This window comes from Sphingopyxis sp. H073, assembly GCF_001468395.1.
GTDB lineage: Bacteria > Pseudomonadota > Alphaproteobacteria > Sphingomonadales > Sphingomonadaceae > Sphingopyxis.
Genome location: NZ_LNSG01000005.1, coordinates 168,307 through 279,013 on the forward strand (window position 1 = coordinate 168,307; position 110,707 = coordinate 279,013).

General features: G+C 65.3%; 108 protein-coding genes, 1 tRNA gene and 1 other RNA gene (2 of these 110 running past the window's edge). 60 read left to right on the forward strand and 50 right to left on the reverse strand.

Annotation, left to right across the window (positions count from 1 at the left end; genetic code table 11):
* The 4 genes in view from scpB to tatC are tightly spaced (at most 35 nt apart) and all read left to right on the forward strand, a layout consistent with a single transcriptional unit that may run on beyond the window.
* Window positions 1-271 carry the final stretch of an SMC-Scp complex subunit ScpB gene (gene scpB, locus ATE64_RS11310; RefSeq protein ID WP_058456652.1) on the forward strand. It extends 323 nt beyond the left edge of the window, so the window shows 271 of its 594 coding nt (coding positions 324-594); the start codon falls outside the window, past its left edge; the stop codon is at window positions 269-271.
* Between the two features lie 25 nt (window positions 272-296).
* Entirely contained in the window at window positions 297-524 is a 228-nt protein-coding gene (locus tag ATE64_RS11315) for a twin-arginine translocase TatA/TatE family subunit (RefSeq protein WP_058456653.1), read from the forward strand.
* Window positions 525-559: 35 nt separating this feature from the next.
* Window positions 560-940, forward strand: a complete 381-nt coding sequence (gene tatB, locus ATE64_RS11320; RefSeq protein WP_058456654.1) for a Sec-independent protein translocase protein TatB — start codon at window positions 560-562, stop codon at window positions 938-940.
* The gene (gene tatC, locus ATE64_RS11325) at window positions 937-1,743 is read left to right on the forward strand and encodes a twin-arginine translocase subunit TatC (protein ID WP_058456655.1); all 807 of its coding nucleotides are present in this window, start codon (window positions 937-939) and stop codon (window positions 1,741-1,743) included. Before tatB ends, tatC begins: the two co-directional genes overlap by 4 nt.
* 17 nt (window positions 1,744-1,760) lie before the next feature.
* Here tatC and ATE64_RS11330 read toward each other — a convergent pair whose 3' ends face one another.
* Window positions 1,761-1,889 carry an entericidin A/B family lipoprotein gene (locus ATE64_RS11330; protein ID WP_058456656.1) on the reverse strand — a complete coding sequence of 43 codons (129 nt, stop codon included), beginning with the start codon at window positions 1,887-1,889 and terminating at the stop codon, window positions 1,761-1,763.
* Between the two features lie 227 nt (window positions 1,890-2,116).
* The gene (gene mgtE / locus ATE64_RS11335) at window positions 2,117-3,574 is read right to left on the reverse strand and encodes a magnesium transporter (protein ID WP_058456049.1); all 1,458 of its coding nucleotides are present in this window, start codon (window positions 3,572-3,574) and stop codon (window positions 2,117-2,119) included.
* Between the two features lie 154 nt (window positions 3,575-3,728).
* On the opposite strand from mgtE, the gene ATE64_RS11340 reads away from it, so the two are divergent.
* Complete coding sequence (locus ATE64_RS11340) at window positions 3,729-4,181, forward strand: peptidylprolyl isomerase (protein ID WP_058456194.1); 453 nt, start codon at window positions 3,729-3,731, stop codon at window positions 4,179-4,181.
* Window positions 4,182-4,285: 104 nt separating this feature from the next.
* Here ATE64_RS11340 and ATE64_RS11345 read toward each other — a convergent pair whose 3' ends face one another.
* Window positions 4,286-5,416, reverse strand: a complete 1,131-nt coding sequence (locus ATE64_RS11345; RefSeq protein WP_058456050.1) for a nitronate monooxygenase — start codon at window positions 5,414-5,416, stop codon at window positions 4,286-4,288.
* Between the two features lie 96 nt (window positions 5,417-5,512).
* Between ATE64_RS11345 and nadC the strand changes: the two genes are divergently transcribed.
* The 3 genes from nadC (at window position 5,513) to ATE64_RS11360 (ending at window position 7,387) form a co-directional block, all read left to right on the forward strand.
* Window positions 5,513-6,361 (forward strand): carboxylating nicotinate-nucleotide diphosphorylase, encoded by an 849-nt coding sequence (gene nadC, locus ATE64_RS11350; RefSeq protein ID WP_058456051.1) that lies wholly within the window; start codon window positions 5,513-5,515, stop codon window positions 6,359-6,361.
* On the forward strand, window positions 6,348-7,064 hold the full coding sequence (locus ATE64_RS11355; RefSeq protein WP_058456052.1) for a ribonuclease T(2): 717 nt from the start codon (window positions 6,348-6,350) through the stop codon (window positions 7,062-7,064). Before nadC ends, ATE64_RS11355 begins: the two co-directional genes overlap by 14 nt.
* A 95-nt stretch (window positions 7,065-7,159) precedes the next feature.
* Window positions 7,160-7,387 carry a hypothetical protein gene (locus ATE64_RS11360; RefSeq protein WP_058456053.1) on the forward strand — a complete coding sequence of 76 codons (228 nt, stop codon included), beginning with the start codon at window positions 7,160-7,162 and terminating at the stop codon, window positions 7,385-7,387.
* Here ATE64_RS11360 and ATE64_RS11365 read toward each other — a convergent pair.
* Window positions 7,384-8,679: an MFS transporter gene (locus tag ATE64_RS11365; RefSeq protein ID WP_058456054.1), complete on the reverse strand. Its 1,296-nt coding sequence runs from the start codon at window positions 8,677-8,679 to the stop codon at window positions 7,384-7,386. The two genes, ATE64_RS11360 and ATE64_RS11365, sit on opposite strands and share 4 nt — an antisense overlap.
* 159 nt (window positions 8,680-8,838) lie before the next feature.
* Between ATE64_RS11365 and pgsA the strand changes: the two genes are divergently transcribed.
* Genes pgsA through ATE64_RS11380 form a run of 3 tightly spaced genes read left to right on the forward strand, consistent with a single transcriptional unit; the run spans window position 8,839 to window position 10,104 of the window.
* Entirely contained in the window at window positions 8,839-9,411 is a 573-nt protein-coding gene (pgsA, locus tag ATE64_RS11370; protein WP_058456055.1) for a CDP-diacylglycerol--glycerol-3-phosphate 3-phosphatidyltransferase, read from the forward strand.
* Window positions 9,412-9,415: 4 nt separating this feature from the next.
* Window positions 9,416-9,667 (forward strand): MoaD/ThiS family protein, encoded by a 252-nt coding sequence (locus ATE64_RS11375; RefSeq protein ID WP_197410137.1) that lies wholly within the window; start codon window positions 9,416-9,418, stop codon window positions 9,665-9,667.
* Window positions 9,664-10,104, forward strand: coding sequence for a molybdenum cofactor biosynthesis protein MoaE (locus tag ATE64_RS11380; RefSeq protein WP_058456056.1), 441 nt, complete (start codon window positions 9,664-9,666; stop codon window positions 10,102-10,104). Before ATE64_RS11375 ends, ATE64_RS11380 begins: the two co-directional genes overlap by 4 nt.
* 261 nt (window positions 10,105-10,365) lie before the next feature.
* Here the strand turns inward: ATE64_RS11380 and ATE64_RS11385 are convergent, their stop codons facing one another.
* Both ATE64_RS11385 and gyrA read right to left on the reverse strand, forming a co-directional pair.
* The gene (locus ATE64_RS11385) at window positions 10,366-10,677 is read right to left on the reverse strand and encodes a DUF952 domain-containing protein (protein ID WP_058456057.1); all 312 of its coding nucleotides are present in this window, start codon (window positions 10,675-10,677) and stop codon (window positions 10,366-10,368) included.
* Complete coding sequence (gene gyrA, locus ATE64_RS11390) at window positions 10,674-13,373, reverse strand: DNA gyrase subunit A (RefSeq protein ID WP_156416567.1); 2,700 nt, start codon at window positions 13,371-13,373, stop codon at window positions 10,674-10,676. The genes ATE64_RS11385 and gyrA overlap by 4 nt, the downstream gene beginning before the upstream one ends.
* Window positions 13,374-13,743: 370 nt before the next feature.
* On the opposite strand from gyrA, the gene ATE64_RS11395 reads away from it, so the two are divergent.
* The 3 genes from ATE64_RS11395 to ATE64_RS11405 are packed head-to-tail and all read left to right on the forward strand — an operon-like array spanning window position 13,744 to window position 17,279.
* A complete protein-coding gene (locus ATE64_RS11395) occupies window positions 13,744-14,958 on the forward strand; it encodes a hypothetical protein (RefSeq protein WP_058456196.1) in 1,215 nt (404 codons plus the stop codon).
* Window positions 14,959-15,015: 57 nt separating this feature from the next.
* Window positions 15,016-15,909, forward strand: a complete 894-nt coding sequence (locus ATE64_RS11400; protein WP_058456059.1) for a hypothetical protein — start codon at window positions 15,016-15,018, stop codon at window positions 15,907-15,909.
* The gene (locus ATE64_RS11405; protein WP_058456060.1) at window positions 15,906-17,279 is read left to right on the forward strand and encodes a HAMP domain-containing sensor histidine kinase; all 1,374 of its coding nucleotides are present in this window, start codon (window positions 15,906-15,908) and stop codon (window positions 17,277-17,279) included. The genes ATE64_RS11400 and ATE64_RS11405 overlap by 4 nt, the downstream gene beginning before the upstream one ends.
* 378 nt (window positions 17,280-17,657) lie before the next feature.
* Here the strand turns inward: ATE64_RS11405 and ATE64_RS11410 are convergent, their stop codons facing one another.
* Window positions 17,658-18,218 carry a peroxiredoxin gene (locus ATE64_RS11410; RefSeq protein ID WP_058456061.1) on the reverse strand — a complete coding sequence of 187 codons (561 nt, stop codon included), beginning with the start codon at window positions 18,216-18,218 and terminating at the stop codon, window positions 17,658-17,660.
* 159 nt (window positions 18,219-18,377) lie between these two features.
* Window positions 18,378-18,746 (reverse strand): glycine zipper 2TM domain-containing protein, encoded by a 369-nt coding sequence (locus ATE64_RS11415; protein WP_058456062.1) that lies wholly within the window; start codon window positions 18,744-18,746, stop codon window positions 18,378-18,380.
* A gap of 167 nt (window positions 18,747-18,913) precedes the next feature.
* On the opposite strand from ATE64_RS11415, the gene ATE64_RS11420 reads away from it, so the two are divergent.
* A complete protein-coding gene (locus ATE64_RS11420; protein WP_058456197.1) occupies window positions 18,914-19,783 on the forward strand; it encodes a TauD/TfdA family dioxygenase in 870 nt (289 codons plus the stop codon).
* 57 nt (window positions 19,784-19,840) lie between these two features.
* Here the strand turns inward: ATE64_RS11420 and ATE64_RS21635 are convergent, their stop codons facing one another.
* Entirely contained in the window at window positions 19,841-20,017 is a 177-nt protein-coding gene (locus ATE64_RS21635) for a hypothetical protein (RefSeq protein ID WP_156416568.1), read from the reverse strand.
* Between the two features lie 292 nt (window positions 20,018-20,309).
* Between ATE64_RS21635 and ATE64_RS11430 the strand changes: the two genes are divergently transcribed.
* On the forward strand, window positions 20,310-20,771 hold the full coding sequence (locus tag ATE64_RS11430; RefSeq protein ID WP_058456064.1) for a host attachment family protein: 462 nt from the start codon (window positions 20,310-20,312) through the stop codon (window positions 20,769-20,771).
* Window positions 20,772-20,773: 2 nt separating this feature from the next.
* Here the strand turns inward: ATE64_RS11430 and ATE64_RS11435 are convergent, their stop codons facing one another.
* Window positions 20,774-21,430 carry a lysoplasmalogenase gene (locus tag ATE64_RS11435; protein ID WP_058456065.1) on the reverse strand — a complete coding sequence of 219 codons (657 nt, stop codon included), beginning with the start codon at window positions 21,428-21,430 and terminating at the stop codon, window positions 20,774-20,776.
* 74 nt (window positions 21,431-21,504) lie between these two features.
* Between ATE64_RS11435 and trmFO the strand changes: the two genes are divergently transcribed.
* Complete coding sequence (gene trmFO, locus ATE64_RS11440) at window positions 21,505-22,851, forward strand: methylenetetrahydrofolate--tRNA-(uracil(54)-C(5))-methyltransferase (FADH(2)-oxidizing) TrmFO (RefSeq protein WP_058456066.1); 1,347 nt, start codon at window positions 21,505-21,507, stop codon at window positions 22,849-22,851.
* A 225-nt stretch (window positions 22,852-23,076) separates the two neighbouring features.
* Here trmFO and ATE64_RS11445 read toward each other — a convergent pair whose 3' ends face one another.
* Complete coding sequence (locus ATE64_RS11445) at window positions 23,077-23,544, reverse strand: EF-hand domain-containing protein (RefSeq protein ID WP_058456067.1); 468 nt, start codon at window positions 23,542-23,544, stop codon at window positions 23,077-23,079.
* A 131-nt stretch (window positions 23,545-23,675) separates the two neighbouring features.
* Between ATE64_RS11445 and ATE64_RS11450 the strand changes: the two genes are divergently transcribed.
* On the forward strand, window positions 23,676-24,581 hold the full coding sequence (locus ATE64_RS11450) for a hydrogen peroxide-inducible genes activator (RefSeq protein WP_058456068.1): 906 nt from the start codon (window positions 23,676-23,678) through the stop codon (window positions 24,579-24,581).
* Between the two features lie 138 nt (window positions 24,582-24,719).
* Here ATE64_RS11450 and ATE64_RS11455 read toward each other — a convergent pair whose 3' ends face one another.
* A complete protein-coding gene (locus tag ATE64_RS11455) occupies window positions 24,720-26,003 on the reverse strand; it encodes a citrate synthase (RefSeq protein ID WP_058456069.1) in 1,284 nt (427 codons plus the stop codon).
* A gap of 35 nt (window positions 26,004-26,038) precedes the next feature.
* Complete coding sequence (gene gltX / locus ATE64_RS11460) at window positions 26,039-27,493, reverse strand: glutamate--tRNA ligase (protein ID WP_082657714.1); 1,455 nt, start codon at window positions 27,491-27,493, stop codon at window positions 26,039-26,041.
* A 123-nt stretch (window positions 27,494-27,616) separates the two neighbouring features.
* Here gltX and ATE64_RS11465 point away from each other — a divergent pair, with 123 nt between their 5' ends.
* Complete coding sequence (locus tag ATE64_RS11465) at window positions 27,617-29,701, forward strand: ComEC/Rec2 family competence protein (RefSeq protein ID WP_231729130.1); 2,085 nt, start codon at window positions 27,617-27,619, stop codon at window positions 29,699-29,701.
* Here ATE64_RS11465 and lexA read toward each other — a convergent pair.
* The 3 genes from lexA to moaC all read right to left on the reverse strand — a co-directional run bounded on the left by lexA (window position 29,655) and on the right by moaC (window position 32,058).
* Complete coding sequence (gene lexA, locus ATE64_RS11470) at window positions 29,655-30,332, reverse strand: transcriptional repressor LexA (RefSeq protein WP_058456071.1); 678 nt, start codon at window positions 30,330-30,332, stop codon at window positions 29,655-29,657. The genes ATE64_RS11465 and lexA overlap by 47 nt on opposite strands.
* A gap of 65 nt (window positions 30,333-30,397) precedes the next feature.
* On the reverse strand, window positions 30,398-31,588 hold the full coding sequence (locus tag ATE64_RS11475) for a molybdopterin molybdotransferase MoeA (protein ID WP_058456072.1): 1,191 nt from the start codon (window positions 31,586-31,588) through the stop codon (window positions 30,398-30,400).
* Entirely contained in the window at window positions 31,585-32,058 is a 474-nt protein-coding gene (moaC, locus tag ATE64_RS11480) for a cyclic pyranopterin monophosphate synthase MoaC (RefSeq protein ID WP_058456199.1), read from the reverse strand. The genes ATE64_RS11475 and moaC overlap by 4 nt, the downstream gene beginning before the upstream one ends.
* Before the next feature lie 107 nt (window positions 32,059-32,165).
* On the opposite strand from moaC, the gene ATE64_RS11485 reads away from it, so the two are divergent.
* The 12 genes from ATE64_RS11485 to ATE64_RS11535 all read left to right on the forward strand — a co-directional run bounded on the left by ATE64_RS11485 (window position 32,166) and on the right by ATE64_RS11535 (window position 43,042).
* A complete protein-coding gene (locus ATE64_RS11485) occupies window positions 32,166-32,525 on the forward strand; it encodes a hypothetical protein (protein ID WP_058456073.1) in 360 nt (119 codons plus the stop codon).
* Window positions 32,526-32,626: 101 nt separating this feature from the next.
* Window positions 32,627-32,724: signal recognition particle sRNA small type (gene ffs / locus ATE64_RS21190), an RNA gene on the forward strand.
* A gap of 43 nt (window positions 32,725-32,767) precedes the next feature.
* Window positions 32,768-33,319 carry a hypothetical protein gene (locus ATE64_RS11490; RefSeq protein WP_058456074.1) on the forward strand — a complete coding sequence of 184 codons (552 nt, stop codon included), beginning with the start codon at window positions 32,768-32,770 and terminating at the stop codon, window positions 33,317-33,319.
* A 22-nt stretch (window positions 33,320-33,341) separates the two neighbouring features.
* Window positions 33,342-35,033, forward strand: a complete 1,692-nt coding sequence (locus ATE64_RS11495) for a DNA polymerase III subunit gamma/tau (protein ID WP_058456200.1) — start codon at window positions 33,342-33,344, stop codon at window positions 35,031-35,033.
* A complete protein-coding gene (locus tag ATE64_RS11500) occupies window positions 35,030-35,365 on the forward strand; it encodes a YbaB/EbfC family nucleoid-associated protein (protein ID WP_058456075.1) in 336 nt (111 codons plus the stop codon). Before ATE64_RS11495 ends, ATE64_RS11500 begins: the two co-directional genes overlap by 4 nt.
* Before the next feature lie 133 nt (window positions 35,366-35,498).
* Window positions 35,499-37,895, forward strand: coding sequence for an endopeptidase La (gene lon, locus ATE64_RS11505; protein WP_058456076.1), 2,397 nt, complete (start codon window positions 35,499-35,501; stop codon window positions 37,893-37,895).
* Between the two features lie 182 nt (window positions 37,896-38,077).
* Window positions 38,078-38,350 carry an HU family DNA-binding protein gene (locus ATE64_RS11510; protein ID WP_003044445.1) on the forward strand — a complete coding sequence of 91 codons (273 nt, stop codon included), beginning with the start codon at window positions 38,078-38,080 and terminating at the stop codon, window positions 38,348-38,350.
* A gap of 164 nt (window positions 38,351-38,514) precedes the next feature.
* Window positions 38,515-38,589 (forward strand) — tRNA-Val (locus ATE64_RS11515).
* Window positions 38,590-38,686: 97 nt separating this feature from the next.
* Window positions 38,687-38,995, forward strand: a complete 309-nt coding sequence (locus ATE64_RS11520) for a hypothetical protein (RefSeq protein ID WP_058456201.1) — start codon at window positions 38,687-38,689, stop codon at window positions 38,993-38,995.
* A 105-nt stretch (window positions 38,996-39,100) separates the two neighbouring features.
* Window positions 39,101-39,763, forward strand: coding sequence for a response regulator transcription factor (locus ATE64_RS11525; protein WP_058456077.1), 663 nt, complete (start codon window positions 39,101-39,103; stop codon window positions 39,761-39,763).
* A gap of 96 nt (window positions 39,764-39,859) precedes the next feature.
* Complete coding sequence (locus ATE64_RS11530) at window positions 39,860-41,164, forward strand: HAMP domain-containing sensor histidine kinase (RefSeq protein WP_058456202.1); 1,305 nt, start codon at window positions 39,860-39,862, stop codon at window positions 41,162-41,164.
* Between the two features lie 108 nt (window positions 41,165-41,272).
* Entirely contained in the window at window positions 41,273-43,042 is a 1,770-nt protein-coding gene (locus tag ATE64_RS11535) for a tetratricopeptide repeat protein (protein ID WP_058456078.1), read from the forward strand.
* Here the strand turns inward: ATE64_RS11535 and ATE64_RS11540 are convergent.
* Both ATE64_RS11540 and ATE64_RS11545 read right to left on the reverse strand, forming a co-directional pair.
* Window positions 43,039-43,728 (reverse strand): glutathione S-transferase N-terminal domain-containing protein, encoded by a 690-nt coding sequence (locus tag ATE64_RS11540; RefSeq protein WP_058456079.1) that lies wholly within the window; start codon window positions 43,726-43,728, stop codon window positions 43,039-43,041. The genes ATE64_RS11535 and ATE64_RS11540 overlap by 4 nt on opposite strands.
* Complete coding sequence (locus ATE64_RS11545; RefSeq protein WP_269433220.1) at window positions 43,725-44,066, reverse strand: chorismate mutase; 342 nt, start codon at window positions 44,064-44,066, stop codon at window positions 43,725-43,727. Before ATE64_RS11545 ends, ATE64_RS11540 begins: the two co-directional genes overlap by 4 nt.
* Before the next feature lie 50 nt (window positions 44,067-44,116).
* Here ATE64_RS11545 and ATE64_RS11550 point away from each other — a divergent pair, with 50 nt between their 5' ends.
* The 4 genes from ATE64_RS11550 (at window position 44,117) to ATE64_RS11565 (ending at window position 48,575) form a co-directional block, all read left to right on the forward strand.
* Window positions 44,117-45,130: a polyprenyl synthetase family protein gene (locus ATE64_RS11550; RefSeq protein ID WP_058456203.1), complete on the forward strand. Its 1,014-nt coding sequence runs from the start codon at window positions 44,117-44,119 to the stop codon at window positions 45,128-45,130.
* A gap of 139 nt (window positions 45,131-45,269) precedes the next feature.
* Entirely contained in the window at window positions 45,270-45,656 is a 387-nt protein-coding gene (locus ATE64_RS11555) for a DUF1801 domain-containing protein (RefSeq protein WP_058456081.1), read from the forward strand.
* Window positions 45,653-48,118 carry an ATP-dependent helicase HrpB gene (hrpB, locus tag ATE64_RS11560; RefSeq protein ID WP_058456082.1) on the forward strand — a complete coding sequence of 822 codons (2,466 nt, stop codon included), beginning with the start codon at window positions 45,653-45,655 and terminating at the stop codon, window positions 48,116-48,118. The genes ATE64_RS11555 and hrpB overlap by 4 nt, the downstream gene beginning before the upstream one ends.
* 178 nt (window positions 48,119-48,296) lie before the next feature.
* Window positions 48,297-48,575 (forward strand): ETC complex I subunit, encoded by a 279-nt coding sequence (locus ATE64_RS11565; protein WP_058456083.1) that lies wholly within the window; start codon window positions 48,297-48,299, stop codon window positions 48,573-48,575.
* Between the two features lie 90 nt (window positions 48,576-48,665).
* Here ATE64_RS11565 and ATE64_RS11570 read toward each other — a convergent pair whose 3' ends face one another.
* The 5 genes from ATE64_RS11570 to ATE64_RS11590 all read right to left on the reverse strand — a co-directional run bounded on the left by ATE64_RS11570 (window position 48,666) and on the right by ATE64_RS11590 (window position 50,767).
* Window positions 48,666-48,881 carry a DUF4170 domain-containing protein gene (locus tag ATE64_RS11570; RefSeq protein ID WP_058456084.1) on the reverse strand — a complete coding sequence of 72 codons (216 nt, stop codon included), beginning with the start codon at window positions 48,879-48,881 and terminating at the stop codon, window positions 48,666-48,668.
* A gap of 109 nt (window positions 48,882-48,990) precedes the next feature.
* Window positions 48,991-49,380: a hypothetical protein gene (locus ATE64_RS11575; RefSeq protein ID WP_058456085.1), complete on the reverse strand. Its 390-nt coding sequence runs from the start codon at window positions 49,378-49,380 to the stop codon at window positions 48,991-48,993.
* Entirely contained in the window at window positions 49,364-49,753 is a 390-nt protein-coding gene (locus ATE64_RS11580) for a hypothetical protein (protein ID WP_197410138.1), read from the reverse strand. The genes ATE64_RS11575 and ATE64_RS11580 overlap by 17 nt, the downstream gene beginning before the upstream one ends.
* Entirely contained in the window at window positions 49,753-50,205 is a 453-nt protein-coding gene (locus tag ATE64_RS11585; protein WP_058456086.1) for a hypothetical protein, read from the reverse strand. Before ATE64_RS11585 ends, ATE64_RS11580 begins: the two co-directional genes overlap by 1 nt.
* Window positions 50,206-50,224: 19 nt before the next feature.
* Complete coding sequence (locus tag ATE64_RS11590) at window positions 50,225-50,767, reverse strand: hypothetical protein (protein WP_058456087.1); 543 nt, start codon at window positions 50,765-50,767, stop codon at window positions 50,225-50,227.
* A gap of 216 nt (window positions 50,768-50,983) precedes the next feature.
* Between ATE64_RS11590 and eno the strand changes: the two genes are divergently transcribed.
* From eno to ATE64_RS11625, 7 genes are all read left to right on the forward strand, one after another.
* Window positions 50,984-52,258: a phosphopyruvate hydratase gene (gene eno, locus ATE64_RS11595; protein WP_058456088.1), complete on the forward strand. Its 1,275-nt coding sequence runs from the start codon at window positions 50,984-50,986 to the stop codon at window positions 52,256-52,258.
* Between the two features lie 99 nt (window positions 52,259-52,357).
* Window positions 52,358-52,654, forward strand: coding sequence for a septum formation initiator family protein (locus ATE64_RS11600; RefSeq protein WP_167541763.1), 297 nt, complete (start codon window positions 52,358-52,360; stop codon window positions 52,652-52,654).
* 129 nt (window positions 52,655-52,783) lie between these two features.
* The gene (gene pdhA, locus ATE64_RS11605) at window positions 52,784-53,854 is read left to right on the forward strand and encodes a pyruvate dehydrogenase (acetyl-transferring) E1 component subunit alpha (protein ID WP_058456090.1); all 1,071 of its coding nucleotides are present in this window, start codon (window positions 52,784-52,786) and stop codon (window positions 53,852-53,854) included.
* A gap of 1 nt (window position 53,855) precedes the next feature.
* Window positions 53,856-55,241, forward strand: a complete 1,386-nt coding sequence (locus tag ATE64_RS11610) for a pyruvate dehydrogenase complex E1 component subunit beta (protein ID WP_058456091.1) — start codon at window positions 53,856-53,858, stop codon at window positions 55,239-55,241.
* A 46-nt stretch (window positions 55,242-55,287) separates the two neighbouring features.
* Window positions 55,288-55,863, forward strand: coding sequence for a hypothetical protein (locus ATE64_RS11615; protein WP_231729136.1), 576 nt, complete (start codon window positions 55,288-55,290; stop codon window positions 55,861-55,863).
* A gap of 86 nt (window positions 55,864-55,949) precedes the next feature.
* Complete coding sequence (gene cysE / locus ATE64_RS11620) at window positions 55,950-56,669, forward strand: serine O-acetyltransferase (RefSeq protein WP_058456093.1); 720 nt, start codon at window positions 55,950-55,952, stop codon at window positions 56,667-56,669.
* Window positions 56,669-57,019, forward strand: coding sequence for a DUF2794 domain-containing protein (locus ATE64_RS11625; protein ID WP_058456094.1), 351 nt, complete (start codon window positions 56,669-56,671; stop codon window positions 57,017-57,019). Before cysE ends, ATE64_RS11625 begins: the two co-directional genes overlap by 1 nt.
* On the opposite strand, the gene ATE64_RS11630 is transcribed toward ATE64_RS11625, so the two are convergent.
* The 3 genes from ATE64_RS11630 to ATE64_RS11640 form a co-directional block, all read right to left on the reverse strand.
* Complete coding sequence (locus ATE64_RS11630; protein ID WP_058456095.1) at window positions 56,997-58,070, reverse strand: hypothetical protein; 1,074 nt, start codon at window positions 58,068-58,070, stop codon at window positions 56,997-56,999. The two genes, ATE64_RS11625 and ATE64_RS11630, sit on opposite strands and share 23 nt — an antisense overlap.
* Window positions 58,071-58,149: 79 nt before the next feature.
* A complete protein-coding gene (locus tag ATE64_RS11635; RefSeq protein ID WP_058800169.1) occupies window positions 58,150-58,806 on the reverse strand; it encodes a DUF4328 domain-containing protein in 657 nt (218 codons plus the stop codon).
* Window positions 58,807-58,861: 55 nt separating this feature from the next.
* On the reverse strand, window positions 58,862-59,770 hold the full coding sequence (locus ATE64_RS11640; protein WP_058456097.1) for an SDR family oxidoreductase: 909 nt from the start codon (window positions 59,768-59,770) through the stop codon (window positions 58,862-58,864).
* 194 nt (window positions 59,771-59,964) lie between these two features.
* Between ATE64_RS11640 and ATE64_RS11645 the strand changes: the two genes are divergently transcribed.
* Window positions 59,965-61,335, forward strand: a complete 1,371-nt coding sequence (locus tag ATE64_RS11645) for a porin (RefSeq protein ID WP_058456098.1) — start codon at window positions 59,965-59,967, stop codon at window positions 61,333-61,335.
* Window positions 61,336-61,645: 310 nt separating this feature from the next.
* On the opposite strand, the gene phoB is transcribed toward ATE64_RS11645, so the two are convergent.
* The 8 genes from phoB to ATE64_RS21195 form a co-directional block, all read right to left on the reverse strand.
* Window positions 61,646-62,344: a phosphate regulon transcriptional regulator PhoB gene (gene phoB, locus ATE64_RS11650; protein ID WP_058456099.1), complete on the reverse strand. Its 699-nt coding sequence runs from the start codon at window positions 62,342-62,344 to the stop codon at window positions 61,646-61,648.
* Window positions 62,344-63,066 (reverse strand): phosphate signaling complex protein PhoU, encoded by a 723-nt coding sequence (gene phoU / locus ATE64_RS11655; protein ID WP_058456100.1) that lies wholly within the window; start codon window positions 63,064-63,066, stop codon window positions 62,344-62,346. The genes phoB and phoU overlap by 1 nt, the downstream gene beginning before the upstream one ends.
* A 25-nt stretch (window positions 63,067-63,091) precedes the next feature.
* The gene (gene pstB / locus ATE64_RS11660) at window positions 63,092-63,874 is read right to left on the reverse strand and encodes a phosphate ABC transporter ATP-binding protein PstB (protein WP_058456101.1); all 783 of its coding nucleotides are present in this window, start codon (window positions 63,872-63,874) and stop codon (window positions 63,092-63,094) included.
* Between the two features lie 2 nt (window positions 63,875-63,876).
* Window positions 63,877-65,133 carry a phosphate ABC transporter permease PstA gene (gene pstA / locus ATE64_RS11665; protein ID WP_058456102.1) on the reverse strand — a complete coding sequence of 419 codons (1,257 nt, stop codon included), beginning with the start codon at window positions 65,131-65,133 and terminating at the stop codon, window positions 63,877-63,879.
* Complete coding sequence (gene pstC, locus ATE64_RS11670) at window positions 65,126-66,502, reverse strand: phosphate ABC transporter permease subunit PstC (RefSeq protein WP_058456103.1); 1,377 nt, start codon at window positions 66,500-66,502, stop codon at window positions 65,126-65,128. The genes pstA and pstC overlap by 8 nt, the downstream gene beginning before the upstream one ends.
* A 264-nt stretch (window positions 66,503-66,766) precedes the next feature.
* Window positions 66,767-67,828, reverse strand: a complete 1,062-nt coding sequence (locus tag ATE64_RS11675) for a substrate-binding domain-containing protein (RefSeq protein WP_058456104.1) — start codon at window positions 67,826-67,828, stop codon at window positions 66,767-66,769.
* Window positions 67,829-67,967: 139 nt separating this feature from the next.
* Window positions 67,968-68,405, reverse strand: coding sequence for a hypothetical protein (locus ATE64_RS21640; RefSeq protein WP_156416569.1), 438 nt, complete (start codon window positions 68,403-68,405; stop codon window positions 67,968-67,970).
* Window positions 68,405-69,730 carry an AAA family ATPase gene (locus ATE64_RS21195; RefSeq protein WP_082657716.1) on the reverse strand — a complete coding sequence of 442 codons (1,326 nt, stop codon included), beginning with the start codon at window positions 69,728-69,730 and terminating at the stop codon, window positions 68,405-68,407. Before ATE64_RS21195 ends, ATE64_RS21640 begins: the two co-directional genes overlap by 1 nt.
* Before the next feature lie 98 nt (window positions 69,731-69,828).
* On the opposite strand from ATE64_RS21195, the gene ATE64_RS11685 reads away from it, so the two are divergent.
* Together ATE64_RS11685 and ATE64_RS11690 are read left to right on the forward strand one after the other, a co-directional pair.
* Entirely contained in the window at window positions 69,829-70,143 is a 315-nt protein-coding gene (locus ATE64_RS11685) for a putative quinol monooxygenase (RefSeq protein WP_058456106.1), read from the forward strand.
* Between the two features lie 439 nt (window positions 70,144-70,582).
* Window positions 70,583-71,131, forward strand: coding sequence for a hypothetical protein (locus ATE64_RS11690; protein ID WP_058456107.1), 549 nt, complete (start codon window positions 70,583-70,585; stop codon window positions 71,129-71,131).
* A gap of 38 nt (window positions 71,132-71,169) precedes the next feature.
* On the opposite strand, the gene ATE64_RS11695 is transcribed toward ATE64_RS11690, so the two are convergent.
* Entirely contained in the window at window positions 71,170-71,883 is a 714-nt protein-coding gene (locus tag ATE64_RS11695) for a hypothetical protein (RefSeq protein ID WP_058456108.1), read from the reverse strand.
* A gap of 41 nt (window positions 71,884-71,924) precedes the next feature.
* Window positions 71,925-74,822 (reverse strand): excinuclease ABC subunit UvrA, encoded by a 2,898-nt coding sequence (uvrA, locus tag ATE64_RS11700; protein ID WP_058456109.1) that lies wholly within the window; start codon window positions 74,820-74,822, stop codon window positions 71,925-71,927.
* Window positions 74,823-75,055: 233 nt separating this feature from the next.
* Between uvrA and ATE64_RS11705 the strand changes: the two genes are divergently transcribed.
* Complete coding sequence (locus ATE64_RS11705) at window positions 75,056-77,140, forward strand: M13 family metallopeptidase (RefSeq protein ID WP_058456110.1); 2,085 nt, start codon at window positions 75,056-75,058, stop codon at window positions 77,138-77,140.
* Here ATE64_RS11705 and ATE64_RS11710 read toward each other — a convergent pair whose 3' ends face one another.
* Entirely contained in the window at window positions 77,141-78,676 is a 1,536-nt protein-coding gene (locus ATE64_RS11710; protein ID WP_231729131.1) for a BCCT family transporter, read from the reverse strand.
* Window positions 78,677-78,842: 166 nt separating this feature from the next.
* Between ATE64_RS11710 and ATE64_RS11715 the strand changes: the two genes are divergently transcribed.
* A complete protein-coding gene (locus tag ATE64_RS11715) occupies window positions 78,843-79,178 on the forward strand; it encodes a hypothetical protein (RefSeq protein WP_058800330.1) in 336 nt (111 codons plus the stop codon).
* 12 nt (window positions 79,179-79,190) lie between these two features.
* On the opposite strand, the gene ATE64_RS11720 is transcribed toward ATE64_RS11715, so the two are convergent.
* The gene (locus tag ATE64_RS11720) at window positions 79,191-79,841 is read right to left on the reverse strand and encodes a hypothetical protein (RefSeq protein WP_058456112.1); all 651 of its coding nucleotides are present in this window, start codon (window positions 79,839-79,841) and stop codon (window positions 79,191-79,193) included.
* An 87-nt stretch (window positions 79,842-79,928) separates the two neighbouring features.
* On the opposite strand from ATE64_RS11720, the gene ATE64_RS11725 reads away from it, so the two are divergent.
* Window positions 79,929-80,267, forward strand: coding sequence for a UrcA family protein (locus ATE64_RS11725; RefSeq protein WP_058456113.1), 339 nt, complete (start codon window positions 79,929-79,931; stop codon window positions 80,265-80,267).
* 55 nt (window positions 80,268-80,322) lie between these two features.
* Here the strand turns inward: ATE64_RS11725 and ATE64_RS11730 are convergent, their stop codons facing one another.
* From ATE64_RS11730 to ATE64_RS11760, 7 genes are all read right to left on the reverse strand, one after another.
* A complete protein-coding gene (locus ATE64_RS11730; RefSeq protein ID WP_058456114.1) occupies window positions 80,323-81,057 on the reverse strand; it encodes a response regulator transcription factor in 735 nt (244 codons plus the stop codon).
* Between the two features lies 1 nt (window position 81,058).
* On the reverse strand, window positions 81,059-82,228 hold the full coding sequence (locus ATE64_RS11735) for a histidine kinase (RefSeq protein WP_058456115.1): 1,170 nt from the start codon (window positions 82,226-82,228) through the stop codon (window positions 81,059-81,061).
* 108 nt (window positions 82,229-82,336) lie between these two features.
* Window positions 82,337-83,803 carry an MATE family efflux transporter gene (locus ATE64_RS11740; RefSeq protein ID WP_231729132.1) on the reverse strand — a complete coding sequence of 489 codons (1,467 nt, stop codon included), beginning with the start codon at window positions 83,801-83,803 and terminating at the stop codon, window positions 82,337-82,339.
* Window positions 83,800-86,610 carry a valine--tRNA ligase gene (locus ATE64_RS11745; protein WP_058456116.1) on the reverse strand — a complete coding sequence of 937 codons (2,811 nt, stop codon included), beginning with the start codon at window positions 86,608-86,610 and terminating at the stop codon, window positions 83,800-83,802. Before ATE64_RS11745 ends, ATE64_RS11740 begins: the two co-directional genes overlap by 4 nt.
* 149 nt (window positions 86,611-86,759) lie before the next feature.
* Window positions 86,760-88,829: a S9 family peptidase gene (locus ATE64_RS11750; RefSeq protein WP_058456117.1), complete on the reverse strand. Its 2,070-nt coding sequence runs from the start codon at window positions 88,827-88,829 to the stop codon at window positions 86,760-86,762.
* Between the two features lie 275 nt (window positions 88,830-89,104).
* Window positions 89,105-90,382 (reverse strand): amidohydrolase family protein, encoded by a 1,278-nt coding sequence (locus ATE64_RS11755; RefSeq protein ID WP_231729133.1) that lies wholly within the window; start codon window positions 90,380-90,382, stop codon window positions 89,105-89,107.
* On the reverse strand, window positions 90,355-91,263 hold the full coding sequence (locus ATE64_RS11760; protein ID WP_058456119.1) for a neutral zinc metallopeptidase: 909 nt from the start codon (window positions 91,261-91,263) through the stop codon (window positions 90,355-90,357). Before ATE64_RS11760 ends, ATE64_RS11755 begins: the two co-directional genes overlap by 28 nt.
* Window positions 91,264-91,422: 159 nt before the next feature.
* Between ATE64_RS11760 and ATE64_RS11765 the strand changes: the two genes are divergently transcribed.
* The 5 genes from ATE64_RS11765 to ATE64_RS11785 all read left to right on the forward strand — a co-directional run bounded on the left by ATE64_RS11765 (window position 91,423) and on the right by ATE64_RS11785 (window position 96,392).
* Window positions 91,423-92,568: a patatin-like phospholipase family protein gene (locus ATE64_RS11765; RefSeq protein ID WP_058456120.1), complete on the forward strand. Its 1,146-nt coding sequence runs from the start codon at window positions 91,423-91,425 to the stop codon at window positions 92,566-92,568.
* Between the two features lie 38 nt (window positions 92,569-92,606).
* On the forward strand, window positions 92,607-93,392 hold the full coding sequence (locus tag ATE64_RS11770) for a 3-hydroxybutyrate dehydrogenase (RefSeq protein ID WP_058456121.1): 786 nt from the start codon (window positions 92,607-92,609) through the stop codon (window positions 93,390-93,392).
* A 69-nt stretch (window positions 93,393-93,461) separates the two neighbouring features.
* Window positions 93,462-94,127 carry a DUF4893 domain-containing protein gene (locus tag ATE64_RS11775; RefSeq protein WP_058456122.1) on the forward strand — a complete coding sequence of 222 codons (666 nt, stop codon included), beginning with the start codon at window positions 93,462-93,464 and terminating at the stop codon, window positions 94,125-94,127.
* Window positions 94,128-94,141: 14 nt separating this feature from the next.
* Complete coding sequence (locus tag ATE64_RS11780; protein ID WP_156416570.1) at window positions 94,142-95,458, forward strand: amidohydrolase; 1,317 nt, start codon at window positions 94,142-94,144, stop codon at window positions 95,456-95,458.
* 73 nt (window positions 95,459-95,531) lie between these two features.
* Window positions 95,532-96,392, forward strand: a complete 861-nt coding sequence (locus ATE64_RS11785; protein ID WP_231729134.1) for a helix-turn-helix transcriptional regulator — start codon at window positions 95,532-95,534, stop codon at window positions 96,390-96,392.
* Window positions 96,393-96,503: 111 nt separating this feature from the next.
* Here ATE64_RS11785 and ATE64_RS11790 read toward each other — a convergent pair whose 3' ends face one another.
* Complete coding sequence (locus tag ATE64_RS11790) at window positions 96,504-97,271, reverse strand: crotonase/enoyl-CoA hydratase family protein (RefSeq protein WP_058456124.1); 768 nt, start codon at window positions 97,269-97,271, stop codon at window positions 96,504-96,506.
* Window positions 97,272-97,532: 261 nt separating this feature from the next.
* On the opposite strand from ATE64_RS11790, the gene ATE64_RS11795 reads away from it, so the two are divergent.
* Both ATE64_RS11795 and ATE64_RS11800 read left to right on the forward strand, forming a co-directional pair.
* Window positions 97,533-97,715: a DUF465 domain-containing protein gene (locus tag ATE64_RS11795; RefSeq protein ID WP_058456125.1), complete on the forward strand. Its 183-nt coding sequence runs from the start codon at window positions 97,533-97,535 to the stop codon at window positions 97,713-97,715.
* An 86-nt stretch (window positions 97,716-97,801) separates the two neighbouring features.
* A complete protein-coding gene (locus tag ATE64_RS11800) occupies window positions 97,802-98,785 on the forward strand; it encodes a TerC family protein (protein ID WP_058456126.1) in 984 nt (327 codons plus the stop codon).
* Between the two features lie 30 nt (window positions 98,786-98,815).
* On the opposite strand, the gene ATE64_RS11805 is transcribed toward ATE64_RS11800, so the two are convergent.
* Window positions 98,816-99,115, reverse strand: coding sequence for a WYL domain-containing protein (locus ATE64_RS11805; RefSeq protein ID WP_058456127.1), 300 nt, complete (start codon window positions 99,113-99,115; stop codon window positions 98,816-98,818).
* A 253-nt stretch (window positions 99,116-99,368) separates the two neighbouring features.
* Window positions 99,369-100,961 (reverse strand): isocitrate lyase, encoded by a 1,593-nt coding sequence (locus tag ATE64_RS11810; RefSeq protein WP_058456128.1) that lies wholly within the window; start codon window positions 100,959-100,961, stop codon window positions 99,369-99,371.
* Window positions 100,962-101,102: 141 nt separating this feature from the next.
* Between ATE64_RS11810 and ATE64_RS11815 the strand changes: the two genes are divergently transcribed.
* A complete protein-coding gene (locus ATE64_RS11815; protein ID WP_058456129.1) occupies window positions 101,103-102,491 on the forward strand; it encodes a short-chain fatty acyl-CoA regulator family protein in 1,389 nt (462 codons plus the stop codon).
* A gap of 232 nt (window positions 102,492-102,723) precedes the next feature.
* Here the strand turns inward: ATE64_RS11815 and ATE64_RS21645 are convergent, their stop codons facing one another.
* Window positions 102,724-103,047: a hypothetical protein gene (locus tag ATE64_RS21645; protein ID WP_156416571.1), complete on the reverse strand. Its 324-nt coding sequence runs from the start codon at window positions 103,045-103,047 to the stop codon at window positions 102,724-102,726.
* Between the two features lie 231 nt (window positions 103,048-103,278).
* Here ATE64_RS21645 and ATE64_RS11820 point away from each other — a divergent pair, with 231 nt between their 5' ends.
* From ATE64_RS11820 to ATE64_RS11835, 4 genes are read left to right on the forward strand one after another with little or no spacing between them, the layout of a single operon-like run.
* Window positions 103,279-104,667: a TIGR03013 family XrtA/PEP-CTERM system glycosyltransferase gene (locus ATE64_RS11820; protein ID WP_058456130.1), complete on the forward strand. Its 1,389-nt coding sequence runs from the start codon at window positions 103,279-103,281 to the stop codon at window positions 104,665-104,667.
* A gap of 2 nt (window positions 104,668-104,669) precedes the next feature.
* Window positions 104,670-106,766, forward strand: coding sequence for an XrtA/PEP-CTERM system histidine kinase PrsK (prsK, locus tag ATE64_RS11825; RefSeq protein WP_058456131.1), 2,097 nt, complete (start codon window positions 104,670-104,672; stop codon window positions 106,764-106,766).
* 2 nt (window positions 106,767-106,768) lie between these two features.
* Entirely contained in the window at window positions 106,769-108,145 is a 1,377-nt protein-coding gene (gene prsR, locus ATE64_RS11830; RefSeq protein WP_058456132.1) for a PEP-CTERM-box response regulator transcription factor, read from the forward strand.
* Entirely contained in the window at window positions 108,146-109,990 is a 1,845-nt protein-coding gene (locus tag ATE64_RS11835) for a tetratricopeptide repeat protein (protein ID WP_058456133.1), read from the forward strand.
* Window positions 109,991-110,437: 447 nt separating this feature from the next.
* Here the strand turns inward: ATE64_RS11835 and ATE64_RS11840 are convergent, their stop codons facing one another.
* A protein-coding gene (locus ATE64_RS11840; RefSeq protein ID WP_058456134.1) for a hypothetical protein crosses the window boundary here: on the reverse strand, window positions 110,438-110,707 show its 3' portion. The gene runs 138 nt beyond the window's last position; 270 of the gene's 408 nt are visible here — the last part of the coding sequence; its start codon lies beyond the right edge, outside the window; it ends in the stop codon at window positions 110,438-110,440.

Sequence of the window (110,707 nt, forward strand, 5' to 3'; positions counted from 1 at the left end):
GGCCATCCGGGGGGTTCAGACCTCGAAGGGAACGCTCGATGTCCTGATGGAAGCCGAATGGATCGCTCCCGCCGGGCGACGCGAGGTTCCGGGGCGGCCGCTGATCTACAAGACGACCGACGCCTTCCTGCAACATTTCGGCCTCAACAGCCGCAAGGACCTGCCGGGAATCGAGGATTTGCGCGCGGCCGGCCTGCTCGACCCTGTCGACCTTGCTTTCGAGGAGGCAATGGGCGAACTGGACCTAGTAAAAGACGGTGAAGAGGCCTAGATGAGCCCTTCAAGGAGATTTTGAGATGGGTAGCTTCAGCATCTGGCACTGGCTCGTGGTCGGTATTCTTGTCCTTCTGCTGTTCGGCAAGGGCCGCTTCTCCGACATGATGGGCGACGTCGCCAAGGGCATCAAAAGCTTCAAGAAGGGCATGGCCGACGACGATGTCCCGCCCGCTCCGAAGCAGATCGAGGGGCAGCGGACGCCCGACGCCGCCACTCCGACGCCGACCGCGGAAACCGAAATCCGCTGATCGCGCCGCGCCGCCTGCGGGGGAAGCTTTAGTTCATGTTTGACGTCGCGCCCACCGAGTTGCTGCTCGTCGTGGTGGTGGCCCTGGTGGTCATCGGGCCCAAGGATCTGCCCAAGGCGATGCGCTTCGTCGGCAAATGGGTCGGCAAGGCGCGCGGCATGGCGCGCCATTTCCGGTCGGGCCTCGACACGATGATGCGCGAGGCCGAACTGGAAGAGCTCGAAAAGCAGTGGCGCGAGCAGAATGACGCGATCATGCGCGAATTTCCGCGGATCGATGACGTTGCGGCAGGGACGCCGCCGATTCTTGCCGCGACCGACAGCGGCGAGGCGCCGCCCGAAAATCCCGATCATGCCGCCGCGGCCACCAAGCCCGAGACGCACGAAGTGCCGCCTCGTGATGGGCCGCTGCCATGACTGCCGAAACCCCTGTAACGGCCGACGAAGATGGCGCCGGCGGCAAGATGCCGTTGCTCGACCATCTGATCGAACTGCGCTCGCGGCTCCTGAAATCGCTGCTCGCGGTCGGGCTGGCTTTCGGCGTCTGTCTCTATTTCGCACGGCCGATCTTCGGCATTCTCGTGCATCCTCTGGTCGTCGCGGGGCAGGGTAAGCTGATCTACACCCAGCTGTTCGAGGCCTTCTTCGTCGAGATCAAGGTCGCGCTGTTCTCGGCCATGATGATCGCGTTCCCTGTGATCGCCAACCAGCTCTGGAAATTCGTCGCTCCCGGCCTGTACCGCAAGGAAAAGCGCGCGCTGCTGCCCTTCCTGTTCGCGACGCCGGTGCTCTTCACGGTCGGCGCGTGCTTCGCTTATTTCATTACGATCCCGATCGCCCTCAAATTCCTGCTCGGATACCAGGGCGAAGTCGGCGGAGTGATGCAGGAGGCGCTGCCCTCGGTCGGCAATTATCTGAGCTTCGTGATGCAGTTCATCATGGCGTTCGGCATCGCCTTCTTGTTGCCGATCCTGTTGATGCTGATCGAACGCGCGGGCCTCGTGACGCGCGAGCAGCTCATTTCGGCGCGGCGCTATATGATCGTTGCGGCGTTTGCGATCGCTGCGGTGTTCACGCCGCCCGATATCCTCAGCCAGCTCCTGCTCGCGATTCCGCTCGTCTTTCTCTACGAGCTGTCGATCTTTGCGATCTGGTTTACGGGCCGCAAACGCAAGACAGGCGCCGAAGCGGCGCCTGTCGAGCCTCTCGAAGAGGCTTAGGGTAAGCTTCCCGCCGATCAGTGAATGGCGTCGCTACCCGCCTGGCCGACCGACTCGATGTCGCGGCCAACGCCCTTCACCGTGTTGCAGCCAGCGACCAGAAAGCTAGCAAGCAGGGTGAGGAGGATTACACGGATACTCGTCATTTGATTCACCTCTCACGGGTCTTCTTGGACGCAAAATGGCCCGGCACGCATTCCCCCCCCCCCCCTCGAAGCGGGCCGGGCCAATGTTGCTGAGCAGCGCTGCGGGGGGGCGATGACCGCTGCTCGAAGGGGAAACGGACGGTGCGAGCCAAAAGTTCCCGAAAAAAATCATACAGGCGAAATTTTTTTGCGGCTCATTTGAATCGCTTGGATTTCAGAGCGTTGACCTAGAGTGACGTCAGTCCGCTGGCCACCGCGAGCCCCAGAAAGGCGAGAAATCCCATCGAATCCGTCGTCATCGTGACGAAAATCGAGCTCGCAACGGCAGGGTCCTGATCGAGCCGGTCCAGTAGCAGCGGGATCGCCACCCCGGCTACGCCAGCGACGAATATGTTCACGATCATCGCCGCGGCGATGACCGCGCCCAATTGCGGATTGCCGAACCAGAGCGCGGTAGCGGTCCCGGCGATCAACGCGATCGTACCGCCATTGAGCAGCGCGATCTTTATTTCGCGCCACACGGCACGATAGCTGTTCGAATCGGTGAGTTGGTTCATCGCGAGCGCGCGCACGGTGACCGCCAGCGTCTGCGTTCCCGCATTGCCGCCGACGCCGGCGACGATTGGCATCAGCGCCGCGAGCGCGACCATATGCTCGATCGCGCCGCCGAAGATGCCGACGATGCTCGACGCGACCAGCGCGGTGCCAAGGTTGGCGATCAGCCAGCGGACGCGGGCCGCATAGGTTTCGCGGATCGGCTCGTTAATGTCGCCGTCGCCGGCGCCCGAGAGGCGGAGGATGTCTTCGCCTGCCTCTTCCTGAATGATATGGACGACGTCATCGACCGTGATCATCCCGACGAGACGCCCCGCCTTGTCGACGACCGCCGCGGAGATCAGCGCATATTTCTGAAAGCGGAGCGCGACCTCTTCCTGATCCATGTCGACGGGGATCAGCGTTTGCTCGCGCTTCATCACGTCGCTGACCGCAATGTCGCGCGGCGTGCGGAGAATCCAGCTCAGCTGGCAGGTTCCGACCGGGCGATGCAGCGGATCGACGACGAAGATTTCCCAGAAATCGGTCGCAAGGTCGACATCCTCGCGCAGCCGGTCGATGACGTCGCCGACGGTCACATGCTCGGGCACCGCGACATATTCGCGCTGCATGAGGCGCCCGGCGGATTCCTCCGGGTAGGAAAGCGCGTCCTCGATCGCGGCGCGATCCTCGGGCTCCATCGCCTCGAGAACGGCCTGCTGATCGTCCTCCTCCATATCCTCGATGATCGCGACGGCATCGTCGGTATCGAGTTCGGAGGCGAGTTCGGCGACCTGCTCTGGCGCGAGGAGGTCGATCAGCTCCTCGCGCACATAATCGTTCATTTCCGCCAGCACGTCGGCGGAGAGCATGTCGCCCAGCACTGCGGCGAGCATCGGGCGTTCGTCGGGGCGGGCGAGTTCGAAAAGGTCCGCAATATCGGCCGGGTGGAGGCGGCCGATGCGTTCACGCGCGGCCTCGCCTTCGCCGGCCTCGGCGAGGTCGATCACGTCGCGGACGAATTCGGGTTTCAGCCGGTCGTCTTCGTCGAGTTCGGTTTCGACCTCGCGGTGTGGTGGTTCGCGGCCCGCTTCGCGGTCGTCGGCGAGGACGACGCCTTGTTCGGGCAGGGATTCTTCGCGTTTGTCCATCGCGGTCCTCCCTGGCTAATGCGGTGTCCGTGCCTCCCCCTAGTCGCGCGGCACCACGATGGCAACGCCGCGACATGGATTTCGACAATTAGTGCGTGGCTTTGCGGGCCCACGCCGCTATGGCACCGCCAAATCCCCAATGAAGGAGCAAATCATGTCCGACCAGACGCTCACCCTTTCGCTGTCGACCGGCGATGTCGTCATCCGCCTGCGCCCCGACCTTGCGCCGCAACACGTCGAGCGCATCACGTCGCTCGCCAAGGAAGGCTTTTACGACGGCGTCGTCTTCCACCGCGTGATCCCGGGCTTCATGGCGCAGGGCGGCGACCCGACGGGCACCGGCATGGGCGGCAGCAAGCTTCCCGACCTGCCGCAGGAATTCAGCGCCGAGCCGCATGTCCGCGGCGTCTGCTCGATGGCGCGCGCGCAGAACCCGAACAGCGCGAACAGCCAGTTCTTCATCTGCTTCGACGACGCGCGCTTTCTCGACAAGCAGTACACCGTCTGGGGCGAAGTGATCGAAGGCATGGACAATGTCGACGCCCTCCCCAAGGGCGAGCCGCCGCGCGAACCCGGCAAGATCGTCAAGGCGACCGTCAGCGAATAGCCTTCGGCATTATGTTCGTCATGCCGGGCTTGACCCGGCATCCACGCGTCCTTTTGGGGGATGCGATGGGCCCCGGATCAAGTCTGGGGTGACGAATGATGCGGTCAGTCCTCGATAAAGCCGTTCAATCGCTCGCAGGCAGCGATCCAGTCGGCCTTGAATTCCTGCACGACCTGTCCGGCACCCATCGCTTCGTTCATCAGGCCTACTCCCTGGCCGACCCAATAGGTCGCGAGCGCTTTCGCACCTTCGTGACCGCCCTCCGAGAGCTTATCGACCTTGCGCAACGCCGGTTCGCTGACCAGCGACTGGAGCGGCATCGGTAGCGGCTTCGGCGCGCCCTCGGCCTCCCAGGCGTCGGTCCAGGGCGAGCGGAGCTGGCGCGACGGCTTGCCGGTACGGCTCTTCGAACGGACGGTATCGCGCGACGAGGCGGCGAGCATCTTTTCCTTCACCACCGGGTTGGTCTCGGCCTCCGCGGTCGTCAGCCAGACCGATCCGCACCAGGCGCCATGCGCGCCCATCGCCATCGCGGCGGCCATCTGGCGCCCGGTGACGATACCGCCGGCGGCAAGGATCGGCGTCGTCGCGCCGACGGCTTCGACGGCAGCCGCGACCTCGGGAACGAGCACCATCGTTGCAACTTCGCCGCAGTGGCCGCCGGCTTCGCCGCCCGCGACGACAAGGATGTCGACGCCCGCGCGAACCTGCGCCAGCGCATGGTCGCGGGTGCCGACGAGCGCGGCCACCGGTACGCCATGCCGCTTGCCGAGTTCGAGCATCAGCGGCGGCGGAACGCCAAGCGCATTGGCGATGAGCTTGATCGGATGACGGAAGGCGACTTCGAGCAGTTTCGCGGCACCATCGTCGGTCATATTTTCGCCGAGACCGCCGCCGATGCTGGGAAGCGACAGATTTCCGTCGTCGACGCCGTGCTTGACGAGCAGGTCGGCGACGAAGGCCTTATGCTCGGCGGGGATCGGCGGCAGTTCGCACCGGGCTTCGCCTTTGCCTGCGAAGCTGTTCGGGACGATCAGGTCGACGCCGTAGGGTAGGCCGCCGATATGCGCGTCGATCCACGCCAGTTCTTCCTCGAGCCGCTCGGGCGGCAGCGACGCGGCGCCAAAGACACCCATGCCGCCGGCCTTCGACACTGCGACGATGACGTCGCGGCAGTGCGAGAAGGCGAGCAGGGGGAATTCGATGCCGAGCATCGCGCAGATCGGGGATTGCATGGGGCCTCTCTCCATTTCTCTATTTGCAGCCATGTCAGCGTTAGTTGACGTAAACGTCAAGTTGATTTGCGCGGGCGCCCCTCTATCGCTCGTCGCATGAGCGATTTTTCCCTATCCGGTTTCGACCTCGGCGCCTTTGTGCGCAGCACCTTGGCCGAGGATATGGCGTCGGGGGGCGATATCACGTCGATGGCGACGATCCCGGCCGGCGCGCGCTTTTCGGGAGTGATGGACAGCCGCGACGCGATTACCGTCGCCGGTCTTCCGATCGCCGCGATGTTCTTCCGCGCGCTCGATCCGGCGATGGAGATCGAGATACTGGCGGCCGAAGGTGAACAGGTCGCGGCGGGCAGCGATCTGATGCGGCTTACCGGCAATGCACGCGCAATGCTGACGGCGGAGCGGTCGGCGCTGAATACCGTGCAACATCTGTCGGGGATCGCGACGATGACGCGGCAGTATGTCGATGCGCTGGCGGGGACGGGGGCGACTTTGCTCGACACGCGCAAGACGATACCTGGCCTGCGCGTGCTCGAGAAATATGCGACGCGGACCGGCGGTGCGACGAACCATCGCATGGGTCTGTGGGACGCGGCGATGATCAAGGACAATCATGTCGCGGTGGCGGGATCGGTCGAGGAAGCCGTCCGCCGCGCGGTCGATGCCGGGATCGAGCGGATCATCGTCGAGGTCGACCGGGTGGCGCAAGTCGAACCCGCGCTGAACGCGGGGGCGACGCATCTGTTGCTCGACAATATGAGCCTCGACGAACTGCGCCAATGTGTCGCGCTGGTCGACGGCAAGGTGCCGACCGAAGCATCGGGCGGCGTCCGGCTCGACACGATCCACGCGATCGGCGCGGCCGGCGTGACCTATGTGTCGGTCGGACGGCTCACCCAGTCGGCGCCCGCAGCCGATATCGGGCTCGACTTTGCGCTGGCTTAGCGCTGTCGCGCTGGCGCTGATGCCGGTCACGGCGCAGGCGCAGGCGCTCTCCTGTTCGGTGCCTGACCGCGTTTCCGTGCCGCGACTCGAACGCCCGGCGCGCGACGAGCCGGTGCGCAAGCCGCCGACGACAGGCTATTTGCTCAGCATGAGCTGGTCGCCGCAGCATTGCGCCGACGTCCGGAACCCGAAGGATGTCCGCGACCGTTTCCAATGTTCGGGCGAAAACGGTCGCTTCGGCTGGGTGCTGCACGGTTTGTGGCCCGAGACCGACACCAGAGATTATCCGCAATGGTGCCGCCCGGCGAAGATCGTGCCGCAGCCGGTGCTGAAGAAACATATGTGCATGACACCCTCGGCGCAGCTGCTGCAGCATGAATGGGCGAAGCACGGCACCTGCATGAGCCCGCATCCGGCCGCCTATTTCGCCGCGGCGTCGAAGCTGTTCCGGGCGGTCCGCTTTCCCGACATGAAGGCACTCACCGCCGAGCCGCAGACCGCGGGGAGCATCCGCCGCGCCTTCGCGGCGCGCAACAAGGGCGTGACCGCCGCGATGGTCGCAGTGTCGACCAATCGTGACGGGTGGCTGGACGAAGTGCGGCTGTGCCTCGGTCCGCGAATGCGTCCGCGGGCATGCAAGCCGTTCCAGGTCGGCGCTCCCGACGGCAAGCCGGTGCGCATCACGCCAATGCCCGGCAGTTAACGATCAGGCGCAATGGCGTCCCGCGCCGGGACGGCCGGGCCGTTAACTCTTTTTTAACCTTACCGACTCGTTAACGCGGGCGTAGCTTCGCATGCATGGACTCGGACGAACAGATCGACATCCGCGATCGCCTGCGCGGCTATGCGGCCCGGCAGCTTGTCATCGCGCGAATGAGCGCGCCGGCGAACTGGCAGGACGAGCTTCGCGAAACGCTGGCGGCGCAGCGGGCAATCCCGTCGCCGTGGGCGCGAGGAAGCGATACGCGGCTGTTTCTTGAGAGTTTTGCGATCTTCTTCGTCGCGACGATGATGTTCTTGATCTAGTCGCAGGCGCGGTGAAGCTTGACCGCCAGCCAGGCGGAGATCAGGCACATCGCGGCGCTCATCAAAAGCTGGTCGACGACGCCGACGCCGGCAAAGCCCAATCCCATCGCGAGCAGTGAACCAGCGACCATCGCCCCCGAATTGACGATGTTGTTCGCGGCGACGGTGCGTGCGGTCTGATCCTTCGGCACGGTGGTGGTCAGGAAGGCATACAGCGGAACGACGAACATGCCCCCGCTGATCGCGATGCCGAGCAGGCTGGCGAGCAGGGGAATGACGTCGGCATGGCCCAGGAAGCCGTCGATCCCGTACATGACACCCGAGGGATCGTGCTCCCAATTGCGGCACACCCAGTAAAAGGCGACGACGAACGCGCCCATGACGATGACGCTGGCCGGGCTGTAGCGCGCCGAAACCTGCCCCTTGAGCAGCCGATTCACGGCGACCGAACCGATCGCGATGCCGATCGAGAAGATCGCGAGGAACAGGCTGGCGACGCTTTTGTCGGCGTGGAGGATATTCTTCACCAGCGGCGGGAACTGGATGAACAGGACCGCGCCGATCGTCCAGAAGAAGCTGATCGAGAGGATCGCGAGATAGAGGCGCGGGATGTGCATCGTGCCGCGCACGAGCGTCACCGACGAGCGGACAATATGCCAGTCGATTCCCGTTTCCTCATGCTCGGGCGGGGCGGGCGGGACCTTGCGACCGGTCCAGTAGCCGATCATCGCGACGAGGACGACGCCGAGGGCGGCCCATTCGACCTCGATCACCCCGGCGAGGATCGTGCCCGCGAGAATTGCGATATAGGTGCCGGCCTCGACGAGCCCGGTACCGCCCAGCACCTCGTCGCTGTTCAGGTGCTGCGGCAGGATCGCATATTTGATCGGCCCGAAGAAGGTCGAGTGAATGCCCATCGCGAAGAGCGCGAGCATCATCAGCGGTATCGCGACGAGATGCACCGCCCAACCCATCCACGCGAGCACTAGGCCTGCGCCGCCGACAAGCATGATCAGGATCTCGCAGAATTTGACGATGCGGATGATCCGCGCCTTGTCACGCGTGTCGGCGAGTTGGCCGGCGAGCGCGGAGAGGAGGAAGAAGGGGATGATAAACAGGGCGGTCGCGACCGCGCTGAACAAAGTCTCGGATGCTTCGTCGTTGAAAACGCCGTAAACGACGAACAGCACCATCGCATTCTTGAACAGATTGTCGTTGAAGGCGCCGAGGAGCTGGGTGACGAAAAGTGGCAGGAACCTGCGTTGTTTCAGCAGCGCAAAGGATCCGGTCATTGAAAATCCAGTTTGACAGCCCGACATTGCGACAGCGCCAACCCGCGATGGTCTCTTTTGGGGCAATGCTGTTGTCGCACGGGGGGCTTATCGGTTAGGGCAGGCGGGGTCAAAGCCCAATTGGGCCGCAAAGCTAGAACGGACGCGCCGACAGGGATCATGCTAAGCCTTCCCAACATCCTGACACTGTCGCGCATTCTGGCGGTTCCCATCCTGCTTTTTCTCCTGTGGCCGGGCGTGGCCGAGGGGTCGTTGCAGCCGAAGCCGATCGACTATGCGCTGGCATTCGGGCTCTATTGCCTGATGGGCATTACCGATTATTTTGACGGCTATGTTGCGCGCTCGCGCGGGATCGTCTCGCGACTGGGCGCATTCCTCGATCCTATCGCCGACAAGATCATGATCGCGGCCGTTATCCTGCTGCTGGTCTTTACGCGCGACATCGACGGTTATCACGTCATCGCGGCGCTGATGATCCTGCTGCGCGAGATCATCGTGTCTGGATTGCGTGAATTTCTCGCGACGCTGCAGGTGTCGATGCCGGTCACCCAGCTGGCGAAATGGAAGACGACATTTCAGCTCGTTGCCTTCGGTGCGCTGATTCTGGCCGGGGCGCTACCCGCGATGGCGTGGATCAAGATCGTCGGACTTGCCTCGCTGTGGGGTGCGGCGGTGCTGACGCTGATCACCGGCTGGGATTATCTGCGCGTCGGCCTGAAGCATATGGACTAGGCGCGTGACGCTGACTATCAGCTACTTCGCCTGGGTGCGCGAGCGGATGGGGGTTGCCGGGGAAGTGATCGACCCTCCCGCCGATGTCACGACCATCGCCGATCTGGTCGGCTGGCTCGCCGCGCGCGACGATCGCGGCGCGCTGGCCTTTGCCGAGCCAGGGCGCATTCGTGCGGCGGTTGGCGGTACGATGGTCGGCCCGGAAGCGGCAATCGGCGACGAGATCGCGCTATTTCCGCCGGTGACCGGAGGATGATCCGCGTAGCGGTCCAAACCGACGCGATCAATGTCGCGGCCGAGCTCGATATTCACGATGCGGGGGGACATGGGGCAAGCGCGATCTTCGTTGGACGCGTGCGCGGCGACGACGGGCTTGCCGAACTTTTCCTCGAACATCATCCCGCGCTCACAGAAGCCGGGCTGGCTGAGCTCGCGCATGTCGCGGCCGATCGCTGGTCGCTATCCGCGCTGACGCTGGTCCACCGCGTCGGCGGAATGGCAACGGGCGAGACGATCGTGCTGGTGCTGGCGAGCAGCGCGCATCGTGCAGAGGCGCTGGCCGCCACCGAGTTTCTGATCGACCGGCTGAAGACTGATGTGATGCTGTGGAAGCGCGAGACGTTTGCCGACGGGCGCGTTGCGTGGGTCGAGCCGCGCGATGGCGATCATGGCCGCGCGGAACGGTGGGATTAGCGCCACGGTAGGCTAAAGACTGCTTTTGGGTAGGGAGCTGATCTCATGATCCTCCCCATCGACTGCGATCGGGGCTGCAAGCCCGCTGCGCTGACGGAGAGGCCGAGCGCTTAGCGCCCGATGAGAGCTCAACCCATGGATGCTGGAACAGCGAGGCCGTCGCCGCAGCCAGCATGACGGCTTTTTGATGTCCGCTCTCTATCCCAAAGCGGACATCCAAAACCAGCCTCGTCGCGACGGGCGCGCGACCAGCGGCGGAATCTAGTCCCGCCTCTGCAGGCTCACGACCGCGTGGATCGGCAGTTCGGCGTAGATGTGCGGGAACAGGTCGCCGCCGCGCGCCGGTTCCCAGCGAACGGCGTCGCCGAGGAGGAGGAGGTCCACCTCGGCGATCATGAGGCCGCTTTGGCCGGCGAAATATTTCTCGATCGTCGCCTCGAGCTGCTCCGCAGTCGACAGATGGATATAGCCGTCGGCGATATCCACTGGCGCGCCGCGAAATACCCGCTCGCGCTCGAAATCGGTCCATTGCTGCGCGGTGAGCACTTTGAAGGCCGTCGCGGGCGTCGTCATTCTGAGGGGGCTTCGCTGGCCGGGGCTTCGGCGGCGGTTTCCACGCCTTCGCTTTCTTCCTCGTCGCTGTCCTCGATCAGCGCGGCCGAGACGACATGTTCGTTGGCCGCGACGTCGAACAGCCGCACGCCGGCGCTGCCGCGGCCGATGACGCGCAGGCTGTCGAGGCCCATGCGGATGAGCTTCGCCTGATCGGTCACGAGCATCAGCTGGTGCGCCTGCGTCGCGGGGAAGCTGGCGACGACCGGGCCGTTGCGGCCGATATTGTCGATGTTGGTGATTCCCTGGCCACCGCGGCCGGTGCGACGATATTCATAGGCCGACGACAGCTTGCCATAGCCATTGGCGCAGACCGTGAGGATGAACTCCTCGCGGCTGGCGAGTTCGGCCATCCGTTCGCCATCGAGCGTCGGTTCGTTCTCATTGTCCTTCCACGGCGCGGCGCGGAGATAGGCTTCGCGTTCCTCGTTGGTCGTCCCGACCTTGTGCAGGATCGAGAGCGAGATGACTTCATCGCCATCGGCGAGACGCATACCGCGCACGCCGGTCGAATTGCGGCTCTGGAATTCGCGCACATCGTCACCGGCAAACCGGATCGCCTTGCCCTGGCGCGTCGCGAGCAACACGTCGTCGCTCTCGTCGAGCAGCGCGACACCGATAAGCCGGTCGTCTTCGTCCTCGCCCTCGAACTTCATCGCGATCTTGCCGTTCGATGGCACGTTGGTGAAGGCGTCCATGCTGTTGCGGCGCACATTGCCCTTCGCGGTTGCGAACATGACGTGCAGCTTGCCCCATTCGCCCTCATCCTCGGGCAGCGGGAGCACGGTCGAGATCGTCTCGCCCTGCGCGAGCGGCAGCAGGTTGATCATCGGGCGGCCGCGCGTTGCGGGTCCGCCCTCGGGCAGGCGCCACACTTTCATGCGGTAGACCTTGCCTGCGGTCGAGAAGAAGAGCACCGGCGTGTGCGTCGAGGTGACGAACAGGTTGGTGACGACATCCTCGTCCTTCGTCGCCATGCCGGCGCGGCCCTTGCCGCCGCGGCGCTGGGCGCGGAAGGTCTCGAGCGGGGTGCGCTTGATATAGCCGTCGAGGGTGACGGTCACGACCATCTCCTCGCGCTCGATCAGATCTTCATCGTCGATGCCGTCGGCGGCGGGGGCGACCAGCGTCTTGCGCGGCGTCGCGAATTCGTCGCGCACCGCGACGAGTTCTTCGCGCATCACCGCATAGAGCTTTTCGCGGTCCGCGAGGATCGAAAGAAGTTCCTCAATCTCGGTCGCCAACTCGCCAAGTTCCTTGCCGATTTCGTCGCGTCCGAGCGCGGTCAGGCGATGGAGGCGGAGGTCGAGGATCGCCTTCACCTGTGTCTCCGACAGTCGATAGGTGGCGCTCTCCTCCATCTCGCCCTCGATCGCTTCGACGAGTCGGATGTAGGGTGCGATCTCGCCGATCGGCCATTCGCGCGCTAGCAACGCCTCGCGGGCGGCAGCGGGCGAGGGCGAGCCGCGGATTATGCGGACGACTTCGTCGAGATTGCTGACCGCGACGACGAGCCCCAGCAAGATATGTGCACGGTCGCGCGCCTTGGCGAGTTCGAACTTGCAGCGGCGCGTGATCACTTCCTCGCGGAAGGTGATGAAGGCCGAGAGAATGTCCTTGAGCCCGAGCATTTCGGGACGGCCGCCACGGATCGCGAGCATGTTCGCTGGGAAGCTCGACTGTGCCGGGGTGTGGCGCCAAAGCTGGTTGAGCACGACGTCGGCGGTGGCATCGCGCTTCAGTTCGATGACGACGCGGACGCCCTCGCGGTTCGATTCGTCGCGAATATCGGCGACGCCCTCGATCCGCTTGTCGCGTGCGGCTTCGGCAATTTTCTCGACGAGACCCGACTTGCCGACCTGGTACGGAATCGAAGTCAATACAATCGATTGGCGATCGTTCCTGCCTTCCTCAATGATGTGCGTCGAGCGCATCATGATCGAGCCGCGACCGGTCAAATAGGCGTTGCGGGCGCCGCCCTGGCCGAGCATCAGCGCGCCGGTCGGAAAGTCGGGGCCGGGAACGATCGCCATCAGATCCTCGAGTGAGATCGAGGGGTTGTCGATCGTTGCAAGCGTCGCGTCGATGACTTCGCCGAGATTGTGCGGCGGAATGTTCGTCGCCATACCGACCGCGATGCCGCCCGCGCCATTGACGAGCAGGTTCGGGAAGCGCGCGGGAAGGACCGTCGGCTCTTCGCGGCTTGCGTCATAGTTGGGCTGGAAGTCGACCGTGTCCTTGTCGAGGTCGTTCAGCAGCACCATAGCGGTCTTGGCCAGCCGTGCTTCCGTATAACGCATCGACGCCGGCGGATCGGGGTCCATCGAACCGAAATTGCCCTGACCGTCGATCAACGGCACGCGCAGCGACCAGTCCTGCGTCATGCGCGCGAGCGCGTCGTAAATCGCGCTGTCACCGTGCGGGTGGTAGTTACCCATGACGTCGCCGACGATCTTCGCCGATTTCTTGTACGGGCGGCCGGGAACAAAGCCGCCTTCCTGCGCCGCGTAAAGGATACGGCGGTGGACCGGCTTCAGGCCGTCGCGTACATCGGGAAGCGCGCGGCTGACGATCACGCTCATCGCGTAATCGAGGTAGGAAGTCTTCATTTCGTCGACGATGTTGATCGGCGAAACACCGTCGTCCGACGGTTGCATAGGCGTATTTTCTTCGGTCAAAGCCCGGCCTTTTTTCTGCTTATCGGGAGATAAAATCGGACTAGCCGATGGGGGCAGGAAAGGCCAGCGATTCGGTCATTTTTCGGGATATTTTTTGCTCGGCTTCGGGCGTGGACGGGAACCGGGAAAGTGGAGCGTTTTCTTTATTCTAGAATGACGTCATGCCATCCGATCTCCGGTTATGCCGGCGACGGCCGGGATATCGCCTCTCCGTCCGGCATCGCCGCCCAGAACCGGGCCTTCTGAAGGATGGGCGAGCAGAGGAATCGGCCTCGCTGCAGGCTTGCCAATCGCGCGTCCTCCCCTAAAGCTGCGGGCCGATGACCATGAGACTGCCAGGGGGGTGTCGGTGGCCCTGATCGCGCTGGTCGGCGCGAGCGAAATGCTGCCCGACGGCGGCTTGCGGGCGCTCGTCACCGTGGCTGGCGAGACGCTGATCGAGCGGCAGGCGGCGCGGCTCGCCGATGTCGGGGTGACGCATATCGCTGTCGTGGTCGCGGCGGTGCCTGCGGACCTTATCGCGACGTGCGACCGCATCCAGCGGCGCGGAATCAAGGTGACGCCTGTGCGCGCAGCTGCGGATCTGGTCGCGATCGTCGAGAGCGACGACCGGATCATCCTCGTCGCCGACGGACTCCGCGCGAGCGGGACCCATTATGCCGCGATCGCCAAGCCCGGTTCGCCGGCGATCCTCGTGACCGGCGACACGGTGCTGACGCAGGCGTTCGAGCGGATCGACGCGACGCGGCGCTGGGGCGGGCTGGCCGCCATCTCGCAGCCGATGGTTGCCGAACTCGCGGCGATGCCGGGCGAGTGGGACATGATGCTGACGCTGCTGCGGCTCGCAGTGCAGGCGGGATCGCGGCGGCTCTACTGCGAGCCCGCGCTGTTCGAGCAGGGCGAGATCGCGGTCGTTATTGACCGCCCGACCGCGGCGCTGATCGAGCAATCGAGCCTGCAGCAGGTCGAATATGGCGGGATGGGGCTGGGGCGATCGGCGATCATGATGCCGATCGTGCGGCTGGCCGGGCCGCTACTCGTGCGATCCGCGAAAGTCGCACGCTACATGCCTTATATCACGGCGCTTTTGTGGGTCTCCGTCGGGCTGCTCGCGGCGAATGGCCTCGCGGCCGCGGGCGCGCTGGTCGCGCTGTTCGGCGGGCTTGGCCTCGCCACGATGCGGTTCCTCGCCGCCTTTCGCGCGCAGAGCGTGACGCAGGACCGCGTGCGCAATGCCATCCGCACCTTTGCGCTCGTCCTGCTGGGGCTGTTTCCCTGGCTGCTCGCCTTGGCAGGCCCGGAGCATCGGATGCCGCCCTTTTCGCAAGCCGCGCTCGCACCCTGCCTCGCCGCGATCATCATGCTCGCGCGGACCTTGTATGAGGATTCGGGCGAAAAACGCCGCTTCCACTGGCTGCTCCCCGACGCCGACCAAGCGTGGATCATGCTGCTGCCCGCGCTGATCTTCGGTTTCGCGCCGCTGATGTTCGCAATCCTGCCCTTGCTCGGCCTGTTCCAGATCATGCTGTGGATGCGGCTCGCACGGCGGCCGGAAGCGCGGTAAAGCCAAGCTCGCCAAGGTTTAAGGCCTATTAACGACATGCTGCTATCGCGAGCGTGCATGGCTGACTTTTTTCCCTCGCCCGGCATCGACCCGCCGTCGCCGACGCTGTCGGCGCGCCTGCGCGAGCTGGCCGATTTCCTGGCGGCGCCCGCCGCGGGGCGGCTGACCGAGGAGCAGCGAGCGCTGTCCCTCGGCATCGCGCGTCGGCTGGTCGAGGATGCGGCGCGCGAACTGTCGGCGGACATCGACGTCAGCGCGCTGTGGCGCGACTGGCTGGAAAGCGGCTTGCCGACTGCCCCGCGACTCGCCGCTGCCTGTTTCGCACGCGCCGAGGAACATCGCTGGCGCGAGCATTCGGCGCGGCGGATCGCTGCCCCCGTCGTGGTTCCGGTGGACGGTGACGAGCCGCCCGCGCCCGAGACGATCGACACGACGCCCGAGGCCGACCGCGCCTATCTGGCGCTGCGGATTGCCGACCGCCGGCGTGCCGACGGCCGTGGAAGTCCCCGGATTGCGCTTGAAGATGTCGAGCCCGAACTCCTGCGTGCGCTGCTGCTCGACATCGCTGCCTGGCGCATGGTGCAGGCAGGGAAAGATGGCCAATTGGCGGCTGGCCTGGGTGAAGCGGTGCGCAAGGTCGTCGAATATCGTGCGGCGATCCCGGGGATCGACGTAGCGGCGCGGCAATATCTGGCCGCGCTGGGCGAGGGGGCAGCGATCGAAGGGGCCGCGGCGAGTGCGATCGATCGCCACGACTGGCTGGCGCTCGTCGCGCTGGCGGCGGCCGCGAGCCGCCGATCCTTTGCCGACATGGCGCTTGCGTTGACGAGCGCGGAGGCGGCCGCTTTGCCAGCGCTTCTGGCTCCGCTTAGCCTGGACCGCGCATCGCTTGCCCCGCTTGAAGCATCGCTCGCCGCGCTGCCATCGCGCACGGTCGAGACGCGCGGATGAACGAGCGGATCGTTCGCGGCCGCGTCGATAGCGCGGGCAGGTTGGTGAGCGCCGACGCGCCGCTGCTGCGCCTGCAACAGCGCGCGGGGGCGGCGATCGGCCAGCCGCTTGCGCTGCCCAATCTCGCGCGGCTCGTTGTGCTGGCGCAGCGGCTGCAGCGCGACATTTCGCGGCCGCTCTATGCCGCTGACGATCATAGCGACATTCATGCGCTCGTTCGCGTCCTGCCCGATGGGGAGGGCGCAAATCTTGAAATCAGCGACTGGCGTACGCGGCCGATCCTGCTTCCCGAGGCGCCGGCTGACGGCGCGGGCATGGCGTCGGCCGACGGGTGGACATGGGAATGCGATCAGCGGCTGCGCCTGCTGACCTTGCACGCCGAGGGCGATGCGCTGCCGATTCCAGCCGACTGGGAGGGACGGTCGCTGTCCGAGTTGTTCGAGCTCCAGCCCGACGAGCAAGGCCGGTTCCCGGTGCTGCGCGCGCTCGCGGGGCAGTCGCGGTTCGACGGGCAACGCGTGCGCGTCGAGACCGAACAAGGCACGGTTACGATGACGCTGGCGGCCGAACCGCTGTTCGACGCAACCGGGCGGCTGACCGGCTTTCGCGGCGTCGCGGTGAGGGGGGCGGCCGATACGGACGCCGGCGAATATCCGGCACCACCGCCCGATCCGGCCTTTGGATCGCTGCCACTGTCCGATCCGCAATTCGGACGGCGGATCGATGGTGCGCTGCGCGGTCCGTTGAGCCGCATCATCGCGACTGCCGAGACGATCCATGGGCAGTTCGACGGGCCGATCCGCGCCGACTATGCGCGCTATGCCGGCGATATCGCGCACGCGGGGCGGCACCTGCTCGGGCTCGTCGATGATCTGGCCGACCTCCAGAATATCGAGCGTCCGGGGTTCAAGGCGGCCGCCGACCAGATCGACCTTGGCGACCTGGCGCGCCGCGCCGTCGGCCTGCTCGGCATGAAAGCGGAAGAAAAGGGCATTCGCATCGACGCGCCGCGCGTCGACGACAAGATGCCGGCGACCGGCGAATTCCGGCGCGTGCTGCAAGTGCTGTTGAACCTGCTCGGCAACGCGATCCGCTATTCGCCCGACAATTCGCAGATATGGATCCGCGTCGATCGCGAGGGCAACCGCGCGATGGTGACCGTAGCCGATCAGGGGCAGGGCATTTCGGCCGAACAACAGGATGTCGTGTTCGAGAAATTCGAACGACTGGGGCGCACCGATAGCGGGGGGTCGGGGCTCGGCCTTTATATTGCGCGCCGCCTGGCGCGCGCGATGGATGGCGACCTGACCGTCGACAGCGCGCCCGGGCAGGGGGCCAGATTTACGCTGAGTTTGCCGGCGCGGGATTGAAGGCGCCGCGATTGGCGGTGTGGCGGGGGAGCTGAGATGTTTTCCCCGATCGTTGCTGGCCGGACTTTCAAAGTTCAGGAAAGTTCAGCCCATTGCATCGCCCGTCAAAGCCGGGAAAATTGCCGAACGCATCGCGTACGCCGCGTGGCAGCCGCACCCGCAAACCGGGCCGCGACCGCATTTATTCACCCGAGTGAAAGAGCCGGATGAAGGCTGGCACAGCGGGATAATGTAGGAAAGGCCCTTTTGAAGGCGATGACAGCTTCGGGGTGAAGGCGGACAATTTCCGGCGCGATCGCCTGCGAAAGCCGGGGATCACATCCGCCAAGGCAGCGATCCGCCGAAAGCGACTATTGCCGAAACCCGATCGCAGCAGGTTCAGTTGCGCTTCGCATTCCACGCGCGAACCGCAGCCATCGTCTTTTCGATATGCGCCTGCGGCTTGCTGTCGCTGTAGCTCAGCAGGATCGTCCCGTTCGGCGCGATCACATAGGACGTGCGGTTGGAGAGCGGCTTCCCGTCCGCCCCCTGCATCGTTGCATCATATTGCGCCGCGACCTTCGCGCCGGGATCGGCCGCGACGGCAAATTTGTCGCGGCACTCCGACCGCGAAAACTCGGCGACGCGGTGAATATTGCCCGCAGTCACGCCGATCACCCGCGCGCCCAGCTGGTTGAACTGGCTGTTCGCTTCCGCAAACAGATGCGCCTCAACCGTGCAGCCGGGGGTGAAGGCGGCGGGAAAGAAATAGAGCACGACCGGCCCGTTCCGCAGCGTCTGTCTCAGCGACAGGCGGAATTCCTTGCCCGCCTGCGCCGCATTCAGCGTAAAATCGGGCGCTTTCGCGCCCTGCTGCAGCGCCGCGATGCCCTGCCCGGGAAGGATCAGGGCAGCAAGGCCGAGGCTGGCCGCAAACGCCAGTTTCGTCGCGATTTTCATTTGCGGTCTCCACCTTCAACTGCGGGATCATGCCCCACCGGGGTGATCACTCTACCGCGTTATTTGCCGACCGCAATCACGCCGGTGCCGATCCGCCGACACTTGGACCGCTGCAACCTCGGTTAAGCGGCGCAAGTGCCAGCCGGACCTCACCCTCGATCAGCAGCGGCGATCGCCGCGATCGATCTCGCGTCCGATCAGCGCACCGGCGGCACCGCCGATGATCGTGCCGGGAACGCGGTCGCCATAGCGATCGACCTCGCGGCCGAGCAAGGCGCCCGCGGCGCCACCGACGATCAGGCCTGTCGTGCCGCTGCCGCGCCGGCAATAATAGCGGCGGTCGCGATAGTCGTTGCGGCGATAATCCCTGCGGTAGTCGCGCCGGTAATCGCCATAGCGATCATGGTCGCGGTGGCCGTGATAGCCGTGGCGGTGGTGCCGGTCGTGCGCGTCCGCTTCGGCGGGCAACGCGGGAAAGGCACTGGCGCCAATGAGCGCAGCCAACGCCATATTCCTGAACCCGAACATCTGTTTTCTCCATCCTGTCCCCCGACGCCGTCAAGGTAGAGCGGCGAAGATGGCGCGTGGATGAATTGCCGACGCCCCGCGCGCCTGCGAGAATCGGCTCGACGAACTTTCGGGGCATCCTGCCGCGCCCGATTGACCCCGCGCGCCATTCGGCGCAGCATCGGCGCATGACCTTGACCATCGCCCCCAGCGGTCAGGCGTGCGGTGCCCGCGTGACCGGCGTCGACCTGACGAAGCCGCTCGATGCCGGAACCGTGGCCGAAATTCGCGCCGCATGGCTCGACCATCATGTCCTGTCCTTCCCCGACCAGAAGTTGAGTGCGGAGGATCTCGAGCGCTTTACGGGCTATTTCGGCGGCTTCGGCGACGATCCTTTCATCCGCCCGATCCCCGGCCACGATCATATCATCGCGGTAAAGCGCCGTGCCGACGAGACCGCGCCGCTCTTCGCCGAAAACTGGCATAGCGACTGGAGTTTCCAGGAGCGCCCACCCGCGGGCACCTGCCTTTACGGCATCACCATTCCGCCCGTCGGCGGCAACACCGAATTTTCGAACCAGCACGCCGCGCTCGACGCGATGCCGGCCGAATTGCGCGCGCGCGTCGAGGGGCTGCAGGCCATCCACAGCGCACGCAACGGCTATGCGCCGACCGGCATGTACGGCGCGAACGACCCAAAGGGCCCGGGGGGCCGCAGCATGGACATCCGCTCGGACGACGCGGCGCTGGAGACCCAACTCCATCCCTTCGTCCGCACGCATCCCGAAACCGGCCGCCTCGGCCTGTTCGGCTGCGCGGGCTACATCATCGGTTTCGACGGGCTCGACGACAGCGAGGGGCTTCCTCTGCTCTACGAGCTCATCCAGTGGCAAGGGCGCGAGGAGTTTCGCTACTCCCACGAATGGGAGCCCGATATGCTTGTCATGTGGGACAATCGCTCGGTCCTCCACCGCGCGACCGGCGGCTACGACGGCCACGACCGCCTGCTTCATCGCACGACGATCGCGGCGTGGGACGGGGCGTCCGGCAAGACGTGAAGATTACGGAAGGCGTCGGCCGTCCGCGGACACCGAATGCATATCGACGTCGCGCACCTAGCGCCGAAAATCGGTGTGAATCCGGTGGAGCCTGTCCTGCAGCGCCGCGCGATGCGCGTCGGTAAGCACACCGCCGTCGCGGGCCTGCGTTGCGATCACCTGGCTGCGCAGCGCCTCCAGCCTCTGTCGGTAGGTGTAGTTGCTCTGCTCGGCGCTCGCTTTCTTGGGCGTCATAAAGGGCGGCCTGGACGGGATGGCATAAGCCGACGAGCTCGCCGTCATAACGGCCCCCAGCACGAAAAAGGATCTTACGTTCAAGAGCCTATCCTCCGGCGCATCGATTGCAGAGCCAATTACGAAGCAGCCCGGTTGCAAAATCGCCAACCTCCTGAACCGAGCGACCGGCCGAACCGCAGGATGACGTCGTTGCGCGGCGCCGCGCCGTTCACGCGCCTAAGGAACATCACCGATTGGCGAAACTTAGTCTCGGTTCCATGTGTTGGACTTTCCGAAAAGGAGCCTTGGCATGACAGTCCCCCACGACACGCTCGTCCTCGTCGCCGACGGCCGCAAGGCGTTGTTTCTGCGCAATCGCGGCGACGAGCAGCAGATCGACCTGCGCACCGCATCGCATCGCGAGCGCGCGGATCGCAAGGACGGCGACATCAAGACCGATGCCGCGGGCCGCTCGGCCCGCCCCTCGGGCGCCGGAGCGTCTCAGGACACGATGGAGGAGCCCGATTTCCATCAGCAGGAAGAGGACCGCTTCGCGCGCGACCTCAGCGAAAAGGTCAACGCGATGGCCCTTGCGGGCGAATTCCACGATCTCGTCGTCGTCGCGCCAGCGCGCACGATGGGCGAGCTTCGACCGCTGTGGCACAAGGAGGTGCGGAGCCGGATCGCGGGCGAGCATGTCAAGGAAATGACCGACCGCCCGATTTCGGATATCGAGGCGCTGCTCGTCGGTGATGCCGCGCCGCCTTCCTGATCCTATTCCTTGCCCAGCGTGCGCACCACGCCCCAAGCAATCAGCGCCTGCCCCGCAAAATAGAGCGGCCAGACGAGCCACATAGTGACGTCTTTTGGCAGCACTTCGCCTTCGCCCGCGAAGATGAACAGGTCGCTCGCGAGGAACATCATCGCGCCGATCCCGGTACGATACCGCGGAAAGCGGCTCGTCCAGGCCGCCGCCGCCATTGCGGCGACGAACAGCGAATAGGCGGCGGCGTGCCACCAGCCCGGCGCAGGGCTCAGCATCGCCCAAACGATCGTCAGTGTGGCGGGGATCGTCAGCCAACCGAGCAGCCGCTGCGACGGCGTGGTCCGCGCCCGCCTATTGGTCAGATACAGGATGATCGCGATCAGATGCCCGACGGCGAATGCTGCCGCTCCCGCGATCAGCCCCCTGGCATCGAGCATCCAGTCGCCGAGCGCGCCGAAGCCAAGCGCCGCCGCGATCAGCCAGCCGCTGCGCTCGCGCGCATTCGCCGCCGCCCACAGCGCCAGAAATGCGACCCCTGTCGTTTTCCACGCCCAGATCGGGGGACCCTCGAGCCGCTGCACCACCGCTATCATGAAACTGATGCCGCCGGCCAACGCCAGCCACCAAAGCCACCGCGCCCGATCCCGACCGTGCTGCCCGCTCATCCCGTCCCCTTTGCATCTTGCCCGCAACCGGCCTAGTGCGCGGCGCATCAAGTATAAGTCAACGGATAGCGTAAATGGCTCACGACATTCACATCATCGGCGGCGGCCTCGCGGGCTCCGAAGCCGCCTGGCAGCTTGCCGAGGCGGGCTATCGCGTACGCCTGTCCGAAATGCGCGGGGGCGGCGACATGACCCCGGCGCATCAGGGCGACACGCTCGCCGAGATGGTCTGCTCGAACAGCTTCCGCAGCGACGACGGCGACAGCAACGCCGTCGGCCTGCTCCACCGCGAGATGCGTGCGCTCGGCTCGATCATCATGCGCGAGGCCGACGCCACCAAAGTGCCCGCGGGGTCGGCGCTCGCGGTCGACCGCGACCTCTTCTCGGGCGGCGTCACCAGGGCGCTTTCCGAACATCCCAATATCACCATCGTCCGCGAACGCATCGACACGCTGCCGAGCGAAGGCCTGACGATCGTCGCCACCGGCCCGCTCACCGCGGCTGGCCTCGCGGAAAGCATCGGCGCCGCGACGGGCAAGGATGCGCTCGCCTTCTTCGACGCCATCGCGCCAATCGTCTACCGCGACAGCATCGACATGGACGTCGCCTGGATGGCGAGCCGCTGGGACAAGGTCGGGCCAATCGGCGACGGCAAGGACTATATCAACTGCCCGATGGACAAGGACCAGTATCACGCCTTCGTCCAGGGGCTGATCGACGGCGACAAGACCGGCTTCAAGGATTGGGAGAAGGACACCCCCTATTTCGAGGGATGCATGCCGATCGAGGTGATGGCCGAGCGCGGCGTCGAAACGCTGCGCTTCGGTCCGATGAAGGGCGTCGGCCTCGACAATCCGCGCACCGGGCGATGGCCCTATGCGGTGGTCCAGTTGCGGCAGGACAATGCGCTCGGTACGCTCTGGAACATGGTCGGCTTCCAGACCAAGCTCAAGCACGGCGCGCAGGTCGAGCTGTTCCGCACCATCCCCGGCCTCGAAAAGGCCGAGTTCGCGCGCCTCGGCGGCCTGCATCGCAACAGCTTCATCCGCTCGCCCGAATTGCTCGACGGCGAGCTTCGCCTGAAATCGGCGCCGCACATCCGCTTTGCCGGGCAAATTACCGGCTGCGAGGGCTATGTCGAGAGCGCCGCGATCGGCCTCGTCGCCGCGCGCTTCGCCATCGCCGAGCTTGGCGGGCGCACGCTTGCGGCGCCGCCACCCGAAACCGCGCTCGGGGCGCTGCTCGGCCACATCACCGGCGGCGCCGACGCCGCATCCTACCAGCCCATGAACGTCAATTTCGGCCTTTTCCCGCCGCTCGCCGAAGATGTCCGCAAGAAAGACCGAAAACTCGGCTACACCCGGCGCGCGGGCGAGGCGCTGGCGGAGTGGATGAAGGTCGCGGACGGCGTTGCGGCCTAGGCGCGGGCTGCGGCGGCTGAGACGTCGGAATGGCGGCTTTGGGGTGGGGAGCTGTCCTTAAACCTCGTCATGCTGAACTTGTTTCAGCATCCATGGCCGGGCCTTACATCCGGCGCCGCGCCGAAGGAAACGGCGGATCATGGACCCTGAAACAAGTTCAGGGTGACGATGCAGGATAGGTCAGCTTCCGGTCGACTCCAGACACTACGCCCGAGCCCTATCTTCTCAGCAGCTGCACTTCGCCTTCGGGGCCCGCTTCGGCGCGGTCGTTGCGAACTCGGCGCGTGTCAGGTCGCCGGACTTGTCGGCATCGGCCCCCGCGAAGCGCTCGCCCGTCGCCGCCGCCCATTCCTCGAAGGTCAGCAGATTGTTGCCATCCTTGTCGAGCTTGCGAAATCCTGCCGTGCGCGCCGACATCAGTTCGACGCGACTGATCCTGTTGTTCCGGTCGCGATCGAAGCGGTTGAAGCGCCGCTCTTCGCGCGACGCCTCTTTCGCGGCGGGCAGTTCGGGCGGTGCTGGTCCGCGCTTCGGCGCACCTGCTCCCGCGACCGGGATCGCAGGCAAGGCTGGCGGCGGTTCAGGCAGCTCCTCCTCCTCGGCGATCTGGCTGTAGCCCTTCCACAAGAAGAGCCCGCCGGTCAGCAGCAGCGCGCTTGCCACGCCGCCGATCAGGAATCGCGAAACCGCCATAAAGCCCTCCGTCCTGCGACTTAGCTAGCACAGGACGTCGCGCGCCAGCGGAAAACGCCACCAATATGGTCGCGAATATATATATCGAGCAAACTGTTCAAAAATGAAAAATCCATGGCTATATCCGATCAATGCACAACTACCTCCCTTCGCTGAAGCAGATGCAATATCTCGTCGCGCTCCATGAGCACGGCCATTTCGGACGTGCCGCCGACGCGTGCAATGTGACGCAGTCGACGCTGTCGGCGGGGATTCGCGAGCTTGAGACGCTGCTCGGTCAGACGCTCGTCGAGCGCACCCGCCGCGTCGTCCGCTTCACCACGCTCGGCAATGCGATCGTGGACAAGGCGCATCGCGTGCTGCGCGAGGCCGAGGAACTGGCCGATATGGCGGCGGCTGCCGCTGCCCCGCTGGTCGGCGAGCTGCGCATGAGCGTGATCCCCACGATCGCGCCCTTTCTGCTTCCCGGCCTGCTTCCGCGCCTTCGCAAGGAACGCCCTTCGCTCAAGCTGTTTCTCCGCGAGGAACCGAGCGCGCAGGCGTGCGAGTCGCTCCACCACGGCATGGTCGATTGCGTCCTCCTCGCGCTCCCCTATGCCTGCGGCGACGTCGAGAGCGAGAAATTGTTCGACGACGCGCTGTTCGTCGCCTTCCCGGGCGACCAGGCCGAGGATCTCCCAGCTATGGTCAGCGCCGACCAGCTCGACCCCGCGCAGATGCTGATGCTCGAGGACGGCCATTGCCTGAAGGATCACGCGCTCGCCGCATGCAACCGCCCCGAACTGCGCGCCGGGGCCCGCATGATGGGCACGTCGCTCCACACGCTCGTCCAGATGGTCGACAACGGCCTCGGCATCACAATGCTGCCGCAGATGGCGATCGAGGCGGGGATCCTCGATCACACCGACATCGACACGCGCCCGCTCGATTCGGATCACGACTGGCGCACGATCGCGCTCGTCTGGCGCAAGGGCAGTCCGCGCGCCGACGAGTTCCGGATGCTCGCGGACATCTTTCGCAAGCATCAGGCGAACTAGCCCCATCGATGCCGGATCAAATCCGGCATGAGGGGGAGAGGCGGCTAACGACCGCAACCGGCCGTTGCCCGCTATTCGCTTCCGAAAAAAGGGGCCGCAAAACGGCCCCTTTTGCTATTGCCGTTGACCTGACCGCGCCTAGCGCTGGTCGACCGGCACGTACGGACGGTGCGTCGGGCCGGTGTAGAGCTGACGGGGACGGCCGATCTTCTGCGCGGGGTCCGAGATCATCTCGTTCCACTGCGCGACCCAGCCGACGGTGCGGGCGAGTGCGAACAGCGCGGTGAACATCGTCGTCGGGAAGCCGATCGCCGAGAGGATCACGCCTGAATAGAAGTCGACGTTCGGGAACAGCTTCTTCTCGACGAAATAGCTGTCGTTGAGCGCCATTTCCTCGAGCTGCAGCGCGACCTCGAACACCGGGTCGTTGACCTTGAGCGCGTCGAACACCTCGCGCACCGTCTTCTGCATCACGGTCGCGCGCGGGTCGTAGTTCTTGTACACGCGGTGGCCGAAGCCCATCAGGCGGAACGGATCATCCTTGTCCTTCGCGCGCGCGATATATTCGGGAATGCGTTCCGGACGACCGATTTCGCGCAGCATGTTGAGCGCCGCTTCGTTCGCGCCGCCATGCGCGGGGCCCCACAGGCAAGCAATGCCCGCCGCGATGCACGCGAAGGGATTGGCGCCCGACGAGCCCGCGAGGCGGACGGTCGAGGTCGACGCGTTCTGTTCGTGATCGGCATGAAGGATGAAGATGCGGTCGAGCGCCCGCTCGACGGCGGGAACCACCTCATATTCCTCGGCGGGAACGCCGAAGGTCATGCGGAGGAAATTGCCGGTGTAGCTGAGGTCGTTGCGCGGATAGACGAAGGGCTGACCGATCGAATATTTATACGCCATTGCCGCGATCGTCGGCATCTTCGCGATCAGCCGGTGGCTCGCGACCATGCGCTGGTACGGGTCGTGAATCTCTGTCGAGTCGTGATAGAAGGCCGAGAGCGCGCCAACGACGCCGCACATGACGGCCATCGGGTGCGCGTCGCGACGGAAGCCGCGGTAGAAGGTCGCGAGCTGCTCGTGCAGCATCGTGTGGCGCGTGATCGTATTGTCGAAATCGCTGAGTTCCTGCGCGTTCGGCAACTCGCCGTTGAGCAGCAGGTAGCAGACTTCCATGAAGCTGGAATTTTCGGCGAGGTCGCCGATCGCATAGCCGCGGTGGAGGAGCACGCCCTCGTCGCCGTCGATGTAGGTGATCTGCGACTCGCAACTCGCGGTCGAGGTAAAGCCCGGGTCATAGGTGAAGGCGCCGGTCTGGGCGTAGAATTTGCGGATATCGACGACATCGGGGCCGACCGTGCCCTTCAGCACGGGATTCTCGACAGTGGTGTCGCCCAGGGTGATCTTTGCAGTATCGGTCATTTTCTTCCCCTGATGCTAGGGCGGGAAACGTTGCGTTACGCCCCTGCCGGATAATTGTGCGCTGCGTCAAGTCGCGCCAGGCTCGCATCACGGCCGAGCAGCAGCAAGACGTCAAAAATCCCCGGCGACACCGTTCGCCCGGTGAGCGCGGCGCGCAGCGGCTGCGCGAGTTTGCCGAGCCCGACTCCGGCCGACTCGCTCGTCGCGCGAACCGCCGCCTCGATATCTTCGCCAGTCCAGCCGTTCAGGTCGCGCAGCTTTTCGGTGACGCTCGCGAGCACTCCCTCCGGAGCGTCCCTTAGCACCTGCGCCGCCTTTTCGTCCACCGCCAGCGGCAGGATTTCAAAAAGGAAAAGCGCGCCTTCGGCGATTTCGTCGAGGGTCTTCGCGCGCGGCTTCAGCGACGCCATCGCGCGGGTGAGCAGCGCACGGTCGGCATCGCCGAGCGCGCGGCCGACGAGCGTTTCGACACGCGGCGCAACAAGGCCGGCGAGGCGGGCGTCATCGGCTTCGCGGATATAGTGGCCGTTGAGATTTTCGAGCTTCTTGAAGTCGAAACGCGACGGCGAGCGGCCGACATTGGCGAGGTCGAACCATTCGACCGCCTGCTCTCGGCTGATGATCTCGGCATCGCCATGCCCCCAGCCGAGGCGGAGGAGATAGTTGTTGATAGCCTCGGGCAGATAGCCAAGCTCGTCGCGATAGGCGTCGACGCCAAGCGCGCCGTGGCGCTTCGACAGCTTCGCGCCGTCGGCGCCATGGATCAGCGGCACATGGGCATAGATCGGCTCGCGCCAGTTCATCGCGCGGATCAGCGCGAGCTGACGGAAGGCATTGTTGAGATGGTCGTCGCCGCGGATGACGTGGGTGATCCCCATGTCATTGTCATCGACGACGACGCTGAGCATATAGGTCGGCGTGCCGTCGCTGCGGAGCAGGATGAAGTCGTCGAGCTCGGCATTCTGGACGGTGACCGCGCCCTGCACGCGGTCGTGGATCGTCACCTCTCCCTCCTGTGGTGCGCGCAGGCGGATGACGTGCGGGACCGCCGGATCGCCGTCCTCGCGGTCGCGCCAGGGGCTGCGGACACGGAAAGGAATGCGCTTCTCCTGCGCCTCGGCCCGCATCGCGGCGAGTTCGTCCTGCGTCAGGTAGCAGCGATAGGCCTCGCCCCTCGCAAGCAGTTCGTGCGCAACCTCGGCATGACGCGGCGCGCGCGCGAATTGATAGACGGTCTCGCCGTCCCAATCGAGGTCGAGCCACCGCATCCCATCGAGGATCGCGTCGATCGCGGCGTCGGTCGAGCGTGCGCGGTCTGTATCCTCGATGCGGAGCAGGAATTTGCCGCCGTGGTGGCGCGCGAACAGCCAGTTGAACAGCGCCGTGCGCGCGCCGCCGATATGGAGATAGCCGGTCGGGGAGGGGGCGAAGCGCGTCACGACGTCAGCGCCGGTCGCTTCTGCCAGATCGGTTGGGGTTTCGGTTGCCACCTTGGCCTCTTTCTTTCATTCTGCCGCCCTTGAGGGTCGGAGGTCGGGGCAGCCCCTAGCATGGCGACAAGGCGGCTTCAAACGCCCATTGGCCTGCGCTTTGCGGCGCCGTTGCGCCGGCTTTTGGCCGACATCGAAGCGCGACTCGACAGCGAGCGGGAACGGACGGGGTTGTGGCTGCCCGTCGCGCTCGGCACGGGCATCGCGGCATGGTTCGCCTTGCCTGCGGCGGCGCACTGGACCGGCTTGCTGTTCATGCTCGCGAGCGGCGGGCTGGCGGGGTTGCTCATCGGATGGTCGAGCCGGATCGGCCGCATGGTCATGGTGGGCTGCGGCATCATCGCGATCGGGGTGCTGCTGATATGGGCGCGCGCGACATCGGTCGGTGCGCCGGTGCTGGCGCAGCCCGCGACGACGGCTTTTTCGGCCGAGGTCGAGGCCGTCGAACCGCTGCCGGCGCGGGGCGAGACGCGACTGATCCTGCGCCCGCGCGGACGCGACGACCTGCCGCCGCGAGTTCGCGTCACGCTGCGGGGCGAAGCGCGCGGCACGATCATGCCGGGCGAGCGGATCGGGCTGCGCGCGCGGTTGATGCCGCCGCCCGCGGCAAGCCTGCCCGGAAGCTATGATTTTGCGCAGCGGGCGTGGTTCGACCGGATCGGTGCGGTGGGAACGGTGTTGGGCGATGTTTCGCGCGCGCCGGGTGCGGGGCAGGGCAGGCAACCGCTGCGCGCCCGGCTGAGCGAGCATATCCACCGCCAGATCGAGGGTTCGCCGGGCGGGATCGCGGCGGCGCTGGTCACCGGCGACCGGGGGGCGATCTCCGCCGAAGACGAGGAGGCGATGCGACGAAGCGGGCTGGCGCACCTGCTGTCGATCAGCGGGTTGCACGTCACCGCGGTGATCGGGTTTGCCATGCTGTTTGCGCGGCGGCTGTTCGCCCTGAGCCCGCGCCTGGCACTGGGCGGATATGTGCTGCCGGTCGCGGCGGCCGCCGGGGCGCTGGCGGGGGCGGGCTATACGTGGCTAGCGGGCGCCGAGGTGCCGACATTGCGATCGCTGATCGCGGCGCTGCTGGTGCTCGTGGCCTTGCTGATGGGGCGCGAGGCGCTGACCTTGCGGTTGGTCGCGGCGGGCGCCTTGATCGTCCTCGTCTGGCGGCCCGAGTCGCTCGTCGGGCCGAGCTTCCAGCTGAGCTTCGCGGCGGTGACGGCGATCGTCGTGCTGCACGAAAGCCCCGCGATGCAGCGCTTCATGGCGCGGCGCGACGAGGGACTGGTGCGACGCTGGGCGCGCGGGATCGCCGGCCTGCTGGTCACCGGTCTGGTGGTCGAGGTCGCGCTGGCGCCGATCGCATTGTTCCATTTTCACAAGGCCGGACTTTATGGCGCGCTGGCAAATGTCGTCGCGATTCCGCTGACGACCTTCGTTGTCATGCCGTTCGAGGCGCTCGCGTTGCTGTTCGACAGCCTGGGGCTCGGAGCACCCTTCTGGTGGGTTGCCGAGCAGGCCCTGCGAGTCCTGATTGCACTCGCGCATCATGTCGCCGACGCGCCGGGTGCAGTCGCTACGCTGCCGCGGTTTCCGGCATGGGCGTTTGCGCTGGCGATTGCTGGCGGCTTGTGGATTCTCGTCTGGCAGCGATCATGGCGCTGGTGGGGACTCGCTCCGCTCGTCGCGGGCATGGCGGTGCTCGTCCTGCAGCCGCGCCCCGATTTGCTGATCACTGCCGATGGTCGAAACATCGCCGCTGCCGTGCCCGGCGGCGGTTATGCGCTGCTGCGCGATCGCGCGGGCGATTTCGTCCGCGATACGATGAACGAGGCGGGCGGCAGCGACGCGCCGCTGGGCGCGCTGGCCATGCTCGACCATGTCGAGTGCAATGTCGATTTCTGCCGCTGGGTACAGGAAGGCCGCATCGTCCTCGCCTCACGCGGCCGCGACCGGATCGAGGGAAGCGTGATGGCGCCCGCCTGTGCCGCCGCCGATGTGGTGATCAGCGACCGCTGGCTACCACGCGAATGCGTCGGGCGCTGGCTGACGATCGACCGCGACAGTCTGGCGGAAAGCGGCGGGCTTGCCATCTACCTTGGCGAAAAGCCGAAAGCCGTCGCCGCGCTGACGGCGGGCGACGGCCATCCGTGGCGCAATGCGCCGCAGGTCAGTGGTAACGACGAAGCAGTCCCGAAAGCCGCCCTTGCACAATGACGCGCCCAGCTTCGTAGCGCTGGGGTTCGTACGAACTGTTTGCAGGATCGAGCCGGATCATCTTGCCTTCGCGGCGGAAGAATTTGAGCGTCGCATCCTGTCCGTCGACGAGCGCGACGACGATATCGCCCTCGCGAGCGGTGCTGACCTTCTGGATCAGCGCATAGTCGCCGTCGAAAATCCCCGCCTCGACCATCGAATCGCCCGAAACCTCGAGCGCGTAATGTTCGCCGGCGCCGAGCAGCGCGGCGGGAACCGCTAGCTGGTTGTGATCCTCGAACGCCTCGATCGGGACGCCAGCCGCGATCTTTCCGTGCAGCGGCACCTCGACGATATCGTTCGCGGCAATCGGTTTGAGCGAGGGGGCGGGCTTGCGGAGCGGAACGACATTATCGTTGCGCACGGGCGTCTTGGCCGCCTCGGGCACCTTCAGCACCTCGAGCGCGCGGGCGCGGTTGGGCAGGCGGCGGAGAAAACCCCTTTCTTCCAAGGCGCTTATCAGGCGATGGATGCCCGATTTCGACTTCAGGCCCAGCGCTTCCTTCATTTCCTCGAACGACGGCGAAATGCCGCTCGCGTCAAGGCGCTGCTGGATGAAGTGGAGCAGTTCGTGCTGCTTCGCGGTCAACATCGCTTGTTCTCCATGATGTCAGTTCCGGACATAGGGAGAACGATAGTGGAACAAACCGGAACTTGTCAAGCGATAGCGATATAGTCCGCTTGTTCACCCACCAAGCGCGCCGGCGCAGCGATGTCGCGGATCACCAGCGCGTTCGCTTCGGCGAGCGGCGCGGTGCGGCCGCTATCCTGACCGTCGAAGACCGAGAGCAAGCCGCCCTCCAGCCGTGCGCGGAGATAGTCGCGCCGCTTGCCGCCGGGGCCGAGCGCGGCGGCGAGCGGGGCCTGCCGAACCTCGGGTAACGGCGCGTGCGCGCCGGCGAGGTGGCGAACGAGCGGGAGGAGGAACAGCGTCGCGGTGACAAAGGCGGACGAGGGATTCCCAGGCAGGCCGAGCAATATGGCGTCGCCGATGCGGCCGGCGATCAGGGGCTTGCCCGGGCGCATCGCAATCTTCCAGAAATCGAGAGAGCCGCCAGCGTCCTCAAGCGCGCCGCGGACATGATCATGATCGCCGACGGAGGCGCCGCCGACGGTCACGATGACGTCGTGACGTCGCGCCAGATCCCTGAGAACACGCGATATCATCAGCCGGTCATCGCGAATGTGCAACGGCAGCGAGACGTCGGCGGGCTCGGTCCCGAGCATCGCCGCGAGCATTGTGCCGTTGCTGTCGGGGATCTGGCCGGGCGCGAGCGCGTGGCCCGGCTGGACGAGCTCGTCGCCGGTGGTGATGATCGCGACGCGCGGGCGGGTGCCTACCGGCAACTGCGCGGCGCCGCTCATGATCGCGGCGGCAATGACGCCGGGCGTGACGCGGGTTCCGGCGGCGAGAAGGCGCGCGCCCGCCGGAAAGTCGCTCGCGCGCGACCGGACGTGCTGGCCGGGCCGGATCTCGTCAGCGGTGGCGAGGCGCAAATGCGTACCCTCGGCAATGGCATACTCTTGGATCACGATCGTGTCGGCGCCCTCGGGAAGCATCGCGCCGGTGAAGATGCGCATCGCCTCGCCGGGACCGACACGCTGGGACGGCACTCTTCCCGCAGCGATTTCGCCGGTCACCGCCCACGGGCCGGGCAGGTCGGCGGCGCGGATGGCGTAGCCATCCATCGCCGACAGGTCGCCTGAAGGCTGGTCGCGTTGGGCGAGGATGTCCTGCGAGAGATATCGTCTAAGCGACTGGGAAAAGATGACATTCTCGCTAGAGAGCGGCCCTCGCAGGGCCAGCAGCCGGGCCTGCGCCTCCTCGACCGGGAGCAGGCCGCTCATTCGGCGCGCCAGTCGCCCGAGCGACCGCCGCTCTTTTCGAGCAGGCGGATATCGCCGAGGATCATCGCGCGGTCGAGCGCCTTCGCCATGTCGTAGAGTGTCAGGAGCGCGACCGATGCAGCCGTGAGCGCCTCCATTTCGACGCCGGTCGGGCCGGTCGTCGCGGCGGTGGCGCGCACGGCGATGCCGGTGCTTTCCCATGCGAACTCGACCGACACTTGGGTGAGCGCGAGCGGGTGGCAGAGCGGGATCAGGTCGGCCGTGCGCTTCGCGGCCATGATGCCGGCGATGCGGGCGGTCGAGAGGACGTCGCCCTTGGGCGCGTTGCCGCTGCGGATCGCGTCGAGCGCATCGGCTGACATCGTGATCCGGCCGCCCGCGACGGCGCGGCGCCCCGTGGCGGGCTTGGTCCCGACATCGACCATATGCGCGGTGCCGGTGTCGTCGAGATGAGTCGGTTTGGGTTTCATCGTCGGGAGCGAAGCAAGGCAGGGCTGGAAAGGCAAGGGGAATGGCAGGAATCGACCGATTGCAGACATCGAGCGATCCGGTAATTACGGGCAGCGGAAGGTAATTAATGTTGCAGAAGGACGATGCTGAGCATTCGGTGCCCCAGCCGCTTCGCTCGACGTTTCGGCAGATTGCAGAGGCGTTTGTGGTGGGGGACTACCAACTTCGGGAGCATCCGATCGATGGTGTAAAGCCAATCGGGGCCGATACTGCTAGATGGATAGCGGAGAGCATTTCGGCCTACGGCGACGAGCTTTCCACCTTAAATGAGCAAACGTGGGAGAGGTCCGTCTATCGTTGGATGGACGGCCATTGGCTAGCGCTTGTAGACCTCACCACGCGTGCCGAACCGGTGAGCGACCTCGCACTTCATCTGAAGCTCTACGAATGTGGCGATGTGGAGGTTTACGGCGTATTCGTCCCTTAGCTGGCATTTGCTGAGGAGCATCCGCTTCCCACCCCAAAACAGACGAAACGCCGGTCGACCCGGCCGATCTTGCATTTCATCACCATCCCCGCCATATGCGCCGCGGGAGTCGGGCGGACGCAGTCTTCGCCAACCCGGTCAGGTCCGGAAGGAAGCAGCCGCAACGAATTCGCTGCGGGTCGTTCCGGCTCCCACCCATTTCCCCCTTCGACAAGACCGCGCCCGGCCCCTAAGACGGGGCCATGAGCGATTCCGCTATCTTCTTTAAGTCGTGGATGACGGATTATTCCGACGACGATCTTCAGGTGTTGCGGGTCGCATATCTGACAGGGGAGTTGCACGCGACGACGCGTCTCGACGATGGCCGCTACGCTCACTACGCCCTCCAAGGCGAAGCTACCTCCGAATTCAAGCTGGCGATCAAATTGTTCAGCTACACGAAGAGCCGGGTTTTCGAGGTGCTCTTTTACGATGTGACGGCGTATCGGGTCCTCGATGAGCATGGACTATGCGATTTATGGCCGCTCGATAGACCAAATCGTGCCATGTTCAAAGTTGGAGGGCATGGTTGGACGAAGGAATCCCCTATCAGCTTTGCATTCGGAGGGGATGAATCTTGGATGATTGCTACCGATTGGGATTGCGTAGAAATTATATCGACGAGTCAGCCGATTGTTCGCGATCTGGCTCCGGTCGAGCGCGAGATCGTAGACGAACCATTGGAAGCCAAAGATCCAGGGCAGGCGGTTGCGGCATTTTTTGAGAGAGCGACGCTGACCAAGAGGTTGAGCTGACAAAGTGACCGATTCTGAAGACATTTTCGCTGCAGCCGGCGTCGACGCTCCCGAGACGCCTCCGCCCGCTTCTTCGGGCCCGTACCGCGTCCTCGCGCGCAAATATCGCCCGCAAACCTTCGCCGAGCTGATCGGGCAGGATGCGATGGTGAAGACGCTCGCCAACGCGATCGCGCGCGACCGGCTGGCGCATGCCTTTCTGATGACGGGCGTGCGCGGGGTCGGCAAGACCTCGACCGCGCGCCTGATCGCCAAGGCATTGAACTGCATCGGCCCCGACGGGCAGGGCGGGCCGACGATCGATCCGTGCGGAGTGTGCGAACCGTGCCGCGCGATTACCGAAGGCCGCCATATCGACGTGATCGAGATGGACGCCGCGTCGAACACCGGCGTCGACGACGTGCGCGAGATCATCGAGGCGGTGCGCTATGCCGCGGTGTCTGCGCGCTACAAGATCTATATCATCGACGAAGTGCATATGTTGTCGCGTAACGCGTTCAACGCATTGCTAAAAACGCTCGAAGAGCCGCCGCCGCACGTCAAGTTCCTGTTCGCGACGACCGAAGTGAACAAGGTGCCCGTGACGGTGCTGTCGCGCTGCCAGCGCTTCGACCTGCGCCGCATCACCCCCGATATGCTGTTCGCGCATTTCAGCTCGATCCTGCAGAAGGAAGGCGTCGAGGCCGAGGCGCCGGCGATCTGGCTGATCGCCAACGCGGCCGAAGGCTCGGTGCGTGACGGCCTGTCGATCCTCGACCAGGCGATCGCGTACGCCGATCTGGACGGCGGCGGCCGGATCGGCGCCGATCAGGTACGGACGATGCTCGGCCTGTCGGATCGCACCGCGATCACGCAGTTGATGGCGACGATCCTCGAAGGCGACAGCGGCGGGGCGATCGATCTTGCCCGCGCGCAATATGCGCTGGGGATCGAGCCCGTCGCGATGGTGCGCGGGTTGATGGACCTGACGCACGCGATCACGCTCGCCAAGGTGTCGCGCCACGACGACCCGGCGCTCGCGGCGAGTGACCGCGAACGGATCGGCGACTGGGCGCAGAAGCTCGGTTTCGCGCCGCTCAACCGCCTCTGGCAGCTCCTGCTCAAGGGGCATGACGAGGTGCTGCGCGCGAACAATCCGCTCGAACATCTCGAAATGCTGCTGCTGCGCGTGATCTATGCGGCGTCGATGCCCGATCCGGGTGAACTCGCGAAACTGCTCGAATCGGGCGGAGTGCCGGCAATGCCGCTCGGGGCGCCGCCCGCGCCGACCGGGCGCGAGAGCGCGGCGGTCGAGCCCGTCGCCGAAGCGTCTGCACCCGAAAGCGCCGAAACACCGGTCTCGGCACTCACCATCGCGCAAATCCATCAACTTCTGGAAAGCACTGGAAATCATCAACTTGCACGGCAAGTTTATGATGATCTCAAACTTCTGGAGCTCGAGCCTGGTCGGCTCGTCTATGCGCCGACAGCCGCGCTCGACGGCGATTTCGCGCGCCGTCTGGGCGAAACGCTGCTCGCCCAGACCGGCAGCCGCTGGCAGGTTCGGGTGGGTGAGGGCGAGGGGCGACCGAGCCTCGGCCAGATGCGCGCGGCGAAGCTCGCCGACAATGACTCCCGGATTCGCGAACTGCCCGTCGTAAAGGCCGCCTTGGCAGCTTTTCCCGACGCGCGGCTTGTCGAAGACGACCATAATCACCAAAGGTTCAACCCATGAAATCGATCGAAGAAATGATGAAGGCGGCGCAGGAAGCCGCCGCGACCGTGCAGGCGCAGATGCAGGAGGCGCAGGCGAAGCTCGACACCGTCGAGGTCGAGGGCGTCTCGGGCGGCGGCCTCGTCAGGATCACGGCGACCGCCAAGGGCCGGATCAAGGCGATTAGCATCGACGACAGCCTGATGGTCCCGGCCGACAAGCAGATGCTCGAGGATCTGCTCGCCGCAGCTTTCAACGACGCGCGCGAAAAGGCCGATGCTGCAAGCAACGAGGAAATGGGCAGGATGACGAGCGGCCTGCCGCTCCCGCCGGGGTTCAAGCTGCCGTTCTGACGGTCTTGTCCCCAGCTTCCGCCGTCCGTTCAGGCTTGCGTCATTGAATGCGCGGCAAGTTACGCCATATTAGCGATGAACCGCCTATAAGAAGGATGGCGCGCCGGGTCGCGGCGCGCGTCCAGGAGCCCTGATGACGCAATCCTATCCCCTGTTGCCGCTGCGCGATATCGTTGTTTTCCCGCACATGATCGTTCCGTTGTTCGTGGGCCGCGACCGCTCGGTCGCCGCGCTCGAAACCGCCATGGAAAGCGACAAGGAAATTTTCCTCGTCGCCCAGCTCGATCCCGGCGAGGACGACCCGCAGCGCGACGATCTTTACGACACCGGCGTAATTGCCACCGTTTTGCAGTTGCTTAAGCTTCCGGACGGCACCGTGCGCGTGCTCGTCGAGGGCAAGGAACGCGCAAAGCTGACGAGCCTTGCCGATGACGGCAAGGCGGTGATGGCGACGGTAAAGCCGATCTCCGACACGCTCGACGACAGCGTCGATACCGCCGCGCTGATGCGCTCGGTCGTCGACCAGTTCGAAAGCTATGCCAAGCTCAACAAGAAGATGCCGGCAGAGACCGCGGTGCAACTGTCGCAGATCGACGACGCCTCGCGCCTTGCCGACTCGGTCGCGGGCAATCTCAACATCAAGGTCTCGGACAAGCAGGCTCTGCTTGTCGAGGATGCGCCCGCGAAGCGGCTCGAGATGGTGTTCGCCTTCATGGAGGGCGAACTCGGCGTGCTGCAGGTCGAGAAGAAGATCCGCGGCCGCGTGAAGCGCCAGATGGAAAAGAGCCAGCGCGAATATTACCTCAACGAACAGTTGAAGGCGATCCAGCGCGAGCTCGGCAACGACAATGGCGAAGGCGGCGACGACCTCGCCGAGCTGCAGCTCAAGATCGACAGCCTCAAAATGTCGAAGGAAGCGAAGGCCAAGGCGAACGCCGAGCTCAAGAAGCTCCGCGCGATGGCGCCGATGTCGGCCGAGGCGACCGTCGTGCGCAACTATCTCGACACGCTGATCGGCCTGCCTTGGGGCAAGAAGTCGAAGCTCAAGAAGGATATCGCGAAGGCGCAGGCCGTTCTCGACGACGACCATTATGCGCTTGAAAAGGTCAAGGACCGGATCGTCGAATATCTGGCGGTGCAGGCGCGCACGAACAAGCTGAAGGGGCCGATCCTGTGCCTCGTCGGCCCTCCGGGCGTCGGCAAGACCTCGCTCGGCCGCTCGATCGCGAAGGCGACGGGGCGCGAATTTGTGCGTCAGTCGCTGGGCGGCGTGCGCGACGAGGCCGAAATCCGCGGCCACCGCCGCACGTACATCGGCTCGCTGCCGGGCAAGATCGTGACAAACCTCAAGAAGGCCGGCACGATGAACCCGCTGTTCCTGCTCGACGAGATCGACAAGCTCGGCCAGGATTTCCGCGGCGATCCGGCCTCGGCGCTGCTCGAGGTGCTCGACCCCGAACAGAATGCGAAGTTCCAGGACCATTATCTGGAGGTCGATGTCGACCTGTCGGACGTGATGTTCGTGACGACCGCCAACTCGCTGAACCTGCCGCAGCCGCTGCTCGACCGCATGGAGATCATCCGGCTCGAGGGCTATACCGAGGACGAGAAGGTCGAGATCGCCAAGCGTCACCTGATCGCGAAGCAGATCGAGGCGCACGGCCTGAAAGCCGGTGAGTTCGAGCTGACCGACGAAGGCTTGCGCGACCTCATCCGCTATTACACCCGCGAGGCGGGCGTCCGCACGCTCGAGCGCGAGATCGCGCGTCTGGCGCGCAAGGCGCTGCGCAAGATCCTCGAGGGCAAGGCGGAAAGCGTCGTCGTTACCCCCGACAATCTCGCCGAATTTGCCGGCGTGCGGAAATTCCGCCATGGCGTTTCGGATCGCGAGGATCAGGTCGGCGCGGTCACCGGGCTCGCCTGGACCCAGGTTGGCGGCGAATTGCTGACGATCGAGGCGGTCACCGCGTCGGGCAAGGGCCAGGTGCGGACCACCGGCAAGCTCGGCGAAGTGATGACCGAATCCGTGCAGGCGGCGCTGTCGTTCGTGAAGGCGCGCGCCCCTGCCTATGGCATCAAGCCCAGCCTGTTCGCGCGCAAGGACATTCACATCCACCTGCCCGAAGGCGCGGTGCCGAAGGATGGTCCGTCGGCGGGCGTCGGCATGGTCACGGCGATGGTCTCGACCCTCACCGGCATCGCGGTCCGCAAGGATGTCGCGATGACCGGCGAGGTCACGCTGCGTGGCCGTGTGCTCGCGATCGGCGGGCTCAAGGAAAAGCTGCTCGCGGCGCTGCGCGGCGGGATCACCACCGTTCTCATTCCCGAGGAGAATGAAAAGGATCTGGTCGAGATTCCGGCGAACATTACGTCGTCGCTGAAGATCATTCCGGTCAGCCATGTCGACCAGGTGCTCGCCGAAGCGCTGGCGGCGCCGGTCGAACCGATCGAGTGGACCGAAGCCGACGAACTCGCCGCATCGCCGCCCATTTCGCCCGGCAGCGACCCCGAATCCGCGATTCGGCACTGACCCCGAAGGGCCGGCTCGCGCCACCGGCCCTTTTTGGACCCAAATTCGTCGCATAATCGGCCTTTTGGGGCGTTTTTCGGCCTTTTTTGCTTTGACAAGGCGGGGGGAAACATCGTTAGTGGCGCGCCATGGCTTCGGGCCATGAATCGATTATCCAACCATAATGCAGGGGTTCCTTAGGCATGAACAAACAAGACCTGATCGCCGCCGTCGCTGACTCGAGCGGCCTGACCAAGGGCGACGCGAGCAAGGCTGTCGAAGCCGTGTTCGATTCGATCACCGGCGCGCTCAAGAAGGGCGGCGAAGTTCGTCTCGTCGGCTTTGGCACGTTCGCGGTCAGCAAGCGCAAGGCCTCGACCGGTCGCAACCCGCGCACCGGCGAAACGATGACCATCGCGGCGTCGAACCAGCCGAAGTTCAAGGCCGGCAAGGCCCTCAAGGACGCCGTCAACTAAGTTGGTCGGACCCTTTTGGTGAAAACATCTCGGGCCGTGGCGCAAGCTGCGGCCCGATTTGCATCGGCGGGTGAATTTTCGGCAAATGGACATTGCATTACCGGCGCGAGCGGCTATGGCCGTCCGGCTTTCGGACGCGCCGGACAATCGGCCGGCCTCGGAATGGGCGCGTAGCTCAGCGGTAGAGCACACCCTTCACACGGGTGGGGTCACAGGTTCAATCCCTGTCGCGCCCACCATTCCCCGAAGCGCATCGATGCGAGGCGGCAAAGGCCGAATATCGCCTGTCGGCCCCATTCATCGCCTATTCAATGCATTCGCACTAGGACCATGGGCATGTTCCGCATTCTGACCATAACCCTTGCATCCGCTTCGCTGCTCGCCGCGGGCACGCCCGCGTTCGCCCGCGGCGATCGTGACCAGGACAATCTGCGCGAAGCCGCGGCGCAGGGGCAGGTGATCCCGCTCAACCGGCTGATCGCCGACGTCAAATCGCGCCCGCCCTACAGCGGCATGACCTATCTCGGCGGGCCGCAGTTCGATGCCGGCCGGATGCTCTATGCGTTGAAATTCATGGACGGCGCGCAGGTCGTCGTCGTCTATGTCGATGCGCGGACCGGCCGGATCGTCGGCCGCAAACCCTGACATTTTTCGAGCGCAACGACATTTTGCGATGATCGTTGGGACTTGGTACAGAGTTGCACCATCGCGGCGCGGGACGCACCGGCCGCGCAAAGGAAAGGCGCCTGAATGCGGATTTTGATTGTCGAGGACGAACCCACGCTGGGTCCGCAGCTCAAAGCGACGCTCGAAGGGGCCGGCTATGCCGTTGACCTCGCCACCGACGGCGAGGATGGCCATTTCCTGGGTTCGACCGAAAATTACGACGCCGCGATCCTCGACCTTGGGCTGCCCGAAGTCGACGGGCTGACGGTGCTCGACCGCTGGCGCAAGGAAAAGCGCAACTTCCCCGTGCTCGTCCTGACCGCGCGCGACAGCTGGTCGGACAAGGTTGCGGGGCTCGACGCGGGCGCCGACGATTATCTCGCCAAGCCCTTCCAGACCGAGGAATTGATCGCCCGCCTGCGCGCGTTGATCCGCCGCGCCGCGGGCAATGCATCGAGCGAGCTGATTGCGGGCAATGTTCGCCTCGACACGCGCTCGGGCCGCGTGACGCTCGACGGCGCGCCGGTGAAGCTCACCGCGCAGGAATATAAGCTCCTGTCGTACCTGCTCCATCACAAGGGCAAGGTCGTGTCGCGCACCGAGCTGATCGAGCATATCTACGATCAGGATTTCGACCGCGATTCGAACACGATCGAGGTGTTTGTGACGCGCATCCGCAAGAAGCTGGGCGCCGATATCATCACCACCATCCGCGGTCTCGGCTACCAGCTCGACGATCCGCAGTAAGGCATGGCGGAGGCCGATGCCGCCCCTGCGATAGCGACCGAAGCCGCAAAGCCCGCCGCGCTGACGCGCCGTATCACCGGCTCGCTCGCGCGGCGCATGATCGCGATCGCGACGATCTGGATCTCGGTGCTCCTGATCGGCGGCGGCTTCGCGCTCGACCGTGTGCTGACCGGCGCGATCACGCGCAACTTCGACTCCAGCCTCGAATATGTGCTGATCGCGATGATCCGTTCGTCGGAGATCGGGCCCGATGGCGAGGTGCGGCTGATCGAACCGCTCGGCGACCAGCGATTCCTCGAACCCTATAGCGGCCTTTACTGGCAGATCAGCGGCGGCGGGCAGGAACCCTATCGTTCGCGCTCGCTGTGGGAACGCACCCTGAAGCCGCCGCAGCCGCATATCGACAATGCGCTCCACACGTATAACAGCAACCAGTTTCCCGACGAACAACTCCGCGTCCTCGAACGCAATGTCATCCTGCCGGGCAGCAAGGTGAGCTGGCGGTTCCAGATCGCCCAGTCGCGCGACGCGCTCGACCTGCAGATCCGCGCGGTGCGCGCGACGCTGATCCCCAGCCTCGGTCTGCTCGGGCTCGGGCTGATCGTGCTTGCGGCACTCCAGACCTTTTACGGCTTGCTGCCGCTGCGCCAGATCCGCCGCGCGATCGCGGCGATGCGCGGGGGCGAGAACCGCCGGATCGTCGCGCCGCTGCCGCTCGAGGTGCAGCCGATGGTCGACGAATTGAACGCGCTGCTTGCGCACAACGAGAAGCAGGCGGAGGAGGCGCGGCTCCACGCCGGTAATCTCGCGCACGCGCTCAAGACGCCGCTGACCGTGCTCGTCAACAGCGCGACCGGGTCGGACAGCGAGCTTGCGCAAACGGTGCGGCGCGAGGCGGCGACGATGCAGCGGCAGGTCGACCATCATCTTGCCCGCGCGCGTGCCGTCGGGCGCCGCGGCGCTGCGCAGGCACGCGCAAATGTTCGCGACAGCGTCGACAGCGTATCGCGCGCGGTGGGGCTGCTTTACCCCAACGTCCGGCTCGATGCCGAGGGCGACAAGACGCTGGTCGTGCGCGTCGAGCGGCAGGATCTCGACGAGCTGATCGGCAATCTCCTCGAAAATGCCGCCAAATATGGCGGCGGCAGCGTGTTCGTCACCATCCAGCGCGCCGGCTCGATGGTCGAAATCCTTGTCGAGGACGATGGGGCGGGTATCTCGCCCGCCGATCGCCAGCGCGTCATCGACCGGGGCGTCCGGCTCGACAGCGGCAAGCCCGGGACAGGGCTCGGCCTCGCGATCGTCCGCGACGTCGCCGAAATCTACGGCGGCAGTATCGCGCTCGAAGAGAGCGAGGATCTGGGCGGGTTGCTTGTGCGGCTGAGGTTGCCGGCGGGGTAGGGGAGCGGCCGGCGATCCTAGACCGGAGTCAGGACTTTAGGGATATTCCGGCTTTCGTGATACGGTAGCGACGTTGTTTCTGGTTCACCCCGGGGAAGGGGAATTGTGATGCATCGGTCCGTCAAAATCGCCTCGATCGCCGGGATCGGCCTTTCGCTATCCAGCTTCACGTCGCTGCCGGGCTTTTCGGCCGCTGCGCTCGACGCGTTGAACCCTTCGCGTGTCGCGACCTTCTTTTGCGGAGCAACGCGCGGGGGTTCGGCGCTGGCACGCGAACTTCTGATCGCATCGGCCTTTGCTGCACCGGCCAGCGAGGGCAGGCGCATACCCCTCTTCGCCGATCTCACGACATCGCCGTTCCCGGTCTCGACGCGCGATGCGCAGGCGCGGCAATATTTCAGCCAAGGCCTGCTCCTGACCTACGGCTTCAACCATGCCGGCGCGGTGCGTTCGTTCCGCGAGGCGCAACGCCTCGATCCGAAATGCGCGATGTGCTGGTGGGGCGAGGCGGTCGCGCTTGGCCCGAACATCAACGCGCCGATGGACGATCGCGACCATGACGCGGCGCTCGATGCGATGGACCGGGCGATGGCGCTGCGCGGCGATGCTTCGCCGCTGGAGCGCGCGCTGATCGAAGCGGTCGCGCGACGCTATTCGCGCGATCCCGCCGCCGATCGCGTGGCGCTCGATGCCGCTTATGCCGACGCGATGCTCGATGTCGCGCGTCGTTTTCCCCATGACGACGATGTCGCTGTGCTGGCGGCCGAGGCTGCGATGGACACCAGTCCGTGGAATTATTGGGAGGCGGACAAGAAGACGCCCGTGGGCCGGAGCGGCGAAGCGGTGCGCCTGATCGAAACCGTGCTCGCGCGCAATCCCGCGCATGTGCAGGCGAACCATCTCTACATCCACCTGATGGAAGCCAGCGACCCGCAACGCGCCGAGGCCGCCGCCGACCGGCTCGCCAACCCGCTCGCGCCGAGTGCCGCGCATCTGGTCCACATGCCCGGGCATATCTACCAACTACGCGGCCGCCACGCCGATTCCATCGCTGCGAATATCGCGGCCGCCCGCGCCGACGAGGCATACATCCGCGATGCCGGCGACCACGGCCTCGTTCGCTACGGCTATTATCCGCACAATATCCATTTCATCGTGACCTCGGCGCAGATGGCTGGCGATGTGCCCACGGCGATCCGCGAGGCGCAGCGCCTCGGCAAGGTGCTCGACCCCGCAACGTCCGAGAGTATCGCGTGGATCCAGTCGATCGACGCGGCGCCCTATCTCGCCATGGCGCAAGTCGCCGAACCGAAGGCGATATTGGCGATGGCGCCGCCCGATGCGCGGCTCGCCTATCCGGCCGCGATGCGCCATTATGCGCGCGCGATCGCCTACGCGCGCCTTGGCGACCGCAAGGGCTTCGATCGTGAACTGGCGGCGATGGCGCAGCTCCGCGAATCGCCTGCGCTCAAAACGATGATCGATCAGGGCGTGCCGGCGGACAATCTGGTCAAGCTTGCCGAGTTCGTCGCGCGCGGGCGCTTCGCCGCCGCGCAGAAGCGCTACGACGAGGCGATCGGCTTTTACAGGCAGGCGATCGAGATCGAGGGGAGCATCCCCTATCAGGAACCCGCCTACTGGTATTATCCGGTCCGCCAGTCGCTGGGCGCGGCGCTGTACCAGGCCGGCCGCTATGGCGAAGCCAGCGAGGCGTTTCGCGGCGCGCTCGTGCAAACGCCGAACAACGGCTGGGCGCTATACGGGCTCGGGCGCAGCGAGGCGGCGCAGGGACACAGGCTCGAAGCCGCAGCGGCGGATCGCGCGCTGTCGAAAGCCTGGCTCGGCGACGTCCGCTGGTTGCGGATGGAGCGCCTCTAGGCGGCGCAGACCGCCAGCCCGCGCTGCACGGCCGGGCGCGCCAGCCCGCGCTCCAGCCACGCCTGCACATGCCCGAACCGCTCGAAGCCGACGATCTCGGCGGCGTCATAGAAACCGATCAAATTGCGCACCCAGCCGAGCAGCGCGATGTCGGCGATGCTGTAATCGTCGTCCATGATCCACGTGCGCCCGTCGAGCCGCCCGTCGAGAACGCCCAGCAACCGCGCCGATTCGGCCGCGTAGCGGTCACGCGGACGTTTATCCTCATATTCGCGCCCGGCGAATTTGTGGAAGAAGCCGAGCTGGCCGAAGATCGGTCCGGCGCCGCCCATCTGCCACATCAGCCACTGGATGGCCTCATAACGCCGGCCCGGAGCGGCGGGCAGGAACTGGCCGGTCTTGTCGGCGAGATAGATGAGGATCGCCCCCGATTCGAACAGCGCCAGCGGTGTCCCGCCCGGCCCGTCGGGGTCGTAGATCGCCGGAATCTTGCCGTTCGGGTTGAGGGCAACAAACGCCGGGTCGTGGCTTTCGTTCGCCATGATGTCGACGCGGTGCGCTTCATAGGGCAGGCCGGTCTCTTCCAGCATGATGCTGACCTTGACCCCGTTCGGGGTCGGCGCACCGAACAGTTGCAGCCGGTCGGGATGCTGCGCGGGCCATTTGGCGAAAATCGGATGCGTCACGCCTCGGTCTCCCGCTTCGCCTGCTGATGGTGGCGGATCACCTCGTCGATGATGAAGCGCAAAAACTTCTCGGTGAAATCGGGATCGAGATCGGCATCGCGTGCCAGCTCGCGCAGCCGGCCGATCTGGCGCTCCTCGCGGCCGGGGTCGGCGGGCGGCAGGCCCTCGCGCGCCTTCAGCTCGCCGACCGCCTTCGTTACCTTGAACCGTTCGGCGAGCATATAGACGAGCGCCGCGTCGATATTGTCGATGCTCTGGCGGTAACGGCTGAGTTGGTCGACCATGCGCGGCTCCTCTTGTGCCCGGCACGCTTGGCACCGGCGGGGGGCTAGTGGCAAGCCGAAAGTCGTTGCAAATTTGCGGGGGCGCGGCCAATGCGACGCTTGTCATGACCGCGGAAATCCACCTCCTTCACGGCGACCGGCCGCCCTCGCTCGACCCGATGATGGCGCTCGTCGCTGCCGATATGAACGAGGTAAATTCGGTCATTCTCGACCGGATGCAGTCCGAAGTGCCCTTGATTCCCGAGCTTGCGGGCCACCTGATCGCGGGCGGCGGCAAGCGGATGCGCCCGATGCTGACGCTCGCGTGCGGCAAGCTGCTTGACTATCCGGGCCGCCGCCACTGCAAGCTCGCCGCCGCGGTCGAATTCATCCACACCGCGACCTTGCTCCACGACGATGTCGTCGACAAATCGGACCTCCGCCGCGGCCGCAAGACCGCGAACACCATCTGGGGCAACAGCGCCTCGGTGCTGGTCGGCGACTTCCTGTTCAGCCGCGCGTTCGAGGTGATGGTCGAGGACGGGTCACTGAAGGTGCTGAAGATCCTCAGCCGCGCCTCGGCGGTGATCGCGGAGGGCGAAGTCAACCAGCTCTCGGCGCAGCGCCGGATCGAGACGAGCGAGGACCAGTATCTCGCGATCATCAACGCCAAGACCGCGGAATTGTTCGCCGCCGCGTGCAAGATCGCCGCGGTCGTAGCCGAACGCGACGACGCGACCGAAGCGGCGCTCGACACCTATGGACGCAATCTCGGTATCGCGTTCCAGCTCGTCGACGATGCGATCGACTATGTCTCCGACGCGGAGACGATGGGGAAGGGCGTCGGCGACGATTTCCGCGACGGCAAGGTCACCTTGCCCGTCATCCTCGCCTATGCGCGGGGTAGCGCCGAGGAGCGCGAATTCTGGAAGCAGGCGATCGTCGGGCACAAGACGTCCGACGAGGATCTCGCCTACGCCAAGTCGCTGCTGCTGAAGCATGAGACGATCGCCGACACGCTCGCACGCGCGCGCCACTATGGTCAGCGCGCGGTCGACGCGATCGGCGGCTTCCGCGCGAGCCAGGCAAAATCGGCGCTGACCGAAGCGGTCGCCTTCGCGGTCGCGCGCGCCTATTAGCGCGGTCTCGGGTAACGTTATGTTTCTGTGCCCCTGCGAAGGCAGGGGCCCATCACCTGCCGGTGCTATCTTGACCTACCCGGGGATGGATCCCTGCCTTCGCAGGGGGCACGGGATGGAAATGCTTCGGGGACGACAAATGCCGATGATGGGTCCAGCCGCCGAAACGCCCGACGCCTATATCGCCGCCCTGTCCGGCTGGCAGCGCGAACGATGCGCCAGTATGCGCGCCGCGATCATGGGCGCCGCGCCCTTCGAGGAAACGATCAAATGGACCAACCTCGTCTTCATGGCGAACGGTCCGTGCATCCTGATCCGCGCCGAACAGCATCGCGTGCTGCTCGGTTTCTGGCGCGGCAAGCGGCTGCGCGCGCTTGATCCACGGATCAAGGCGAGCGGCAAATATGAACTCGGCAACCTGGTGATGACCGAGACGACCGAGGTGACGGCCGAACAGGTCGCGCGCCTCGCCGCCGAAGCCTTCCGCCTCAACGCCGAGCTGGGCAATCCCGCAGCACGCACATGACGCAGCCGCTTCCGATCGATGCCGTGCTGCCCGACATCATGGCGGCGCTCGTGCTCAAACCCAATGTGGTGGTCGTCGCGCCGCCGGGTGCGGGCAAGACGACGCGCGTCGCGCCGGCGATGCTCGACCAGCCGTGGTGCAAGGGGACGGTGTGGCTGCTCTCGCCGCGCCGGCTCGCCGCGCGCGCCGCGGCGGAGCGGATCGCCGAGGAAATGGGCGAGGCGGTCGGTGGCAAGGTGGGTTATGCGACGCGCCTCGACAGCAAGCAGTCGGCGGCGACGCGGCTGCTGGTGATGACGCCGGGCCTGTTCCGCAACCGCATCCTTGCCGATCCCGAGCTTCACGGCGTCTCGGCGGTGCTTTTCGACGAGGTCCACGAACGCAGCCTCGACGGCGATTTCGCGCTCGCGCTCGCGATCGACGCGCAACAGGGGCTCCGCGACGACCTGCGCCTCGTCGCGATGTCGGCGACGCTCGACGGCGCGCGCTTCGGCGCACTGCTCGGCGGTGCGCCGGTGGTGAAGAGCGAAGGGAAGAGCTGGCCGCTCGACTTGCGCCATATCGGCCGCCGCGCCGAGGATCGGCTCGAGGCGTCGGTGTTGGCGGCGGTGCGGCACGCGATGGCCGACGAGGCGGACGGTGACATGCTCGCCTTCCTGCCCGGCGCCGCCGACATCGAGCGCGCCGCGGCGGCGGTCGAGGCGGCGGGGCTGCCGCTCGTCGTCCACCGCCTGCACGGCCAGATCGACCCGGCGCAGCAGCGAAAAGCGCTCGTCCGCGATCCCGACGGCGGCCGCAAGCTCATCCTCGCGACGAGCATTGCCGAAACCAGCCTGACGATCGAGGGCGTGCGCATCGTGATCGACGCCGGCCTGTCGCGGCGCCCGCGCTTCGACAAGGCGGCGGGGATCGCAAGGCTCGTGACCGAACGCGCCAGCCAGGCGTCGGCGACGCAGCGCGCGGGACGCGCGGCGCGGCAGGGGCCGGGCGTGGCCTATCGCCTGTGGGAAGCCGCGGCGACCGCGGGGATGCCGCCGTTCGACCCGCCCGAAATTCACGAGAATGACCTGATGCCCGTGGTGCTCGACTGCGCGAGCTGGGGCATCATCGATCCGCGCCAGCTCGGCTGGCTCGATCCGCCGTCACCCGCCGCGATCGCCGAGGCGAAAATGCGCCTGCGGGCGATCGGCGCGCTCGGCGACGACGGGCGAATCACGGCGCACGGCAAGGCGCTTGCTTCGATCCCGTTGCCGGTACCGCTCGCGCACATGCTGCTCGATGCGGCGCGGGCAGGCGAGGCCGACCTCGCCGCGAAGCTGGCGGTGCTGCTCACCGAACCGGGGCTCGGCGGGCGCGGCGTCGATGTCGAGGCGCGGCTCGGGCGCTGGCAGGCCATGCGCGGCGACCGCTCCGAAGGCGCGTGGCGGCTGGCGCGGCGCCTCGCCGAGCTTGGCAAGAAACGCGCATCGGGCGAGAGCAAACTCGGCGAACGGTCGGTGGGTGGCTGGATCGCGACCGCCTGGCCCGACCGTGTCGCGCGCCGGCGCGCCGGCCAGCGCGGCGACTATCTGAGCGCGGGCGGCCGCGCCTACAAGCTCGACCCGCTTGATCCGCTGGCGAACAGCGAATGGCTGGCCATCGCCGACGCGCAGGGCCACGCCGCCGGGGTGCGCATTCTGGGCGCGGCGCCGATCGGCTTGGCCGAGGTCGAAACGATCTTTGCCGATCAGATCGAAAGCCGGTCGGCGAGCCGCTACGATGCCGAGGCCGACCGCGTCGACCATCGCCGCGAACGCCGCCTCGGCGCGATCGCGCTGTCGAGCGGGCAGACGGCGCGAAGCGGGGGCGCCGAGGATGATGTCGCGGTGCGCATCGCCGCGGTGCGCGAAAAGGGCCTCGGCCTGATCGGGTGGGGGCCGGTGTCGCAGGCATTGCGTCAGCGCGCGTCCTTCGCGGGGCTCGATGCGCTGTCGGCGCCCGCGCTTTCCGACAGCCTCGATATCTGGCTCGCGCCGCTGCTCGGAAAATCGCGCGGCCTGCGCGACATCGGCGACCAACGGCTCGCGGATGCGCTCTCGGGCCTGCTCGACTGGCCCGCGCGGCAGTTGCTCGAAAAGCTCGCGCCCGCCGATTTCATCACTCCCGCGGGCAGCCGCCATGCGATCGATTATGGCGCCGACGGCGGCCCGACGGTCAGCGTGCGCGTGCAGGAAATGTTCGGCCTCGCGCGCCATCCGGTGATCGGCGACCCGCCGATCCCGCTCGTTCTCGCGCTGACCTCGCCCGCGCATCGCCCGATCCAGACGAGCCGCGACATCGTCAGCTTCTGGAGCGGCAGCTGGTCCGAGGTCGCGAAAGAGATGCGAGGCCGCTATCCCAAGCATAGCTGGCCCGACGATCCGGCGAACGCGCGGGCGACCTTGCTCACCAAGGCGGCGCAGGCGCGCCGTGATACGCAATAGGCCTCGCCATCATTCGTCACCCCGGACTTGATCCGGGGTCCACCGGCGCGATGTTGGATAGATGGATCCCGGATCAAGTCCGGGATGACGAAGAGGGAGCGCACGGCTTTCCCTCTTTTCGTCTGAAATGCTTGACGCTAAGGCGACGGCAGAAGCATCCCAGTCAGGACGACCACCCATGAAAGCGCGTATCTTCCAGAAGCCCAAGAATGCAATGCAGTCGGGCCGTGCGGGCACGCAGCGCTGGTTCCTGGAATTCGCGCCCGCCGAAGCACGCAAGGCCGATCCGCTGATGGGCTGGGCCGGCAGCGGCGACACGCAGCGCCAGCTTCGCCTTGGCTTCGCGACGCAGGAAGAAGCGATCGCCTATGCGGCGAAGAACGGCATCGAGGTCGAGATCACTGCGACGCCGGTGCGCACGCTCAAGATTCAGGCCTACGCCGACAATTTCCGTTGATCAAATAAGCGTCGCCCCCGCGAAGGCGGGGGCCGTTGGAGAAGCGGCGCGGAGCTTGCTAGCGGCCCCCGCCTTCGCGGGGGCGACGGATCATTCCGCCTCGGGCTGCAGCAGCTTGTGCAGGTGGACGACGACATATTTCATCTCGGCGTCGTCGACGGTGCGCTGCGCGGCGCTGCGCCAGGCCTTTTCGGCGGACTTGTAGTCGGGATAGAGGCCGACAATATCGAGGTTGTGAAGGTCGACGAAGTCGAGGCCTTGGGGGTCGCTGACGCGTCCGCCGAAAACCAGGTGGAGCTTGCTCATCTCGGGATTCCTAAGCGTAAAGAGACTGGGGAGGGGAAGCGCAGCCCCCTATTCCCGAACGAGCCAATAGGCAAGCTAGCTGTCCGCAACCTGTCCGTCGAAGCCCGGCTCAATCGTCCTTCGTGCCGCCTTTCGGCAGCAGCGAGCCGAGCAGCGCCCCGATCGCGACCGCGCCCGCGACCAGCGCCAGCGGCTGCTTTTCGGCGACGTCCTTCAGCTTGCTGTTCGCGCGCTTGGCCTGGACCTTGCCCTTCTCATAGAACTCGCCTGCGACTTCGCGCGCAGCCTCGGCCTGTTCGCGACCTTTCGCGGCGAGTTCGCCAGTCGCGGTGCGCGTGCGGTCGGCGAGATCGCTCGTCACGGCGCGGGCGCGGCCATAGCCGTCCTGGATGCGCGCCTTCGCCGCCTCGGCCGTCGCGCGAGCATTTTCTGCGGTTTTCTCTGCAAGCTCGCTCGCTTTTGCGCGAGCTTCGTTGGCGGTTTCACTCAGGGGCTTCATCTTGGTCCTCCGTCAAATCTTCGTCGTCCGTCGGCTCTTCATCTCCGACGGGCTGAAATTTCGCCATCGCCGCGTCGGCCAGCTCCTGCACCTTCTGCGCCAGCTTGGGCGCATTTTCCCTGATCGGCTCGCGAAAAATCCAGGCGAGCCCGGCCACAGCGGCGATCGCGATCGGCAGGCGGTTGTTGCGAAACTGCTGCCGGACGGTCTGTGCGGCTTCGTCGACCTTCACGTCGACATTATATTTCCCGCGCGCATAGAGCGCGGTTGGCTTGAACGCAGCTTTCGCGACGTCGAGCCGGCGGTGCAGCTCGGCGCGCTGGAGCATCGAGCGCCGTGCGGCGTTGATCAGGCGGTTGCGCGTGCGCGGCATCAGTCGTCGGGCTCCTCGTTCGTCAGGTCGCGGCGTAGCGCGGTGCGGATGTCGCCATAAGCGACCTGCGCCCGCCATCCGGCAAAGGCCGCGATCGCCAGCAGCACGCCGACGACGATCAGGGTGGCGAGCAGCGGCCCGACGTGCGGCAGCAGCACCAGGATCGCGCCAAAGGCCAGCGCCAGCATTGCAATTCCTGCCGCCGACGCGGCGACCGCACCCCAGCCAGCGGTCCAGCTGACGCCATGCAGCGCCAGCTCGCTCCGCGCCTCGAGCAGCGCGATCTCGGCCTTCGCCGTCGCCGAGAGATTGTCCACGACCTCGTCGACAATGTCCTTGAGCGGAACGGGCGGCGTCGCGAGCGGCCGCCCGTCCGGCGCATAGCCGTGGCTCACGCGGTCATAGCCACGCGCATCGCCCTGCAGCGGCGTATCGGAATCGGGTGGAGGCATCGCCGGGCGACTGTAGCGGTCAGTCGCTGCTCGAACCACCCTTGAGCAGGCGGGCGAGCACGAAGCCGACCACCGTCGCCGCGCCGACCGCGATCGCCGGGTTCTTCTTGACCAGGTCGCGGGTCGAAGCCGCGAGTTCGTCGAGATCCTTCTTGTCGAGGCTCGAGGCGAGGCCGGCGACGGTCGCGGCGGCCGAGCGGGCGTAGTCGCCGTACTGCTTGCCGAACTTGCTGTCGACGGTGCCGGCGCCGTCCTCGAGCAGCTTCGCGAGGTTGCCGACCGCTTCGGCCGCCTTGTCCTTGCCCTTGGTCGCCGCATCGCGCGCCTTGGCCGAGGCCTGGTTGGCGAGCGTGGTCGCTTCGTCCTTCAGCGAAGCCGCCTTTTTCGAGGCTTCGGACTTGATGGTGTCGCGCGTCGCGGCGAGCTGATCGCGGATCGGATGATCCTTGGCGGCGACCTTCTTCGCCGCGGGCTTGCGCGCGGGCGCAGCCTTGGTTGCGGCGGGCTTGGCAGGCGCCTTGGGGGCGGGTTTCTTGGTGGCAGGAGTAGTGGCTTTGGCCATCGGTCGTCCTCTTCTTCTTATGCCGGGCGTCGCATAAGCGCGGCGGTTTTTCCTCTGTCTGCTTTAATATAGCAACACGCGATGAATGGTTCCATCCCCGCAGAAAAATCCGCCGAAATTCCCGTGCGGACGGTTGCACTGGCGGCAAGGCGCCGATAACAGGCGGGCGCCTTTCCCACCCGGCCCGTCGCGGGCCGTTCAGCAGGACGATCCTCCATGACCGCCATCATCGACATCCACGGCCGCGAAATCCTCGACAGCCGCGGCAATCCCACGGTCGAAGTCGATGTGCTGCTGGAGGACGGCAGCTTCGGCCGCGCCGCGGTGCCCTCGGGCGCATCGACCGGCGCGCATGAAGCGGTCGAACTGCGCGACGGCGACAAGGCGCGCTATCTCGGCAAGGGCGTGACCAAGGCGGTCGATGCGGTGAACACCGAAATCGCCGACGCGCTGATCGGCCTCGATGCCGAGGACCAGCGCGAGATCGACATGGCGATGATCGACCTCGACGGCACCCCGAACAAGGGCCGCCTCGGCGCCAACGCGATCCTCGGCGTCAGCCTCGCCGCCGCCAAGGCCGCGGCCGATGCGCGCGGCCTGCCGCTCTATCGCTATGTCGGCGGGGTCTCGGCGCGCACGCTTCCGGTGCCGATGATGAACATCATCAACGGCGGCGAACATGCCGACAATCCGATCGACGTGCAGGAATTCATGATCATGCCCGTCGGCGCCGGCAGCATCGCCGAAGCCGTGCGCTGGGGCAGCGAGATTTTCCACACGCTGAAGAAGGGGCTGTCGGCGAAGGGCCTTGCGACCGCCGTGGGTGATGAGGGCGGCTTCGCCCCGAACCTCGCCTCGACGCGCGACGCGCTCGACTTCATCGCCGCCTCGATCGACCAGGCGGGCTTCAAGCTCGGCACCGACGTCGTGCTCGCGCTCGACTGCGCCGCCACCGAATTCTTCAAGAACGGCAAGTACGAGATCAGCGGCGAGGGCCTGTCGCTGAGCCCCGAACAGATGGCCGACTATCTCGCTGCGCTCGTCAAGGATTACCCGATCAAGTCGATCGAGGACGGGATGAGCGAGGATGATTTCACCGGCTGGAAGGCGCTGACCGACCTCATCGGCGACAAGTGCCAGCTCGTCGGCGACGATCTGTTCGTCACCAATCCGGCGCGGCTGGAGGACGGCATCAAGACCGGCCTCGCCAATTCGCTGCTCGTCAAGGTCAACCAGATCGGCACCCTGTCCGAAACGCTCGACGCGGTCGATATGGCGCACCGCGCACGTTACACCGCCGTCATGTCGCACCGCTCGGGCGAAACCGAGGATTCGACCATCGCCGACCTCGCGGTCGCGACCAACTGCGGCCAGATCAAGACCGGCAGCCTCGCGCGCTCGGACCGGCTCGCGAAATACAACCAGCTGATCCGTATCGAGGAGGAACTGGGCGACATGGCGCGCTATCCGGGCGCGTCGATCTTCGGATAAGGCCATCCTGACGGATAAGTGTTGTCTGATGCCTTGACGCCGCGAATCAACTCTGATTCAAGGGCTGAAATGACCCAGCGGCACAAATTCCGGAAATCGATGAATCGGGCGGTTGGCCCTGCGGTGGCGCTGATCGCGGTGCTGGCGATGATCGGCTATATCATCTTCGGCCCGACCGGGCTCTATGCCTGGGGCGATTACAGCCAGTCGGTCGAGAAGAAGCGCGTCATCCTGAGCGAACTGACGAAGAAGCAGACCGAGCTGCAGAACCGCGTCAACCTGCTCGACCGGCGCCGCGTCGATCCCGACCTTGCCGACGAATATGTGCGCGAGAAACTGGGCGTAATGCACCCCGACGAGATCGCGATTCCGCTGGAGCCCGGCGCGAAGCCCTGAGCGGCATCGCTGCCTTCGCTGCATACGAAAACAGCAACATTGCTATACCCAAGCGGGCGTTGCCAAACAGGGCTTCGCGCTCCTATAGGGGAGCCCTGCCGTAACGGCTAACCGTAAAGGAAACCCGCCTTGGCCAAAGCCCCAGCGCGCAAAACTGCTGCGCCGAAAAACACCGCCTCCACCCCGGCTCCCGCGACCAATCGCGAGTCCCCGCGCGATCCCGCTCCCTATGACGCGACGCCCGCGGAGCTCGAGAAATTCTATCGCGAGATGCTGCTGATCCGCCGCTTCGAGGAAAAGGCGGGCCAGCTCTACGGCCTCGGCCTGATCGGCGGCTTCTGTCACCTGTACATCGGGCAGGAAGCCGTTGCGGTCGGCCTGCAGTCGGCGCTCGACGGCGACAAGGACAGCGTCATCACCGGCTACCGCGACCATGGCCATATGCTCGCTTACGGCATCGACCCAAAGGTCATCATGGCCGAACTGACGGGCCGCGCCGCCGGCATTTCGCGCGGCAAGGGCGGTTCGATGCACATGTTCAGCGTCGAGCATAAATTCTACGGCGGCCACGGCATCGTCGGCGCGCAGGTGTCGCTCGGCACCGGCCTCGCCTTCGCGCACAAGTACCGCGGCGACGGCGGCATCGCGATGGCCTATTTCGGCGACGGCGCCGCGAACCAGGGCCAGGTGTACGAAAGCTTCAACATGGCCGAGCTGTGGAAGCTGCCGATCATCTTCGTGATCGAGAACAACCAGTACGCCATGGGTACGTCGGTCAACCGCTCGTCGGCCGAAGACCAGCTTTATCGCCGCGGCGAAAGCTTCCGCATTCCCGGTATGCAGGTCGACGGCATGGACGTGCTCGCGGTGCGCGGTGCGGCCGAGGCGGCGATCGAATGGGTCCGCGCGGGCAAGGGCCCCGTGCTGATGGAGCTCAAGACCTATCGCTATCGCGGCCACTCGATGTCCGACCCCGCGAAATATCGCAGCCGCGAGGAAGTGCAGGCGGTGCGCGACAAGAGCGACGCAATCGAACATCTCAAGAAGCTGATGGAAGAGGCCGGAATCGGCGAGGACAAGTTCAAGGCGATCGATAAGGAAATCCGCCAGATCGTCAGCGACGCGGCCGACTTCGCCGAAAGCGCGCCCGAACCCGAACTGCATGAACTTTATACCGACGTGCTGGTGGAGCAATATTGAGATGGCCATCGAACTGAAGATGCCGGCACTGTCGCCGACGATGGAAGAGGGCACGCTCGCCAAGTGGCTCGTCAAGGAAGGCGATACGGTCAAGTCGGGCGACATCCTCGCCGAGATCGAGACCGACAAGGCGACGATGGAATATGAAGCCATCGACGAAGGCACGATCGCGTCGATCCTGGTCCCCGAGGGCACCGACAATGTGAAGGTCGGCACCGTGATCGCGACGATCGCCGGCGAGGTCGAAGAGGCTGCCGCTCCGGCACCTGCGCCCGTTGCTGCCCCGGCGCCTGTCGAAACGCCTGCACCGGCACCGGCCCCGGCGTCGGCCGCCGCGCCGGCACCCGCCGCACCGGCGCCGGTCGCCCGCGCGGCCGATCCGTCGGTCCCAGCGGGCACCGCGATGGTCAAGCTCACCGTCCGCGAGGCGCTGCGCGATGCGATGGCCGAGGAGATGCGCGCCGACGACCGCATCTTCGTGATGGGCGAGGAAGTCGCCGAATATCAGGGCGCGTACAAGGTGACGCAGGGGCTGCTCGACGAATTCGGCGCACGCCGCGTCATCGACACGCCGATCACCGAATATGGCTTCGCGGGGCTTGGTTCGGGCGCCGCGATGGGCGGTTTGAAGCCGATCATCGAGTTCATGACCTTCAACTTCGCGATGCAGGCGATCGACCACATCATCAACTCGGCGGCGAAGACCAACTATATGTCGGGCGGCCAGATGCGCTGTCCGATCGTGTTCCGTGGTCCCAACGGCGCGGCCAGCCGCGTCGCCGCGCAGCACAGCCAGAATTATGCGCCCTGGTACGCGAGCGTCCCCGGCCTGATCGTGATCTCGCCTTACGACGCCGCCGATGCGAAGGGACTGCTCAAGGCCGCGATCCGCAGCGAGGATCCCGTCGTCTTCCTCGAGAACGAGCTGCTCTACGGCCGCAGCTTCGAGGTGCCAGACGTCGCCGACTATGTCCTGCCGATCGGCAAGGCGCGCATCATGCGCGAGGGTCGCGACGTGACGATCGTCAGCTATTCGATCGGCGTCGGATTGGCGCTCGAAGCCGCCGACGCGCTCGCGGGCGAGGGGATCGAGGCCGAGGTCATCGACTTGCGCACGCTGCGTCCGCTCGACACCGCGACGGTGCTCGAAAGCCTCAAAAAGACCAACCGCCTCGTCGTCGTCGAGGAAGGCTGGCCGGTCTGCTCGATCGCCAGCGAACTCGCGATGGTCGCGATGGAGCAGGGCTTCGACGATCTCGACGCGCCGGTCGTGCGCGTCTGCAACGAGGATGTGCCGCTCCCCTATGCGCACAATCTCGAAAAGGCGGCACTGGTCGACACCCCGCGCGTCATCGCGGCCGTGAAGGCGATCATCAATCGCGCCTGACGCACCGGAAGCGGTAGCCTATCCGGACATTCGTGATCCGCGGGTGATGGTGGCGGTGCCGCGCGAGCGGCGCCCTGCTATCGCTGGGCTGTGGGCGCTTGCCGAACGGCTGACCAAGCTGCTGCAGGATGCGCGCGAGCCGCTGATCGGGCAGATCAAGCTCGCCTGGTGGCGCGACATGATGGCAATGCTCGCGAGAGATCCCGCGGCGCTGCCGAAGGGCGAGCCGCTGCTCGCCGAGCTTCAGACGACATGGGCGGGGCATGGGGGGCTCGACACGCTTGTCGATGCCGCCGAGGCGATGCTGCTGGCCGAGGATGCGACGGCGCGCCGCGATGCTGCGGCGGCATTCGGCGACGCGCTGTTCACCCTGTCGGGCGGCGGCGGTGGCGCCCGCTGGGGCCTGGTCTGGGGCGCGATGCTGCAGGAAGGCGAGCAGGAAGGCCGCGATTTGTTTGCCGCCGCGCGTAACCGGCCCGCGCCGCCGCGCGTATCCTTCGGCGGAAACCGTGCTTCGGTGATGCTTGACCGCTGGGCTGCCGCCATCGCCAGACATGACGGCGAACGGCGCTGGCGAGGCGAAGGGTTGTTGCTGTTGCGGCTCGGGCTGATCGGCCGCTGACCGAATAAATGCGGTCGGGACTGGAAAAGCCGCTGCCGAACATCTATCTTGCGCGGTACAGAAATAGGGTCGCAGGGGACATAGGGATGTTCAACGGGCTGATCGCCTATCTGGATTCGATCAAGGCGCGCGATCCGGCGCCGCGGTCGCGCTGGGAAATCCTCCTTTATCCGGGGCTGCTCGCCGTGGGTATGCACCGCGTCGCGCACTGGCTGTTCGAGGCGGACCTGTTTTTCCTCGCGCGTTTCGTCAATCATTTCTCGCGCTGGATGACGGGTATCGACATCCACCCGGGTGCGAAGATCGGCCGCCATCTTTTTATCGATCATGGTTTCGGCGTCGTCATCGGCGAGACCGCCGAGATCGGCGACAATGTGTCGATCTATCAGGGCGTGACCCTCGGCGGCACCGATCCCGCCAACGGCATCGGCGGCAAGCGCCACCCGACCCTGGCCGATGACGTGATCGTCGGTTCGGGTGCGCAGGTGCTGGGCCCCATCACCGTCAACCCGCGCGCGCGCGTCGGCGCCAATGCCGTCGTTACCAAGGATGTGCCCGAAGGCGCGGTGATGGTCGGCATTCCGGCGCGCTCGACCCTGGTCGATGCAGCCGAATATGCGCGCGAGTTCGTGCCCTATGGAACGCCGTGCAGCGAAACCTTCGATCCGGCGACGCAAAAGCTCGAAATCCTGCAATGCCAGCTCGAGCAGATGCAAAAACAGCTCGCGACCCTGCTCGAGGAACGCGATACGCTCGCCGCCGAACTCGACGCGCCGCGGCGCAAGGGGAGCCGGAAAAGCGCCTGATGGGGACTGTCACGCCCCTGCCGTTCGGTAACAACAGGGCGGCACCGCAGCAGACCGGCTTCGAGCGCACCGAGCTTTTACGCATTCTCGATCTCTATGGCCGGATGGTCGCGGCGGGGCATTGGCGCGACTATGCGATGGATTTCCACCGCGACGTCGCAATCTTCTCGGCCTTTCGCCGCACCGCCGAGCGTCCCGAATACCGGATAGAGAAACGCCCCGCCTTGCGGAGCCGGCAGGGCATGTGGGCCCTTGTCTCCGAAGCCGGGGCGATCCTGAAGCGCGGGGACGAGCTGTCGAACGTGCTCGCCCCCGTCGAACGCAAGCTTATGAAGCTGGTTGGGGGCTGATCGCGCGGATCGTTGCGGGCAGCTGGTTCGCCAGATGGTCGGGAAGCAGCCCGACGACCGCCGCCCGCGCATTCTGCCAGAAAGCCGAGAGCAGCAGCAGCGCCGATCCGATCACGAACGCGGTCAGTGCGACGTTGAGCTCGACCGCGCCGAAGGTGCGGAACAGCTGCGTCATCGCGAACAGCACATAGGCGAGCGCCGAGACGAGCAGCGCGCGGCGGTCGATCGCGAGCGCGATCAGGCCGAAGGCGATATAGATACCGACCACCAGGATCGCGGCGCCGCTGCCGATATCGTCGCCCCGCGTGACGCCGAGCAGGTGGAAGATCGGGTGGACCATCATCGGCGCGGCGAGCAGGTGGAGCCAGAAGGCGACGTCGCTGCGGCGCGTCTGGCGCAGCCGGTCGCTCTTGTCCCACCACATGGCGAGCGCGAAGACGCCGATGCCGGCGATGAGCACGAGGATCATCGGCAGCGTACCGTCGGGGCTCGGGACGCCGGTGATCGCGAGCACCAGGGCGACCGCGGTCGCGGCCAGCGCCGCGGTGCCAGCCGCAACGGTGATCGGCACCATGAAGCGCTTCCAGTGGAACCAGGTCGCCGCCGCAGTCACCGCGGCGATCGTGCCCGCCACCACGGCAAGCGTCGTTTCGCCGGGGTCACGGCCGAAAATATCCTCGCCATGCTTGACGAGGAAGCCGATCATCGTCGCGCAGACGCCCGCCGAAAAGGCGAGGACGAGGACGATGCTGGGCAGCGCCATGCGGCGCACGCGGGTGAAATATTCGGCGAGGAACCACGCCGATCCCGCGACGAACGCGCCGGCGAGGGCCGGGTGGATCGATTCGCCGATCCACGCCACCGCGACGAGCAGGATCACCGCGGCGATGCTGACGAAGATATCGTTGAACCCGGTGATCAGGCGGAACGATTCCTCGTCCGCTCCGGGGGCGGCGCGCACCGATGCGATATGCGACCGGAAAGCCGCGGCGGCCTCCGGCGTCAGTACCTTTGCATCGACCGCGGCTTGCAGGTCGGTTTCACTATACATCGGGGTCGTCCTTCTTAGACCGATCCCCTTGCCCCGCTTGCAGTCTACCGCACCTGTGTTACTGATGCAATACGATAAATCAGCTGAAGATATGCGATGCGCTGAGCCGCTCGCGCTGCGCCGCGGTGATCCGGTCGACCAGCCGATACGCCGCCGGGTAAAGCGCGAGGCTGACGAGCGCTGCGAAGGCGCCGATCTGCTGGCCCAAGGTCAGTTGTTCGACCGAATCCGGGTTCATCGACAGCCGGAACGAGATGTTCGAGGCGATGTTCGAAATCAGCCAGGTGGTCCACCAAAGCGTGAGCAGCCCTTCGCCTTGGTCGAGCTCGTCGCCCTGGCCGCCGTGGCTGGCGTTCCAGATCTGCCGCATCGCGGCGAAGGGCTTGTAGAGATTCGCGAAGGGGATGAAATACCAGCCGACCGCCCAGCCCGCCGTATAGTCGAAGCCGGTCGTTCCCGCGGCGACGATGTTCGCGGCGGCGCGGTATATCCACATCGAGAAAAACACGATGGTGACGATCGTCAGCAGACCGTCGGCGAGCGCCACAGCGGCATAGATCGCGGCACCGCTGCCGGGTTCGGCGCCTTCCTCGGGCGAAATCAGGCCCTGCAGCTCGGCGACCTGACCGATCAGGACCGCCGCGATCGTCACGAAACCCGCGATCAGCAATATCTTGAGCAGCTTCGCCCGCTGTCCCAGCAGGTCGATGCCCTCGGCAAGGCCCATCTCCGCCATAATGTCCCCCTTTGCAGGGGACGCCGCCCCGGCGTCCCCGTGGAGGGCGATGCTATCAGGCTCCGGCCAGCGCCTGCAAGGCGCGCATCACGCCCATCGACTGCTCGGCGCCCGATTGCGGGACAATCTCGCCGTTGCGGTCGATGATCTTCTCCCACGCCGCGGCGACGCCCTCGGGCGTCCGCTCGCCTTCGGGCAGCGCGACGCCGGGGGTCATGGTGACATAGGCGGCGTGGAACGCCCCCGCGCCCGCGCCGACGATCATGTTCGTCGGGGCATCCTCGCTCACCAGATACAGCGCCGCCGGGACGACATTCTCGGGCGTGAACTTCTCGAACAGTTCGGGCGGGAAAATGTCTTCGGTCATGCGCGTGCCCGCGACCGGCGCGATCGTGTTGCAGCGGATGTTGTACTTCGCGCCCTCGAGGTGGAGCGTCTTGGTCAGCCCCGCAAGGCCCAGCTTCGCCGCGCCGTAATTGGCCTGCCCGAAATTGCCGTAGAGGCCGGTCGAGGAGGCGGTCATCAGGATGCGGCCATAGGCCTGCTCGCGCATGATGTCCCACGCGGCCTTGGTGACATTGGCGCTGCCGAGCAGGTGGACCTTGACGACGAGGTCGAAGTCGGCGGGCTCCATCTTCGCGAAGCTCTTGTCGCGCAGGATGCCGGCGTTGTTGATGAGGACGTGGACGCCGCCCCATTCTTCCTTCGCGCGTGCCACCATCTCGACCATCTGCTCATATTCGGTGACGCTGCCGCCGTTCGACATCGCGGTGCCGCCCGCCGCCCGGATTTCCTCGACCACGGCGAGCGCCGCATCCGAATGGCCGGTGCCGTCGCGCGCGCCGCCGAGGTCGTTGACGACCACCTTCGCCCCGCGCCGCGCGAGTTCGAGCGCATAGGCGCGGCCGAGCCCGCCGCCCGCGCCGGTCACAATGGCAACACGTCCGTCAAATTTGATCGTCATGATGGTCTCCCTGGGGGGCAGCGAAAGGTTGCCCGATAAAACCGGAACGTCCTTACCCGTTCGGGCCCGGCAGGCAAGGGGTCAGGAAAATGAGTCGCTGCAACAAAAATGTCATCGAAACGACGTGCAAATGTCATTCTATTGTCATAGCGGCGCAGCGAGATTGTCACCTTTCGCAACGGAGCAAATCCCCCATGCGTCACGTCCTTGCCGCCAGCCTGCTGGCGACCACGATGCTCAGCCTGCCGTCGACCGCCCATGCGCAGGCGATGTCGGCCGACGAAGCCGCCGCGCTCCGCGCCGAACTCGATGCGCTGAAGGCAAAGGTACAGACTCTCGAGGCGCGGCTCGACGCGGCAACGACCCCGTCCGCGCCCGCTCCGGCCCCCGTGATTGCTGCTCCGGCGCCCGCCGCGCCGAGCGTCACGGCCAAGCCCGCAACCGAAATCGCGTGGAAGGGTGCCCCCGAGCTCAAGACCGCCGACGGCTGGAGCTTCAAGCCGCGCGGCCGCCTGCAGGTCGATGTCGCCAGCATCGACGCGCCCGCGGGGGTGACCGACACGCACGGCGGCCTCGCCACCGAATTTCGACGCGCCTATCTCGGCATGGAAGGCAAGATTCCGGGCGGTTTCGGCTATCGGATCGAGGCCGATTTCGCCAATAGCGCGGTCGATCTGACCGACGTGTATCTGACCTACGCGACCGGCCCGCTGACCGTCACGGCGGGGCAGCAAAAGCCCTTCTGGTCGCTCGACGAGCTAACCAGCGACCTCTTCACCTCGATGCTCGAGCGCGCGGCCTTCACGCAGGCCTTCGGCTTCGAACGCCGCGTCGGGCTGTCGGCGCAATATAAGGGCAAGGCGCTGCTGCTGCAGGGCGGGGTGTTCGGCGACAATGCGAACGACCTCAACAGCGATTCGAACAACAGCGTCAGCCTCGACGCGCGGGCGATCTGGATGCCGAAGTTCGGCAACACCCAGCTCCATCTCGGCGGCTCGGGCCACTGGCGCAACATCAACGACGCGCCCGCCGTGCGGTATGCGTCGCGGCCCTTCGTCCACACGACGAACAGCCGGATCGTCGACACGGGCACGTTCAACGCGACCAGCGAACGCGGCCTCGGCGTCGAAGCGGCTGCCCTCGCGGGCCCGTTCCACGTCGCGGGCGAAGGCTTCTGGCAGACCGCGCGCCGTCCGGGCTTTGCCGATCCGACCTTCTTCGGCGGTTATGCCGAGGTCGGCTATGTGCTGACGCGCGGCGACGCGCGCATCTACAAGGACGGCGCCTTCGACCGCCTCGCCCCGTCGCGTCCGATCAACGCCGGCGGCCCCGGCGCGATCGAGGTCAATGCGCGCTACGACTATCTCGACCTTAACGATGCGGGCATTGTCGGAGGCCGCCAGCGCACGCTCGGCGTGTCGCTCGTCTGGGCCCCGATCTCCTACGTCCGCCTCACCGCGAACTACGGCCGCCTGATGTTCGACGACGCCGCGATCGGCACCCCGACCGGCGACCGCGACTATTCGGCCGACGCCTTCGGCCTCCGCACGCAGATCGACTTCTGATAGGGTCGGTATTTGGGGTGGATTCCCGACACTCGTCACCCCGGACTTGATCCGGCGTCCAGAAGGCGAGGGTGGCCATGGATCCCGGATCAAGTCCGGGATGACGAAGAGGGACTGTCGGAATTGGGGTGGGAAGCGGACATCCTTCTGTGATCCCCGGCGAAAGCCGGGGCCCAGGGAATTCTCACACAAGCCTGGTGCTTTGCCGCTCTGGGCCCCGGCTTTCGCCGGGGATCACAATGCCCGCAACCGATCGAACCCGCTCATCGCAGCCAGATCGGCGGCAAATGAAACACCCCGACCGAAATTCTCAGATGCTCTTCCCGGCATCCAGCGCATAACCCGCCGAGCGCACGGTGCGGATGATATCCGCCGTGCCCGGCAGGTTGATCGCCTTGCGCAGGCGGCGGATATGGACGTCCACGGTGCGCAGTTCGATGTCGCTGTCCTGGCCCCACACGCTGTCGAGCAATTGCCCGCGCGAAAAGACGCGCCCCGGATGCTCCATGAAATGACGCAGCAGGCGAAACTCGGTCGGACCCATCGCGACGATCTGGCCGCCCCGCACCACCTTGTGCGCGACCGAGTCCAGTTCGATATCGGCATAGGCGAGCAGCTCGCCCGCCAGCGCCGGGCGCAGGCGGCGCAGCACCGCCGAGACGCGCGCGACGAGTTCGCGCGGGCTGAACGGCTTGGTGACATAATCGTCGGCGCCGGTTTCGAGGCCGCGGATGCGATCCTCTTCCTCGCCGCGCGCGGTGAGCATGATGATCGGGACGTTCGCCGACTTGGGGTTGCGGCGCAGGCGCCGGCAGACCTCGATCCCCGGCAGGCTCTCGATCATCCAGTCGAGCAGAACGATGTCGGGCACGCGTTCCTCGACGAGGACGAGCGCCTGCTCGCCGTCGGGGGTCTGGCGGACCGAAAAGCCCTCGCGTGCGAAGTGCCAGACGATCAGCTCGGCGATCGCCTCGTCGTCCTCGATCAGCAGCAGGTCGGGCTGCGGCATCAGCCCTTCTCCTGCCCCGAGGAGGCCGCGCCTTCGGGCGTCTCGCCGCGTTCGCGTTCCTCCATCCGCTCGCCGGTCACGACATAATAGACCATTTCGGCGATGTTCGTCGCATGGTCGCCCATGCGCTCGAGGTTCTTGGCGACGAACAGCAAATGCGCGCTCTCGGTGATGTGCTTCGGATTTTCCATCATGAAGGTGACGAGCGTGCGGAAGATGCTGTTGTAGAAATCGTCGACATTCTTGTCGCGAACCGTCACGCGCACGGCGAGTTCGGCGTCGCGCGCCGCGAAGCTGTCGAGCGCGTCGTGGATGAGTTCGGCGACGTTCGACGACATCGACATCAGCAGCGGGATCGACTCGATCGACCGCGTCTGGTCCATCAGCGCGACGCGCTTCGCGATATTCTTCGCATAATCGCCGATCCGCTCGACGACCGAGACGATCTTCAGCGCCGCGATCATCTCGCGCAGATCGTCGGCCATCGGTGCGCGCAGCGCGATCGTCTGCGTCGTGAGCTGCTCGATCTCGGCTTCGAGCGCGTCGATCTTCTTGTCGTCGCGCACGACCTGCGCCGCAAGGTCGAGGTCGCCATTGTTCAGCGCGCTCATGGCCTGCAGCAACGCCTGTTCGGCGCGCCCGCCCATTTCGCTGATCAGGCCGCGGAGGCGGTTCAGATCCTCGTCGAACGCCTTGACGGTATGATCGTTGGTAACTGCCATTGCTTCGTCCTTGTTCGGCCGGGGTTTAGCCGTAGCGGCCGGTGATATAGTCCTTGGTGCGTTCTTGCTTCGGGTTGGTGAAGATGTCGGTGGTCCTGCCGTACTCGACCAACGTCCCGAGGTGGAAAAAGGCGGTGCGCTGCGACACGCGGGCCGCCTGCTGCATGTTGTGGGTGACGATCACGATCGCATATTTGCCGCGCAGTTCGTGGATCAGTTCCTCGATCTTCGCGGTCGCGATCGGGTCGAGCGCCGAGCAGGGCTCGTCCATCAGGATGACTTCGGGGTCGACCGCGATCGCGCGCGCGATGCACAGGCGCTGCTGCTGGCCGCCCGACAGCGCGGTGCCGCTCTCGCCCAGCCGGTCCTTGACCTCGTCCCACAGACCGGCGCGCACCAGCGCGCGCTCGACGATGACGTCGAGGTCCGCCTTCGACGGCGCCAGGCCGTGGATGCGCGGACCGTAACCGACATTGTCATAGATCGACTTGGGGAAGGGGTTCGGTTTCTGGAACACCATGCCGACGCGCGCGCGCAGCTGCACGACGTCCATCGACGGCGCATAGATGTCCTCGCCGTCGAGCAGGATCGTGCCGGTGACGCGCGCGCTGGCGACCGTGTCGTTCATGCGGTTGAGCGAACGCAGGAAGGTCGACTTGCCGCAGCCCGACGGGCCGATGAAGGCGGTGACCAGGTCGGTCCCGACGTCGATCGACACGTCGTTGATCGCCTGCTTTTGCCCATAGAAGACGTCGACGCCCTTGGCGGTCATCTTGGGGTCGGCGATGGTCAAATCATCTTGGGTCATGGTCACCAGCGTTTTTCGAACTTGTTGCGAAGATAGATCGCCAGCGCGTTCATCGACAGCAGCACGATGAGCAGCACGATGATCGCGGCGGAGGTCTTCTCGACGAAGCCCCGGTCGACTTCGTCCGACCAGAGGAAGATCTGCATCGGCAGCACCGTCGAGGGCGAACAGATGCCGCCCGGCACGTCGCCGATAAAGGCGCGCATCCCCACGAGGAGCAGCGGCGCGGTCTCGCCCAGCGCGCGCGCCATGCCGATGATCGTGCCGGTCAGGATGCCGGGGAGCGCGAGCGGCAGGACATGATGGAACACCACCTGCACCGGGCTCGCCCCGACGCCGAGCGCGGCGTCGCGGATCGAGGGCGGCACCGCCTTGATCGCGTTGCGGCTGGCGATGACGATCACCGGCATCGTCATCAGCGCCAGCGTCAGCCCGCCGACGAGCGGGCTCGCCTGGCAGATGCCGAACCAGTTGATGAACACCGCCAGCGCGAGCAGGCCGAAGATGATCGACGGCACCGCGGCGAGGTTGTTGATCGACACTTCGATGAGGTCGGTCCAGCGGTTCTTCGGCGCATATTCCTCGAGATACAGCGCGGCGAGCACCCCGGTCGGAAAGGCGATCAGGAAGGCGATGAAGATCGTCAGCACCGACCCCTTGAGCGCCCCCCAGATGCCCGCAACCGCGGGATCGGTCGCGTCGGCATTCTTGAAGAAGGGCCAATGGATGCCGGTCGACAGCTTGCCGTCGCGCTGCAGCGCGTCGACCTTCGCCCCCAGCGCGCCTTTCGCGCCTTCCTTGGCGGCGATGTCGACTTCGGACGAGGCGGGGAGATGGAAGACCGTCTTGCCCTGCAGGATCGCGGGGTCGGCCTTGATTTGCTTGCGCACTTCTTTCCACGCATTTTCGCTGATCATCTTCGCGCCCTCGGCGCCCAGCGCCTCGCCGGCGGCGAAGGCGACGATGTCGGCGAGCCCCGCATTCGCGATCGCCTGATCGGCGTCGGCATCGCCGAGCCGCGACGCATCGACCGTCAGCGGCATCGCCTTGAAGTCGATCGGCACCTCGACGTTCGTATAGGTGAAGCCGCGCAGGCCGTTGCCGACCATCACGAACAGCAGGAAGGCGAGGAAAAAGCCCGAGAGCAGCACCGCGCCCAGCCCGAACAGCTTGAAGCGGCGCTCGGCGGCATAGCGGCCCGCGATGCGCTTCTGCATCGCGGCGCCTTTCCAGTCGGTCGGGGCGGTGTCCCTATTCATAAGCTTCGCGATACTTTTTGACGATGCGCAGCGCGACGATGTTGAGCAGCAAGGTCACGATGAACAGCACGAGGCCGAGCGCGAAGGCGGCGAGCGTCTTGGCGCTGTCGAATTCCTGGTCGCCGGTGAGCAGCTTGACGATCTGCGCGGTCACCGTGGTGACGCTGGCGAAGGGGTTGGCGGTGAGGTTGGCGGAGAGGCCCGCGGCCATCACCACGATCATCGTCTCGCCGATCGCGCGGCTGACCGCGAGCAGGATGCCGCCCATCACGCCCGGCAGCGCGGCGGGGATCAGCACCTGGCGGATCGTCTCGTTCGGCGTCGCGCCGAGCGCGAGCGATCCGTCGCGCATCGCCTGCGGCACCGCGTTGATGCTGTCGTCGGCCATCGACGAAACGAAGGGGATGATCATCACGCCCATGACGATCCCCGCGGCGAGCGCGCTTTCGGTCGAGGCGTTCGGAATGCCCAGCATCACCGCGAATTCGCGCAGGGCAGGGGCGACGGTCAGCGCCGCGAAATAGCCGTACACCACCGTCGGCACGCCCGCGAGGATCTCGAGCAGCGGCTTCACCCAGCGGCGCACGCGCGGCGCGGCATATTGCGTCAGATACACCGCGGTCATCATCCCGATCGGGATCGCGACGATCATCGCGATGATCGCGCCGATCAGCACCGTACCCCAGAACAGCGGGATGCCGCCGAAGGTATCGGGCTGCGGCGCGCCGCTCGTCGGCGCCCATGTCGTCCCGAACAAGAGCTCGGCGGGCGAGACGAGGCGGAAGAAGCGGATCGATTCGAACAGCAAGGACAGCACGATGCCGAAGGTCGTCAGGATCGCCACCAGCGACGCGAGCAGCAGCACCGCCATGACGATCTTCTCGACCCGCGTCCGCGCGCGAAAATCGGGCCGGATCCGCGTGAAGGCGTAGAGCCCGCCCGCCAGCGCCAGCGCCAGCATCGCGGCGATGCCGATCCACGCATAGAAATGCGTCGCGTCGGCATAGGGCTGGACCAGCGGCGCCGCGGCGGGAATCCGCACCGCGGCCTGCGCGCCCTGCGCGACATTGCGCGCGTCGGACAGGATCGCGCCGCGCTCGAAGCCGAAGGCGGGCAGCCCCTGCGCCGCCTCGCTCGCGAGCACGCTGTTGGTGATCAGGCCGGGCGACACCGCCGACCAGACGGCAAGGAAGATCGCGGCGGGGGCGAACAGCCACAGCGCGACGTACCAGCCGTGATATTGCGGGCGCGAATGCAGCTTGGCGTGCGCGCGGCCCGCCAGCATCAGCGAGCGCGCCCGGCCGGCAAGCCAGCCGATCAGGGCAAGCCCCGCGATCAGCAGCAGTAAGGCGGCGGCGTTGAAAGTCACTGTGTCCCCGTTATCCTGTCCGGATCCCCCCGTCACCCCAAGCGGTATGACGTGGCAGTTTCATGACTCTGCGTCACAATTTCCAAAATCACCGGATCTGCCAATCCCGTTCGCATCGAGCGAAGTCGAGATGCCCCTCGACCATGCGCCGACCCGATGGGTGTCTCGACTTCGCTCGACACGAACGGGGTGGGAAGGTGACGTAAAAAACGGTGGCCGGGGAAGGGGATGTGGGCCCCTCCCTCCGGCCACCCGCGGGGGAGATTACTTCAGCTCCGCGCCGTCCAGCACGGTCATGCCCTTGGCGTTCGCCGCGGCCTTGTCCGCGACGTCCTTCGGCGACACGACGAGGCCCTTGGCGGCGAGGTAGCCGCCCGCCGCCGCGCCCTTCAGGAATTCGGTGACATATTCGGCGAGGCCGGGGATCACGCCGACATGCGCTTTCTTGACATAGATGAACAGCGGGCGCGAACCCGGATAGCTGCCGTCGGCGATCGCGGCATAGGTCGGCGCCACGCCCTGCACCGGCACCGCCTTGATCTTGTCCTTGTTGGCGTCGAGATAGCTGAAGCCGAAGATGCCCAGGCTGTCGGGGTTCTTGTCCAGCTTCGAGATGATGAGGTTATCATTCTCGCCCTGCTCGACATAGAAGGGCGCGCCGCGCAGCGCGGTGCACACCTCTTCATGCTTGTCCTTGTCGCTGTCCTTCAGCGCCTTCATCTCGGGGTTGGCGTCGCAGCCCTTGCCGAGGATCAGCTCCTTGAACGCATCGTACGTGCCGCTGGTCGACGGCGGCCCGAAGACCGAGATGGCGACCGCGGGCAGCGCCGGGTTGACGTCCTTCCACGTCTTCGCGGTGTTCGGCTTGCCATAGGGGTTGGCAGCCAGAGCCTTATAGACGTCTTCTTCCGACAGCTTGAAGCCGGGGCCGCGCTGCGCTTCGCCCAGCGCGATGCCGTCGATGCCGACCTGGATTTCGACGATGTCCTTGACGCCATTCTTGGCGCAGGTGTCGAATTCCTTCTTCTTCATGCGGCGCGAAGCGTTCGCGATGTCGGGGGTGTCGCCGCCGACGCCGGCGCAGAAACGCTCGAAGCCGCCGCCGGTGCCGGTCGAATCGATCTTCGGCACCTTGTTGCCCGTCGCCTCGGCGAATTTTTCGCCGACCGCGGTAGCAAAGGGATAGACGGTCGAGGAGCCGACGGCGCTGATATAATCGCGCGCGGCACCGCCCGAGGACGCCTGATCCTGACAAGCCGAAAGCGCCAGCGCGGCGGTCGCGGCGCAGGCGAGCAGGCCGGTGATGCGGGCAAATTTCTTCACCATGAAATGATCCTGTCGGGGGTCGTTACCGAACCAAGCCGCCACCCCCGCGGCGACTCGCTGAGGGCCATTTGGGGGTTTTGTGTGACGCGTTTGTGACAGTTGGTGTCATGGAAGTGTCATGGACTATTTCGTCGTGGCGTCACGCAACGCCGCTTGCTTCATAGGGACAAAACTCTGCCGGCGAGGACTTGACGATAAAACGAGCTTGCAATTGTTTCGCGAACTCTTGTTTCGCGCGAAGAATGAATGCGGAAGCAGCGGGTATACGAACCTTAGAGCAAATCACGATCGCCGCCACATGCTTCTCCCTCCTTGATTTTAGCTCAGAAGAGGAAATCGTCTGAGCTAGTTGATTTTTAGCATGCTCAAGGTCTGTTCCTTTCAATTCTATAAATAAAGAACATACATTCGGGCGCCGTAAAAGCTTGTCGCAGCGAATCCCGGTTGTGATAAGACATCCATCAATCTCGCATCGCTCAAATTCGTGATTATCGGGATTGCGAAAAACCACAGACGATTTTTTCTCTTCAAATTTGATTTTTGAATGAGAGACGATCTCGCAACAGCCTTCGGTCATTAGGATATCTTCATTTCTATATCGAGAAGCTTGTCAAAATCACTGACAATATCGTCAGATATGGAATCAAGGTAAGAGCTGTCGATAATCCCATCGTCTCCGACAATATCTGTCACAAATCCATCTTGAATTGCGTAAGCGCTGAATTGATTTGGAAGAATCCATCGATCTCTAGGTACAACTTCATTGATATCCGTGTTGCGCTTTTTCCTCCTAGAGAGCGATCCCGCTTTCAGGAAGACATTCAGCCGTCCCATGATATAGGGTGAGTGGGTAGTCAGAATAAGGCTTCGTGTATTCTCGGTAAATCTAAGGCTGTCAAAGATGTACCCCAAAAACGCGCTCTGGGCGGTAGGGAACAAGTGGGCCTCTGGTTCTTCTATGTAAAGTATTTCCCTCTGCGGGGACTTATTTCCTTTTCTAATTTCCTCGATTTCTGCAAAATATCTAATGAGCGTCCACATCGGCAACAATTCTTGCTGCCCGCTGCTCAAGGAAGAAAAGGGGACTTTGCGCCCATCTCTAGTTTTGACATATTCTGCTTCAGGTTCGTAGACGATCTCGCCGCCAAAAAGTCGGTCCGTAAAATCCATATTTCGAGCACGAAACTCGTCACCCATGCGCCTATTAAACATATTCCCGCCAAATGATGCGTTGTGTTCTCTGAGATTCGAAAACAGCTTCGCAAAGCGGATGGTGATAGGGTCAAGGTTGCTGAAATTATCGAAACCAGCGACCATTTTACCAATACTGGTAAAAAATGCCCGGCCGGCAGGAATGAAGGTTTGAGAGTTTACAAACTCATTTCTTAGCTCCTTCGAGATTCTGGCGCGAAGTGTGTCTCGCAGGCGCCAGATGTCGTCGAATGGATCAGTGCTTCCTCTTGCAGCCTGATCAAAAAGATCTTGATCAAGCGAACGTCTTTTAATGTTATTGAAGGCGGAAAGGGATTTCCTATAAAAATCTTCAAACCAATCCGAGAATGATATCGCGAGTTCTTCTGTAGGGCGATTATTTTTTGTTCGCCTTAAGATTCGAACATAAAAATCGCCTGATGCGTAGCTAATATTAAAACGCTCTTTCCCCCAAGCTGAAGGAGGAAACCAAGATCGGAAATTTTTTCCAATAGTCCTTTTAAATTCTTCAAACGAGTCTCCTCGTTCAGCAGCTTTAATGTGCAGATCTAGTATATCTGCAAAGAAGTAGTTTAGCTTGGTGGTGACGCTCTTTCCGCTGCCTTGGGGGCCAATTATTGCTACAACTGGGGTGACCTCAAACTCAGCTTCTTTGAGGCAGGAAAAATTGCTTATGCTTAATATCGTCATCGCTTGCTCGAACGATTGGAGGCCGGAATGGCATGATTTCCGCCCTATGTTGAACGACAGACCGCCAGTCGTCAAATTCTCAGTTGAGTAGGCGAAATATGACGATCCTCATCACCGGCCACGTCATCCTCACCTCAGAACATCGCGAGCGCATGATCGCGCTCGGCGCCGAGCATAGCGCGCGGTCGCGGGGCGAGCCGGGGTGTCTGGCGCACAACTGCCATATCGATGTCGAGAACCCCGACCGGCTGATGTTCGTCGAGGAGTGGGAGAGCATCGACGCGGTGCGCACCCATTTCGCGGTCCCCGCGTCTGCCGCCTTCGTCGCCGAAATGCGCGCGCTCTCGCCCGAGCAGCCCGCGATCCGCATCTATGCCGCCGAGGATATCACGGCAAAGCTGATGGGGGCTTAGACAAGATTATCTCACGCGAAGACGCGAAGACGCGAAGGGGTTGCGTGGGGTTTCTGGCGGCGGGTTCGGCCGCTGGCGGCGTCAAGTCTCACACAAAGACACAAAGAGGGCGGCTGGGGCCGCTGATGCCGCGTGCCAATCGGGCGTTGGACGACGTAAGGCCGGACGTCGTCCGGCTTTGATCGAGGCTACCGTCGTTCGGCAATCGACCGGTAGCGCCCGAAAACAGCCCTCTTTGTGTCTTTGTGTGAGAAATCCCTTCCTTCTTCTTCGCGCCTTCGCGCCCCTTCGACTGCCTTGGCAGGCGCTCAGGACAGGCTTCGCGTGAGATATTTTTTCCATCACGCACGAAGCGGGGTGCCGGAATGGCTTCGCCTTGCCCGCCACTCCATTGTTTGCCACAGCTTCGCCGCGCAGCGCGCGCCGCATCGGGGAGCAAATGAGCGGGTTCGAATTCATCTTTTCGCTGTTCGGGCTGATCCTCGGCCTCGCGCTCGCCGAGGGGCTGGGCGGATTGAGCCGCGCGCTGAAGGCCAGCCACCGCGTGCGCATCGGCTGGCCGACCGCGCTGCTCGGCCTGTTCGTGTCGTGCGACGTCGTCACCTTCTGGATGTACGGCTGGTCCTTGCGCGACCTGCTGCCCCTGAACTGGCCAGTGCTGTTCGGCGGCTTCATCGTCACCGCCGTCTATTTCGTCGCCGCCAGCCTTGTCTTTCCCGACGATCCCGATGCGTGGGACGACCTCAACGCCCATTTCGACAAGCACCGGCGCAAGGTGATCGGCGGCATCCTGCTCTGCAATGTCGCATTGATCGCCAGCGTCGCGGCGCTCGACGGATTGCCGCCCCTCGACCTGCGCCGGCTCGTCCTGACCTGGAGCTTCTTCCCCGTCGCGGCGCTCGCGATCCAGGCAAAGGACCGCCGCATCGTCTGTGCTTGCCTGATCTGGCTGATCGCACTCTATCCGCTCTCGGCGGTGTGGCGCTGAGGCGCACGCCATTCCGCAAATCGGCTCGTTCGGCGCGATCAATCGAAGCTGTAGACGTCCTTGAAGCCTTTGCTCCTCGCGTAGCTGTTACCCGCCTGCTGCGCGACTTTGAGCCCCTGTTGAAGGACGGGGAAAATGACGCCCAAGTCGGATTGCATGTGCGTCTCCGTTTCCTTTTGCAGCGCCGCGACGCGCTCGATCAGTGCGGCGCCCCCGGGCGATCGAAACAAGGCCTGCTGCGTTGCCTCGAACGCTCTGGAATCGAATTGTGCACCTAAATCGGCGCGTTTCGCTGCGCCCACGGCCGTGTCGCCGTCGCGAACCTCGACGCGTATCTTGACGATGGAATAGACGGCACCGCGATAGGTATCTGCCAGCCGGCCCAATTCGGCGGGCGTAAATCGCGCGCTTATACGCGCGCGTGTCTTGTCGTGGACCTCGTCGAGCTTAGCGGGGAGGTTCTTCTCGCAATAGGCGACCAGGCTGGCGACCATCGCATCGTGAATGCCGGGAATCGCCTGTTCGAGCGCGATCTCGTCGGGCCAGGTTTCCAGCCGGGTACGATATACTTTCGAGCAGCTGTCGAGCATCATGGCTTCGACGGGAGCCAGCGGCATGAAGAAATGCGCCATGATGTCGAGATCGGACATACCTGCGGCCGCAACCGCAACCGCAGGCGGTTCGGCGAGCGCGCCCGTCGCCATCCCGGCGGAAGCCAGCAGCGCTGCCGACAAGGCCGTCCTGGTTTTCATGCGGTGATTCCCCCAATCCGACGCAGGAGCGTCCCCGCCCCTTAGCCCGCCGCCAGCATCGGTGCAAGATATTGCCCGGTGTAGCTGCGCGGTTCTTTCACCACCTGCTCGGGGGTCCCCGCGGCAACGATCTCGCCGCCCTTGACGCCGCCCTCGGGGCCAAGGTCGAGGATATAGTCGGCAGTCTTGATGACGTCGAGATTATGCTCGATCACGATCACGCTGTTGCCCTGCTCGACCAGCGCCTGCAGCACTTCGAGCAGCTTGCGCACATCCTCGAAATGCAGCCCGGTGGTCGGCTCGTCGAGGATGTAGAGCGTCTGCCCGGTCGAACGCCGCGACAGCTCCTTCGCCAGCTTCACCCGCTGCGCCTCGCCGCCCGACAAGGTCGTCGCCTGCTGCCCGACCTTGATATAGCCGAGCCCCACGCGGACGAGCATTTCCATCTTGTCGCGGATCGCGGGCACCGCCTTGAAGAACTCCGCGGCATCCTCGACCGTCATGTCGAGCACGTCGGCGATGCTCATCCCCTTGAACTTCACCTCTAGCGTTTCGCGGTTGTAGCGTTTGCCGTGGCACGTCTCGCACGTCACATAGACGTCGGGCAGGAAGTGCATCTCGATCTTGATGAGCCCGTCGCCGGTGCAGGTCTCGCAGCGCCCGCCCTTGACGTTGAAGCTGAAGCGCCCGGGCTTGTACCCGCGCGCCTGCGCCTCGGGCAGCCCCGCGAACCAGTCGCGGATCACCGTGAAGGCGCCGGTATAAGTGGCGGGGTTCGACCGCGGGGTGCGGCCGATCGGCGACTGGTCGATGTCGATCACCTTGTCGCAATGTTCGAGCCCGGTCAGGCTGTCGTGCGGCCCCGCGACCAGCCGCGCGCCGTTCAGCGTCCGCGCCGCGCTGGCGTAGAGCGTGTCGATGACAAGGCTCGACTTGCCCGACCCCGACAGGCCGGTGACGCAGGTGAAGGTGCCGAGCGGGATCGTCGCGGTGACATTCTGAAGATTGTTTGCGCGCGCGCCCTTCAGCACCAGGTCGAAGCCGTTGCCGGGGCGGCGGCGCGTCGGCACCTCGATCTTCTTCGCGCCGGTCAGATACGCCGCGGTCAGGCTCTTCTTGTTCGCCAGCACCTGCTTCAGCGTCCCCTCGGCGACGATCTCGCCGCCGTGGACGCCCGCGCCGGGGCCCATGTCGACGACATAGTCGGCGTGGCGGATCGCGTCCTCGTCATGTTCGACGACGATCACCGTGTTGCCGAGGTCGCGGAGGCGCTTGAGCGTCGCGAGCAGCCGGTCGTTGTCGCGCTGGTGCAGGCCGATGCTCGGTTCGTCGAGCACGTAGAGGACGCCCGACAGGCCGCTGCCGATCTGGCTGGCGAGGCGGATGCGCTGGCTTTCGCCGCCGCTCAAGGTGCCCGACGTGCGGTTGAGGTTGAGATAGTCGAGCCCGACATTGTTGAGGAAGCCGAGCCGCTCGTTGATTTCCTTCAGAATCGCCTTCGCGATCTGCCGCTGCGTCTCGTTCAGCTTCTCGTCGAGCGTGCTGAACCACGCGAGCGCGTCGGCAACCGAGCGCTGCGCCGACATGCTGATATTCTCGCCCGCGATCTTCACCGCCAGCGGTTCGGGGCGCAGCCGCGCGCCGTGGCACGTTTCGCACGGCTGCGCGGTCTGGTACTTGCCCAGCTCCTCGCGCATCCACGCGCTCTCGGTCTGCAGCATCCGGCGGTTGAGGTTGCCGATGACACCTTCGAACGCCTTGTGCGTCGTATAGGTGCGCTTGCCGTCCTTGAAGGTCAGCTCGACCGGCATCCCGCCGGTGCCGAAGAGGATGATCTGCTGCACCGCGCCGGGCAGGTCCTGCCACGGTGTGTCGAGGCTGAAGTCATAGGCTTTGCCCAGGCTTTCAAGCACTTGCATATAATAGGGCGAGGGCGGGTTCGATTTCGCCCACGGCACGACCGCGCCCTTCTTCAGGCTCAGCGCATGGTTGGGGACGACCAGGTCGGTGTCGAACTCCAGCCGCTCGCCCAGGCCATCGCACGCCGGGCAGGCGCCCTGCGGCGCGTTGAAGCTGAACAGCCGCGGCTCGATCTCCGCAATCGTGAAGCCCGACACGGGGCAGGAGAATTTCTCGCTGAATATCAAGCGGTTGGCCGGTATTCCCGCGCCCTTCATCGCCCCCCCGGCATCTTCCTCCTCGCGCCCCGGCACCGGCCCGTCGGCCATGTCGACATACGCGACACCTTCGGCAAGTTTCAGCGCCGTCTCGAAACTGTCGGCAAGCCGCGTCTCGATCCCCTCGCGCACCACGATGCGGTCGACCACGACCTCGATGTCATGCTTGTACTTCTTGTCTAGCGCCGGCGCGTCCTCGATCTCGTAGAACTCGCCGTCGATGCGGACGCGGGTGAAGCCTTCCTTCTGCCACTGCGCCAGCTCCTTGCGATACTCGCCCTTCCGCCCGCGCACGACCGGCGCGAGCAGATAGGCGCGCGTGCCCTCGGGCAGCTCCATCACCCGGTCGACCATCTGGCTCACATTCTGCGCCGAAATCGGCTCGCCGGTAACGGGCGAATAGGGGATGCCGACGCGCGCCCATAGCAGGCGCATATAGTCGTAGATCTCGGTGACAGTCGCAACCGTCGAGCGCGGGTTTCGGCTCGTCGTCTTCTGCTCGATGCTGATCGCCGGCGACAGCCCGTCGATATGCTCGACGTCGGGCTTCTGCATCATCTCGAGGAACTGGCGGGCATAGGCCGACAGGCTCTCGACATAGCGCCTCTGACCCTCGGCATAGATGGTGTCGAAGGCGAGGCTCGATTTGCCCGAGCCCGACAGGCCGGTGATCACGATCAGGCTGTCACGCGGCAGGTCGACGTCGACGCCCTTAAGATTATGCTCGCGCGCGCCGCGCACCGAAATATGGGTGAGACTCATGGGAGGGGTATGTTCCAGATTTGTTCTATTGGCGCAAGAGGCGGTTCCGCACCGGTTCGCCGGTAAGATAGGAGGCCCGGCGCCGCACCGCAATGCGGTGGCATTCCACCAACATGCCAAAGGCTTCGACCAATGCCGGGCGGCTTGCTTGACCCCGTGACGTCGCAGGCGGACAAGAATGGCCATTCGCGCCGCCTCGACCCGGCGGTGCAGAACAATCAGGAGACGGGGTAATGAAAAGCTTTCTAACGAGCGCCGCAGGGCTGGCGATCGCGGCCGCCTTGGCTGCGGCGCCTGCAATGGCGAGTGACAACACAATGTCCGCGACGCTGGTCGCCAAGGCTGATGGCGAAGGGGACGCCGCGGTGAAGGGCGATGCGTCGCTGAAGGCGCTGACCTTCGGGACATGGGGCGTCGACCTTGCCGCGCGCGACACCAATGTGAAACCCGGGGACGACTTCGACAGATATGCGAACGGCGGCTGGTTTGCGCGCACCGAGATCCCGGCCGATCAGGCGTCGGCGGGTGTCGACTATGATGTTTACAACCTGACGCAGCGCCAGCTCGGACAGCTTGTCACTGGAGCTCCCGCGACGTCGCAGGTCGGCGGCCTATACCAGAGCTTCATGGACGAGAAGCGGGTCGACGCGCTGGGCGCCAGGCCACTGATGGCCGACGTCGATGCTGTTGCGGCGATCAAGGACAAGAGCGCGATGGCGCGCTTCATGGGCTCGACGCAGGGGACGTTTGGCGCGACGATCGTCTCCGGCGGCCCCTATGCCGACACAAACGATCCGACGGTGAACGTCCTGTGGCTCGGCCAGGCGGGGCTGGGGCTTCCCGAACGCGACTATTATCTGAACGACAGTTTCAAGACTCAGCGCGATGCCTATCGCGCCTATATCGTGCGAACGATGAAGATGGTCGGCAATGGCGCGCCCGAGAAGGCGGCGGATGCGATCATGGCGTTCGAAACCGAGATCGCGAAGGTAAGCTGGGCGATCGCCGACCGCCGCGACATCGGCAAGATCAACAATCCGATGTCGTCGGACGAACTCGCGGCCTTTGCTCCGGGACTCGACTGGAAGGCCTGGTTGGAAGGCGCCGGCATCGGGCCGCAGAAGCGGATCATCGTCAACGAGAATACGGCGGTGCGCGACATTGCGGCGCTCTATGCAAGGACGCCGCTCGACACGATCAAGCTGTGGCAGCAATTCCACATCGCCGACAATGCGGCGCCCTATCTTTCCAAGGCATTCGTCGACAGCCGCTTCGAATATACCAAAGTGCTGAGCGGCGTCGGCGAACTGCGTCCGCGCTGGAAACGCGGGCTGACGCTGGTCGACGGCAGCCTCGGCGAACTGGTCGGCGAAACCTATGCGAGGCAATATTTCCCGGCGAGCGCGAAAGCGAAGATGGAAGCGCTGGTCGCGAATCTGAAGCTCGCGATGGGCGATCGCATCCGCAGCAACAGCTGGATGGCGCCCGAGACCAAGGCGGCGGCGCTCGACAAGCTGGCGAAGATGGACGTCATGGTTGGCTATCCCGACAAATGGCGCGACTATTCGGGGCTCAAGATCGATCCGACCGACCTCTATGGCAATGTGAAGCGCAGCGCGGCGTTCGAATATGCCTATTCGCTGTCAGACCTGAACAAGCCCGTCGATCGCAAGAAATGGTCGATGAACCCGCAGGAGGTAAACGCCTACAACGGCGGCCTCGAGAACAAGATCGTGTTCCCGGCCGGCATACTGCAGGCGCCTTACTTCAGCGAGAGCGTCGACGATGCAGTCAACTATGGCGCGATCGGCGCCGTTATCGGCCACGAGATCTCGCATGGCTTCGATGATCAGGGGCGCAAGATCGACGCCAATGGCGCGGTGCGCGACTGGTGGACCGCGGCAGACGCGGCGCGCTTCGAGGCGCAGGCGAAGGCGTTTGGTGCGCAATACGCGACCTTTGAGGCGGCGCCCGGCGCCTTCATCAATCCCGACCTGACGATGGGTGAGAATATCGCCGATCTCGCGGGGCTGGAGATTGCCTATGACGCCTACCACCGCTCGCTGGGCGGCAAGGAGGCGCCGGTGATCGACGGTCTGACCGGCGACCAGCGCTTCTTCCTCGCCTTTGCGCAGGCGTGGCGCGACAAGGCACGCGAGGATTCGATCAAGCAGCAGGTCGCAAGCGACGAGCACGCCCCGGCGCGCTGGCGGATCATCGGCCCGGTGCGCAACGTCGATGCCTGGTACAAGGCGTTCAACGTCACGCCCGACAATAAATATTATCTGAAACCCGAGGCGCGCACGCGCATCTGGTGATCAGCCGGAGACGACGGGGGCGACCGCCGGTCGCCCCCGTACCAGCATCACCGTGAGCGACAGCGCCGCGCCGATGATGACGAACAGCGCGGGAAAGCCGCCCAGCACCGACATCATGCGGATGCCGTCGAGCCCCGAGCCCGCGACGAGAACGATCGCGACGAGCCCGACCGCAATTCCCCACACGCTTTGCACGCCCATCGGCGCTTCGGGCGCGTCGGGGGTGATGCCGCGGGTCGAAAGCGCACTCATCGCCGAAACATTGGCGTCGGCGCCCGCGACATAGGACAGGAAGATGGTGAAAAGAATGAGCCCCGTCGCAGCTGGGCCGCCGCCGAGCGCGTCGAACAGGCGGAAGAGAACCGAGTCCGGGCCCTTCGCCGCGATCACCGAATAGAGGCTGGCGCCGCTCTGCTGGTCGATGACGATGGCCGAGCCTGCGATGGCGGTCATCCACAGCGCGCCGAACAGCGATGGCAGGACGAGATTCATCAGTATGAACTCGCGCACGCTGTAACCGATGGCCAGCCGTCCGAGGAAGAGCGCGGTGACCGGCGCCCAGGCGAACCAGTTGCCCCAATAGAAAATCGTCCACTGCCGGCTCCACGCGCCGTCGACGTCGAGGCCGAGATTGCGGGGAATGAAGGTGGTGAAATATTCGCCCGTGGCGCGCAGCGACAGGCCGAACATCTTGGCGGTCGGGCCAGCGACGAGTGCGAAGGCGATGATCGCGAAGAACAGCCAGGTGTTCAGCACCGACAGGCCGGCGATGCCCTTTTGCAACCCCATCGCAGCCGAGATCAGAAAACTCGCGACGATCAGCGCCGCAATTCCCCATTTGAGCGGCATTCCACCGCTGAAATGGCCCAGATTCTCCACGCCGCCTGCCAGCGCCAGGATTCCGGCGCCCATCGACGCTGCCATTCCGGCGACGAGCGCATATAGGCAGACGATGTCGATGCCCGTGCCAACCGGTCCGTGCGCGCGATTGCCGAGCAGCGGGACGAACAGCGAAGACAGGCTGAACGGCTCGCCGCGGTTATAATAGACAAGCGCGAAGGCGAGCGCCGCGACGGTGTAGATTGCGTAGGGCGTTAACGTCCAGTGCAGGAACATCGTCGACATGGCGAAGGTCGCGGCAGCATCGCTGCCCGGTTCCATTCCCAGCATCGGAGGCGGCGCGTTGAGATGGAACAGCGGCTCGGCCGCCCCCCAGAAGAGGATACCGGTCGCGATCGTCGTGCAGAGCATCACCGCGAACCAGCGCCAGCGCCCGAGCAGCGGCTTGGCGCCCGCTCCGCCGATGATCGTCTGGCCGAATGGCGACAGCGCTGCCAGCGCGAGAAGAGCCAGAAAAGCCAGACCGGCACCCGCGAAGAGCGGGCCGAAATGCTCCAGTATCCAGTCGTTGGCCGCAGCCTCAGCCGCGACGAAACGCGTGCCCTGCCAGAGGCTGAGGACGAGCGCCGCAGAAAGGGTCGCCAGCGGAACAAAAAAGACCGCGCGATTGATGGGGTGACGGGTTGAGGCTGGCAAATGTTCCGCCGTTCGGACATGGACAATGTCGTCAGCATGGCCGCTACCGGACCCGGCGTCAAATGATGTGCCGGGAACGGGATTTGCCGCAAGACGTTGGACGCACAGGTGCCTTGATGGAAGGAGAGCTTCGATGATCAGGACGATTTTCACGGCAACAGCGGCCATGGCGCTGCTGGCGGCAGGACAGGCAGCCGCGTGGCAGAAAAATCCAGACGGCACGACTGCGGAGGAAAAGGCCAATACCGCGAAGCTGAATGCGGACCAGCTGGCGAAGGCGCAGGCGGAAACCGACGCCTACAACGCCCGTGTCGCGGCTAACGCGCAGCAGGAGGCCGCCGCGCAGTCGACCTTCCTTGAGGAAACCTCGGCTTATGAAGCGGAAAAGGCGCGGGTCGCCGCCATGTCCGCCGAAGAACGGATCCAATGGGAAGCCGACGTCGCGGCCTGCAAGGCCGGCGACAAGACGCGCTGCGCGCATCCGGAATCCAAGCCCAAATAGGCCTTGTGTTTCCTAATCGCGATTTTCTGAAGGCTCCGGCGTTGCGTCGGGGCCTTTTCGTTGTCCGTCGGGGGGCGGTCCAGCCTCCGCCACCGGCGGCAGCGCGACGGGGATCACCATCGCCGGCCGCGGCAAATCGGGAAAACGACCACCATAGCGGTAGTCGCCATCCGTCCCCTCTGGCGGTGAGGGGACGGCGCCTTCGTTGACCTCGCCGAGCCGGCGGAACGGCTCGCTGAGCCGACTTACGCGTTCCGCCCTCAGCCGCGCACCCACACCATAGCTGTCGGCGCATTCGAGGCATGGCGGCGCCGAGGTCGCATCGGCGACCGCCGCCTTGGGGTTGGCGCTGAGCTCGGCAAAGGACTCCGAGCCCGCCCCCTTGCCGCCCAGCCCCTGGCCGATGACGATGAAGGCCAGTAACGCGCCGGCGCCCAGCCCGGCGACGACGACGATCAGCCCGAATGCCAGGCGATAGCCCAGCCGGTCGCGACTCGAAGGAGGTCGACGTTTCCCTGCCATGGCCGAAGAAGGCCATGATGACAGCTTCGTTGCAAGCTTTCGGCCATTGGTCGATGCGGGAACGCCTTTCGTCTCCACATCGACCGCACGACCGGCCCCGTCGAACCCGACGTGCGTGGCCTTGGCAAAGCGGGCATCCAAGGCTCGCGGGATGCGGGAGGATCCGGTCTTCCCCGGTTTCGGATCAGCTCGTGTCCCGCATCATCCCCCCAGATGAGAGGACTCCCCATGTTGAAATCCACCCTGATCACGATGGCGGCCATCGCCATCTGTGGCGCAGCAGCTCCCGCCGTGGCGCAGGACAGCGATGCGCCGCAAGTCGCCGTCCGCCACGACGACCTTAATCTTTCGACCACCGCCGGTCGCGATCGGCTCGACACACGGGTTCGCACCGCGATCCGCGCGATGTGCACCGACAGCGGCCGTCTCACCTTGCGCCAGCGCGCGGTCGCGCAGGATTGCATGGCGCAGGCCAAGCGCAGCATCGAACCGCAGCTCGCGGCCTTGTTGAACGGCAGCACCGCCAAGTTCGCGAGCGACAAGCCGCCCGTCGTCGCTGCTCCCTGACGACATCCGGTGACGCGGCCGTCCTGAAGCAGGTGGCGGCCGCCGAAGAAGGCGATCATGCTCCGTGCATGATCGCCTTTACGTCATGAAGATAGGTGCGGCCGATGCGGTGCACGCCTCCTTCGCCCAGATCGACACTCCAAGCGCCGTCGCCGTGGTGTTTCAGCCCGACGATGCCTTCGCGGCGGATCATCTTCGACCGGTGGATGCGCATGAACTGGTCGGGGTTCATGCGCGCTTCGAGTGATTTGATCGTCTGATGGATCAGCCAGCTGCGCCCGCCGACGTGGAGGCGCATATAATCGCGCTCGGCCTCGATCAGGTCGACCTGGGCTGCATCGATGCGCAGCATCTCGCCGCGGTTCTGGACCCAGAACTCGCTGATCCACTTGCTTTTCGGCGCAGGAGCGCGCTCGCTGGCGCGCCATTCGCGAACTCGCGTCAGCGCCCGACCAAGCCGGTCGGGCGAGACCGGTTTCAGCAGATAGTCGACCGCGGCGACGTCAAAGGCGGCGACCGCGTAGCGATCGAACGCGGTGACGAAGACCACGGCGGGCGGATTGTCGAGCTTGTCGATGGCAGCGGCGACCTGCAACCCGTCGAGATCGGGCATCGCAATATCGCAGAGTACCAGGTCGGGCGCGAGGGCGTCGACCATGCGCAGCGCGGAGGCGCCGTCGCTCGCCGTCCCGACAAGCGAGACGCCGTCTTGCTGACCTGCGAGAATCTGCAACCGTTCGATTGCGAGCGGTTCGTCGTCGACAATCAGGGTCCGAAGCGTCTGGAGCATGTCAGCACCTCTCTCGTGCCAGGGGGAGCCACAAGGATACGAAGAAGCCACCGGTGTCGGACCGGCCCCATTCGCATCCTGCGCTGGGGCCGTAGCGCGTCAGCAGCCGTTCGCGGACGTTGCCTAGGCCGAGGCCAGTGCCGGGGGCGGGGATCGGCGCCTTCGGGTCGATGTCGTTTTCGATCCGCAGCACCAGCAAGCCATATTCGCTGCTCGCGGTCAGACGGATTGCGATCGTTCCCTTGCTGGGGGCGACGCCATATTTGATCGCATTTTCGATGATCGGTTGCAGGATCAGCACCGGGACGCAGGCGTTTTCGAGCTCGTTCGGCATCGTCACCTCGACATGCAGCCGGTCGGGGAAGCGAACTTGCTCGATATCGAGGTAGAGGCGCTGGAGCGCGATTTCCTCGTCGAGGCTGACGAGCTGTTCGGGGTCGACGGCAAGGCTCGAGCGGAGGAAGGACGACAGGTTCATGATCATCGTCTCGGCCTCGCTCTTCGATCCTTTGAGGACGAGCGTCGACAGCGAATTCAGCGTGTTGAACAGGAAGTGCGGATTGACCTGATAGTGCAGCGCGCGGAGCTGAGCCGCTTGCGCCTCGATGCGGAAATGGTTCGCGCGACGTTCGACCGCGCGCATCTCGTTGGCATATCCGAAGGCGACATAAAGCGCCGCCCAGACCGCGAAGAAGAAATACCAGCGGATCGAGCTGTCGAGGATCAGCACTGTTTCCCACGATATAGGGAATTTGGATTGCACTTCGGCGATGATCTTTTCGGCGTCGGTGCCGGGAAACCAGTAGAAGAAGACAAGCAGGTTGATGGTTGCATAGACGGCGACGAGCGGAACCGCCGCGCCCAGCGCGACGGCGAGCCGCGCCCCGAAACCGCGCGGCTGGACGCGCTGGATAAGCTGGTAAAGCACGAAGGTGCAGAGGATGCCCGCGACGACGACAAGGGCGCGGCGGCCGGCATATTCCCACTGCTCGGCGCCGGCGAGGATGCCGAGGCCGGTAGTGATCAGGAAATAGAGGAACCACATGGCGAGTATCGAGCCGATCGCGACGCGCGGGTTGACGCGGGCGTCGGAGGCGCGCCAATCGGGCGCCGCGGCCAGCATCTTCGCCCGCTGGTCGCGCAGCGCCTCTTTGCGGATGGTCATGTTCATCGGGGCTGCTTTAGCGTCGGTCATCGCGCCGACGCTAGCAGACGCCGGGCCGCCAGTCGAAGGGGTGGGTGCTTTGGTCGAAGAAAAAGGCTTTGGATCCGGGAAAGCTCAGGACAAGTCGGGCCGGGTCAACGTCCGGCGCCAGTTTCCGCGCTTGTAAACTATCCATGCCATCGCCAACGACGCGAGCGAAGAGAGAGGGAAGCTCCACCACAATATGTCGCTGCCGATGATCGGATAGCCGAAGTAGTAGATGCCGAGGCGGATCGGGAACATCGACAGGAACAGAATAATCAGCGGCGGGACGACCGATCCATTGGCGCGGAGCGTGCTGATCAGCACGATCGTCGTGCCGAAGGGCAGGAAGGTCCATGTCGCGATATATTGGATGTTGCGTGCGACATCGATCGCCTCGCTGCCGCTGCCAAGGAATAGCGACAGGGCTGCGCGGTCGAACAGCAGAAGCAGCGCGATGAGCACGCCCGTCATCGTCAGGTTGATCGCGATGCCGCTGTTGGTGACCCCGCTGACGCGGTCCCAGCGCTGCGCACCGATATTCTGCGCCGCCATCGAGCTGACGGCCGCCCCGACCGCGAGCGCGGGCATCTGGACATAGTTCCAGAGCTGAAGCGTTGCACCATAGGCAGCAGCGGTAATGAGCCCCTCGCGGTTGACGAGCCCGACCATGATCAGCCCGGCGCCTGAAATGACGAGCATCTGCGCGCCCATCGGCAGGCCGCGCCCGACAATGAATCCGAGCTCGCGCCAGTTGGGAAGAAGATAGGCGAATTCGCGGCCGCTGAGCCGCAGCACATGGTTCCTCGCATAGAACCAGCCGATCATCGCGATCAGGCTGATCGTTCCGGCGATGGCGGTCGCGAGCGCGCTGCCAGCGATGCCGAGGCGGGGCAAGGGCCCGATCCCGAGGATCAGCATTGGGTTCAGCACGATGTCGAGGACAACGGTCAGGATCATGAAGCGCAGCGGCGTCACGGCATCCCCTGCGCCGCGCGAGGCCATCGAGAGCATGACCATCAACATGCTTGCCGGCACCGCGATGAAGGTCACCCGCAGATAGTCGTGCGCGAGCGTGAAGGCCTCGGGCGGGGTTTCGAGCCAGCGCAGGATGCGATCGGACGCGAACCAGCCGATCACGGCGATGACGAGCGAGAAAGCAACCGCAAGTCCGATCGCGGCGCCGCTGGCGCGCCGGGCGGCGTCGATGTCGCCGCGCCCGATCGACTGGCCGATGAGGACCGTCGCGGCCATGCCGAAGCCGAAGAAGGCACCGAACATGAGGAACATGATGATGTTCGCATTGGCCGTCGCAGCAAGCGCGCTTTCGCCGAGAAATTGCCCGACCCAGATCGAGTTCACCGACCCCGACAGGGTCTGGAGAATGTTCGACGCGAGCGTCGGCAGCGCGAAGAGGATCAGCGTTTTGGCGATGGGCCCGTGGGTCAGGTCCATCCGCCCGCCGCCGCGCGCAGTCTGGCGCGGCGGGACCGGGCTGGCCGCAGGATCGGCAGCCGCCGCGACGGGTGTCGGCGTGGCGGGCGTTTCGCCGTCGGTCACCCCAGACGCGCCAGTGCGGCGGTCAGGCGGTCGGCCTCGGCTTCTTTCGCGGCGTGGTCCATGCGGGCCTTCTCGACGGCTTCGGGTTTCGCGCGTTCGACGAAAGACGGGTTGTTCAGGCGCCCGGCGAGGCCGTCGCGTTCCTTCGTCGCGGCGGCGAGCGCCTTGGTCAGGCGGTCGCGTTCGGCGGCGATGTCGATCACGCCTTCGAGCGGGACGGTGATCGTCTCGCCCTCGACGACGAGCTGCGCCGATGCGCCCGCGGGGGCGGGGTCGAAGCGGATCGCTTCGAGACGCGCGAGGCGATCAAGCTGGGCTGACAGCTTGTCGGTGCGATCCTTCAGCGACGCAGGAAAATGCGCGGTCAGGCGCGCGCCGGGCGGAAGGCCCAGTTCGGCTTTCGCGGTGCGCAGTTCGCTGACGAGCTTGATCAGCCAGTCGATGTCGGCGCTGGCATCGGCGTTGCGCGCGGCGTCCGGCGCCGGCCATTTCGCGGTGATCAGCGGATAGTCGGCGCGATCGCCAAGGCCCGTCCACAGCTCTTCGGTGATGAAGGGCATGAAGGGGTGGAGCATGACGAGGATCTGGTCGAGTACCCAACCGGCAACGGCCTTGGTCTCGTCGTCGATCGCACCCTTGATCAGTTCGAGATACCAGTCGCAAAAACGGTCCCACGCGAAGCTGTAGATCGCGTTCGCGGCCTCGTCGAAGCGATAGGCGGCAAAGGCGGTTTCCATCGCGGCGACGGTATCCGCGACCTCGCCGATGATCCAGCGATTGACCGGCAGCGTCGCGGCGGGCGCCTCGAAGCTGGTAGAGGCCGCAATGCCATTGGCTTCGCAGAAGCGCGCAGCGTTCCACAGCTTCGTCGCGAAATTGCGATAGCCCGCGAGGCGCGCGTCATCCATCTTGATGTCGCGGCCCTGGCTTTCCATCGCCGCCATGAAAAAGCGGAGCGCGTCGGCGCCGTACTGGTCGATCAGGCCGAGCGGGTCGACGACATTGCCCTTCGACTTCGACATCTTCGCGCCGTCGGGCGCACGGACGAGGCCGTGGAGGTAGAGCGTCCTCCACGGGATATCGCCCATGAACTCCATCCCCTGCATCGCCATGCGCGCATCCCAGAAAAAGAGGATGTCGAAGCCGGAGATAAGAACGTCGTTGGGGTAGTGGCGTTTGAGAAGGTCGGTGTTCTCGGGCCAGCCGAGCGTCGCGAAAGGCCAGAGTGCGGAGGAGAACCAAGTGTCGAGTACGTCTTGGTCCTGCCAGAGACCAATTCTCGCGCTATTGCCGCCCGTTCCTGTGTAGGCAGCAGCCGCAGTTGGGGCTTCAAAAAATTCTATGCCTTCGCCTTGATAGTGGGCTTTGGCTTGTCGGACTGCGTCATCGTAGCTTTCGGCCACGAAAATAGCATTCTGCACTGATGCGTCGCCAACGACATAATTCGGCGTTCCATCTACAACGGCGGGCCCATACCAAGCCGGAATCCGGTGACCCCACCAGAGCTGGCGCGAGACGCACCATGGCTGGATATTCTCCATCCAGTTGAAGAAGGTCTTTTCCCACGTCTTGGGGACGATGTTGATCCGCCCGTCGCGTACCGCGGCAATCGGCGGCTGCGCGAGCGTTTCGGCGTCGACATACCATTGGTCGGTCAACCAAGGCTCGATGACCACGCCGCCGCGGTCGCCGAAGGGCGTCTGGATCGTGCGCGGCTCGGCGTCATGCTCGCCGCCGTCTTTGTCGATATGCGGGATCAGGAAGCCCTGTTCCTTCATCCGCGCCACGACCAGTTCGCGCGCGCCGTCCTTGCCGTCGCGCTTGAAGCGATGGAGGCCGAGATATTCTTGCGGGATCAACCCGTCGCTCGTCTGGATGACGTTGGCGTCGCCGTCGAGCATGTTGAGCATCTCGCCGGGCTTGAAGCCCGCGCGCTTGCCGACGTCGAAGTCGTTGAAGTCATGGCCGGGCGTGATCTTCACCGCGCCGCTCCCAAGATCTGGATCGGCATGTTCGTCGGCGACGATCGGCACCCGGCGTCCGGTGATCGGCAGCTCGACAAACTTGCCGATCACGCTCCTGTAGCGCGCATCGTCAGGGTGCACCGCGACCGCCATGTCGGCGAGCATCGTTTCGGGGCGCGTCGTCGCGACCTCGATATAATCGCGCCCGTCGTCGAGTTTCACCCCGTCGGCGAGCGGATATTTGAAGTGCCAGAAGCCGCCCTGGACCTCGTGCGTTTCGACCTCGAGGTCCGAGATCGCGGTCTTGAGCTTCGGATCCCAGTTCACGAGCCGCTTGTCGCGGTAGATCAGGCCCTTCTTGTGCAGGTCGACGAAAACCTTGACGACGGCCTGCGTAAAATGCGGGTCCATCGTGAACTGTTCGCGGCTCCAGTCCATCGAGCAGCCGAGGCGGCGGAGCTGGCCGGTGATCTGGCCGCCGCTTTCCGCCTTCCACTGCCACACCTTCTCGACGAATTCGTCGCGCGTATAGTTGGTGCGCTTGTCCTGCCGCTCCTCGAGCTGGCGTTCGACGACCATCTGCGTGGCAATGCCGGCATGGTCCATGCCGACAACCCACAGCGCATCCTTGCCGCGCAGCCGCTCGTAGCGGACGAGCACGTCCTGCAGCGTGTTGTCGAGCGCATGGCCGATGTGGAGCGCGCCGGTGACGTTCGGCGGCGGGTTGACGATCGTGAAGGGGGTGGCGTCGGGACGGTGCGGGCGAAACAGCCCGCGGCTTTCCCATTCATGGGCCCATTTCGCCTCGATAGCGGCGGGATCGAAGGTTTTTTCCATCGGCATAGCCGCGCGCCTTTGCCAGCCGGGGGCGAAGGCGGCAAGGGGGAACAAGCCCACTACTCGTCATGCCGGACTTGATCCGGCATCCATCCAACCCGCGCGAAGATGGACCCCGGATCAAGTCCGGGGTGGCGAAAGAAGGGAGCCCAGTCTTACTGCTTCAAATAGCTTCCCAGCCAGTTGAACACCGTCTGGTGCCACTGGACGCTGTTCGCGCCCTTCAGCACCCAGTGATTCTCGTCCGGAAAAACGAGAAGTTGCGACGGAATGTTCCGGCGCTGGAGCGCGGTGAAGGCGGCGAGACCCTGCGTATAGGGAATTCGGAAGTCCTTTTCGCTGGTGATGACCAGCATCGGGGTCTTCCACTTGGCGACATGATTGACCGGGTTCCATTTCTCATATTCCTCTGGAACCTCGAAATAGGGGCCGCCATGCTCCCATTCGTCGAACCACAGCTCCTCAGTTTCATAGGCCATCGCGCGCGCGTCGAAGACGCCGTCGTGCTGGACGAGACATTTGAAGCCGTCGGTCCACTGGCCGGCGATCCAGTTCATCATGTATCCGCCGTAGGAGGCGCCAAGCGCGCAGGCATTGGCTATGTCAAGCTGCGCATCCTGCTTGCCGGCCGCTGCCAAGCCCAGCTTCAGATCTTCGAGCGGCTTGCCGCCCCAATCCTTGTTGATGCTGTCGGTGAAGGCCTGGCCGTAACCGGTCGAACCGTGGAAATCGACGCTGACGACGCCATAGCCCTGCTGCGCGAACAGGCGCGGATTCCAGCGCGTCGACCAGCCGTTGCCGAAGCTGCCCTGCGGGCCGCCATGGACGATGAAGGCGACCGGCAGTTTGGCTGTGGCATTCGCGGGCTTCAGGATGATGCCCCAAACCTTGTCACCGTTGGCGCCGGCGAACTGCATGCGGTCGAATTTTACCGGGTCGAAATCGGCAAGCGTCGCGGCGTTCACCGCCGTGAGTTGCTTCACCTTGCCCTTGGCGTCGCGGACATAGAGGTCGGTCGGAAGCAGCGCGCTGTTGCGCGTATAGAGCAGCGCGCCGCCCGGCAGCACCGTGACATCGCCCACCGTGCCGTCGAATGCCTCGGCGGAGGCCTTGAGCTTCTCGACTTTGCCCGTCGCAGCGTCGACCTTGAACAGCGGATGGTCGAGCACATCCTGAGCGGTGACGAAAAGCGACTTGCCGTCCGCCGCCCAGCTTATCGAGTCGACCGAGCGGTCCCAAGCATCGGTCAGCTTCTTCGTCTCGCCGCTTTCGAGGTTGCGCAGCATCAGCACCTGCCGGTCCGCTTCGTAGCCGGGACGCGCCATCGCGGCATAGGCCAGCCACTTTCCGTCGGGCGAGGGGGTGGGCAGCGTATCGGTCGCTTGATTGCTCTCGGTCAGGTTGACCGGCATCATCCGGCTGTCGACAAGCCAGCTGTAGATATCGAGATTGGTCGAGGTCGGCTCGTGGCGGTCGGCCTTGCGCAGCGTGAAGAAGACGGTGCGACTGTCTGCGCCCCACGCGAGTTCCTCACCGCCGCCGAACGGTTTCGACGGGCTGTCGCCGATCAGTCCGGCATCGACCGGGCGCGCGACGCTGGCCTTGCCGCCTTCGAGATTGAAGACGAACGGGCGGCTATAGGTGCCCGGGGTCTCCCATGCGTCCCAGTGGCGAACGAAGCCGGTGCCATCCTTGTAGAGCCGGCCGCTGCCTGGGCCGACGAGCGCGCCCTTGTCTTTCGCATCGCAGCCGAAGTCGGTGCATTCCTTCGGAATGTCGCCCCATGCGAGCAGCCTCTTGCCGTCAGGAGAAATCTTGAAGCCGGAAACGTCGGCCTGGGTGTCGGTGACCTGCGTCGCGGTGGCGCCCGCAGCAATGTCGACGCGCCAGATCTGGTCCTTGCCCGACGCGTTCGAGAGGAAATACAGGCTGCCGTCGGGCGCGAAGGCGGGCGCGGTTTCGTTCTTGCCCGGCATGTCGGCGACACGAACGGGTTTTGCATCCTTCGCATTGCGGTCGATCAGCCAGAGCCCGGTCGAGCGCTGGTAGCTCTCCTTCTCGGTATCGGTCTGCTGGAAAACGACCCAGCGCCCGTCGGGGGATGCGGCCGGCGCGGCGACGCGCTTCATCGTCGCGAGGTCGACCTCGGTCATCGGGCGAGCAAGCGCGGGGGAGGAAAGGGCGGCGGTGAGCGCGATGGCGCTGGTGAGGAGCATGGTACGCATGGACGCGGTTTAGCGATGCGGTGAGTGCGTTCAAGCCGTTACGTTGTTGAACTGCCCGTCGGAGTTCGGTTTTGGGGTGGATTCCAGCCTTTCAATTCTCGTCATGCTGAACTTGTTTCAGCATCCATGGCCGGGCCTTGCATCCGGCGCGGCGCCGAAGGAAACGGCAGACCATGGACCCTGAAACAAGTTCAGGGTGACGATGCAGGATGGGTCAGCTTCCGGTCGTTAGCTACCGATACTCATCCAACGACCGGACTCTGCCGCAACGGCCGTTAGCGCACCAACGCGCCGCCCTTCATCACATGGTCGATCTTTTCGAGCGACCTTATGTCTTTCAGCGGATCGGCCTTCACCGCGATCATGTCGGCGTAACGCCCTGGGACGATAGCGCCGACGTCGCTGCGGCCCATTTCCTCCGATGCGTGGCCGGTTGCGGCCTGGATCGCCTGCATCGGGGTCATTCCATATTCGACCATATAGGCGAACTGCCTGGCGTTGAAGCCGTGCGGATAGACACCCGCGTCGGTCGCGAAGCCGATGTTGACGCCGAGTTCGACGGCGCGTTTGAAGGCCGCGCGCTGGGTGTCGGTCGTCTCGCGGTTCTTCCGCAAATATTCCTCGGGCCAGCCCTCCTTCTGGCCCTCATCGTCGATATAGTCGCCGTTGTAGATGTCCATCGCGAGCCAGGTGCCGTGCTTCTTCGCAAGCTGCAGCGTCGCCTCGTCGGCAAGGCTGGCATGTTCGATGCTGTCGACGCCGGCGTTGATCGCGTTCTGGATGCCGATCGCACCGTGCGCGTGCGCGGTGACGCGTTTGCCGCGCGCGTGCGCGACCTTGACGATCGCGGCAAGCTGTTCGGGCGTGAGTTCGGGCGCGCCGGGTTCGGTACCGATCGCGAGGACGGCGCCGGTTGCGATCGTCTTGATGAAGTCGGCGCCATGGTCGAGCAAATATGCCGTCTTTTCCGCCGCTTCCTCGGGCGTTGCGGCGACGCCGAGGCGCATGTCAGCGGGCAGTTGATCGTTCGAAACGACGCCGTTCAGCTCGCCGCCGCCTTTCGGAATCGTGAGATAGGCGCCCGCAACCCACATGCGCGGCCCCGGGACGTCGCCGCGGTCGATCGCGTTGCGTAGCGCCACGTCGGTGAGCCCGCGATAGGTGCCGACGTCGCGGACGCTCGTGAAACCGGCGTTCAGCGTGACCCGGGCGTTGCGCGCGCCGACGAGCGCGGTCTCGGCGGGCGAGGCCTTCATCGGGGCGGCGAGATCGGCGCTCTGGCCGAGATCGGCGAGATGCGTGTGGAGATCGATCAGCCCCGGCAGGACGTTATAGGCCGACCAGTCGACAATTGTCGCCCCGTCGGGCGCCTTGCCGCATGGTCCGACCGCCTTGATATGCTCGTCGACGATCGTGACACACTGACCGGTGCGCACCTCGTTCGACAGGCCGTCGATCAGCCGTCCGGTCTGGACATAGACGGTTTCGGCGGCAGCGGGGGCGGCAGAAAGCGCAGCCGCCGCGATCAGAGCGACGCGTTGAAAGTGTCGCACTGACGCGGATCCCCCGTTTGCAGCCCGCGGCGCAGCCATGTCATGCGCTGCTCGCTCGTCCCGTGGGTGAAGCTTTCGGGGACGGGGCGCTGGCCCGCCGAGCGCATCAGCGTGTCGTCGCCGATCGCGTTGGCGGCGCGCATCGCTTCTTCCATGTCGCCCGGCTCCATCACGGTCTGCCCGTCCTTGTTGCGTGCGCGGTTCGCCCACACACCGGCGTAACAGTCAGCTTGCAGTTCCATGCGGACCTGCAGCGCATTGCCCTCGGCCTGCGACGCGCGTTGCTGTGCGCGGCGGACCTGATCGGAAATTCCTGTGATCGTCTGGATGTGATGGCCGACCTCGTGCGCCACCACATAGGCCTGCGCTGCGTCGCCCGCAGCGCCGAAGCGGTTCGCGAGTTCGCTGAAGAATTCGGTATCGAGATAGATGCGTTGGTCGGCGGGGCAATAGAAGGGGCCCATCGCCGACTGCGCCGCGCCGCAGCCCGAGGTGTTTTCCTTCGTAAAGAAGCGGAGCCCCGGTTCGCGATAGCCGTTGATTTCGCTGGCCCAGAAACGGTTGGTCGAGCTGAACACCTGACAGGCGAAGCGTTCGGATTGCGTGTCGCACGCCGCCGCGCCCGCCTGTGCGCCGCTGCTGTCGACGGCGGGGTCGGACGTGCTGCTGCCGCTGAACATGCTGAGACCGGGACCGAGCAGGAAAAAGGCAACCACGCCGAGCAGCAGGATCGTCCCGCAGCCCATCCGGCGCCCGAGCAGCATCGGCAGCAAACCGAAGAGCAGGCCGCCCATGCCGCCGCCTCCACCGCCCCCAAACCCGCCGCCTCCCCGTCCGAGGTCCTGAATGTCGTCGCCGGGATCATAATCGTCGAGGCGCATGGGGCTCTCCCGCCGCTAAATGTCTGTGCGGAGGCGATTGTGGCAGCAGCGCGTTGCAATTGGAAGGGTCTTCGCGCCGTGACACATGCCTTGCAATTGTTCCTGCTGCGGTGCACAAAAGGCGAGGGTGCCGAACGCAGAAAAGGATCGTCCGAGTCCATGCCCCGCCGTGCCGCCCGCGCCTCCCTTCCGCTTCCCGATCTGGTCGTGCTCGTCCTGCAAGGCGGAGGCGCGCTCGGGGCGTTTCAGGCTGGGGTTTACGAGGCGCTGATCGATCTCGGCATCGAGCTGGACTGGGTCGCTGGCATCTCGATCGGCGCGGTCAACGCTGCGATCATTGCCGGGAATCCGCGCGACGAGGCGGTTGGCAAGATGCGGCAATTCTGGGAAGGCGTGTCGTCCGCGCTGCCGCCGCTGCCGATCGCCGACAATGATCTGCTGCGCGAATGGACGCATCTGGGCGCGGCGGCGCAGGTCGCGACCTTTGGCGTGCCGGGATTCTTCGTTCCGCGCATCCCGCCGCCGATGTTTGCGGAAAAGCAGACGCCTGCCGCAGTCAGCTTCTATGACACGGCGCCGCTGGGCGCGACGCTCGACCGGCTTGTCGACTGGGACCGGCTCAACAATGGCAAGGTCCGCCTGTCTGTCGGCGCCGTGGCCGTCGAGACCGGGAATTTCCGTTATTTCGATACGACCACCGACACGATCGACGCCCGGCACATCATGGCGTCGGGCGCGCTTCCGCCGGGACTGCCGCCGGTCGAGATCGACGGCGCGTGGTATTGGGACGGCGGGCTCGTGTCGAATACTCCGCTCGAACATGTCGTCGAGAGCGCGAAAGAGGACATGCTCGTCTTTCAGGTCGACCTGTTCCCGGCGCGCGGCGAGCGGCCGCACGATCTGGAAGAAGCGTGGTCGCGCGAGAAGGACATCCGTTTTTCGAGCCGCACGCGGCGCATTTCGGACGGGCTGGTCCGGCGGCGCAAGGAACACCGGCTGATCGACCGGATGCTTAGGAAACTGCCGCCCGAAGCGCGCGACCTGCCCGAGGTGAAGGCGGTCGAAAAGATGGTCGACTGCAAGGCGCTCAATGTGGTGCAATTGATCCACCAGCCCCCCGCCTGGCAGACCGGAGCGCGCGATTTCGAATTTTCGCGTTCGACGATGGAGGTCAACTGGGCGCTCGGCCGCGACGCGGTCGAGGCGGCGATGAAGGAAGGGCAATTGCTCGCCGAAAGCATCGCCGAGGGGCGTTCCGACAGTTTCGCCGTCCAGTCGGACATGCTGCGCCCGAAAAACGACTGAATCTCCCCGAAAAATCCCCCCGCCTGAAAGGAAAAATCATGCGTCTCCAAGGAAAGACCGCCCTCGTCACCGGATCGACCTCCGGCATCGGCCTCGGCATTGCCAAGGCCTTCGCTGCCGAGGGCGCGAATATCATCCTCAACGGCTTCGGCGAGGCGGCCGCGATCGAGGCCGAGCGAGCGGCGCTGGCGGTGCTGAACGGCGGCAAGGCTGTCTATGACGGCGCCGACCTCACCAAGCCCGACGAGATCGAGGCGATGTTCAAGCGCGCCGACAAGGATCTCGGCGGGGTCGACATCCTCGTGAACAATGCCGGGATGCAGTTCGTCTCGCCGGTCGAGGATTTCCCGCCCGAGAAATGGGACATGATCATCGCGCTCAACCTGACCGCTGCGTTCCACACCATCCGCCACGCCGTGCCGGGGATGCGCAAGAAGAAATGGGGGCGAATCATCGGCACCGCCTCGGCGCACTCGCTCGTCGCGTCGCCGTTCAAATCGGCTTATGTCACCGCGAAGCATGGGCTTGCCGGCCTGACCAAGACCGTCGCGCTCGAAGTTGCCGACGCCGGGATCACGGTCAATTGCATCAGCCCCGGCTATGTCTGGACCCCGCTGGTCGAAAACCAGATTCCCGACACGATGAAAGCGCGTCACATGACGCGCGAACAGGTGATCAACGATGTGCTGCTTGCAGGGCAGCCGACGAAGCAGTTCGTCACCGTCGAACAGGTCGCGGCGATAGCGTCCTTCCTGACCCGCGACGAGGCGGCGAACATCACCGGCGCGAACCTCAGCGTCGACGGCGGCTGGACCGCCGCCTGAGCATCGCGCTTGAGCATTGACCTTTCGCCTCCTAAGCTCCGGCAAAACGCCGGGCAGGAGGCAAAGGCAATGAGGGGTCGCATCCCGAAATTTTCGATGTTTTGCGCGGGTGCGCTGGGACTCGGCGCTTGCACCACGATCGCGGCGCAGCCGCCTTCGGCCGCCGATGCCCCGACGGCCGCACCGGCGGCCGAAACCGCCGGAACCTGGCGCGCGACCGCGACCGATCGGGATCGCGAGCGCGTTCGCAACTGGTATTCGAGCTGGACCGCCGCCCTCGCCGATGCGCGCGCCAAGGGTTTTGGCGGGGACGTCGATCGCGAGGGCGTCCTGCTGCAGCCGGCGGCGGCACTGCCCAACCCGCATCTTCCCGCGGGCGATTACCGTTGCCGCACGGTCAAGATCGGGACGCAGGGGCGCAGTACGCTCGCCTATGTCGCCTATGGCTGGTTCGACTGTCGCGTGGCGTCCGAACAGGGGCTGATGAGCCTGACCAAGCTGACCGGGTCGCAGCGGCCGGTGGGGCTGATCTTTCCCGACAGTCTCAACCGGCAGATCTTTCTCGGCACGCTCGAACTCGGCGACGAGACGATGCCGCTGAGCTACGGCACCGACCGGATGCGCGACATGGCGGGGCTGGTCGAGCGGATCGGCGACAATCGCTGGCGGCTGGTGCTGCCGGCGCCGGCTTATGAATCGTTGCTCGACGTGATCGAACTCGTGCCTGCAAGCTGAACAGGGGAATGACGATGCGGATATGGTGGACCGGCGTGGCTGCGCTCGCGCTTTCGATGCCCGCGGCGGCGCAGGAGCTGGCGCCCGAGGTGCAGAAGCAGATGCCTTCGCTCATGGAGATCTACCGGGATCTTCACGCCAATCCCGAACTCAGTTTCATGGAAGTCCGCTCGGCGGGGATATTGGCGGCCGAGGCGCGCAAGCTTGGCTATAAGGTGATCGAAAAGGTCGGCGGCACCGGCGTCGTCGCGGTGCTGGAAAACGGACCCGGTCCCGTGGTGCTCGTCCGCGCCGACATGGACGCGCTGCCGGTGATCGAGCAGACCGGGCTTTCCGGCGCTTCGAAGGTCCGCGTGACGACCAAGGAAGGCGTCGAAACGGGCGTGATGCATGCGTGCGGGCACGATACGCATATGACGGCGTGGATCGGCACCGCGCGGCTGATGGCAGCCAACAAGGACAAATGGTCGGGCACGCTGGTGATGATCGGCCAGCCCGCGGAGGAGCGCGGCGCGGGCGCGCGGATGATGCTCGCGGACGGCCTCTATACCCGCTTCCCGCGACCGCAATATGCGCTCGCCTTCCACGACGCCGCGCAGTTTCCGGCGGGGATGATCGGTTATACGCCGGGCTACGCGCTCGCCAATGTCGACAGCGTCGACATCCTCGTGAAGGGGCTGGGCGGACATGGCGCCTATCCGCAGGCGACGAAAGATCCGATCGTGCTCGCGAGCCGGATCGTCACGACCTTGCAGACATTGGTTTCGCGCGAAATCAGCCCGCTCGACAGCGCGGTGGTGACGGTCGGCAGCTTCCACGCGGGCGCCAAGCACAACATCATCCCGGACGAGGCGCGGCTGCAACTGACCGTGCGCAGCTACACCGACGAGGTGCGCGTGAAGCTGCTCGACGGAATTGCGCGGATCGCGAAGGGCGAGGCGATCGCGGCGGGCATGCCAGAGGACAAGATGCCGGTGGTGACCGTCGAAAAGGACGAATTCACGCCCGCGATGTTCAATACGGTCGACTTCACCAACGAAATGGCGGGCTTCCTCAAGACCCGCTTCGGCGAGGAGCGCGTCATGCAGTTGCCGCCGGTGATGGGCGGCGAGGATTTCAGCCGTTTCTCGCGCGAAGAGAATAAGGACATCAAGAGCCTGATCATCTGGGTCGGCGGGGTCCCGCAGGCCGAATATGATGCGGCGAAGAAGGAAGGCCGGACGTTGCCGAGCCTGCATTCGCCCTTCTGGGCGCCCGACGCCCCCGTCGTCATTTCGACAGCGACCGAGGCGCTGACGGCAATGGCAATGAAGCTGATGCCGAAGACATAGCGGCAGGCACGGAACCTGGCGGGGCCACCAGCCGCTTTGCCGGGCCGCGCTGCCGTATTCCAAATAAATTGGGATGGACCTGTCCGTGACGCTGTGGTCAGCAAACGACATGCCTGCCCATGAATCTGCTCCCGGCTTGTCTGCATGCCTCACCGACCGGGAAATGGAAATTCTGCGCCTGTTGGCCGCCGGGCATACCGTGAAGACGATCGCCGCGCGTCTGGACCGTTCGGAAACATCGATCAACGAGCGTTTGCGCTCCGCCCGCCGCAAGACGGGGGTGGGCAGCAGCCGCGAACTGGCGCGCCTTCTGGAACCCCAAAAAACTTGTGACGAAAATATCGGTCTTTCGAACCAGCGTGCCGCCGGAAAGGATCCGGAGCACACCGCGGCCATCGGGGTTCGCGGCTCGAAAGGAATGATCGTCATGCTCATCGCACTACCCATTGCCGCTGCCGGATTGATGATCGCGGTCGCACCGTCCGCCGATCCGGTCGCGAAGCGGGACACGGTTTACAGCACGGCATGGCGGCGACCGCCGCTCGCCGGAAGCTGGTCGCTGGACGCATCGCAGCTGCCGGAGGAGGAGCGCCCGCAACGGGTGACGATGACCTTCCGGGCGTCGCCAGACGGCAAATGGACGACGCGCGTCGAAATCGTCGCGCCCGACGGCTCCAGCCGTCACGCGGAATCGACCGCTGCCCTGGACGGCGTCCCGGTACCGGTCTCCGGAAATATGGAACTCATCGACAGCGTTGCGCTGCGACAGCCGGCTCCGAACACACTGGTCATGACGCTGGGAAAGGCGGGCGCGCGGGTGTCGACGCGCGTCTACACCGTCGCCAAGGATCGAAAATCGATGACGGAAACCATCGTCTGGTCCGGCGATAGTCGTCAAAAACTGGAAACCACGCATTTCAATCGCGTCGATTGATCGCAACCGCCAGTCCCCCCACTTTCGCTCTCCCGGGCTTGTCCCCGGGGGCCGCCGCTTCCCATCGTGATCGGGGCGCGGCGGCAATGCGGCGGCCGCGGGCTCCTGGTCCTACTTCCCCTTGAAAGCGTCGAAGCTGCCACCGCGACCGGCGCCCTCGGTGAACTTCTTCGCTCCCGCCGCCGCGCCTTCGCGAAGCGGCGCGACGCCGGCGCGGGCTTCGTGCGCAAGCGCGGCTTCGATGTCGAAATCCCATTGGCGGTAGGCGCTGAGCCGGTCGCTGTTCATGCAGATTTGCGGGAAGGCGGCGACCTGTTTCGCGAGATCAATCGCGGCGACGAGCGCTTCGCCATCGGGCACAATGCGATCGGCAAGGCCGATGCGCAGTGCTTCGTCGGCGGCCACGGGCCGGCCGGTCAGGATCATATCCAGCGCGCGTCCTTGCCCGACGATGCGCGGCAGGCGCACGGTGCCGCCGTCGATCAGCGGCACGCCCCAACGGCGGCAATAGACGCCGAATATGGCGCCTTCCGCCGCGACGCGCATGTCGCACCAGAGCGCCAGTTCGAGCCCGCCCGCGACCGCGTGACCCTCGACTGCGGCGATAACCGGTTTCTCGAGCAGCATGCGGGTCGGCCCCATCGGGCCGGGGCCATCGGGGTCATAGCGCGACGTGCCGACCGCGCCGAGGTCGAACCCCGCGCAGAACTGGCCCGAACTGCCGGTCAGGATGGCGACGCGCGCTCTATCGTCCTTCGCAAAGGCGGTGAAGGCCTCGCGGAGGGCCAGCGCGGTGAGCGGATCGACGGCATTGCGTTTGGCGGGGCGGTCGATGGTGACGATCGTCACCGGGCCATCAAGGTCGATCCGGACGGTCATGTTTTCTCCCCAAAGCTCGGTGACCCGATAGCCTGACGGGCTAGCACGATCGGAGGGGGAGGGGCAAAGCCTTGCAACGCATCCGCCGTTACCCTATGTAGTGCGTATGCGGGCCGGGCCCCTCTGGCGTCGGCGGAAGTCTCTTCCGCCACGTGATGTCGGACCGCATCGGGTGACACCGATGCTTGGCCTACCTCCCCCCTCAATCCCGGGTCCGGCATCGGCGTCACCTGCTTGATTTCATCAATCAGGAGGCCCTTCATGACTTTCAAATCGCGCTTCTACCGGCTGACCGAGCTGCATCGCCAGATCGACGATGCGCTGCGCCGCGAGCATCGGCGCAGCGGCGCCGATCCGTTCCGGCTTTTGCGGCTGAAGACGCTGAAGCTCGCGGTGCGCAAACGCCTGGCGAGCCTGTCGCGCCAGCCCGCGCCCGCCATCTAATCACCATAAGATAGAGCCGGAGACGCTGCCCCGCTCCCTGTCGAGGGAAGGGGCGGCGCCTTTGGCGCATCCCAGGGATCATCATCATGGAATTTCTCTTCGCGGACTGGCTGGGAACCCCGGTCTGGTTCTGGCTCGCCTTCATCAGCCTTGTCGTCGCGCTGACCGCGTTCGACCTCGGGATCCTCCACAAGGAGAATAAGGAGATGGGGATCGCCGAGAGCCTGAAGCTCTCCTTGCTTTACATCACGATCGCGCTCGCGTTCGGCGCGTGGATCTGGATCGAGAAGGGCGGCGAGGCCGGCCTCCAATATTACACCGGCTTCTTCATCGAGAAGGCGCTGTCGATCGACAATATCTTCGTCATCTCGTTGATCTTCGCGACCTTCGCTATTCCGCCGCGCTACCAGTATCGCGCGCTCCTCTGGGGCATCGTCGCGGTGATCGTGCTGCGCGGCATCATGATCGCGGGCGGCGCGGCGCTGGTTACCGAATATGGCTGGCTGCTCTATGTGTTCGCCGCCTTCCTCGTGTTCACGGGCCTCAAGATGCTGTTCGCGGGCGAGAAGCCGATGGATGTCGCGGGCAATCCGGTCGTCAAATGGCTGTCGCGCCATATCCCGATCACGCACGAACTGCATGGCGAGAAATTCTTCGTCCGCGTGCCCGACACGAAGACCGGAAAGCTCGCGCTTGCCGCGACGCCGCTGTTTCTGGCGCTGGTCGTCATCAACCTTGCCGACCTGGTGTTCGCGGTCGACAGCGTGCCCGCGATCTTCGCAATCACGACCGACACCTTCATCGTCTATACGTCGAACATCATGGCGATCCTCGGCCTGCGCGCGCTTTACTTCGCGCTCGCGGCGATGGTGCATCGCTTCCACTATCTGAAATATGCGCTCGCGCTGGTGCTGGTGTTCATCGGGTCGAAGATCTTCGTCGCCGATTTCGTGCTGGGGGGCGGCAAATTCCCGCCGCTCATCAGCCTGGGCGTGACCGTGGCGCTGATCGCGGGGGGCGTAGTCTGGTCACTCGTGAAGACGCGGCGGGACGACGCAGCCGCGGTTTGAATTGGACAGGGGCGGGCGTAAAGTCTGCCCCTACACCGCCATCAGCAGGACGTCGTCATCGCGCGGCGCCGCGGCTTCGAATGTCGGCAACGGATCGAAGCTCGTTTCCTCGACCTCTGCAGCGCCCAAGCCATCGAGCTTGAACTGGCCGAGCCTCGGCTCCTCATCCTCGCGCCAGCTCTTGCCGAGGTTCAGGGCGCTGACGAACAGGTCGCCGTGGCGTTCGAACAGCTGGTGCGGCGCGAGGGTCATGCGGTTGCCGTTATAGTCGGCGGTCACGGTGCGGCGCCGGGCAATCGCTTCCATAATCTTGAGGCGCGTGTCGCTCATGCGCCAGCCGCCCGGGAAAGGGGATTCTTGTTGTGCATCGCAACATGATGCCGGCGCCGGCCGCGCGGGGCAAGGGTAAACGTTGTCATATTCAGGTCACAAACGACGAAAATGCCCGCCGGAGGCCAAATGGCTTCCGGCGGGCAGGCTTTCCTCCCCAGGAAAGCTCGGGAGGCGCGGAGCGTTTGTGCAAGGGCTCCGCGCCAAACCGGGTGGCACGAGGGGGTGCAACGGGCCCCTCGCGCCGAACTGGTCAGGCCGCGAATTGATTCATCGTATTGTCTTTGCCCGCGGCCTTCAGGGCTGCCTCGCCGGCGAAATATTCCTTGTGGTCGTCGCCGATGTCGCTGCCCGACATATTCTGGTGCTTCACGCAGGCGATCCCCTCGCGGATTTCCTTGCGCTGAACGCCCTTGACGTAGCCGAGCATCGCTTCGTCGCCGAAATATTCCTTGGCGAGATTGTCGGTGCTGAGCGCCGCGGTGTGATAGGTCGGCAGCGTGATCAGGTGGTGGAAGATGCCCGCCCGCTTCGCCGCGTCGCGCTGGAAGGTGCGGATGCGGTTGTCGGCCTCTTCGCCGAGCGGCGTCGCGTCATAATCGACGCTCATCAGCTTGGCGCGGTCATAGGCGTTGACGTCCTTGCCTTCCTTCTCCCACGCGTCGAACACCTGCTGGCGGAAGTTGAGCGTCCAGTTGAAGCTCGGCGAATTATTATAGGCGAGCTTCGCGTTGGGCACGACTTCGCGGATGCGATCGACCATGCCGGCAATCTGTTCGATGTGCGGCTTTTCGGTTTCGATCCAGAGCAGGTCGGCGCCGTTCTGCAGGCTCGCAATACAGTCCATGACGCAGCGGTCCTCGCCGGTGCCGGGGCGGAACTGATAGAGGTTCGAGGGCAGGCGCTTCGGGCGCAGCAGCTTGCCGTCGCGGTTGATGAGGACGTCGCCGGGGTTGCCGGCGCCCTCGACCTCTTCGCAATCGAGGAAGCTGTTATACCGGTCGCCAAGGTCGCCGGGTTCCTTCGAGAAAGCGATCTGTTTGGTGAGGCCTGCGCCGAGGCTGTCGGTGCGCGTCACGATGATGCCGTCCTCGACGCCGAGTTCCATGAAGGCGTAGCGGCAGGCGCGGATCTTCGCGATGAAATCCTCGTGCGGCACCGTGACCTTGCCGTCCTGATGGCCGCACTGCTTTTCGTCCGAAACCTGATTTTCGATCTGCAGCGCGCAAGCCCCCGCTTCGATCATCTTCTTCGCCAGCAGATAGGTCGCCTCGGCATTGCCGAAGCCGGCGTCGATGTCGGCGATGATCGGCACGACGTGCGTTTCGTGATTGTCGATCGCAGCCTGGACCTGTTTTGCCTTGAGCTCATCGCCCTCGGCGCGCGCGGCGTCGAGGTCGCGGAACAACATGCCGAGTTCGCGCGCGTCGGCCTGACGCAGGAAGGTGTAGATTTCCTCGATCAGCGCCGGAACGCTCGTCTTTTCGTGCATCGACTGGTCGGGGAGCGGACCGAATTCGCTGCGCAGCGCGGCGATCATCCAGCCCGAGAGATAGATGTAGCGGCCCTTGACGGTTCCGAAATGCTTCTTGACCGAGATCATCTTCTGCTGCGCGATGAAGCCGTGCCAGCAGCCCAGCGACTGGGTGTATTTGGCGGGGTCGGCGTCGTAGGCGGCCATGTCGGCGCGCATGATGCGCGCGGTGTAGCGGGCGATGTCGAGCCCGGTGCGGAATTTGTTCTGGGCGCGCATCCGGGCGACGCTTTCGCCGCTGATGCCGTCCCAGGTGCCGTCATAGTCGCGGATGAGGCGGCCTGCCTGCGCCATATCTTCGGTGTAGCCCATCGTTCGAGTCCCTTGTCGAGAGGTGATGGGTGGAAGTTGGCGAAGGTGCCGCGGAAAGTGAAAAGCTTTGTCAATAATATTTGTGAAATATGCCGGTTCGGTGTAAATCGTCGTGTAAAGTAGTAAAGAAAGTTACAAGCGATGGCGGAGCGGCGGGTGTTTGCGGGGCCGGCGGTGCGCAAGGTGCGGCGCGAGGCGGCGATGACGCAGGCGGCGATGGCCGAGGCGCTCGATATTTCGCCGAGTTATCTCAACCTGATCGAGCATGGGCAGCGGCCATTATCCGCGACAGTGATCGTCAGACTGGCCGAGCGGTTCGGGTTCGATGCGGCGAAGCTGGGCGCCGAGGATGTGCCGGGCGGGCTTGCGGGCCTGAGGCGGCGGCTCGCCGATCCGCGCTTCGCCGATCTGGGGATCGGGGCGCAGGAGGTCGATGAGTGGCTGCAGACCGCGCCCGCGACCGCGGCAGCGTTCGCCCGCCTGTTCGATGCCGCCCCCGAGGAACGCGGCGACGCGCAGGGCGACGCCCCCGAAGTCGCCGCGGTGCGCCGCGCGATCGAGAAATGGCGCAACCATTTCCCCGACCTCGACGCGCGCGCCGAGGAACTGGCCGACGAGCTGCGGCTCGCGGGCGGCGACCTTTATGGTACGATTTCAGAGCGTTTGCGCACGCGGCACCAGCTCGGCATTCGCATATTGCCGAGCGACGTGATGCCCGACCGGCTGCGCTGGCTCGACTGGCACGCGCGGCAATTGATGCTGAACGAGCTGCTGCGACCCGCGTCGCGCACCTTCCAGGCGGCGGCGACGCTTGCGCAGATCGAGGCGAAGGACGAGATCGACGCGCTCGTCGCGGGCGCAGGGTTCGCCGAAGCCGCGGCAGCGCGGATGTTCGAGCGCCACCTGATCCACTATTTCGCGGCCGCGCTGATGATGCCGTACAGCCGCTTCCTGCGCGCGTGCGACGCGACGGGATATGATTTGCTGTTGCTCCAGCGGCGCTTCGGCGCGGGCTATGAGCAGGTCGCACACCGGCTGACGACCTTGCAACGCGTCGGCGCGCGCGGCCTGCCCTTTTTCATGCTGCGCATCGACCGCGCGGGGCAGGGGAGCAAGCGGTATGCGGGGGCGAGCCAGTCGCCGCTGGTCGATGGCGATGCGCGCTGCCCGCTGTGGGGCGTTCACGAAGCCTTTTCGCGCCCCGGCGAGGTGATCGCCGATCTGGTCGAGCTGGAGGATGGCTCGCGCTGGTTCACCCAGTCGCGCTCGGTCGCCGCCCCCGGCGCGACGGGGAGCGGGACGCCCGCGCGCTTTGCCGTGTGCGTCGGGGTCGATGCGAAGGTCGCGGCGCCGCTGATCGCCGCGCGCGGGATCGACCTGATGCGGAGCCACGCCACGCCGATCGGGCTCGGCTGTCGCCGCTGCACGCGCAGCGGCTGCATCCAGCGCTCGATGCCGCCGCTCGGCCGCCCGCTGCGCTTCCGCGAAGGCGAGCGCGGCGTGAGCGCGTTCGACTTCGCGGGCGACTAGAAGACCAGCCAGCGCGGCGTCGCGCGGCGGAAGTCGTCGCAGCGTGCGCCAAATTCGCGGGCGAGATGCGCTTCCTCAATACGCACATGAAGCGCGCAGGCGATCGCGAAGATTCGTCACCCCGGACTTGATCCGGGGTCCACGACTTCAACGCCGTGCTGGATCCCGGATCAAGTCCGGGATGACGAAGAGGGAATGTCTAAATTGGGGTGGGAAGCGGACGCCGCCTCACCTACCACACCAAAGCGACTGGCTCGCCTTCAGCTGCGGCGGTTTCACAGGCTTTCAGCAGATTCCTTGAGCAGTAATGTCTTTCCATCTCAAGCGTAGTGCTAGTAGCATTGTACGCCCGCAACGGTTCGATCAAGTCACTCGCGTCGTCTGGAAAAACCAGGATATGATCGCTCGCATCTTCTAGAGAAAGTTTGATGCGCGATATCACTGATAGCGTGTTGGCGTCAGCCAATATTGAGAGATCGTCGAGCACATCTTCAAATGCGCTTCCAGACTTGTCCTCACCTTGGAACGATCCGCAATAGATGTTAATTCCGCCCATGACACACCCCGATTAGGATAGGCAGCATTGTTAGCAACGGCGGCGCCATGTCCGCAACCGGTCGCCAGCTGCCCTGTGCGATCCCCGGCAGAGGCCGGAGCGCAGCCAACCCGGGAAGCTGAATGGCTTTGCGCTCTGGACTCGGCGCATGGGGGCGATAAACAAGTGTAAAATTAACCGACAGTTGACGCCTGCGCGCTAAATATATCCGCGAAAGGGCCAGACTTTCCGATGTTCCGACTGTTCAAACATTATGTGCCGCATGCGGTCGTCTGGCTGGCGCTGATCGAATTTCTGGCCTTGCTGGGGTCGGCCGAGGCGGCGTGGCATCTTTATGCCCGTTATGCCGATTTCGACCCCGGTGCGCTGACCGATCGCTGGTTGCCGCTCGCAACGTTCGCCATTTCCAACTCGCTCGCGATGATGGCGACCGGAATGTACGGCAACGAGGCGCTGCGGTCGATGAAGTTCGCGACCGCGCGGCTGCTCGCGGCGATTTCGCTGGGGGTGATCTTTCTCGCGGTCGTCGGCTTCCTGTTGCCGACCGCGACCTTGTGGCGCGTCAACAGCCTGTACGCGATGGCGTTCGCGATCGCGTCGCTGTCGCTGATCCGGCTGGCGCTGACGCAGAGCGCGGGGGCCGAGGCGTTCCGCCGGCGCGTTCTGGTGCTCGGCGCGGGCAAGCGCGCGATGCGGCTGAAGAAACTGGCCGAAGCGCCCGGAAGCGGGATCGTGATCGCCGGTTTCGTCGCAATGACCGAGGGCGAGCGCGCGATCGCGGACGCGATGCCGCGCGCGATGATCGCCAGCATCGCCGACCATGTCGTCGACCTGCGCGTGGGCGAGGTGGTGCTGGCGCTGGAGGAAAGGCGCGGCGCGCTGCCGCTCGACGACCTGCTGCGCGTCAAGACGACGGGGGTGCAGGTCAGCGACATTGCGAGCTTTATCGAGCGCGAGACCGGGCGCGTCGACCTGGCGACGACGAACCCGAGCGCGCTGATCTTTTCCGACGGCTTTTCGGCGGGCCAGCGGATCTCGCGCGTCGGCAAGCGATTGTTCGATATCGGCGCGAGCCTGGCGGTGCTGGTCGTCGGGCTGCCGCTGATCCTGATCGCGGGCGTCGCGGTGAAGCTGGATAGCCGCGGGCCGGTCTTTTATCGCCAGTCGCGCGTCGGGCGGTACGACCAGCCGTTCGAGGTCGTGAAGATCCGGTCGATGCGCACCGATGCCGAGGCGGCGGGGCAGGCGGTGTGGGCGTCCGAGAACGACCCCCGCGTCACGCGCGTCGGCCATGTCATCCGCAAGCTGCGCATCGACGAGCTGCCGCAGCTCTGGTGCGTGCTGAAGGGCGAGATGAGCATCGTGGGCCCGCGCCCCGAGCGCCCGGCCTTCGTCGAGGAACTCGAGCGCGAGCTGCCCTATTATGCCGAGCGTCACATGGTGAAGCCGGGGCTGACCGGCTGGGCGCAGATCAACTATCCCTATGGCGCGTCGATCGAGGATGCGCGGGCGAAGCTGGAATATGATCTTTATTATACAAAGAACTACTCGCCCTTCCTCGACCTGCTGATCCTCCTCCAGACCATCCGCGTCGTGCTGTGGCCGGAGGGCGCGCGCTGACCATGCCGACGCTGGGAGCCCTTGCCGACATTTTATCCGCGCTGGCCTTTGTCGGATATGGCGGGGTAACCTTGTGGCTGCTGGCGCGGCCGCGCGAGCGGATGGCGGCGCTGATGCCCGCGCCGCGCTGGCTGGCGATCGCCGCCGCCGCGACGATGGCGTGGAGCGCGTCGCTCTATGTCTTTGCGCCCGGCGCGTCGCAGGTGCTGGTCGCGCAGGCGCTGCGCGACATGGCGATCCTCGGCTGGCTGGCGGCGACCTTCTGGCCGAAACCCGCCGCGATGGCGGGGGCGCAGCGGCTGATCTTTCGCCTGCTCGTCACGATCAGCGGCATTTCGCTGGTCGCGGGCCTGATCGCCCATTGGCGGAGCGCGGTGGCGAGCGAGTGGCTCGGGCCGTCGCTTGCCGTCTCGACGATGCTCGTCGCGATCGGCGGGCTGCTGGTGATCGACAGCGGGGTCCGCCGCGCGAGCGCGGGCCTCCGGATGCCGGTGATGGCGGTCGCGGGCGGCTTTGCGATGCTGTGGGGCTACGAGCTCAACGTCCAGCTGATCGGGGCGATGACCGGCAGGGCGGCGACGACGCTGATCCATCTGCTGCCCGCGGTCGCGCTGGCGATCCTGCCGACCTTCGTCATCGCGGCGATGGATATCGGGCGCGAGCGGATGCGGCTGTCGCGCCCCGCCGCGGTGCGCACGCTGATCCTGCTCGGCGCGGCGCTCTATCTGGTCCTGATCGGGCTGTCGGGTGCAGTCGCGCGGCAGCTCGGCGGCGATTATGGCGACCTCGCGCAGGGGGTGTTCCTGACGCTGGCACTGGGGGCGGGCGGCCTGCTGCTGCTGTCGGCGCGCGCGCGGGCGTGGCTGTCGGTGATGATCTCGAAACATTTCTTCGAGCATCGCTATGACTATCGCGCCGAATGGATGCGCTTTACTGCGACGCTTGCGCAAGGCGACGGCGAGGACGATCGCAACCTGCATCGCCGCGCCGCGCGCGCGCTGGCCGAGCTGACGGGCAGTCCGGGGGCGCTGCTGATGCTGCCCGATCCGCTCGGCGCGTTTCGCGTCTCCGACCAGTGGCATTGGCCGGCGGGGATCGATGAGGGCGCCGAGCTGCCGCTGCGGTCGGCCTTCATGCTGCAGGAAACGCGGCACATCGTCGACCTCGACGCCGAGCGGCGCGGCGAGAAGGGCGAGCAGGATCTGGCGATTCCGGGCTGGCTGCTTGCCGACCCGCGCGCGTGGGTCGTCGTGCCGGTGCTGCATTTCCACCGGATGATCGCGGTCGTCGTGCTCCATCGCCCGCCGGTGTCGCGCGCGCTCGACTGGGAGGATCTCGACGTGCTGCGCATCGCGGGTCAGCAGGCGGCAAGCTATCTGGCGGAATCGCACAGCCAGGCGGCGCTGTCGGAGGCCAAGCGTTTCGACGAGTTCAACCGCCGCTTTGCCTTCATCATGCACGACATCAAGAATCTGGCGAGCCAATTGAGCCTGCTCGCGAGCAATGCCGAGCGTCATGCCGAAAAGCCGGCGTTCCGCGCCGACATGATCGAAACGCTGAAAATCTCCTCGCGGCGGCTGTCCGACCTGCTCGTCCGGCTGTCGCCGCGCGAACGCGGGCCGTCGGCCGATGCCGTGCGCACGCTGGTCGAGCCGCTGATGCGCGACGTCGCGGCCGAGGTACGGACGCGGCGCGCGCTGTTCGTCGGATGTCAGGCGGGCCTTGCGGCGTGGGGCGACACGGGATCGATCCGGCAGGTCGTCCAGCATCTGGTGAGCAATGCGATCGATGCCTCTGCCGACGACACGCCGGTGCAGCTGATCGCGGTCGCCGAGAATGGGCGCGTGCGGATCGACGTGATCGACCAGGGGGCGGGCATGACCCGCGCCTTCGTCCGCGACGAGTTGTTCAAGCCCTTCGTCTCGACCAAGGAAGGCGGCTTCGGGCTGGGGGCGTTCGAGGCGCTGCAGCTCGCGCAGGCGATGGGCGGGTCGATCGAGGTCGCGAGCGAGCCGGGCAAGGGCAGCAATTTCACATTCTGGCTGCCGCTGGCCGAGGCCCATGCGGACGCCGGAATGCCGGCAGGAAGAGTGGCATAGACATGAACGACAGCGGGACCGCGCCGAAGAAATTGCTGGTCGTCGAGGACGACCCGGGGCTGCAAGCGCAGCTCAAATGGGCGTATGACGATTATGAGGTGCTGATCGCGGGCGATTTCGACAGCGCGATCGAGCTGCTGCGCGCCGAGGAGCCGGGGGTGGTGACGCTCGACCTCGGGCTGCCGCCCGACCCCGACGGAACGCGCGAGGGATTCCGCGTGCTGAAGGCGATCCTCGAGGTGAAGCCCGATACCAAGGTCATCGTCGTGTCGGGGCATGGCGAGCGCGCCAGCGCGCTGGCGGCGATCGCGAGCGGGGCGTGGGATTTCTACCAGAAGCCGATCGATATCGAGGAACTGGGATTGATTGTCCGCCGGGCGTTCCATGTCCACGAGCTGGAGGTCGAGAACGGGCGGCTCGCCGAGCGGGGTTCGGGCGACAATCGCGTGCTCGGCGGGATGATCACCGGGGCGCCCGAGATGCTGAAGGTCGCGCGGACGATCGAGCGCGTCGCGAATCTCGACGTGTCGGTGATGCTGCTCGGCGCGAGCGGGACGGGCAAGGAATTGCTGGCGCGCGGGCTGCACGAGGCGAGCGGGCGGCGCGACGGGGCATTCGTCGCGATCAACTGCGCGGCGATCCCCGAGAATCTCCTCGAAAGCGAGCTGTTCGGGCACGAGAAGGGCGCGTTCACAGGGGCGGTCAAGACGACCGAGGGCAAGATCGAGCTGGCGCATGGCGGCACGCTGTTCCTCGACGAGGTCGGCGACATTCCGCTGCCGCTGCAGGTCAAGCTGCTGCGTTTCCTGCAGGAACGGACGATCGAGCGGATCGGCGGGCGCAAGGCGATCGCGGTCGATACGCGCATCGTCTGCGCGACGCACCGCGATCTCGACGCGATGATCGCCGAGCAGCGCTTTCGCGACGACCTTTACTATCGTCTCGCCGAGATGGTGGTGAAGATCCCGTCGCTCGCCGAGCGGCCGGGCGACGCGGTGCTGCTGGCGCGCCATTTCCTGCACCATTATGCGCCCGAGATGAACCCGTCGGTGCGCGGTTTCGCGCCCGACGCGCTGCAGGCGATCGACGAGGGGCGCTGGCCGGGCAATGTCCGCGAGCTCGAGAACCGGATCAAGCGCGCGGTGATCATGGCCGACGGCAAGCTGGTGATGAAGGACGACCTCGACCTGGCGGGCGCGAGCGAGGCGGACGGTGGGGATTATCTGAACCTGCGCAGCGCGCGCGAAGCCGCCGACCGCGTCGCGATCCGCCGCGCGATGACTCAGAGCGAGGGCAATATCTCGTCGGCGGCGAAGTTGCTGGGGATCAGCCGCCCGACGCTTTACGACCTGCTCAAGCAATATCGGATGCAGGCCTGAGTGGTCCGTGTCCGCGTCCTGCTCGCCGCATCGCTGGCGGCGCTGGCGCTCGCCGGCTGCGGCGAAGCAACGAAGGAGGGCGCGCGTAGCGAACTTCGCGAGCGCGCTGCGAAGCTGCAGGGCGACGTCGCGGCTGACCCCAAGGATATTGCGACACGCGTCCGGCTGGCGCGCGTGCAGATCGCGCTGGGCGATGGCGTGGGGACCGAGGCGACGGTGAAGGCGGCGCTCGCGGCGGGCGCCAACGCCGACTATTTGCGCCCGCTGCTGGCGCGGGCTTATGCGTTGCAGGGGAACGGGACGCGCGCGCTGGAGACGCTCGCCGACGGACCCGTCGCGCCCGAGATGGCAGGCGAGGCGGCGTGGGTCGAGGGCGACGTCCAGCTTGCGGGCGGCGACCTTGGCGCGGCGCGCGCCGCGTTCGATCGCGCGGTCCGGGCGCTGCCGAACGAGGCGGCGCTGTGGGTGTCGATCGCGCGCTTTCGGGACGCCAACGCCGACGCCGCGGGCGCGCACGACGCCGCCGACTATGCGATCGAACTCGACGCGAAGAACAGCGCCGCCCTGACGCTCAAGGCGAAACTGGTGCGCACGCAGCAGGGGCTGAAGCCCTCGCTCGGCTGGTACGAGGCCGCATTGGCGGCCGATCCGGCCAACGCCGACGCGCTGATCGAGCAGGGCGCGACGTTCGGCGACCTCGGCCGGTACAAGGATATGCTGGCGTCGCTGCGCGCGGCGGCCGAGCTGGCGCCGGGCGATCCAAGGATATATTATCTGCAGGCGGTGCTCGCGGCGCGCGGCGCGAACTATCCGCTGGCGCGCAGCCTGCTCCAGCGCACGCGCGGTGCGATGGACGATGTGCCCGGCTTCATGCTGCTGAGCGCGGTCGTCGAACTCGAACTCGGCGGACAGGCCGTGGCGGCGACCTGGGCCGACCGGCTGCTGACCGAACAGCCGAACAATTTCACCGCGCGCCGCATCCTCGCGGTGGCCGACTGGGCCGATGGCGATGCCGGGGCGGCGGCCGATGCACTGGCGCCCATCGCGGCACGCGGCGATGCCGATAGCTGGGCGTTGCTGCTCGCGGCGCGGCTGGCGGCCGAGACGGGGGACGCACAGGCGTCCGCAGCCTATCTGGCGCGCGCTGCGACGCTGGCGCGCGGCGAGGCGGCGCCGTTCGCCGCGAGCGACAGCTATGGTCTCGCTTCGCTGTCGGCCGATGGCGATCCGCTCAATCCGGCGAAGGCGATCCCGGCGATCTCCTCCGATTTGGCGGGAAGCAATTATGCGGGAGCAATCGCGCGCGCGACGCGGCTGCGCGATGCCAACCCCGGTGTCGCCGACGCCCATGTGCTCCTGGGCGATGCGGCGCTGGCGGGCGGGCGGCTGGACCTTGCGGTGCAGGCGTACCGCTCGGCGCAGGCACTCGATGCGAGCGAGCGGGTCGCCTTGCGGCTGGCCAATGCGCTTTATCGTATCGGCGATGCCGCGGCGTCGCGCCGCGTCGTGTTGCGGCTGCTCGCAAACGATCCGTCGAGCGTGGCGGGCGAACGGATCGCCGCTGCGCTGGCGATGGACGCCCGCGACTGGGATTCCGCGATCGCGCATTATGAGCGCATTCGCCGCCGGATCGGCAATCGTGACGCGGTGGTGCTGCGCGAACTGGCACGTGCGTGGATTGCAAGAGGCGACAGCGAGCAGGCGCTGCCGATGATCGCGCTCGCCTATCGGCTGCAGCCGCTGAACAGCGAGATCATGCGGATCTATGCCGATTTGCTGGACCGGCGCGGGAATGCGCAGGCGGCGGCGGATTTGCGCGACAAGGCGGCGCAGATCGGGCGGTAGGCGGCTGCTGACGAGCAGTGTTAGGGGACAAGAGGGGCTGGAGTGCCGGGATTGACCGGCATCTGGTGGGATTGTGCGGGACAAGTCCGCGAAAATGGGGCGTTTCGGCACATTCGGGGCGCTCCGCGTAAGTGGGACCGTTATCTAGCTTAACCATTCTAATAGAGGTCGCTCGGACAAGAGCAACCGGAGTTGGCGCGCGGCCTCTTAAATGTCGGTGAGAAGGCGCTCAGCGGGCTTTCAGGCGGCTCTCAGATTGGTGCGCCATGCACCAGGCCGGCCAGATCGGGTTTGAAAGTGGGACCGGAAGTGGGACGCTGGGCGAAAAGCGCGCGCGGGATGGTCCCACTTAGGAATTCTGGCTGAAATCCGAGGCTGTTGCGGACAGTACAAACGAAAAGCGCGCCCGGAGGCGCGCCTTAAGTGGGCCGATTTTTGCTGTCCGGACTAAGTGTCGACGATGTCGCCAGTTTCGCAGATGACATGGCCGAGGTTCGCATCGCGGAAGTCGCTGCCCTGGGCGACCTTGGCGATATCGACGATGCGGACGTGCGTGCGGCCGGCGAGCGCGCCCTTTTCCTGCAGCACCTGGCAGACATATTGCGCATAACCGGTGCGGCGCGAGCCGTCGTCGAGGACGCCCACGTTCCACTGGACCGTGTTTGTGGCATCATAGCTCAAATCCTTGATCTTCGGCTCGGAGGCGAGCGCGGTCTT

Excerpts from the sequence above, each read along its gene's own strand:
- ATE64_RS11815 (WP_058456129.1), top strand. The coding sequence starts at position 101,103 with ATGGCGGAGCGGCGGGTGTTTGCGGGGCCGGCGGTGCGCAAGGTGCGG.
- ATE64_RS11535 (WP_058456078.1), top strand. The coding sequence starts at position 41,273 with ATGCATCGGTCCGTCAAAATCGCCTCGATCGCCGGGATCGGCCTTTCG.
- ATE64_RS11490 (WP_058456074.1), top strand. The coding sequence starts at position 32,768 with ATGAGCGATTCCGCTATCTTCTTTAAGTCGTGGATGACGGATTATTCC.
- ATE64_RS11420 (WP_058456197.1), top strand. The coding sequence starts at position 18,914 with ATGACCTTGACCATCGCCCCCAGCGGTCAGGCGTGCGGTGCCCGCGTG.
- ATE64_RS11790 (WP_058456124.1), bottom strand. The coding sequence starts at position 97,271 with ATGACCGTCCGGATCGACCTTGATGGCCCGGTGACGATCGTCACCATC.
- ATE64_RS11340 (WP_058456194.1), top strand. The coding sequence starts at position 3,729 with ATGTCCGACCAGACGCTCACCCTTTCGCTGTCGACCGGCGATGTCGTC.
- ATE64_RS11780 (WP_156416570.1), top strand. The coding sequence starts at position 94,142 with ATGCGGATATGGTGGACCGGCGTGGCTGCGCTCGCGCTTTCGATGCCC.
- ATE64_RS11520 (WP_058456201.1), top strand. The coding sequence starts at position 38,687 with ATGTTCCGCATTCTGACCATAACCCTTGCATCCGCTTCGCTGCTCGCC.
- ATE64_RS11550 (WP_058456203.1), top strand. The coding sequence starts at position 44,117 with ATGACCGCGGAAATCCACCTCCTTCACGGCGACCGGCCGCCCTCGCTC.
- phoU (WP_058456100.1), bottom strand. The coding sequence starts at position 63,066 with ATGGCAGTTACCAACGATCATACCGTCAAGGCGTTCGACGAGGATCTG.
- ATE64_RS11510 (WP_003044445.1), top strand. The coding sequence starts at position 38,078 with ATGAACAAACAAGACCTGATCGCCGCCGTCGCTGACTCGAGCGGCCTG.
- ATE64_RS11565 (WP_058456083.1), top strand. The coding sequence starts at position 48,297 with ATGAAAGCGCGTATCTTCCAGAAGCCCAAGAATGCAATGCAGTCGGGC.
- lon (WP_058456076.1), top strand. The coding sequence starts at position 35,499 with ATGACGCAATCCTATCCCCTGTTGCCGCTGCGCGATATCGTTGTTTTC.
- prsR (WP_058456132.1), top strand. The coding sequence starts at position 106,769 with ATGAACGACAGCGGGACCGCGCCGAAGAAATTGCTGGTCGTCGAGGAC.
- hrpB (WP_058456082.1), top strand. The coding sequence starts at position 45,653 with ATGACGCAGCCGCTTCCGATCGATGCCGTGCTGCCCGACATCATGGCG.
- ATE64_RS11475 (WP_058456072.1), bottom strand. The coding sequence starts at position 31,588 with ATGAGCGGCCTGCTCCCGGTCGAGGAGGCGCAGGCCCGGCTGCTGGCC.
- ATE64_RS11615 (WP_231729136.1), top strand. The coding sequence starts at position 55,288 with ATGGTGGCGGTGCCGCGCGAGCGGCGCCCTGCTATCGCTGGGCTGTGG.
- pgsA (WP_058456055.1), top strand. The coding sequence starts at position 8,839 with ATGCTAAGCCTTCCCAACATCCTGACACTGTCGCGCATTCTGGCGGTT.
- ATE64_RS11820 (WP_058456130.1), top strand. The coding sequence starts at position 103,279 with ATGTTCCGACTGTTCAAACATTATGTGCCGCATGCGGTCGTCTGGCTG.
- ATE64_RS11765 (WP_058456120.1), top strand. The coding sequence starts at position 91,423 with ATGCCCCGCCGTGCCGCCCGCGCCTCCCTTCCGCTTCCCGATCTGGTC.
- ATE64_RS11365 (WP_058456054.1), bottom strand. The coding sequence starts at position 8,679 with ATGACCGGATCCTTTGCGCTGCTGAAACAACGCAGGTTCCTGCCACTT.
- ATE64_RS11555 (WP_058456081.1), top strand. The coding sequence starts at position 45,270 with ATGCCGATGATGGGTCCAGCCGCCGAAACGCCCGACGCCTATATCGCC.
- ATE64_RS11630 (WP_058456095.1), bottom strand. The coding sequence starts at position 58,070 with ATGTATAGTGAAACCGACCTGCAAGCCGCGGTCGATGCAAAGGTACTG.
- ATE64_RS21645 (WP_156416571.1), bottom strand. The coding sequence starts at position 103,047 with ATGGGCGGAATTAACATCTATTGCGGATCGTTCCAAGGTGAGGACAAG.
- ATE64_RS11690 (WP_058456107.1), top strand. The coding sequence starts at position 70,583 with ATGAGCGGGTTCGAATTCATCTTTTCGCTGTTCGGGCTGATCCTCGGC.
- ATE64_RS11450 (WP_058456068.1), top strand. The coding sequence starts at position 23,676 with ATGCACAACTACCTCCCTTCGCTGAAGCAGATGCAATATCTCGTCGCG.
- ATE64_RS11315 (WP_058456653.1), top strand. The coding sequence starts at position 297 with ATGGGTAGCTTCAGCATCTGGCACTGGCTCGTGGTCGGTATTCTTGTC.
- ATE64_RS11590 (WP_058456087.1), bottom strand. The coding sequence starts at position 50,767 with ATGGCCAAAGCCACTACTCCTGCCACCAAGAAACCCGCCCCCAAGGCG.
- ATE64_RS11810 (WP_058456128.1), bottom strand. The coding sequence starts at position 100,961 with ATGGGCTACACCGAAGATATGGCGCAGGCAGGCCGCCTCATCCGCGAC.
- ATE64_RS21640 (WP_156416569.1), bottom strand. The coding sequence starts at position 68,405 with ATGACCGAAGGCTGTTGCGAGATCGTCTCTCATTCAAAAATCAAATTT.
- ATE64_RS11345 (WP_058456050.1), bottom strand. The coding sequence starts at position 5,416 with ATGCAATCCCCGATCTGCGCGATGCTCGGCATCGAATTCCCCCTGCTC.
- ATE64_RS11715 (WP_058800330.1), top strand. The coding sequence starts at position 78,843 with ATGGCGCTGCTGGCGGCAGGACAGGCAGCCGCGTGGCAGAAAAATCCA.
- ATE64_RS11685 (WP_058456106.1), top strand. The coding sequence starts at position 69,829 with ATGACGATCCTCATCACCGGCCACGTCATCCTCACCTCAGAACATCGC.
- ATE64_RS11800 (WP_058456126.1), top strand. The coding sequence starts at position 97,802 with ATGGAATTTCTCTTCGCGGACTGGCTGGGAACCCCGGTCTGGTTCTGG.
- ATE64_RS11775 (WP_058456122.1), top strand. The coding sequence starts at position 93,462 with ATGAGGGGTCGCATCCCGAAATTTTCGATGTTTTGCGCGGGTGCGCTG.
- ATE64_RS11675 (WP_058456104.1), bottom strand. The coding sequence starts at position 67,828 with ATGGTGAAGAAATTTGCCCGCATCACCGGCCTGCTCGCCTGCGCCGCG.
- ATE64_RS21195 (WP_082657716.1), bottom strand. The coding sequence starts at position 69,730 with ATGACGATATTAAGCATAAGCAATTTTTCCTGCCTCAAAGAAGCTGAG.
- ATE64_RS11580 (WP_197410138.1), bottom strand. The coding sequence starts at position 49,753 with ATGCCGCGCACGCGCAACCGCCTGATCAACGCCGCACGGCGCTCGATG.
- tatC (WP_058456655.1), top strand. The coding sequence starts at position 937 with ATGACTGCCGAAACCCCTGTAACGGCCGACGAAGATGGCGCCGGCGGC.
- ATE64_RS11385 (WP_058456057.1), bottom strand. The coding sequence starts at position 10,677 with ATGACGACGCCCGCGACGGCCTTCAAAGTGCTCACCGCGCAGCAATGG.
- ATE64_RS11400 (WP_058456059.1), top strand. The coding sequence starts at position 15,016 with ATGGCTGACTTTTTTCCCTCGCCCGGCATCGACCCGCCGTCGCCGACG.
- ATE64_RS11735 (WP_058456115.1), bottom strand. The coding sequence starts at position 82,228 with ATGAACATGACCATCCGCAAAGAGGCGCTGCGCGACCAGCGGGCGAAG.
- ATE64_RS11640 (WP_058456097.1), bottom strand. The coding sequence starts at position 59,770 with ATGACGATCAAATTTGACGGACGTGTTGCCATTGTGACCGGCGCGGGC.
- ATE64_RS11745 (WP_058456116.1), bottom strand. The coding sequence starts at position 86,610 with ATGCCGATGGAAAAAACCTTCGATCCCGCCGCTATCGAGGCGAAATGG.
- ATE64_RS11795 (WP_058456125.1), top strand. The coding sequence starts at position 97,533 with ATGACTTTCAAATCGCGCTTCTACCGGCTGACCGAGCTGCATCGCCAG.
- ATE64_RS11750 (WP_058456117.1), bottom strand. The coding sequence starts at position 88,829 with ATGCGTACCATGCTCCTCACCAGCGCCATCGCGCTCACCGCCGCCCTT.
- ATE64_RS11445 (WP_058456067.1), bottom strand. The coding sequence starts at position 23,544 with ATGGCGGTTTCGCGATTCCTGATCGGCGGCGTGGCAAGCGCGCTGCTG.
- ATE64_RS11645 (WP_058456098.1), top strand. The coding sequence starts at position 59,965 with ATGCGTCACGTCCTTGCCGCCAGCCTGCTGGCGACCACGATGCTCAGC.
- prsK (WP_058456131.1), top strand. The coding sequence starts at position 104,670 with ATGCCGACGCTGGGAGCCCTTGCCGACATTTTATCCGCGCTGGCCTTT.
- ATE64_RS11410 (WP_058456061.1), bottom strand. The coding sequence starts at position 18,218 with ATGAAAATCGCGACGAAACTGGCGTTTGCGGCCAGCCTCGGCCTTGCT.
- ATE64_RS11785 (WP_231729134.1), top strand. The coding sequence starts at position 95,532 with ATGGACCTGTCCGTGACGCTGTGGTCAGCAAACGACATGCCTGCCCAT.
- tatB (WP_058456654.1), top strand. The coding sequence starts at position 560 with ATGTTTGACGTCGCGCCCACCGAGTTGCTGCTCGTCGTGGTGGTGGCC.
- phoB (WP_058456099.1), bottom strand. The coding sequence starts at position 62,344 with ATGCCGCAGCCCGACCTGCTGCTGATCGAGGACGACGAGGCGATCGCC.
- ATE64_RS11500 (WP_058456075.1), top strand. The coding sequence starts at position 35,030 with ATGAAATCGATCGAAGAAATGATGAAGGCGGCGCAGGAAGCCGCCGCG.
- ATE64_RS11705 (WP_058456110.1), top strand. The coding sequence starts at position 75,056 with ATGAAAAGCTTTCTAACGAGCGCCGCAGGGCTGGCGATCGCGGCCGCC.
- ATE64_RS11730 (WP_058456114.1), bottom strand. The coding sequence starts at position 81,057 with ATGCTCCAGACGCTTCGGACCCTGATTGTCGACGACGAACCGCTCGCA.
- ATE64_RS11610 (WP_058456091.1), top strand. The coding sequence starts at position 53,856 with ATGGCCATCGAACTGAAGATGCCGGCACTGTCGCCGACGATGGAAGAG.
- ATE64_RS11415 (WP_058456062.1), bottom strand. The coding sequence starts at position 18,746 with ATGTTCGGGTTCAGGAATATGGCGTTGGCTGCGCTCATTGGCGCCAGT.
- uvrA (WP_058456109.1), bottom strand. The coding sequence starts at position 74,822 with ATGAGTCTCACCCATATTTCGGTGCGCGGCGCGCGCGAGCATAATCTT.
- ATE64_RS11585 (WP_058456086.1), bottom strand. The coding sequence starts at position 50,205 with ATGCCTCCACCCGATTCCGATACGCCGCTGCAGGGCGATGCGCGTGGC.
- cysE (WP_058456093.1), top strand. The coding sequence starts at position 55,950 with ATGTTCAACGGGCTGATCGCCTATCTGGATTCGATCAAGGCGCGCGAT.
- ATE64_RS11530 (WP_058456202.1), top strand. The coding sequence starts at position 39,860 with ATGATCGCGATCGCGACGATCTGGATCTCGGTGCTCCTGATCGGCGGC.
- ATE64_RS11635 (WP_058800169.1), bottom strand. The coding sequence starts at position 58,806 with ATGGCGGAGATGGGCCTTGCCGAGGGCATCGACCTGCTGGGACAGCGG.
- ATE64_RS11575 (WP_058456085.1), bottom strand. The coding sequence starts at position 49,380 with ATGAAGCCCCTGAGTGAAACCGCCAACGAAGCTCGCGCAAAAGCGAGC.
- ATE64_RS11570 (WP_058456084.1), bottom strand. The coding sequence starts at position 48,881 with ATGAGCAAGCTCCACCTGGTTTTCGGCGGACGCGTCAGCGACCCCCAA.
- pstA (WP_058456102.1), bottom strand. The coding sequence starts at position 65,133 with ATGAATAGGGACACCGCCCCGACCGACTGGAAAGGCGCCGCGATGCAG.
- ATE64_RS11770 (WP_058456121.1), top strand. The coding sequence starts at position 92,607 with ATGCGTCTCCAAGGAAAGACCGCCCTCGTCACCGGATCGACCTCCGGC.
- ATE64_RS11805 (WP_058456127.1), bottom strand. The coding sequence starts at position 99,115 with ATGAGCGACACGCGCCTCAAGATTATGGAAGCGATTGCCCGGCGCCGC.
- ATE64_RS11435 (WP_058456065.1), bottom strand. The coding sequence starts at position 21,430 with ATGAGCGGGCAGCACGGTCGGGATCGGGCGCGGTGGCTTTGGTGGCTG.
- ATE64_RS11455 (WP_058456069.1), bottom strand. The coding sequence starts at position 26,003 with ATGACCGATACTGCAAAGATCACCCTGGGCGACACCACTGTCGAGAAT.
- ATE64_RS11405 (WP_058456060.1), top strand. The coding sequence starts at position 15,906 with ATGAACGAGCGGATCGTTCGCGGCCGCGTCGATAGCGCGGGCAGGTTG.
- ATE64_RS11600 (WP_167541763.1), top strand. The coding sequence starts at position 52,358 with ATGAATCGGGCGGTTGGCCCTGCGGTGGCGCTGATCGCGGTGCTGGCG.
- ATE64_RS11725 (WP_058456113.1), top strand. The coding sequence starts at position 79,929 with ATGTTGAAATCCACCCTGATCACGATGGCGGCCATCGCCATCTGTGGC.
- eno (WP_058456088.1), top strand. The coding sequence starts at position 50,984 with ATGACCGCCATCATCGACATCCACGGCCGCGAAATCCTCGACAGCCGC.
- mgtE (WP_058456049.1), bottom strand. The coding sequence starts at position 3,574 with ATGGACAAACGCGAAGAATCCCTGCCCGAACAAGGCGTCGTCCTCGCC.
- ATE64_RS11430 (WP_058456064.1), top strand. The coding sequence starts at position 20,310 with ATGACAGTCCCCCACGACACGCTCGTCCTCGTCGCCGACGGCCGCAAG.
- ATE64_RS11360 (WP_058456053.1), top strand. The coding sequence starts at position 7,160 with ATGGACTCGGACGAACAGATCGACATCCGCGATCGCCTGCGCGGCTAT.
- ATE64_RS11695 (WP_058456108.1), bottom strand. The coding sequence starts at position 71,883 with ATGAAAACCAGGACGGCCTTGTCGGCAGCGCTGCTGGCTTCCGCCGGG.
- ATE64_RS11525 (WP_058456077.1), top strand. The coding sequence starts at position 39,101 with ATGCGGATTTTGATTGTCGAGGACGAACCCACGCTGGGTCCGCAGCTC.
- moaC (WP_058456199.1), bottom strand. The coding sequence starts at position 32,058 with ATGAAACCCAAACCGACTCATCTCGACGACACCGGCACCGCGCATATG.
- nadC (WP_058456051.1), top strand. The coding sequence starts at position 5,513 with ATGAGCGATTTTTCCCTATCCGGTTTCGACCTCGGCGCCTTTGTGCGC.
- ATE64_RS21635 (WP_156416568.1), bottom strand. The coding sequence starts at position 20,017 with ATGACGCCCAAGAAAGCGAGCGCCGAGCAGAGCAACTACACCTACCGA.
- ATE64_RS11485 (WP_058456073.1), top strand. The coding sequence starts at position 32,166 with ATGTTGCAGAAGGACGATGCTGAGCATTCGGTGCCCCAGCCGCTTCGC.
- pstB (WP_058456101.1), bottom strand. The coding sequence starts at position 63,874 with ATGACCCAAGATGATTTGACCATCGCCGACCCCAAGATGACCGCCAAG.
- trmFO (WP_058456066.1), top strand. The coding sequence starts at position 21,505 with ATGGCTCACGACATTCACATCATCGGCGGCGGCCTCGCGGGCTCCGAA.
- gyrA (WP_156416567.1), bottom strand. The coding sequence starts at position 13,373 with ATGCAACCGTCGGACGACGGTGTTTCGCCGATCAACATCGTCGACGAA.
- ATE64_RS11760 (WP_058456119.1), bottom strand. The coding sequence starts at position 91,263 with ATGCGCCTCGACGATTATGATCCCGGCGACGACATTCAGGACCTCGGA.
- ATE64_RS11625 (WP_058456094.1), top strand. The coding sequence starts at position 56,669 with ATGGGGACTGTCACGCCCCTGCCGTTCGGTAACAACAGGGCGGCACCG.
- ATE64_RS11380 (WP_058456056.1), top strand. The coding sequence starts at position 9,664 with ATGATCCGCGTAGCGGTCCAAACCGACGCGATCAATGTCGCGGCCGAG.
- lexA (WP_058456071.1), bottom strand. The coding sequence starts at position 30,332 with ATGTTGACCGCGAAGCAGCACGAACTGCTCCACTTCATCCAGCAGCGC.
- ATE64_RS11330 (WP_058456656.1), bottom strand. The coding sequence starts at position 1,889 with ATGACGAGTATCCGTGTAATCCTCCTCACCCTGCTTGCTAGCTTTCTG.